This is a genomic window from Halomonas sp. PAMB 3232 (assembly GCF_031954225.1).
Lineage (GTDB): Bacteria > Pseudomonadota > Gammaproteobacteria > Pseudomonadales > Halomonadaceae > Vreelandella.
In genome coordinates, this window is the sequence record NZ_CP134865.1 from 170,067 (window position 1) to 283,981 (window position 113,915).

Sequence of the window (113,915 nt, forward strand, 5' to 3'; positions counted from 1 at the left end):
CTCGCGAGCGAGGCGGCAGGTGCGTACCGCGTCTTTCGCCGTGTAACAGCCGGCAGTGTTGGGCAAAAGCGTATAGCGGCTGGGCGGAATCACGTCCAACAGGTTCGGCGCATCGGCGTTTTGACCCAGGTTGGTACGGCGTACGGCGAAGGTGACGATCTCGGCGCCGCTTTCGGCGACGGCCTGGCCGGTTTCCGCCATGTCCTTGTACTTGCCGGTACCGACCAGAAGGCGCGAGCCAAACGTGCGCCCGGCGACGGTAAACGGCGTATCGTGGTGTGTAGTCATGGGTAATCCTTGAGCGCGAAAAAGAGCTAGCCGCCGCCGATGGCGTGGACGACTTCGATCTGATCGCCTTCGTTGAGCGCGGTGGCGTCGAGCTGGCTTTTGGGTACGATCTGCTCGTTGATCTCGACGGCGATGCGCCGCCCGGTCAAGCCCAGCTGAGCGATCAGATCCGCCGCCGTCTGCCCTTGATTAATGGCGTAAGGTTCGCCGTTGAGCCTAAGCTCTATGGGTGCATTAGGGGTAGACATGAACGATGAGTATCCCTTGATAAGCCAAATATCCCCTATTGTAGCGGTTTAGCGCCGTGCAAGGTATGTCACCTGTGATATGAAAGGGGTCGAACCGACAACGGTAAGGAGCGTTACGTGCAGCAAGCCGATAAAGCATGGTGGTGTTGGGTCGCAGTCTCCGGTGCGCTGATGGTGGCGCTCGGCGCTTACGCCGCCCACGGGCTGGCCGCGCGGGCCGGCAGCGACATGGTCAGCGCCGTGGAAACCGGCGTGCGCTACCAGGCCTGGCATACGCTGGCGATGCTGGCGGTGCTGGTGTGGCGCGCCCAGCGCCCGCGTGCGGGCCAGCGGCTGGTGCTCACGCTCTGGCTGCTGGGCACGCTCGGTTTTTGCGGCTCACTCTACGCCATGGCGCTTTTCGGCCTGAATGTGGGGGTCGTCACGCCCATTGGTGGAGTGGCGCTGATCGGCGGATGGCTGGCACTTTTGCTGGTGGTGGCGATCGCGCGGGATTAGCGCGCTTTTCAAATAACCCCAGGCCGGGCGGTACTTTGGCGCACGATCAGGCGGGTCTCCAGCACCTGTTGGCGCTCGACCGGCTCATCACGAATGAGCCCAAGCAGCAGCTGCATCGCCTTTTGCCCGATGTCGGGGCGCGGCTGGCTGATGGTGGTGAGCTCCGGGTCGCAGTACTCGCTCAGACGAATGTTGTCGAAGCCGACAATCGACAGATCTTTCGGTATCGCAAGACCGAGTTGGCGCGCCGCCTTGAGCACGCCGATGGCCATTTCATCGCTGTGGCAGAAAATCGCCGTGGGCCGGTGCCTGGACGGGGTCAGCAGTTCAAGGCCCTGGGCATAGCCCGAGTGGACGCCAAAATCTCCGGCCTGGGTGCGCGCCGTGTTCAATAGGTCGTGGGCGGTTAGCGTATCGCGGTAGCCACGTTCGCGCTCGAGGCAGATCGGATTGTTAGCGGGCCCGCTGATCGTCGCGATGTAGCGATGGCCCAGCGAAATCAGGTAGTCGATCGCCTGACAGGCGGCCCGGTAGTTATCCACCGTGACGGTGGGCAGGTCGATATCGCTGAAAAATTCGCAGGCCATGACCAGCGGAAAGCGCGCCTGGCGGCAGGCGTTTTCCACCAGTGTTCGAGGCACGTCAGCGGTGAGCAACAGCACGCCGTCGGCCTGGTTGGCGGGGAGCAGATCGAAGTAGGCCTCGGCGCGGCCAGGGTCGCGCTCGCAGTCGCCGATCAGAATCTGATACCCGGCCTGATGGGCGACCTCTTCGATGCCGTTGATGATCTCGGAGAAAAAGGGATTCGAGATATCCGGCAGCAGCGCGACGATGGTTTTGGACTCCCGGCGGCGCAGGCTGCGCGCGGCGCCGTTGGGCGTATAGCCCACCTGAGCGATCGCGCGGGCAACACGGGCGCGCGTCGCCTCGCTGACCTTTTCCGGGGTGGCCAGCGCTCGCGACACCGTAGCGGTGGAGCAGCCGGCCACACTTGCGACTTCCTTGATCGTACTCATGGCAGGTATCTGGATAAAGGGGCGGTAGCTTAACGCAGCTGGGCGCCTGGCGGTAACGTCTGCTGTCACCTGGCCGCGCCTTTGCCCTTCAGCGCGCAAGCGCGAGCGTGTGTCACTGTAAACGATTGCACAAAAGCGCCAAGTGAGACAGCCGTTTTCAGGATGAAGACGAGCTGAAAACGGCTTTTTCCTTTTTAAAGCTCATACTTTGGTCGCTATGGCGTTTCGGTTTTTACTCGATTATTTGTTACTAATCATAAAGTTATAAATTAATTTCGCCATTCAACGAACAATGGTCTGACTTGACCGGTAAAAAGGCCTTTGCTGCAATGTAATCCATTACATCGAGTCGTCACATCGGACGTTTATAACGACAATAAGTCAGGAAGCCGCATGAAAACGATCAAGGGCCCCGCCCTCTTTTTGGCGCAGTACGTCAGCGACGAGCCGCCCTTCAATACGCTGGACGGTATCGCGGGCTGGGCGGCCTCCATGGGATTCAAGGCGGTGCAGGTTCCGAGTTGGGACACGCGGCTGATCGATCTTGCAAAAGCCGCCGGCGATCTCGGCTACTGTAACGAGATCAAGGCGACGCTAGCGCGTCACGGTCTGCACATCAGCGAGCTCTCCTGTCATCTGCAGGGCCAGCTGGTGGCGGTACATCCGGTGTACGACACGCTGTTTGACGGCTTCGCGCCTAAAGCGCTGCACGGTGACCCGGACGCTCGCCAGGCCTGGGCGGTAGAGCAGCTCAAGCTGGCCGCTCGCGCCAGCGCCAATCTTGGGCTCGACGCCGTCGGCACGTTTTCCGGCGCGCTCCTGTGGCCGTTTCTTTACCCCTGGCCGCAGCGCCCGCCGGGACTGGTCGAAGAGGGGTTTGATGAACTCGCCCGGCGCTGGCGTCCGATTCTCGATGTTTTCGATACCGAAGGGGTGGATCTTTGCTTCGAGATTCATCCGGGCGAAGATCTGCACGACGGCGCCACCTTCGAGCGCTTTCTCGAGGCCGTCGATCATCATCCGCGCTGCCATATTCTCTACGATCCTTCGCACCTTTTGCTTCAGCAGCTCGACTACCTCGCCTTTCTGGATCGCTACCACGCGCGCATTCGCATGTTTCACGTCAAGGATGCCGAGTTTAATGCGACGGCAAGCCAGGGTGTGTACGGCGGCTACACCTCCTGGGTCGAGCGCGCCGGGCGTTTTCGCTCGCTGGGTGACGGCCAGGTCGACTTCAAGGGCATTTTCACGAGGCTCGCCCAGTACGATTTCGAGGGCTGGGCGGTGATCGAGTGGGAGTGCGCGCTCAAGCATCCGGAGCAGGGGGCGCTGGAAGGGGCGCGGTTTGTGGCCGAACACATCATTCTCGTCACCGATCGGGCATTCGACGACTTCGCCGATGCCAAAACCGATCAAGGCGCCAACCGCGCGCTGCTCGGCCTCGGCGCCGTCCAGGCCGATAACGCTTGCGCCCGCCATGAGTGATTCAATGCCAGGACGTTTGCGCGTGGCCATGATGGGCGGCGGTCCAGGGGCGTTCATCGGCGCGGTGCACCGCTCGGCGCTGCGTCTGGACAATCGTTTCGAACTGCTCGCCGGCGTGTTTTCGTCGAACCATGAGCGCAACCGGCAAAGCGCCCGAGAACTTTATATCGAGCCGGCGCGCTGTTACGCCGACGTGGCCGCGCTGATTGCGGGTGAGGCGGCCAGAGAGGATGGGATCGAGGCGCTCATCATCGTGACGCCCAATCATCTGCACTTCGACGCTGCGATGGCGGGCCTCGAGGCGGGGCTTCACGTGATATGTGAAAAGCCCATGACCATGACCGCCACCGAGGCTGTGGCGTTGAAAAAGGCGGCCTCGCAAAGCGCGGGGCACTTTCTGCTGACCCACACCTATGCGGGCTATCCGATGATACAGCACGCCCGCGAGCTGGTGGCGCGCGGCGAGTTGGGCGCGCTGCGTCACGTGCAGGTGGAGTACGTGCAGGAGTGGCTGAGCGAGGCCCAGGGGGAGGAGAACCGCCAGGCGAGCTGGCGAACGGACCCGGTAAAGGCCGGCGCGGCCGGGTGTCTGGGCGATATCGGCGTTCACGCCTTTCAGCTGGCGCAGTTCGTCAGCGGTCTGAAAGTAGCGGATGTAAGCGCCTCGCTCACCACCGCCGTGGCTGGGCGCGCGCTCGACGACAGCGTGCAGGCGCTGCTGCGCTTTGAGTCCGGCATCAGCGGCATGCTCTGGGCCAGCCAGTGCGCCCCGGGTTTCGAGAACGAGCTGAGCATTCGCATCATAGGCGAGAAGGCGAGCCTTGCCTGGGCCCAGGAGAGTCCCAACGAACTCTGGCTCAAGCCACTCAACGCCCCAGGCCAACGCCTGACCCGCCGCGATGATGCGGTAAGCGAGCAGGTGGCGCGCAGCGTTCGCCTTCCCGGCGGCCATCCGGAGGGCTATATCGAAAGCTTCGCCAATCTCTACCAGCGCTTCGCCGACGGCATACAGGCAGGCGCCCCGCCGGAGTGGCTTCCGGGTATCGAGGACGGCGTCGACGGTATGCGCTTCATCGAGGCGACGATCGCCTCCAGTCAAAAGGATGGCGTGTGGACTGCGCTTGGCGGGGGTGAGAGCGATGGCTGAGCCGCTTTTGCGCCTTGAGGGAATCGGTAAGTCTTTCGGGCCCGTGACGGTGCTCGACGATATCAACCTCGACATTGCCCAGGGCGAAGTGCTGGGTATTCTGGGCGAGAACGGGGCCGGCAAGTCGACGCTACTGAAGATCATCAGCGGCATTTACACGCCAAGCGTGGGGCGTATTCACATGGGCGGAAACGCGTTCGACGCGCTGGATCCCATCAGTGCCCGGAAGCTGGGCGTGGCAATGATTCCCCAGGAGTTCAATCTGGTGGCCACGCTCAAGGTGTACGAGAACGTGTTTCTGGGTCAGGAGCTTCGCCGCGGCGGTTTTCTGGACCACACCCGTATGCGCGCGCAAACGCGCGCGCTGCTCGACTCGCTCGAAGTACACCTGGACCCGAACCAGACCATCGAGCGTTTGAGCGTGGCGCAAAAGCAGATGGTCGAAGTAGCCCGGGTGCTCGTCAACGACGCGCGGGTGGTGATCCTTGACGAGCCCACCACAGTGCTCACGAGCCACGAAACCGCGGTGCTGTTTCGCGTGGTGAAGGCGCTGGTCGACAAGGGTGTGACGGTGCTGTTCATCTCCCACAAGCTGCGCGAAGTAAAGGCCCTTTGCGACCGCCTCTTGATTCTGCGAGATGGCCGTCAGGTCGAGCACTGCGCCGTGGCGTCCATGAACGAAGAGGATATGGCGCGCAAGATGGTGGGCCGCGAGCTGGCGCAAATCTTTCCCGATAAACCGACCGGCGACATCCCCCACCAGGCGCCGGCGCTGGCCGTGCGCGGGCTCTGTGTGGAGGGCGTACTGCACGATATCGATTTCGAGGTGCACCGGGGCGAAATACTGGGCCTGGCCGGGCTGGTCGGCGCCGGGCGCACCGAAATCGCCGAGACGATCATGGGGCTTCGCCGTAAAAGCGCAGGCGAGCTTCTCATCGATGGCGAGCCGGTCACGCTCAAATCCCCCCGCGACGCCCACGCCCGCGGGCTTGCCTATCTTTCCGAGGATCGCCAGGGCAAGGGCCTGCAGCTCTCCTTTAACGTGATGCAAAACGTGACCGACCTGAGCCTGGCGCGCTACGTACGCGGGTTGATTCGCCACGGCCAGGAGCGCAAGCGCGCCGAGGAGTATCAGGCACGGCTGTCGATCAAGGCGGCTCACTTGGCCGCCCCGGTAGGGCTTTTGAGCGGCGGCAACCAGCAGAAGGTGTATTTTGCCAAGCTGCTCGATATCGAGCCGGATATTTTACTGCTCGACGAGCCCACTCGCGGTATCGATATCAGTGCCAAACAGCAGATCTATCGCCTGATTCGCGAGCTCACCGCCCAGGGCAAGGCGGTGGTCGTGATCTCCTCCGAGCTCGAGGAGATCATTGGACTGGCCGACCGGGCGCTGGTGATTCGCCAGGGACGTGTGGCGGCCACGCTGGAAGGCGACGACATCAACGAGGAGCGCATCATGCTCTACGCCGCCGGCGCCTGGGAGGCGGACACCGAGCGCCGGGCAGATAACGCATTATCACAAGGAGTGCGCCCATGAATCCGCTACCCCAACGCACCACGCCGCTGGCCCAGCGGTTTCGGCGCCTTCCCTGGAACGCCGCGATTCTGGCGCCTTTGGTGGCGCTGATCGTTCTGTTCGTGGTCTCGTCCTTTGCCAGCGAGTACTTTCTCAATACGCGCAACCTCTCCAACGTGCTGCGCCAGGTCTCTTATACCGGGATCATCGCCATCGGCATGACCTTCGTCATCATTGCCGGCGGTATCGACCTTTCCGTGGGCTCGATGGTGGCGCTGGTCGGGGTGGCGGTACTTTACGTACTCAATACCATCACCGACCCGCTACAGGCGGTGATTCTCGCCATGCTCGCCGCAGTGGTGGGTGGCGCGCTATTGGGGCTGTTCAACGGGCTTCTGGTGACGCGCGGGCGCATCGCCGCCTTCGTGGTGACGCTGGCCACCATGTCGATCTTTCGCTCGCTGGCGCTTTACTTCACCGACGCCGCTGAGGTCACCACGCGCAACCCGCTGTTCTCGGAGGTGGGCGGCGGCTTCGTACTCGGGATACCGATTCCGGTATGGACGTTTTTCCTGCTGGCGATGGTCTCGCACGTGCTGCTGTTTCATACCGCGTTTGGTCGCCACGTGTGCGCTGTAGGCGCCAACGCGCAGGTTGCGCGCTATTCGGGCATTCGCGTCGAGCGGATGGTGCTCTCGACGTTTTTGATCGCCGGGGTGTGCGTCGGGCTCTCTGCCATCATGCTGACCTCGCGGCTCAATTCGGTGAGCCCGAGCGACGCGGGCTATTTCTACGAGCTCGATGCGATCGCCGCGGTGGTGATCGGCGGCACTGCGCTTTCCGGCGGGCGGGGCACCGTGTGGGGCACGGTGATCGGTGCTTTGATTCTCGGCATCATCAACAACATGCTGAATCTCACCGGCGTTTCGCCCTACCTTCAGGGGTTGGTGAAAGGCGCGGTGATCCTGCTGGCGGTGCTTCTACAGTACAAGCGCGCGCCCTAGATCAGACCCGGCTTGAGCCGGTTTATAACGGGCAAGGCGGCGCCTTGCTCACTTCGCATGCAGACGGGGTTATAACAATGAAACTGACACGCGTACTACAAAAGACAGCGCTGGCAACGGCTTTGATGGGAACCGCGCTCAGCGCCAGCGCTCAGGAGTACCACATCGGGGTGACCGTGCCCGCCGCCGAGCATGGCTGGACCGCCGGGCTTTCGTGGTGGGCCCAGCAGGCCACCGAAGAGCTTGCCGAAAAGCATCCGGACGTGAGCTTCACCGTGCTGTCCGCCAACTCCGGTACGGCCCAGGTCGCCAACGTCGAGGATTTGATGATCCGCAACCTGGATGCGCTGGTGATCCTGCCCTACAACCCGGCCACGCTGCAGGCGGTGATTAGCGAGGCGTACGAGGAGGGGATCTACACGGTGGTAGTCGACCGTGAGCTTGAAACGCCGGCGCAGAACGTCTTTATCGCCGGTGACAACCCGGGCCTTGGTGAGCAGGCCGCGCGCTATATTGCCGAAGAGCTTGGCGGCGAGGGCAATCTTTTGGTGCTCGAAGGCCCGCCGATTCCCATCAATAGCCAGCGCGTCGATGCCTTCAACCAGGTCATGGAGAACTACCCGGGCATCAATATTCTGGCCTCACAAAATACCGACTGGAACGCTCAGCAGGCGCTCAGCGTGACCGAGGATCTGTTGGGCAGCAACCCGGAGGTCGATGCCATCTGGGCCGGTGACGACGATGTGCTGGTCGCCGCGCTTCAAGCCATCGAAGAGAACAGCCGCGACGATATCCAGCTCGTGGTAGGCGGCGGCGGCTCGCAGCGAGTGATCGAGATGATTCGCGACGACCATCCAATGGTCAAGGGCACCGTGACCTACCCGCCGAGCATGATTGCCTCGGCGATCGCGCTGGCCGTGCACGGCGTGAAGGGTGAGCGTTTGGGCGATATGTACCATGGCGTGCCGTCGCGCATGATTCTCGCCGCGGACTTGATCACCGCCGACAACGTCGAGGAGTATCTTGAACCCGACGCCGCCTATTGATTCGCGATAATGGTTGGTCGTCGCCCCGTTCGCCTTCGCGGATGGGGCGTACGCGTCATGAGCGAGACAAATCCGCCGGGCAGTCGATGTCCATTGCAATGCCGGCATCATCGACCGGCAATACCCGATGATGCGCCGCGTTGGCCTGTAGCACGGCTCTCGCGCCCTCGCCGCCGGCAAGCCGGGCCAGCGCCGGCCAGAAGTCGCGACCGAACAGTACCGGGTGGCCCGATCTCTCGTTGAGGCTGGGGGAGACGATGATATTCGGCGCACTCATGTCCATCAGCGCGGTAAAGGTGCCGCGCTGGATATAGGGCATATCGCCGAGCAGCACGGCAGCGGCCTGGATGTCCGACACGGAAGGATCCTCGAGCAGCGCCCCGAACGCCTCGCCGATACTCGCCCCCAGGCCGTGACGGGCGCTTTTCACGCGAATCAGCGCGCACTCCTCGATGCCGGTGGGCGCATCCTCCTCGCGCACCACGACCCTAAGGCTTGAAAACGTGCCCCGAGCGTTGGCCAGGCTTGCGATCAGCAGCGAGCGGCCGTCACCGAGCACCGCGTCGCGTTTGTCCGCCGCGCCAAAGCGGCGCGAGTAACCCGCCGCCATCATCAGCGCCATGATCTTGTCTCGCTGCACGTTTCAGCGCTCCACGGTGATGAGTCGGTTCGAACGCCTCTATTTGACCTTGATGAGAGGCGGCATTACAAGCGAAGCGAGCTATTGCGATAACCCTGGCCACGTCGTTTCTACGTGTATCGATACCAAACAACGCAATGCATAACAGTCTTGCCTAACGCAAAACAATCATCGACGGCGGTTTTTATACCGATGAGAGCAATTCGGCGACGCTGAGTTGCACCTGCCGGGTGAGTTCCGCCTCATCCAGCCCCTTCAACTGGCCTTTTTCAATCACGGGACGCCCATTGATGAAGCTATACCAAACCGCTGCCGGTTCGGCACATAGCAGGGGAGCCATCAACGGTGAGTGAATACCAGCAAAGCGTGGTCGTGCGATATCGTAAATCACGATATCCGCTGCCTGGCCTACTTTGATTTCGCCGATGTCTTTCAACCCCAGAACCTCTGCGCCGCCTTTGCTACCCCACTCCAGCATCTGCTCAAGCGTCGTGGCTTCGGGCCCGCATACCGCTCGGTGCAAAAGCCAAGCTAAGTTGAGTTCTTGCAACATGGAGCCGGATTCAGAAGATGCCGAGCCATCGACACCAAGGCTTATAGGAACGCCCGCTTTCGCCATTTGAGGCACTGGCGCAATACCGCTGCCCAGACGACAATTGGAGGTTGGGCAGTGTGCGATGCCGCTTCCCGTATCGGCGAGTCGCTCGATGACATGAGCGTTGCTATGCACCAGATGGGCAAACCAAACGTCGCTACCAAGCCATCCCCTCTCGGCGGCGTAATCGATGGCGGGCATGCCATATTTTTCGAGTGACTGGTGCTCATCGAAGGCGACTTCCAGAAGGTGGGAGTGACGCCGCAAGCCATTGCATTTTGCATACTGAGCCAGTATTTCCAGCGTATCAGGGCGGCTCGAATGTATCAGACTGGTTGGCGCGACCACCAGCCGTCGCATGGCATCCTGTTGAGGCTGATGGTAGCGCTTACGGCTATGATCCAAGCGATCCACTACCTGCTGCAACGTCTCCGGTAGGATATTGTGACGGGCCATGCCCTTATGTGTGCCTGCCTCCGTAGCGAAACCGCGACACAACACCAGACGTATACCCAGCTCGTCAGCCGCTTGCCATACCGCATCCTCGAGCTCTGGCGTGGTGTCGTGATGATAGAGGTAGTGATGGTCTGCGCAGGTCGTCACGCCCGAACGCAGCATCTCGTAGAGCCCGAGCCTTGCGGCATGATACATCTGAGTCGGCGTTATTTTAGGCCAAAAGCGGTACGGCACCGAGCCAAGCCATTCTCCCAGACCTTGATTGAGCCCGGCCGGTACTCCTTTGAGAATGGACTGCGCCAAATGGTGATGGGTATTAACCAGACCAGGCCATACTACGCAGCCGTTGGCGTTGATAATGTGTTCATCTTGCTGGACCGGTAGGTCAGTACCGAGTTCGACGATTCGATTGTCGCGAATTCGAATATCGGTGGCGGCTGGAAAAGAGGAAGAGAAAATCGCCGCGGCCCGGCGAATGAGGTAGCTCATGGTAACTCCATGTATCGATATTCTGGAGCAATGACCCGGGATAACCCTGACCGCTTCTACTCCTGTTGAGGGTCGCTTGGAACGTGGTTGACTGCCATGGTGCAAACGATTTGAAGCTTGCAATTATCGCTCCAACCGTTGTCCAGGGCCTTTCACCCCCCTGTAAATTCAAACCCTTGGTAAAACAGGTCGATATATAAAAAACCCTGGGGCAGCCGCCATGGGGCAGCTATCTATAGCGTGGTGCACCAAAGGTTGGCCGAGTGTCCATTACCTTGCACCAGCCAAGCGCGATTTATCTCCAAACAGTTGGCGCGATAATTCATTTATTATATTAAGCGCATGATATTCAATAGTTAATTTTGTTAAAGGCACACCTTGTGCTTTGGCATGTACACATGGCGATTTTTTGCCATCGTGTCCTGGTAGAAGCTGTCAGGGTCTTGTGGCCCAGGTCATTGCTAGGCACGCCAAGCGGTCCTCGTTTCAAAACGAGCCGGGGCGTGCATGGCTTAAAAAACCATGTTTTCCCCACTATCTGGCTCCTTGCTGTGACCGATCCGATGACGTGGGAGAAAAAGTGATGACGCTACCTGTAATGCATTCCTCCATTCACAAGACAAAAGCCACTGCCATCACGCTTGCCGCGCTTTTGATGAGCGGCACTATTCATGCCGCCGATCGTGTGACTTTTCAACTCGATTGGCTTCCTGGCGGTGACAAGGCGCCGGTATACGTAGGATTGGCCCAAGGCTTTTTTGAAGAAAGGGATCTCGACGTCCACATTTCTCAGGGGCGAGGTTCGACCGATGCCATCACAAAGCTGGCAACGGGTCAGGCAGACATAGGGCTTTCCGATATAACCGCCTTGATGATTGCTCACGCCGAAGGCGATGTACCGGTCAAGGGGGTTTATTCGGTATTCAGTCAGCCGCCCCACGCTTTTTATGTACTGAAAGATTCAGATATAGAGCAGGTAAGTGACGTGGCCGATAAGCGTATCGCTACCTCGCCCTTTACTTCTTCCAATCTCTTTTTACCGCTCTTGCTCGAAATGAACGGTGTCGATGAGCAAAGCGTCAACCTGATTCAGAGTGATCCCGGCACGCTTAGCCCCATGCTGCTGAACGGACGAACGGACGTTGTCATTAGTTGGATCACTGACCAGGAACGCTACGCCGATAACGCCCGTTCGATAGGGCAATCGCTGCGCGTTATACCCTGGCACGAAGCCGGACTTGAGGCTTACGCGACGACCTTGATTGCCAGCGAACGGTTTTTGGATGAGCGTCCAGACGTTGCCAAACGCTTCGTCGAGGCCTATGAGCAGGCGATCGAATACACCTGGGCCAACCCCGAACAAGCGGCGGTAGCGGTCAACGACGTCGTACCTGAGGTCGAGATCGATATGGCCGCTCGGACGATCGAGGCGATTCGCTCGTTGGTCTTCAACGATTTCAGCGCAGCCAATGGGTTGGGCACTTTTGAGCCCGGTCGCTTGGCATCTACCTGGCAGTGGACCGCTAACGCTCAGGAAATGGACCCCGAAGTCCTCGACCCTGAAAGCATCGTCGACCGTCGTTTTCTTCCCGGGAGTTCGCGATGAAAGCCGCGGTTGAGTTTTTGAATGTAAGCCACGCCTATCGGGCCCGGCGCAAGCCGTCGGTTGAAGCGCTTAGCGATATATCGCTTCAACTTGCGCACCACGAGTTCGTGGCAGTCGTTGGGCCATCGGGGTGTGGTAAATCAACGCTCTTGCGTCTGCTCAGTGGACTAACCCAGCCAACGCAGGGAGAGGTCTATCGATTCGGCCAAAAAGTGACGCAACCGGATGGCGACGTGGGTATCGTCTTTCAAAAGCCAACGCTTTTACCATGGCTCGATATCGTCGAGAACGTTGTTTTCCCCTTGCGTCATCAAGGCAAAACCGTAGGGCGACGCGACCGACAGAACGCTTGCGAGCTTCTGCAAACCGTTGGATTGGGAGATTTTTTGAACCGCCGCCCCGATGATCTTTCCGGCGGCATGCAGCAGCGGGTGGGGATTGCGCGAGCGCTTCTTTTGGACCCGGACATACTGATCATGGACGAGCCTTTTTCGGCACTGGATGCGCTAAGTCGTGAGCAAATGGGATTTGAGCTTTTACAAATATGGAGTGCTCGACCCAAAACGGTACTGTTTATCACCCACTCAATCAGCGAAGCGGTGTTGCTGGCAGACCGAGTGCTGGTAATGAGCCCGCGTCCGGCCTCGATCGTGGATGAAATCACTATCGATCTGCCGCGCCCACGGACCCCTTCGACGATAGAGTTGCCGGCATTCAATACCTATACCCAGCGAATCCGGCGGCATATTTTCGGTCAGGAGAGCGCAGCCAAAACTGCCTTTAACGATCCTGAGCCTGAAAGCGCACGACCGTCCGCGACTCGACCGCTTGAGCATCAAACCTCGTGAGGAAGCACTCCATGAAAGACGCGAATTATATTCACGATCTGGTACATCAAAAACTGCTTCCTCTACTGGCTTTTTTAGGAGTGATCGTACTTTGGGAGCTTGGCTGTAGGCTATTCAGCGTGCCTGACTATGTCTTCCCTGCTCCCAGCCAGATTTTCGATGCCTTTCTGGGCGTGGATGGCCAGCGCTGGCTAGGCCATCTTTGGGCCACATTGAGAGTCGCGCTGTCGGGTTTTGCGCTTTCGGTACTTATTAGCATCCCCATGGCGATCCTGATGGTGCGCTCGGTTTTTCTAAAGCGTACGTTGCTGCCTTTTTTGATCGTGGTTCAGTCCACGCCTATCGTGGCTGTAGCCCCTCTGATCATTGTCATACTCGGTGCAGGCGAAGCGCCTCGTACCGTGATTGCCTGCCTGATTTCGTTTTTCCCCATTGTGGTGGCAACCACGTCGGGGCTGCTTTCGACACCCAGGGAGATGCTGGAGCTTTCGAACTCTCTTAACGCCTCGCCCGTGCGCCAGATCTGGCAGGTACGGCTTCCGTACGCCGTGCCGCATATTTTTAGCGGCCTCAAGGTGGCGATTACGCTTGCGATTATTGGCGCTGTCATCGCCGAATTCGTGGCGGCGGAACAGGGGCTGGGTTACTTCGTCCAGTTCTCGACCTCTTATTTTCGTATTCCCCAGGCTTTTGCGGCGTTGTTCTTCCTCTCGGTCGTCAGCCTGCTGCTTTTCAAGGCGGTTCAGTGGGTACAACAAACCTTTTTCGCCTGGAGCCTGCCCGCCGATAGCGAACGCTAAAGGGGGCGGCTTCAGTTTTCGGAGTAGAAGCGGCAGGCGATGTTACGTCGCCCGGCATTGCTCCAATGACCGGCAAGCTCGATATGCCATGACGTTGGAGAAGCACCATGACTCTATCTTTACGTAATTCTGCGACCGAGCAGACTCAAAATACGCTTGAGGAACTCGATTTCGAGCGCACGATTGGCGGACTGGGCAGTGAAACCGACCGGAAAATCCCACTCATCGATCTTGGCGACTTCGAAACTCGGCGTGATGAGATAAGTCGAGAGCTTTGGCAGGCCGCCAGCGAAGTGGGGTTTTTTCAGCTGGTCAATCACGGCCTCGAAACCGAAGAGATCCGACAGGCTTTTCGCCTCTCCGAACGTTTTTTTCAGTTGCCGGAACAAGAAAAGAATCGCTACGCGTTAAAGAAGGGACAAAACGCGGGCTGGGAGTTCAAGTCGCAGGTACGACCCTCCACGCAAACCGCGGACCAAAAGGAATCCTTTCAAGTGACATTGCCGCGCATGGAGGGCTTGTGGCCCGATCAGGTGACGCTGGCAGAGTTCCAGCGCATTATTCTCGATTTCGAGTATAAGGCTTGGCGGCTTGGTATGCAGGTACTCTCCTGCTTTGCTGAAAAGCTGGATTTTCCAAGGGATTTTTTCGCACTCGCGCACGACCGTGCCTCCGAGGAGTATCAAAGCACGCTTCGGCTTTTGCACTATCTTCCGCTTTCGAAGGAGGCACTTCAGGATGCGTCACTGTGGCGTGCTGGAGCCCACACCGATTTTGACTGCCTGACAATGGTTTTTCAGCGCGAAGGGCAAGGGGGCTTGCAAGTATGCCCAGGCCAGGATGCCAATAAGGATGGAAACGGACCTGCCTGGACCAACGTCGAGCCACGTGATGACATCATTACCTGCAATATCGGCGATATGCTGATGCGGTGGAGCGATGATCAACTGAAATCCACGCTGCATCGTGTACGCATGCCAACGCCCGAGGAAGCGGGGCAACCGCGCTACAGCATGGCATTTTTCTGTCAAGCGAATAAGAGCGTGACGATTCAGGGGCCCAATGGAAAGTACCCGCCCATCACCGCTCACGATTACCTGCAGCAGAGAATCGCCGCTAACTTCAGCGCCGAGAAAAAAAGCGACTAACCGTTTTTAACCTTGAACTGGCGATAGTTGCCTGGCTGCAAAAGCGCACGCGAATGAGCGGCCTCTGACGCTACGCATGTTACATATCCCGGCACTCTCCTGTGCCGGGTTTTCTCACCGCCGCTGTATGACCCCGCTGGCTCAAAGCGCATCCATCGTTTTCCCATGCTGCACGCGCACGATATCCGCCATCACCGCCAGCGCGATCTCGGCAGGCGTCTTGCTGCCAAGTGCTAACCCAATGGGCATGTGGATACGGGCGATCTGCGCGTCGCTCAAACCGCCGGAGCGCGCCAAACGCTCGGCGCGGGCGTTGGAGGTGCGCTGTGAGCCCATCACGCCGATATAAAACGCTTGGGTGCGCACCGCTTCCATCATCGCCAGGTCGTCGATGCGCGGGTCGTGGGTGAGTGCCACCACCGCGGTAGCGACGTGGCAGGTCTGGCTCGAGATATAGGTCGAGGGCAGGGTGGTTCTGACCTCGGCGCCGGGCACGTTGAACGCTTGGCAGGCGGCCTCATTCGGGTCGCAGACGATCACCTCGAAACCCAGCGTGACGGCAAAGGACGCGCAGGGCGCCGTAATCGTTGAAATCCCTGCGATCACTAGCCGGTGCGCCGGCGAGACGCGCAGGTGGATGACGTCATCCTCGATTTCGACCCGCGGCCCGACCGGCGGGGCTGGGTGAAACGCGTACTCACCGCGTTGAGTATCGACCCGGCGAATTAGCGGCTCGTGGCCCTGGAGCGCCTCCCGGAGCCTGACCAGGTGTGCGCGGGTGTCCGGCGTCGGCGCCAAGCGCTCGATGAGCACGTCCAGCGCCCCGCCGCAGGGCAGCGCCACGTTGGGCACGGCGTTTTCGCCGTCGCCGTAGCGGGTCAGGGTGATCGGGGCATCAAAAGCGCCGCGGCCCAGGCGTTCGAGAAAATCCTCCTCCACGCAGCCGCCGGAGAGCGAGCCTGCGTGCTCGCCGCGCCCGTTCGCACAAAGCCAGGACCCCGGCGCCCGGGGGGAGGAGCCGAAGGTGTCGAGCACCGTGCAGAGCCATATCGTCTCGCCTTCATCGCACCACGCAAGCGCTTGCTCGATGACCTTCAGATCCAGATGTTGCATGAAAGGATGCGTTCCTCGTGAAGCGGCGCCGGGCCGCGCGGGTGGGAGTCGTTAGGGTCTGTCTGAAAAGTCGGTGAGCGAAGACAAGACAAGGCAAAAATTGGCGAAGAAACGGAGTTTACGGTGTGTAAATGAGTATTCTGAGCCAATTTTTAACGCCGTATTGTCGAGCGCAAGCACTTTTCAGACAGAGCCTAGTGTAGCGTAGACCAGTCAACGAGCCTTGATGTGGGTTATCGGATGCGTTGGGCCGAGCGCGCCGATTGTGACTATGCTTAACCGGTCATGACCGTGACTCGGCATCGGAACATAATTAAAGGCAATGAAAAATGACCTCTACGACGACGTTCGAGAAGCCACGCGCGAGCGCTCAAACGCGCTCAAACGTTGCTTTGACCATCAACGGCCAGCGCCACGAGCTAACGCTTGATAATCGCACCACGCTGCTGGACGCCCTGCGCGAGCATTTGAATCTCACCGGCTCCAAGAAAGGCTGCGATCACGGCCAGTGCGGCGCGTGTACGGTGAACATCAACGGCGAGCGGGTGAACGCCTGCCTGACACTGGCCGTCATGCACGAAGGTGACGAGATCACCACCATCGAAGGCGTCGGCGACGTCGAGCATCTGGACCCGATGCAGCAGGCGTTCATCGATAATGACGCCTTCCAGTGTGGCTACTGCACGCCGGGCCAGATCTGCTCGGCGAAAGCGACGCTCGAGGAAATTCGCGCGGGTATCCCGAGCCACGTCACCGATGACCTGGCGGGACCCATCGAGATCACCGACGACGAAATTCGCGAGCGCATGTCCGGTAATCTTTGCCGCTGCGGCGCCTACGCCAACATTCTCAAGGCCATTCAACAGGTTGCCAAGGAGCGCGCATGAAAGCCTTTTCCTTTGAGCGCATCGACGATGCCGCCCAGGCGGCGGCGCGCGCCTTCGAGGTGCCGGGCAGCAAATTCATCGCCGGCGGCACCAACCTGCTGGATCTGATGAAGCACGAAATCGAAGTGCCGCCGCACCTGATCGATATCACCCACGCGGGACTCGATGCCATCACCGCCACCGACGACGGCGGGCTCAAGATCGGCGCGATGGTCAGCAACACCGCGCTCGGGGCAGACGAGCGCATCAAGCGCGACTATCCGGTGCTCAGCCGCGCGCTCTTCGCCGGCGCCTCCAGCCAGCTGCGTAACAAGGCCTCGACCGGCGGCAACCTTCTGCAGCGTACTCGCTGCCCGTACTTTTTCGACCCAAAAATGCCCTGCAACAAGCGCGAGCCGGGCGCCGGCTGCGCCGCCCTCGACGAGGGCGCCGACACCCGCCAGCTCGGCATCATCGGCACCTCGGAATCCTGCATCGCTACGCACCCCTCGGATATGGCGGTGGCGCTTCGTGTGCTCGACGCCGAGGTGGAAACCATCGACCCCGAGGGCCAGACTCGGCGGCTGAGTCTCGACGAGTTCTATCAGCTTCCCGGCGACACGCCGGAGGTGGAAAACGCGCTCACGCCCGGCGAGATCATCACCGGCGTGGTGCTGCCTGCCCCGGTCGGCGGCAAGCAGCGCTACTTCAAGGTGCGCGACCGCGCGTCTTATGCCTTTGCGCTGGTGTCGGTGGCGCTGATCGAGCAGGAAAACGGCGAAGGGCGTGTGGCGCTGGGCGGGGTGGCGCCCAAACCCTGGCGGCGCGAGAACGCCGATGCCGAGCTTGCCAACGGCGCCAAAGCCGTCATGGAGAAGCTGCTGGAAGGTGCCCGCCCAACCGAAGACAACGCCTACAAATTGACGCTTGCCGGACGCACGCTGGCGGCTCTGCTGGCCAAGGAGTGATGTATGGATTTTAACCAGTCAGTCGACGAGAACCTGTTCGACCGTGCGCGCATCATCGGCAAGCCCCACGCCCGCATCGACGGCGCGCTGAAGGTCACCGGCACCGCGCCCTACGCCTACGAGCGCAATGACGTGGTAGAGAATCACCTGGTGGGCTATCCGCTGGGCGCGAGCATCGCCAAGGGGCGCATTACCCGCATGGACGCCACGGCGGCGCGCAACGCCGACGGCGTGGCGGCGGTAATCACCGCGCTCGACATCGACGAGCTGCCCCGCCCGGCCAGCAACGACGCCAAGCTTTTTGGCGGCGATATCGTCGAGCACTACCACCAGGCGATCGCCGTGGTGGTCGCCGATACCCTTGAGCAGGCCCGCGCGGCGACGTCGCTCATCGAGGTGGAGTACGAACAGACCCCGGGCACCTTCGATCTGGACGATGCCTGGAAGCGGCTTCAGGATCGCGACGTGATTTCAGAAGTGGGTGACGTGGACGCCGCGTTCGAGCGCGCCGAGGTCACGATGGATGAGACCTACCACACCGCTTCTCAAAGCCACGCGATGATGGAGCCTCACGCGACCATCGCCGACTGGTCTGAGGGCAAGCACCTGACGCTCTGGACCTCGAACCAGATGATCGAGTGGTCCCGCCAGGGGCTTTCGAAGATTTTCGGCATCGACGCCGACACCATCCGCCTGGAGAGCCCGTTTGTCGGCGGCGGCTTCGGCGGCAAGCTCTGGGTGCGCGCCGACGCGGTGCTGGCCGCGCTCGCCTCCCGTGAGACCAAACGCCCGGTGAAGGTCGCGCTGCCGCGCCCGTTCATTTTCAACAACGCCACCCACCGCTCCGGCACCGTCCAGCGCCTGCGCATCGCCGCGAACAAGGACGGCCACATTACCGCCTTCGATCACTCGGCGATCTCCCACACCCTGCCGGGCGGCGCCGGCGAGGACGCGGTGAACCAGACGCGCTGCTTCTACGCTGGCGAAAGCCGCCGCACCGCGCACCACGCTATCGACATGAACCTGCCGGAATCCGCCGACATGCGCGCGCCCGGTGAGGCCTCGGGGCTGGCAGTACTGGAAATTGCCATGGACGAGATGGCCGAGAAGCTCGGCATGGACCCGGTCGAGTTTCGCATCCTCAACGACACCCAGGTCAACCCGGAAGAGCCGCACAAGCGCTATAGCGACCGCCACTTCGTCGAGTGCCTGCAAAAAGGCGCCGAAGTGTTCGGCTGGGGCGAGCGCAACAAGACGCCGGGAAGCAAGCGCGAAGGGCAGTGGCTGATCGGCCAGGGCGTGGCCGGCGCCTACCGCGGCGCGATCACCATGGACTCCGGCGCCCGGGTGCGCGTGAGCGAGGGCAAGCTGGTCGTCGAGACCGACATGACCGATATCGGCACCGGCTCCTACACCATTCTCGCCCAAACCGTGGCGGAAACCATGGGCGTCACGATGGACGAAGTAGACGTACGTTTGGGTAACAGCGCTTACCCGGTGTCGTCCGGCTCCGGCGGCCAGTTCGGCGCGGCAAGCTCGACGGCGGGCGTCTACGCGGCGTGTTTGGCGCTGCAAAAAGAGATCGGCAAGCGCTTGAACGTCGAGTCACCGCGCTTCGAGAACGGGCGCGTGCTGGCAGGCGACCAGGACGTTGGGCTTTTCGAGATCGAAGGCGAAGAGCTCATCGGCGAGGACACGCTGCACTTCGGCGACTTCCAGGATGAGATGGAGCTGGGCACCTTCGGCGCGCACTTCGTCGAGGTGGCGGTGCATGTCTACACCGGCGAAACGCGCCTTCGCCGCATGCTCTCGGTCTGTGACGCCGGGCGCATTCTCAACCCGACCACCGCGCGCAGTCAGGTGCTCGGCGGCATGACCATGTCGATTGGGGCCGCGCTCTCGGAAAGCCTCAATATCGACACGACGCGAGGCTTTTTCACCAACCACGATCTGGCGGGCTACGAGATTGCGGTGCACGCGGATATCCCGGAGCAGGAGGTGATCTTCCTCGATACGCTGGACGGCGCCGCGACGCCGCTCAAGGCCAAGGGGGTAGGCGAGCTCGGCATCTGCGGCGGCGCGGCGGCGGTGGCGAACGCCATGTACAACGCCACCGGCATCCGCCTGCGCGACTACCCGCTGACGCTGGATCGCATGCTCGACCGGCTGCCCGCGATCTAATCCTTGATCGGCAGGGCATAGCTTGCGACGACGTGCGCCACCGGGCGCGCGTCGTCGCTGGTTGAAAATACCTGCACTTCCCCTACGCCCATGCGCCGGCCGAGCTTGATCAGCCGGGCGTGGGCAATGATGTCGTGCTCGCCGGAGGCGGCGCGCAGAAAGTGGCAGTTCAGGTCGCTGGTCACCGCCATTGGCTCCGGGCCGATCTGACCCAGAATCGCCACGTACAGCGCCACGTCGGCAAAGCCCATCATCGTCGGCCCGCTCACCCGAGGGCCGGGGCGCAGATGCTCGTGGCCAATCGTCAGGCGCATCGTCGCGCGCATCTCGCCGACGCTCTCCACCCGGCCCATGCGCTGGGGAAATACCTCGTCCAGAAACTGCTCGATCTCGTCGACGGTCATGGCGGTCATTGTTGTTGTCTCCGTGTTCGGTGAAGGATGGGTGCAACGATGCCACAAAAAAGCCCCGGGCACTTGCCCGGGGCTCTCATCGCTCGTTCCATTGAAGGCGCGATTTACTTCGCTTTATGCACCTGGCGCCACTCGTGCAAAAGCGGCTCGGTGTAGCCCGACGGCTGCTCGCGGCCCTTGAAGATCAGATCCGACGCTGCCTTGAAGGCCGTGGAGTCCTCGAAGTTGGCGCTCATCGCGGTGTAGTTCGCATCATGGGCGTTCTGCTCGTCGACCACCTTCGCCATGCGCTCCAGGGTCTCTTTCACCCGGGCTTCGTCGACGATGCCGTGGTGCAGCCAGTTGGCGATATGCTGGCTGGAGATGCGCAGCGTCGCGCGGTCTTCCATCAGGCCAACGTCGTGAATGTCCGGCACCTTGGAGCAGCCTACGCCGTGTTCGACCCAGCGCACCACGTAACCGAGGATGCCCTGGCAGTTGTTGTCGAGCTCCTGCTGGATCTCCTCATCGGACCAGTGGGCGTTCTCGGCGACCGGCACGGTGAGCAGATCATCCAGCAGATCGGCTTCGCCGGCGCTTTGCATCTCGCGCTGAACGTCGGCGACCTTCACCTGGTGGTAGTGCAGCGCGTGCAGCGTGGCCGCAGTGGGCGAGGGCACCCAGGCGGTGTTGGCACCGGCTTTCGGATGGCCGATTTTTTGCTCGAGCATGGCGTGCATCAGATCCGGCATGGCCCACATACCCTTGCCGATCTGGGCGCGGCCGCGCAGGCCACACGCCAGGCCCACCTGTACGTTGTTCTTCTCGTACGCGGTGATCCACTTGGCGGCTTTCATGTCGCCCTTGCGTACCATCGGACCCGCTTCCATGGCGGTGTGCATTTCGTCGCCGGTGCGGTCGAGGAAGCCGGTATTGATGAACACCACGCGCGAGGTCGCCTCATTGATGCACGCTTTCAGGTTGACCGTCGTGCGTCGCTCTTCGTCCATGATGCCCATTTTCAGGGTGTCGCGGCTCATGCCGAGGATGTCTTCCACGCGCGAGAAGAGTTCGTTGGCAAACGTCACCTCTTTCGGGCCGTGCATCTTCGGCTTGACGATGTAAACGGAGCCGGCGCGCGAGTTGCGCGGCTGGTCGGCGTCCTTTTTCAAGTCATACAGCGCGATCAGCGAGGTCATCACGGCGTCGAGAATGCCTTCCGGCAATTCATTGCCGTTCTCGTCGAGAATCGCCGGTGTGGTCATCAAATGGCCCACGTTACGTACGAACATCAGCGAACGGCCGGGCACGGTCACGTTGCCGCCCTCGGTGGTTTTCCAGGTACGGTCGGCGTTGAGCTTGCGCGTGGTGGTCTTGCCACCTTTCTCGATCTTCTCTTCCAGATCGCCGCGCATCAGGCCCAGCCAGTTGCCGTAGACGCCGACCTTGTCCTCGGCGTCCACCGCGGCCACGGAGTCTTCGCAGTCCATGATGGTGGTCAGCGCCGCCTCGACAACGACGTCCTTCACGCCCGCCGGGTCCGTCTTGCCGATGGCATCGTTGGCGTCGATCTGGATTTCGAGGTGCAAGTCGTTGTTCGAGAGCAGAATCGAGCTCGGCGCGCTTTCGTCGCCGTCAAAGCCGATCAGTTTGCCCGGATCTTGCAGGCCGGTTTCACGGCCGCCGGCCAGGCGCACCACCAAGTGGCCGTCGCGCAGCGTATAGCTCTGCGCATCGGCATGGGAGCCGGTGGCCAGGGGCGCTGCGCGGTCCAGCACGCCGCGGGCGTAGGCCACGACTTTCTCGCCGCGTTTGGGGTTGAAGCTCGTGCCTTTCTCGGCGCCGCCTTCTTCGGAGATGACGTCGGTGCCGTAGAGCGCGTCATAAAGGCTGCCCCAGCGGGCGTTGGCGGCGTTGAGCGCGTAGCGGGCGTTGCTGACCGGCACCACCAGTTGGGGCCCCGCCTGAACGGCGACTTCACGGTCGACGTTGGCCGTTGTAACGTTGACCGTCGACGGCGCGTCGACCAGGTAGCCCTGCTCTTTTAGGAAGCGCTGGTAGGCAGCCATGTCGGTCACCGCACCCGGGTGCTCCTTGTGCCAGCCGTCGAGCGCTTTTTGTAGCGTTTCACGCTCTTCCAGCAGGCGCTGGTTTTTCGGGGTAAGATCATGAAACAGGGCATCGACGCCGGACCAGAAAGCGTCTTCATCGACACCGGTCCCCGGTAGCGCCTGTTCGGTGATGAAGCGGTCCAGTTCAGCCGCCACCTGTAGGCGGTGACGCGTAATACGCTCGCTCATGGGTCTCTCCTCTGAAAGTGCCCGTGGGGATGAAAGATGGCCACGGCCAGTATCGATATGATGTCAGGACAATAATTCAAGAACGCAATAGTTCCAGAACGATAATGTCAGGGTAATGATCTCAAGACAGTTATTTATGGAAAATAGTTCCATAAACGCTTTGGCCTGTAAACAGCGTAGACGCGAAAGCGCAGTCATGCTCGACTAAATGATAATAAAGCGCGCAACGGTCATGGCGGCATCATGATCGCTCAGGGAGAGACGCCATGCATGAGTTCGATCATCTGTCAGCGGTGTTTCGCCAGGCACCCAGCGCCCCGGCGCTTCACTATTTGGCCCCCGGCTCACCGCTGACCCGCGCGGTCCAGGACTATTTTCATCACTACCGGCTCAGCGAGCTTTTCGAAAGTACGCCGTCGGTCTACGCCGGGTTCATCGATACCGGCCGCTTCAATCTCTGGTGTCAGGTGTGGAGCCCCATGGCGCCCCGGGGCACAGTCTTTGTGGTGCACGGCTATTTCGATCATCTCGGGCTTTATCGTCATCTGCTCGAAAGCCTGCTGGAGAACGGCTGGCTGGTGGTGCTATGGGATCTGCCCGGCCACGGGCTTTCCAGCGGCCCGCGAGCAGAGATCGACGAGTTCGAGGACTACCAGCACTGTTTCAGCCACGTCAAACACACCCTGGAGGCGGCGGATTTGGCCCCGGCGCCGTGGATCGGCATCGGCCAGAGCACCGGCGCGGCGATTCTGGCGACCGACGCGCTGGAACACCGTGAGGCGGCACACTGGGCGGCCATCGTACTGCTGGCACCGCTGGTGCGCCCCTGGCGCTGGGGCCAGGCCAGCTGGGTGCACCTCATTGCCAGCCCCTTCGTCAAGGAGCTGCCGCGCAAGTACCGGCCAAACTCCACTGACGAAGCCTTCACCACCTTTTTGCGCGAGCACGACCCGCTGCAGCCCGAGCGCCTGAGCGTGGTCTGGGTGTCCGCCATGCGCCGCTGGATTCCCAGGGTGCTGGCTTTCGAGCCCCTCGCGTTGCCGACGCTGATTCTTCAGGGCGAGCAGGACACCACGGTGGACTGGGAGCGAAACCTCGCCATCCTGGCCGAGAAGCTGCCGCAGGCGTCGGTGTTTCGCCACCCCGAGGCGAAACACCACTTGGTGAACGAGTCCATCGCCATTCGCCAGGCACTGTTCGAGCGGCTCGAAGCGTTTCTCGATGACGTGGAGGCCGGGTCTGACGGCGGCGTCGACGATACCGCCGCGGCGTCCCGCGCGCTGACGCACTCGACGGGCTTGTAAGCCCAGGCGCCGCGCTCGGCTCTTCACGGCCAACACTTCATCCATCACTTCGTCGGGAGGCTGCGGGTGGCACAACGACCCTTTTCGTATCCACCGAGCGTGCTGGCCCGCCGGCCGGTCGCCGTCATCGCGCTAGCGCAGCTGCTGGGCACCTCGCTCTGGTTCAGCGCCAACAGCGCGTTTGAAGAACTGACCCGCGTCTGGAGCGTCAGCGCCGCCGAAATCGGCTGGCTGACCGGCGCGGTGCAGAGCGGCTTCATTCTCGGCACGCTTACGCTTGCATTGACCGGGCTTGCCGACCGCTTTCGCGCAAGCCACCTGTTCGTGGCCAGCGCTCTGCTGGGGGCGCTTTGCAACGCGCTATTCGCTTGGAGCGCTCAAGGGTTGACCGAGGCGCTACTCTGGCGCTTTCTGGTCGGGCTCAGCCTGGCCGGTATCTATCCCGTGGGCATGAAGCTGGTGGTCAGCTGGGCCCCGGAACGCACCGGCCAGGCGCTGGCCCAGCTGGTGGCGATGCTGACCCTGGGCACGGCCTTGCCCCACGGGCTCAAAGAGCTGGGCGCCGATCTTCCCTGGCAGGTCGTGATCAGCGCGTCATCCGTGCTGGCGCTGGCGGGCGCGGGGCTGATTTTCATGCTGGGTGACGGCGCGCATCTGCCGGCGCGCCAAACGGGTTCGAGCTCGCCGCTGCAAGTCAGCGAGGCGTTCAAGGCGCCCGGTTTTCGCGCGGCGGCCTGGGGGTATTTCGGCCACATGTGGGAGCTTTATGCCTTCTGGACGGTGGTGCCGCTGCTAGTGGCGAACTCGGTGCTGGCCAGTGACGCGTCCGGTATTGGCGTATCGGGCATGGCCTTTGGTGTGATCGGCGTCGGAGCGCTGGGGTGTCTTGTCGGCGGGGCACTGTCGCGTCGATTTGGAAGCGCCGCCGTGGCGCTCTCGGCGCTAGCGCTTTCTTGCCTCTGCGCCGTGCTGTTCGCGCTTTTCTGGCGCACGCTTTCTCCCCTGGGGCTCGGCCTTTTGCTGCTCGTCTGGGGCGCGGCGGTGGTGGCGGACTCGCCGCAGTTCTCGGCGCTGGCGGCCAAGGCCTGCCCGCCGGCGATCGTCGGGGCATCGCTTGCCATTTTGAACGCCATCGGCTTTGCCATCACCGTGGTCTCCATCGGCCTCGTCACCGCGCTGTTCGAGCGCGTGGGTCTGGATGCGGCTTGGCTGTTGGTACCGGGGCCGGTGGTGGGGCTGCTGGGCTACGGTTTGACGCGAAAACGCGCCCGCTGTTAGCGGCTTGAAAAGCCATGGGGCGCCCTAACGTCTACACTAGTAAATAGCACGCTCAATAGTTTCAGCGAGGTGAATGATGGCAACGACCACACGCGGTACCGCCCGGGTCTATCGCATGAACATGACCAAACACCGCTGCCCCTTCGGCGTGAAAACGGTGGATCTTTTGAAGCGCAAGGGATTCGAGGTGGAGGACCACTGGCTGACCTCCCGCGAGGAGATCGATGCCTTCAAGGCGCGAGAAAACGTCAAGACCACGCCCCAGACCTATATTGGGGATGAGCGCATCGGCGGCTATGAGGAGGTGCGCAAGCACCTTGGCCTTCGCGTGCGCGACCCCAACGCCACGACCTACCGCCCGGTACTGGCGATTTTTGCCGTGGCGCTGTTGATCGGCCTGGCGGTGAGCTGGGCCGCCACAGGTTCGCTTACGGCGCCTCGTATGCCGGAGTACGCCATCGCCACCGCCATGGTGCTGCTGGGCCTGCAAAAGCTTCAGGACGTACAAAGCTTTAGCACCATGTTCATCAACTACGACTTGCTCGCCCAGCGCTACGTGCCCTACGCCTATGCCTACCCCTTCATCGAAACCCTGGCCGGGCTTTTGATGTTGGCAGGCGCCTTGATCTGGCTCGCTGCACCGCTGGCGCTGCTCGCCGGCGGCGTGGGCGCGGTCTCGGTGTTCAAGGCAGTTTATATCGATAAACGCGAGCTCAAGTGCGCCTGCGTGGGCGGCGGCAAGAACGTGCCGCTGGGTTTCGTGTCGCTGACCGAGAATCTGGTGATGATCGGTATGGGGCTTTGGATGGGGCTGCGTCTGCTGGCAGGCTGAGTGTGCATCGTGCTTTAAAGCCCGGGGTGACGTCATGAGGATGCCACCATTCCCGGACTACCCGGAGTTTCATCCCATGTCTGATATCCTCATTTCCACACTTGATCTTGACGAGCGTTTAAAGCGCGTCAATCCGCCCAGGGTGCTGGACGCCTCGCTGCCCAACAGCCCCATCGCATCCTTTGCACCGGAGGATGGTCGCACGCTGCCGGGTGCGCTCGAATTCGATATCGAGCGGGTCTTTTCTGATCAGAGTGCGCCCTTTCCCCACACGCTGCCGGCGCTGGACGCCTTGCAACAGGCGTGCGGGCAGTTGGGTCTCTCGATCGATGACGAGATCGTCGTCTTCGACAACCGCGGCGTTTTCTCCGCCCCGCGCGCCTACTGGCTGCTGACCCAGGCGGGCTTTACCAACGTCCGTCTGCTCGACGGTGGCCTGCCGGGGTGGCTTGCGCAGTCGCTTCCGGTGCAGCAGGGCTATAGCGAGCCAACACCGCTTGCGACGCCCCCGGTACTCAAGGCCAACCCGAGCGTGGTCAGCGTGGATGACGTTCAGGCCAACATCGCGAATCCGCGTTTTACGCTGGTGGATGCCAGAAGCGCCGGGCGCTTTTCCGGACAGGCGCCGGAGCCGCGCCCGGAGTTTCCAGGCGGGCATGTGCCCGGCGCCTGCAACCTGCCGTTTGGTGACGTGCTGGAAAACGGCTACTTCAAAAGCGCTGAGGAGATTGCGCGACTATTGCGTGACAGGGGGTTATCGCCGGCAGATCACGTGGCGTTTAGCTGCGGCTCGGGCATTACCGCCTGCATCCTGTGGGTGGCCGCCGAGCTTGCCGGCTTTGAGCACCTTTCGCTGTTCGACGGCTCCTGGACGGCGTGGGTGATGAGTGGACGTTATCAGGGGTAAGGCACTGCTCAGCCTTTTCCCAGCAGACGATTCAGCTGCCGATAGCCAATGGCCTCGATCAGGTGCGTCTGCCCCGGCTTGGGTTCGCCCTGTAGATCAGAAAGCGTCAGCGCCACGCGCAGCACACGATGATACGCCCGCGCCGAGAGCTTGAGCTTTTCCAGCACCTCGGCAAGCCAGGTGCGCTCCTCGTCGTTCAAGTCACAGGCGGCTTCCAGCGCCTTGCCGCTTAGCTGGCTGTTGAGCGCACCGCGCTCCATCTGACGCGCTCTTGCGGCCATCACGCGCTCGCGTACCGCATCAGAAGACTCGCCTTGCGTCTGGGCGGTGAGCTGCTCCGGCGGCAGGGCGGGGACTTCCACCTGAAGGTCGATACGGTCCAGTAGCGGGCCAGAGAGCCGCGCCTGATAGCGCTGGATCTGGCTGGCCGTGCACTGGCAGCGGCTTCGCGGGTCGCCCAGGTGGCCGCAGGGGCAAGGGTTCATGGCGGCGACGAGCTGAAAACGCGCCGGGTAGCGGCGCTCGTGGCTCGCCCACGACAGATGGATTTCGCCGGTTTCCAGCGGCTGGCGAAGAACCTCCAGCACGCTTCTGGAAAACTCCGGCAGCTCGTCGAGAAACAGCACGCCCATGTGGGCCAGCGAAATCTCGCCGGGCTTGGGTTTCGAGCCGCCGCCCACGAGTGCCGCGGCGCTGGCGCTATGATAAAGCCAGCGGATCTGGCCGGCGAGCGCCGGCTGCTTCAGCCCTCGGCGAATCAAACCTTTCTTGCTTTTCTAATCTGCCTTGTATTTATCACAACGGTCAAATCGATATCGTAAATACTTGATAGAAATATTATTCATTTAAAGAATATATTTTTTTCTCTAACATGATTTTTATCAAATGCGCTGGCTTGCTTAACCGTCAAGTTTATGAACAGCTATTGAATCAGTTGCACCACTAAAAAATAATTTGGAGCCAACATGGTATATCAACTTTTAGTACCGTCCACAAAACGTCGACAAACCGGCTCAATTCTTGAGTGCCACTCATGCTGATTAATAAGTTATAAAGCTAAGTAAAAAGTTCCTACAAGAATATTCATGAAATCACAAACAGAAGCTATCGGTTGAGTGCTGTATAGCGACTTTAATGTGACTGTTTTTTCTAATAAATAAATATAAAAGAGAAACGTATGAAAAAAATCGCCATCACACTATGCATTTTATCGCCTATCAATTACGCGAGCGCCAATTTCATCGACTTCGTAAAAGAAAGTGATCATACGCTTGGTCTTATTAACTTTTATGACAATGTTCAAAGCGGTCGTTACGATAGGGCCGGAAACTCAGATATATTGAACTGGGTGCAGTCAGCTTCGTATGATTTTGATTCGGTCTACGTAGACGATCACTATGGCTTTAACTTTGGGTTACTTGCCGTTGAGCCGATTGATTATGGTGAGACGTTTTTTGCAAAAAGTATTTTACAGTCTGAAGTGGGCGATGATGGCCAGCGAAGTGCTCAAGGCTTTGATAAGGTCTCAGAGGCATTTCTAAAACAGACGTTTTCAACGGATAACGGTACTAATGTCTATTTCTATGAAGGGCTACGTGTACTAGAAGATTTTGGTGCCGTATCACGCGACGGTAGTGTTACTTCCAGCGCTTATTATGGTATTACAACAGAAGTGGAATCAGAAAATTGGAATTTTAAAGCGGGCTATTTAACAGATTACTCTGCCCCCAATGTCTCTGGTAGAGAAAGTCTGCTGACAAAAGATAATGAAGATGTTGATTTTATTTATACCTTGGCAGCTGATTATAACACAGATGGTCACTCTTTCCATTACTATATCGGCGAAGGTCAGGACTACTTAAGAAGCCAGTCCTTTAGTTATAGTAATATTCAAGAAGGTAGGAAGTTCTCCGCCAAATTTATTTATGTAGATGCACTATCCAACTATAGATCGCTGTCTGATCAAAATCGGTTCTTTGATGACGATGCTTATATTGCAGAAATAAAGGCCGACTTCTTCTTGTCCTCGGGCATTTTTTCTCTAGGCTATGCTTATGTGTCAGCAGAAAGAGAGAGTAGCTTGGGTCGATTTGAAAACAATCTTTCAAATAATTCATATGGCGAAGATAGCAACATCGCTAATGGCTTGTCTAAAGACTTTTATAATGATCAAGAAAGCGTTATAGCAATGAGTTACCTACACCGGTACAGTCCGGAAGTAAGACTGGGATTTATCTCTCGTTATGGTTTCAATTTCGAATATGCGGGGCAGGATTTATACGAATATGAAGTTGGTGGAGCGATTTTCTATACCCCTACTGCGGTTCCTGGGCTTGAGCTCAGTCTCAAGGGCGGGCCAAACTCCTCTTTCCGCCGCGGCAGAAGCGATAATACGCCTTACCTGGATAGTAACGGGCAAACAGATAACTTCGATGGTACAACCATTATGGCAAAAGCCATTTACGTATTCTGAAATTTTTTATAACAAGTGTTTAAATCCTGAACTCCTGAATTCAAGCAATAAGCGCAGCACCTGCGGTATCTAGGGCTGTTTCACTTTGGTCGGTAAAGCAGGGAGGGCACCGGCGCTGACCCTCCTGCCTCTACCGTGTGGCCCACAGTGTTGCGGTTATGCTATGAATCCAGGATTACAACTTTGGCTTAAATTACTTAAGTAAAACATGGATGAATAAAGGTGGTTCTTTATGCCGCCAGATCGAAGAACTGGCCGAGCGCGCCGGGGTCTCGCTGGCCGGCGCGCTCGGTGTTCCTGATAGCGCGGCGATGACTGGCTTCACTGTGGCCAGGATCGGGGTCGCGATCGTGCCCAGGAATGTGATCATGGGCGTTGTTGGCGCCGCGACAATACCGCTGGCTGACGAAGGTGCCTCGAGCCTGCTCTCGTGGTCGGCATCAGGAGGCGTGGCTCAGCCTTTTCCCAGCAGGCGATCCAGCTGCCGGTAACCAATGGCCTCGATCAGGTGCGGCTGCCCCGGCTTGGGTTCGCCCTGTAGATCAGAAAGTGTGAGCGCCACGCGCAGCACACGATGATACGCCCGCGCCGAGAGCTTGAGCTTTTCCAGCACCTCGGCAAGCCAGGTGCGCTCCTCGTCGTTCAAGTCGCAGGCGGCTTCCAGCGCCTTGCCGCTTAGCTGGCTGTTGAGCGCGCCGCGCTCCATCTGGCGCGCTCTTGCGGCCATCACGCGCTCGCGTACCGCGTCGGACGATTCGCCCTGGGTCTGGGCGGTGAGCTGCTCCGGCGGCAGGGCGGGGACTTCCACCTGAAGGTCGATACGGTCCAGCAGCGGGCCGGAGAGCCGCGCCTGATAGCGCTGGATCTGGCTGGCCGTGCACTGGCAGCGGCTTCGCGGGTCGCCCAGGTGGCCGCAGGGGCAGGGGTTCATGGCGGCCACTAACTGAAATCGAGCCGGATATCGACGCTCGTGACTCGCCCGCGATAGATGGATTTCGCCGGTTTCCAGCGGCTGGCGAAGGACCTCCAGCACGCTTCTGGAAAACTCCGGCAGCTCGTCGAGAAACAGCACGCCCATGTGGGCCAGCGAAATCTCGCCGGGCTTGGGTTTCGAGCCGCCGCCCACGAGTGCCGCGGCGCTGGCGCTGTGGTGCGGTTGGCGAAACGGGCGCTGGCCCCAGTCCGCCTCGAGCGCCAGCCCGCATACCGAGCGCACCGCGGCAACCTGCAGGGCGTCGTCCTCGTCAAGTGGCGGTAGAATGCCCGGCAGGCGGCTTGCGAGCATGGTCTTGCCGGTGCCCGGCGGGCCGGCCAGCAAGAGGTTATGCCCACCGGCGGCGGCCACTTCCAGCGCCCGGCGCGCCTGGTGCTGGCCGCGTACATCGGCAAGGTCTGGCGCGGGGTTCTGCGCTTTCGGTGGGGCGGGCAGCACGTGGGGCGCGATGCGGGTCTGATCCAGAAGGTGGGCCACGACGTCCCAGAGTGATTCGGCCGGCAGGACTTCCAGACCGTTACCCGCAAGCGCGGCTTCGTCCGCGCAAGCCCTGGGCACCATCAGCCTGCGCCCGGCGCTTTTGGTGGCCAGCGCAAACGGCAGCATGCCGGGCACCGGACGCAGCTTGCCGTCGAGGGCCAGCTCGCCCGCGCACTCGATGCCTTCAAGCGCCTCCACCGGCAGCTGGCCGGAGGCGGCGAGAATGCCCAGCGCAATGGGCAGATCGAAACGCCCGCCCTCCTTGGGCAGATCCGCCGGGGCCAGGTTCAGGGTGATGCGCCGGGTGTTGGGAAAGTCAAAGCCTGCGTTGACCAGCGCACTGCGCACCCGCTCGCGGCTCTCCTTCACGGCGGCTTCCGGCAGGCCGACCAGCGTCAATCCCGGCAGGCCGTTGGCCAGATGCACCTCGACCTGCACTGCCGGAGCGTCGAGCCCTACGCCGGCACGCGTGTTCACGATGGCAAGTGTCATCACCGTTCCCCTGTTGGCGGTCTAATTTTTCTTTTGCCAATTAAACCTGGCACATTTGCTCGACGTTGGGCAATGCGCCTGATCAACGGGGATCAGGAATCAACAGGTGGCGGTGCGTCGTTCAGTGCCCGGGTCAGCTCGCGGGCAAAGCGCTGAGCGGAGGGCAGTGCGCCGAAGCTCCAGACCGGCGCCAGACGAATCACGCGGTGCTCTTCGATGGCGGGCAAGCGCTGCCACAGCCCGCTGCGCGCGAGCTCTTCCTCGACGCCGGTGGGCACGGGGTCGACGATGACCAGGGTAGCGTCGGGATAGTGTGCCAGCGTCTCGACGCCGGTCAGCGCAAAGCCCCAGGCGTTGGTGGCTTCCTGCCAGGCGTTATCGATGCCCAGCCGCGAGAGCACAGCGTTGTAGAGGCTGTTGTCGCCAAACACGCGCACGTGGCGCGCATCCATGAACTGAATCATCAAAAGCGGCGATGTGGCGCGCGTCTGTTCGCTCAGGCGCTCCATCAGTGAGTCGGTCTCGATGATCAGCGCTTCGGCCTGGGCCTCGCGGTGGGTCTTTTCGCCGAGCTGGCGGGTGAAGCTCAGCAGCTCCGGCCAGGTCTCTTCGCCTGGCGTGTAGAGCGCAAACGAGCTTACCGGCGCAAGGCGCGATAGCTTCGGCGTGAGCCCTTCAAACATCGGCGAAATCAGAAAGCCTTCCGGCGGGTTTTGGGCCATCAGCTCGAAGTTGGGCTGCTGGCGCAGGCCCAGATCAACCACCGAATCCGGAAGGCGCGGCTCGCCGACCCAGTCATGGTAGGCGGGAATTTGCGCCACGCCTTCGATCGGCGCGTCGATGGCCAGCAGCGTCTCGGCGATGGTCCAATCAAGCGTCGCCCACTGCGCCTGGGCACCGGCCGGCAGAAGGCTGGCGGCCAGCAACAGGCCGCGGGCAATAAGAGGAGAAAGGCGCATGCAGGGCATCACTCGAGAAGTCAGCCGGTATTTAAACGATAATATTTATTGTTTGCAAATCCGAAACGATGAACGCCCGAGCGCGATGGCCCGGGCGCTGCGCGTGGCGCTTGATCAGAAGCGGTAGTGGACGCTGGCGGTCACGCTGCGCTCGGCGCCGAAGTAGCAGTAGTCCAGCGAGTTGCAGGTCGCGACGTACTCCTTGTCCAGCACGTTGTTGACGTTGAGGCGGGTTTCGACGCCGTCGAAACCCTGCTGGCTCCAGTCGTAGCCTACCGTGGCGTCGACCAGGGTGTAGTCGGGCACCTTCTCTGTGTTGGCACGGTCAGCGGCAATGTCGGCGTAGTGGCGAATGCCCAGGCCCATGTCGACACCGCTGAGCCCGCCATCCACCGGCGCGTAGTGTCCCCAGGCCTGAAGCTGGTGGCGCGGCGCATAGATGGCGTTGTTGCCTTCGTTGCCGTCATCGCTTTTGGCGTAGGTAATATCGGTGAAGCTGTAGCCCGCCTGTAGCGACAGCGTGTCGGTGAGCCGAGTCTGCGCTTCGAGCTCCAGACCCTGAGATTCGATCTCGCCGACGGCCCGGTAGGGGTCGGTCGGCTGCTCCTTGGTGGCCACGTTCTCCTGGCTGATGTGGAAAACAGCGGCGCTGAACTGGCTTTGGCTACCCTCGGGCGTGACCTTGACGCCGGCCTCCCACTGCTCGCCCTCCATGGGGGCGAGCAGGTCGCCGCGCTCGTCGACGAAACTGGTCGGCGTGAAGGCAGTGGAATAGCTCACGTAGGGCGCTACGCCGTTGTCGAACAGATACACCGCTCCGGCGCGACCGCTGAACTGGGTGTCGCTGAGTGAGCTTGCATCCTGTGAGTCGCGGTTGACGTTGTCGATGTTCACCCAATCGTAGCGCCCGCCGAGGGTAAAGCGCCAGTTCTCGACGCTGACCTGATCCTGCAGGTAGGCACCGGTCTGTTCGATCTCGTGATGCTCGCGCGTCGGGTCGTAGAACACCGCCTCATCCAGGTTGACGCCGTAGACCGGATCAAACGCATCGAGCGGCGGAAAGGCGCCGGAGGGCCAGGAGACTTCGTTTTCACGGTGCTGGTAGTCCACGCCGAACAGAAACTGGTGGGCCACGGCGCCGGTATCGAGCGCCGCTTCCAGCTGGTTGTCCACCGTCCAGGCGGTGAGCGACTCGTCGCTGCCCGAGTAGTAGCGGGTCAGCTCATTGGAATCCGGCGCGCTCCAGCCGAAGCCGTAGACCTGGTTGAGCACCACGTCGGAATTCAGGTAGCGCAACAGCTGGCGCCCGGTGACGTCCTCGTTGAAACGGTGCTCCAGAGTGTAGCCGACCATCCGCTGGGTGCGCTCATAGGTATCGAAGGCCTCTTCGCCGTCGAAGAAGGTGTTGCTGATCCTGCGCCCGTTGTGGGGCACCACCGAGCCCTCGAACGGCACGCCGGAGTGGTAGCCGCCTTCGGGCTCGTCCTGCAGGTAGGCTTCGAGCGTCAGGCTGGTGGCGTCGGTCATGTCCCAGGTCAAACGTGGGGCGATAGCGTAGCGCTCCTCCTTGGCGGGGTCGAACTGGGTGTCGGAGGCGTAAGCGATACCGGTCAGGCGAAACGCCACGCGCTGCTCGTCGCCCAGCGGCCCGGTCAGGTCGAACGCGGCGCTGCGCTGCTGATTATTGCCCAGGCGAAAGCGCAGCTCGCCGCCCTGCTCGAATTCGGGCCGTTTGCTGTTGAGCGCGACCACCCCGCCGGGGGAGGCGCGCCCGTAAAGTACCGATGCCGGGCCGCGCACCACCTCGATGCTTTCCAAAAACCAGGGATCGACGCGCATGGAGCTATGCGAGTTGGCGTCGCCCATCAGCTTCAGGCCGTCGAGAAACGTATTGCTCAGACTGCCGTCGGAGAAGCCGCGCAGCACCAGGTAGTCGAAACGGTTGGAGGCGCCGACCTGGTTGGTGTACACGCCGGGGGTGTAGTCGGCGGCGCGCTGAACGGTCGTTACGCCGCGGCGCTCCATCTGTTCGTCGGTGATGGTCGAAACGCTCTGCGGGGTTTCCAGAAAGGGGGTGGCGACCTTGGTGGCGGCCTGCTGGGCGGTGACCGTCACGGTGTCGAGCCGGGTGGCCGTGGTCTGGGCGCTGGCCTGAAATGAGGCCAGCATCAAAGCGGCAGCGACAGGAGCGAGGATGAACGTGCGGGTCGGCAGCATGATAGGTCCTGGAATCGAACGCGAAAATTTTAGGTAATGAGAATTATTACCTTTTATGGGGCAGAAAAGGTATGCCGCTCGCTAGAAGGGCTATGCCCGATGACAAATATGCGGAAGATCGTGAACGCTCAGGCGCGGCGCTTTGAGCGGCTATCGAGGCGAACGGACGTCGTGGGGCGTGACGCCGAAGGCGCGCTTGAAGGCGGTCGCGAAGTTGGTCGCGTGCTTGAAGCCGCAGGCGTGGGCCGTTTGCTGAATGCTAACGCCCTGCTCGAGATAGCGCCGTGCCTGATCGAGCCGGCAGCGGCGAACGTGCGTAAAGAGGGTGTCGCCGTAAAGCTGACGGAATTTTTGACGCAGGCTGCTGGTACTCATGGCGGCGTCGCGGGCCAGCGCTGATAGGCAATACTCGGCGCCCGGGTCGCGGCGGATGCGCTCATGAAGCGCACTCAGGCAGGCGCGGTCGCGCCTGGATAGCTGCGGCGCAGCGGTTTCATCGGATTCGGGAAGGGCGTTGCCCAAAAGCTGCAGCGCCAGCCCCTGCCAAACGAGGCGCTGGCGCCAAACGCTTGCGGGCTCGCCGGCCGCCTGCGTTAGCGTTTGGTAAAGCGGCGGCGGCAGCGCCCAGCCGTGAAGCGCGCTTGTTGACGTCGGCGTTGGCAGCGCGAACGGCGCGGTCGCCAGCACCGCGAGATTCACCGTTTTCAAACGGCGCTGGCGGGGCTGGTGGACGATGAGCGGCCGGGCGGCGTCGAAGTGGGCGCAAAACCCGTCGCCGGCGCCCAGCGCCAGCGTCTGCTGGCCCAGCGTCAGCGACACCTCGCCTTCCAGCACCACGCTGACGAACCAGGGCACGCCTTGAATCGATGACGACGTATAGCCGCGCTCGACTTCGAGATCGGACAGTGTCAGGTGCAGCGAATCGAACAGGCGCACGTCGTGCACCTCGCCTCTGGCCACCGGGGCAGCGGCTCCCGGGGCAGCGGCCCCCGGAGCGTCATCGATGCGATAACGAATGCCGAACCGCTGGCCCCACTGCGCCAGGGTGTGCGGCGTAATGGCGTTCAAGGCGGCGCGTGGCATGCAATCACCTCTGAAAACCGTGGCGCTTTTTGATGCGCGCTAGTACTCGAGCGACCAGCCGAGCGTAAAGGTGCGCCCGCGGGCCTGGTAGTCGTAAAGATACTCGGGGCCATAGGCAGGCGAGTAGAAGCCCACGGCGCGCTGGCCCCAGGGGGTGGAGTACTGCTTGTCGGTCAGGTTGGCAACCCCCAGGCTCAGGGTGCCGAAATCGGTCTCCTGGCTTCCGATCAGATCAAACGTGGTGAAGCCGTCGATACTTTCGCCGGCGGCGTCCTCGTACTCGCGGGCGTGGCTGCCCTGAAGGCGAACCGTACGCGTCTGATCCTGCCAGCCCACGTGGGCGGTCAGGCTATCCTGGGAGGGGTAGGGCGACACGGTGATGCCGCGATCCTGCCAGTCACCGTCCACCTTCTGCTCGGAGACCAGCGCGTGGAGCGTCGTGCCCACTTCCCAGTGGTTGCCGATGTAGCGCGTTAACGAGGCTTCCAGCCCGTAGTCGCGGCGGTCGTCGTCGACCTGAGCGATGTTGAGATCCTCGTCCAGCTCGATCGCGGTATCCGACCAGGCGTAGTAAACCGCTGCCTGGGCCAACCAGTCGCCGCCCTGGTAGCGCCAGCCGAGTTCGACCTGGCGGGTCTTGATGCCGTCGAGCGGGTTGTCCGCCACGGTCTGGCCGGCGCGGCCGTAATACTTGGACGGGTCGGGCAGCTCGAAGCCCTCGGAATAGCCCAGCCAGCTTTGATGGCCATTGTCGAAATCGTACAAGGCGCTTGAATTGAACAGCGTCACGTCGTAGTCGCTCGAGCCGCCGGGCACGCCGTTGAAGTCGTCGATGTCCACGTCCATGCGCTGGTGGCGAACGCCGCCGCTGAGCTGGAGTTGGTCCGTGGCCCACCACTCGCCCTGGGTAAACAGCGCCAGCGTGTCGACCTCGAAGCTCGGGTAGCGCGGGGTGACGCTGTCACGGCGCTGCACGAGTCCGCCCGTGGCGTCGCTGGCGGCGCGATCAAAGCGCATTTGCGAGGCATCGAACGACTCCCGGTCGATATCCGCGCCGTAGCTCAGGTTGAAGCTGTCGGTCAGATCCGCCGAGAACAGCCCCTTCAATCCGCTTAGCGTGGTGTTCTGCTGGGAGGCGGCAAAGTAGTAGCCGCCGCCCTGGGTGCGATAGGGGAAGGGGTGAAAGCTCGACTCCTCCTCCCGGTGAAACGCCTGCAGGTAGAAATCCTGGTTCAGCAAGTCGGCGTGGTGGTAGCTGGCGCTGATCATCTTGCGGTCGGTGCGCGGCTCGCGGTCGGCGGTAAAGCCGTCGCGGATATCGGCGTCGTTCAGGTTCGGCGCAGGCGCGGCCAGGTTGGGGTAGAAAACACCGCGCTCGTTTGCCTTGCCAGAGTCATACAGCTGCCCGGTCAGTTGAAGCGTCTGGTTCGCATCGAGCTCGACGCTCAGGTTGCCGAGTATGTCCAGGCTACGGTTGCCCTGTAAGTCGCTCTGGGCGATATCGGGAAAGATCTCGTTGCCACCGGCATCATACTGGCGGCCATTCTCATTGAGCGACACACCGATGCGCCCGTATACGGTATCGCTGCCGCCGCTGGCGGACTGGGAAAGCCGCCGGTCCAGATCATGGTCGGTGTTGAAGCCGGTGGTAAGGCTCGCCTGAGTCTCGAAGTGCGGACGCCCGGATTCGCCCTGCCTGGTGATGATATTGATCAAGCCCCCCGTGGCGCCGCCGCCGTAAAGGCTGGTGGTGCCCGACAGCACTTCGACGCGCTCGATGTTGAACGGGTCGATGGCGTCGAACTGGCGCGACAGGCCGCGGGAATTGTTCAGTGAAACGCCGTCGATGAGCACCTGAACGCTACGCCCGCGCATGTTTTGCCCCGCATTGGTGCGCCCCTGGGGGCCAAAATCGAGCCCAGGCACCAGCCGGCCCAACGCGGTTTTCAAATCGCCGCCGGCGTTGATCTGTTGGGTAAGCTCGGCGCCTTCGACCACGTGCACCGCGCCGGGAATCTGGCTGATCTGGGTGGGGGTACGCGACCCCACGACGACCATGGTGTCCTGAGCGGCAGCTTCGTCCCCGGTGGTCGGTTGGGCCTGGGCAAACGTCATTAAGGGAAAAGCGCCGCTCAAGAAGGCGACGCTTAGGGGAGCAAGGCGAGTCATGAGCTATCCGAAAAGCAGATTGTTATTGAGAGAACGCCGATCAAGGGCGCTGTAAAGCGCAATGATAGGTGTTCTCATTTTTTATATCAATCTGCTGAGCCCGCGGTTTTTTTGGGTGGGAACGCTAAAGGTCTATTCGCCCAGGTCGTCGACTGCGCCGGTAGCGCCTTTCGAGTCTTTGGCCGGCTTGGCGGTCGAGGCGCGCGGTTTGGCGGCTTTTTGGGCCGGCTCGTTTGGCGCCGGAGTGGTCTGGGCCTCGGCTTCCATGGGGGTTGCCTTATCGGCCTGGCTTGCGTCGATCGAGGCTTCCAGGTTCGCCACCTGGCGCTCCAGCGCTTCTACCCGCGAGCGGGTGCGCTGCAGCACGTCCATCAGAATGTCGAAATCCTCGCGGGAGACCAGCTCCATACGATCAAACGCACCGCGCATGACCTGTTGCACGCCTTTTTGAATGTCTTCCGGCGCATGGGAAGCGTTTTGTAAACGATCGCCGATTTGCTGGGCGAGGCGGCTAATACGGTCTTGGGTCGCCATGACTCTCTCCTGATGAGGAACGCATGAAGGTAAACGACGTGTCGCTGTACGTCTTTGCAGTAAGGATACGCAACCGTAGCGAAATACGCATGTTTCGCAGACGAGAAAGCAGTGACTTTTTCAATGCATCAAAAGAAGGCAAGGCGCTTTTCTATTCGCACTTATATGGTGCGGTGAATTATCTCTGCACCGCCTTGGCGCGCTGGGCAACGGCCTCGTTACGTTAAGGCGTCGCTTAAAGTTATGATTTTTTAGTTAATTTTAGTGAATGGCACGGTATGAGCATTAACGAGGCATCGCATTAATGTCGGCGGCAGTGCCGCTACTTATTCCAGCGCCGCTCATTTTAGCGCTACTTACCCAGCAGGGAGATCCGGGATGAAACTCATCACCGCTATCATCAAGCCGTTCAAGCTCGACGACGTTCGTGAAGCACTGGCCGACAACGGCGTGCAGGGGATCACGGTGACCGAGGTCAAGGGCTTCGGGCGTCAGAAGGGCCATACCGAACTCTACCGGGGCGCCGAGTACGTCGTCGATTTTCTGCCCAAGGTGAAGGTGGAAGTCGCGGTCGACGACTCGCGCCTGGACGGTGTGCTCGATGCCATCTGCAGCGCGGCGAACAGCGGCAAGATCGGCGACGGTAAGGTCTTCGTCACGCCGCTCGAGGACGTCATCCGTATTCGTACCGGCGAGCGCGGCGCCGACGCGGTATAGCCTGCAGGATTTGGATACGTCTTGATCGAATCACTATAACGCCAGGAACACGGGGAACGATTCATGAACGAAGTCACCGATCTGAGCTACGCGCTCGATACCTTTTACTTTTTGATCTGCGGCGTGCTGGTCATGTGGATGGCCGCCGGCTTCTCGATGCTCGAGGCTGGCATGGTACGTGCCAAGAACACTGCAGAAATCCTGACCAAGAACATTGCGCTGTTCGCCATCGCTTGCACCATGTATCTACTGGTGGGCTACTACATCATGTACTCCAGTGGTGAAGGCGGCTTCTTGCCAAGCCTTGGCATGCTGCTGGGCGCTGAAAATAGCGTGGACGCGGTGCTTGGCGGCGGTGAAGACGCGCCTTACTACTCCATGCGCTCCGACTTCTTCTTCCAGGTGGTCTTTGTGGCAACGGCCATGTCGATCGTCTCCGGTGCGGTGGCCGAGCGCATGAAGCTCTGGGCGTTTCTGGCCTTCGCCGTGGTGATGACAGGCTTCATCTATCCGGTGTCCGGCTACTGGACCTGGGGCGGCGGTTGGCTCGCCGAGGTGGGCTACTCCGACTACGCCGGTTCCGGCATCGTGCATATGGCGGGTGCGGCGGCGGCGCTTGCAGGCGTGCTGATTCTTGGTCCGCGTAAGGGTAAGTACGGTAAGGACGGTGCCATTCACGCCATTCCCGGCGCCAACATGCCGCTGGCCACCCTGGGTACCTTCATCCTGTGGATGGGCTGGTTCGGTTTCAACGGCGGCTCGGAGCTCAAGATGTCCGACGTGGCCTCGGCCAATAACGTCGCTCAGGTATTCGTCAACACCAATGCCGCTGCCGCCGGTGGCGTGATCGCTGCGCTGATCCTGGCCAAGCTTTGGTTTCGCAAGGCGGATCTCACCATGGCGCTCAACGGGGCGCTTGCCGGGCTCGTCGCCATTACCGCCGATCCGCTGTCGCCCACGGCGCTGGGTGCGGCCATCATCGGCGCGGTGGGTGGTTTGATCGTCGTCGCCGCCATCGTTACGCTGGATAAAGTGAAGCTGGACGACCCGGTCGGTGCGATCTCGGTACACGGCGCCGTTGGGGTCTGGGGCGTACTAGCGGTGCCCTTCACCAACGCGGAGGCCTCCTTCGGCGCGCAGCTGATCGGAATCGTGGGCATCTTCGGTTGGGTGTTCGTGGCAAGCCTGATCGTGTGGCTGGTGCTGAAAGCCATCATGGGGATTCGCGTCAGCGAAGAGGAAGAGTACGAAGGCGTGGATATCGCCGAGTGCGGCCTCGAAGCTTACCCGGAGTTCAGCGTCAAGAAGTAAGCACGCTTGACCCGGATCAGCGACCCAAGCCTCCCCTTCGTGGGAGGCTTTTTTATTCTCTGGCAAGAGCGGTGTATGCTTAAGGGGAGCGGGCGCGTGGGGCCCATGATGACCTTCGCTTACCCGGATAATAACGGGCCACCCAGTTAAAGGATGTCGCAATGAAACTTATCTCAGCCATTATCAAGCCGTTCAAGCTTGATGACGTACGCGAATCCCTCTCGGACATCGGCGTGCAGGGGATTACCGTGACGGAAGTGAAGGGCTTTGGCCGCCAGAAGGGGCACACCGAGCTGTACCGCGGCGCCGAGTATGTGGTGGACTTTCTGCCCAAGGTGAAGCTCGAAGTGGCCGTGGACGACGAGCTGGTCGAGCAGGTGATCGAGGCGATCACCCAGGTGGCGAACACCGGCAAGATCGGTGACGGCAAGATCTTCGTCATGCCGCTCGAGCAGGTGATTCGTATCCGTACCGGCGAAACCGGTAAAGACGCAGTTTAAGCTCGCCAGGCGCTTGCAAAAAGCCCCGCCAACCGGAAAGTTAGCGGGGCTTTTTAATGGCCTTATCGGGGTATTACTTCTCGACGAAGGCGCGCTCGATCACGTAGTCGCCGGGCTCGCCCATGCGCGGTGAGATGTTCATGCCGAGCTCGTCGAGCAGAGCGCTGGTATCGTCGAGCATGGCCGGGCTTCCGCAGATCATCGCGCGGTCCTGGCGCGGGTCGATCGGCGCAAGTCCCGTATCCTCGAAAATCTTGCCGCTGCGAATATGATCGGTCAGGCGGCCCATGGTGTGAAACTCTTCGCGCGTCACCGTCGGGTAGTAGACGAGCTTTTCGGCAACTTCCTCGCCCAGGTATTCGTGTGCGGGAAGCTCTTTGGTGATGAAGTCGGCGTAGGCCAATTCGGAGACTTCGCGCACGCCGTGTACCAACACAATTTTCTCATAGCGCTCGTACACTTCCGGGTCCTGAATCAGGCTCATGAAGGGCGCAAGGCCGGTGCCGGTAGAGAGCATATAGAGGTTGCGCCCGGGCAGCAGGTCGTCGCACACGAGTGTCCCGGTCGGCTTACGGCTGACCATGATCTGATCGCCCACCTTGAGGTGCTGCAGGCGCGAGGTGAGCGGGCCATCCGGCACCTTGATGCTGAAAAACTCGAGGTGATCCTCGTAGTTGGGGCTGGCGATGGAGTAGGCGCGCATCAAGGGCTTGCCGTTGACCTCCAAGCCAATCATCACGAACTGGCCGGTCTTGAAGCGCAGGCTGCGCTCGCGCGTGGTGCGAAAGCTAAAAAGCGTATCGTTCCAGTGATGAACGCTCAGCACGTCTTCCAGGGCAAACTTGCTCATGATGACTCCTTGGACGCAAATGCCGGGCAATGGATAGGCATTCGCATTGAATATTCGATAAAAGAATAAAAGCGATGAATGATGATGCCGCAAAGTCTAGTCGGTGGCGGCATATCTGTTAAGTCAATTATACTGATAAACATTATCTGCAAAATCGATATAGGTGGGTCATGCACTATACGTTGCGCCAGCTCGAGGTGTTTGTGGCCGTCGCCCAGCACGAAAGCGTCTCCCAGGCGGCGCGCGCGCTCGCCATGTCGCAATCCGCCACCAGCACGGCGCTGACCGAGCTCGAGCGCCAGTTCGACTGCCAGCTGCTCGACCGACTCGGCAAGCGGCTCAAGCTCAACGCGTTAGGGTTTCAGCTGTTGCCCAAGGCGGTCGCGCTGCTCGACCGCGCCGAGGAGGTCGAGGAGCTACTGCGCGGCCAGAAGGGCGTAGGCGCGCTCGAGGTGGGGGCGACGCTGACCATCGGCAACTATCTGGCCACGCTTTTGATCAGCGATTTCATGCAGCGCTATCCGGGCAGTCGAGTACGGCTAGCGGTGCGCAATACGCGCCATATCATCGAGGGCGTGCGCCAGCACTCACTGGATTTGGGCCTGATCGAAGGCCAGTGCGACGACGAGATGATCGTCAGCCAACCCTGGGTCGAGGATGAGCTTTGCGTGTTCTGCTCGCCGCGCCACCCGCTTGCCGGGCGCAAGCACCTGGAACTCGAGCAGCTTTTACGCGAGGACTGGATCATGCGCGAGGAGGGCTCCGGCACGCGCATGACGCTCGAACACGCGGCCCGTCATCGCCGAAGCCGCTTCAATACGCTTTTGGAGCTGGAGCACACCGAAGGCATCAAGCGCGCGGTGGAGTCGGGCCTTGGCATTGGCTGTGTCTCACGCCTTGCCCTGCGCGACGCCTTCCGGCGTGGCAGCCTGGTCGCGCTGCCCACCCCGGAATTGGATCTCAAGCGCCAGTTCACCTTCATCTGGCACCGGCACAAGTACCTGACCACCGGCGTGCGCGAGTTTCTGCGCCTGTGTCGTGAGATGACCGCCGGCGCCAGCCGAAGTGACGATATCGAACTGCCGCCGGTGCCGTAAGGCCGCCTTAAAACTCGTCCCAGTCACCCTGGGTGGAGGAGGTCGTCGCCAGGCGCGGTGTCGATGCCACCGGCTGCGGCGCTTTGGTCAAAGCGGGCGCTCGGGCCGGGGCGCTGGAGCTGGAGACCTTGAAACTTCCAATCACCGTGGCCAGCTGGCCGGACTGCTCCTTCAACTGCTCGGCGGCGGTGGTGGACTCCTCGACCAGCGCGGCGTTCTCCTGGGTCATGCGATCCAGATCCGCTACCGCGACGTTGACCTGCTTGATGCCTTCGCTTTGCTCGCTGGTGGCCGCCTCGATCTCCTCGAGCACGTCGGTGACGCGGGTGATGTGCGAAACGATCTCCGCCATGGTGTGGCCGGCGCTTTGCACCAGGGAGGTGCCGCTATTGACCTTGCCCTGGGAATCCTCGATCAGCGTCTGAATGTCGTTGGCCGCGTCGCTGCTGCGCCGGGCCAGGTTGCGCACCTCTTCGGCCACCACCGCAAAGCCGCGGCCGTGCTCGCCGGCCCGTGCCGCCTCGACGGAGGCGTTGAGCGCCAGCAGGTTGGTCTGAAACGAGATGCTGTTCATCAAGTTGACGATCTCGCCGATCTTCTCCGAGGCCTGAGTGATCTCCTCCATGGTGGTGACCACGCTGCCCATTACTTCGCCACCGTGACCCGCCACTTCCGAGGCGTTTCGGGAAAGCTGGCTGGCCTCCTGGGCCGAAGATGCCGTGTGCTGGACGGTACTGGTGATCTCCTCGATGGAGGCGGAGGTTTGCTGCAGGCTCGCCGCGGTATTGTCAGTGCGCCGTGAAAGGTCCTGGCCGCCGGAGGCGATTTCGTTGGCGGCATGATGCACCGCATCGCTGCTGGCGCGCACGTCGATCAGCACGTGCTCCATCTTGTCGACGAAGCGGTTGAAGGCGTCGCTGATCTGAGCGACTTCATCCTTGCCGGCGACGGTCAGGCGCCGAGTCAAATCGCCTTCGCCGCTGGCGATATCGTTCAAGGCATCGCGGGCGCGCTCGAGCCCTGCCAGCGTGCGCTTGAGCCATAGTCCGACCAAAAGCGCCGTCACGCCCAGCACGATCAGCAGCGTCAGAAGCGCAGAGTGAAGCGTTGCGCGCAGTCCGGCGGTGGCCTCGTGCTCGTCGAGCGCCACGCCAAGCTCCCAGTCGGTGCCGGCGATGGGGGTAACAACGATGCGCTTGGTATCGCCCTGCACCTCGACGCCTTCCCAACGGTTTTGAGTCTCGCTCAGGCGGCCGATCAGTGCCGGGGTCAGCGCCGGGCTTACGCGCTCGAGCGGCGCTAGCGCCAGCGCCTGGTCTGGGTGGGCAATGAGGGTCTCGCCGGCGCTACTGAGAAAGGCGAAGCTCGACGGTGTGGGCTGGATCGCGTTAACACGGCTGACGAGCTGATCGATTGGAACGTCGCCGCCGATCACGCCGAACAGCCGACCGTTTTGTTTGACCGGCGTTGCGAAAGCAACCACGAGTTGGCCGCTGTTGGAGTCCTGGTAGGGAAGCGAGACGATAGTGGTGTCCTGGGCGACGGCGCTTTGATACCAGCCGCGCTGGCGCGCGTCGAAGTCATCCCCGGGAATCCAGCCATCCGATGAGATCAGGCCACCGTCAGGAAGGCCGATATACGCGCTTAAAAAGCCACCGGAGTCGGCGAGCTGAATGAGCGAGGTGGTAGGGTCTGGCGCAACAACCTGCGAGCGCGCCGCTTCCATCATGGCAATGCGGGCGCTCACCCACTCTTCGATGACCGATGCGTTGTCGCTGGAAGTCGCTGTCAGTTGCTCGCTTATTTGGCGATCACCGTGCGTTTTCAGAGTAACGTAGCTGACTGCTGCGTTGATCAGCAGCGCCAGGGTAATAATCGTCAGCGTGACGAGCAAAATGCGCATGCGCAGGGACGTAAGCATCCAATTCTCACTTTAAGGGGAGGCAGTCTGTGTCGTGAGCCAAGTCATTCATGGCTGCTCCACTATCGGCCCTGGAGAGTAAGACTTTAGTGGCAAAGGAGGTTCTGGAGGGGAGGAGTAAGCGCCGAGACCGAGCGGTTTGAACACGTGCGCCGGCGAGCCTCAAGGATGCTGGCCGGCGCATGTCAGGGCGTGATGCGAGTGATTAGCCTCGCGGCGGGGAGGGCAGGCGATTGGAGGGCGCAGCGGAAGTGTCGAGTGTGAACCCGCCCACCAGCTCGGCCAGCCGCTCCGCCTGCTCCTTCAGCTGCTCGGCGGCGGTGGTGGACTCCTCGACCAGCGCGGCGTTTTGCTGGGTCATCTGATCCAGGTCGTTGACCGCGATACTGACCTGACCGATGCCGTCGTTCTGCTCGCCGGCGGCGGTGCTGATGTCGCCCAGCATCTGGTTGACGCGAGAGACGCTCTCGGCCAGTTCGTGCATGGCGCTTTCGGCTTCACGCACGAGCTGCGTGCCGCTTTCGACCTTGTCCACCGAGGCGCCGATACGCTGGCGAATGTCCGCCGCCGCCTCGCTGCTGCGCCGGGCGAGCATGCGCACCTCTTCGGCCACGACGGCAAAGCCGCGGCCATGCTCGCCGGCCCGCGCCGCCTCGACCGAGGCGTTCAGCGCCAGCAGGTTGGTCTGAAAGGCGATGCCGTCGATCACCTTGACGATGCTCTGGATCTCATCGGAGGTCGTGCGAATCTCGTCCATCGTCGTCACTACCTGGCTGAAGGCGCCGTTGGTGCGCGTGGCGAGTTCGGCGGCGGTGTGCGACAGTCCGCTGGCCTCTTTCGAGGCGCTGGTGGTATGGCCCACGGTGCTGCTGATCTCTTCCATGGCGGTCGAGGTCTGCTGCAGGCTGGACGCCGCCTGATCGGTGCGTCGGGAAAGATCCTGCCCGCCCTGGGTGATCTCGTTGGCGGCGTGGTGGACCGATTCGCTGCTGGCGCGCACATCCACCAGCACGTCGTGGATCTTGTCGGCGAAGGCATTGAACTGGATCGCGAGCTCAGCGCTTTCGTTGCGTCCGCGCACCGGCAGGCGCTGGGTCAAATCCCCGTTACCGGAAGCGATGTCGCGCATCCGGTCAGCGAGATGGCGCAGCGGGCGGGAGATACTGTTACCCAGCAACCAACTGACCAGCAGCCCTACCAAGGCGACGACCAGGCCCATGAGAATCATCCCCCACATGGAAGCCTGGTCTTCGTCACTCAGTTCTTGCTGCAGCGTGTAAAGCCCAGCCATGACGGCGCTGTCCGGCAGGCGCAATACCAGCACCCAAGGCGTGCCGGTGTCGCCAATGGTGAAAGGCCAGTAGAGTTCGATCACGTCCTGCTCGGTATCGTGATGGCGAACCGCTTCACCACGTTGGGCGCTTTGGATATACGTTTGTACCGAGGTATCGAGTACGTCACTACCTGGCTGGCCCAGTGCGTCTTCCCGGGCAGTGTGCGCTGTCAATGTGCCGCCCGAGGCCACCAGCGCCATTTCGCCCGCGCCATCGTAAAGCGATTGATTGGCGTCGTTGAGCATGGACTGAATGAAGTTGACCGACACGTCGACACCGGCGGCGCCGCGAAATTCGCCGTCGACCAGCACCGGTGTGCTGAATGAGGTCACCAGCTCTACCTGACCATCATAGTCGTAGGATATGGGATCCACGATACAGATGGCCAGCGTATCGCGAGGGCACAGGTAGAACTCCCCTTCACGTACGCCGCTTGGCTGGAGCGCTGCGCTCTCCATTGACTCATCGAGCGGGATGACCACGACATTGCCGCTTTCATCGCGATACCAGAGCGGCCGAAAACGACCGTCTGCGCCGTAACCCATGCCCTCGCGCCCCTCGAATACCTCATCGCGACCGAACGCATCAGGCGCCCAGCCAATGTAAGTACCCAGTAGTTCAGGATTATCGATGGCGGTCTGGCGTATTGCCTGCGAGAGCTCGCGGCGACTCAGATTCAGAGACGGGCGCCCGGACTCATCGGTCTGGCCCATCAGGGCATTGGTTCGCGCCAAGCCTTCGCTCAGTGACAGGGCGTGTTCCAGTTGGCCCTTGATACGCTCGGCTTGCTCGCCCGCGATGGCGTCCAGGCGCGCTTCGATATTGCGCTCGAGAAGCGCCCTGGTCTCACGTTCAACCAGACGGTTGGAGCGCTTGTCGGAGACCAGCGAGTAGAAGACCAGCGCGGTGATGACGAGCAGAATACAGCCACCGACCAGCAGTGCGATGAGAGTACGCACGGATTTGAATTTCATATCAGGCGTCCTGACTGGTAGCGGGTAGTGGATGTGGCGAAGGCGGGGCTACGTGCGATTCGAAGGAGTAAGGCATTGGGTTCTCGCCAGTTAGGGAAAGGCAGGATAAGAGTGCGTTATACGTAGAGAGCTCTCTCCTATCGACCTGCGCGCCCATGACTTGAGAAAGAAACCCCTTTTTTAACGCATGCATTAGGATACGGGCCTTCTCTCTTTCGAGAAGGTCCGTACTCTGTGGAGGGAGGGGGCAAGTGGCGGCCCCCAGTGCTGAAGCGCCGCCTGTCTTCTAACTGCGGGTCTTGGCGGGATCGGATAGCAATAGCTGGGAGCGGCTTGAATCGCCTTCCAGCGTGAACCCGCCCACCAGCTCGGCCAGTCGCTCCGCCTGCTCCTTCAGCTGCTCGGCGGCGGTGGTGGACTCCTCGACCAGCGCGGCGTTTTGCTGGGTCATCTGATCCAGGTCGTTGACCGCGATACTGACCTGACCGATGCCGTCGTTCTGCTCGCCGGCGGCGGTGCTGATGTCGCCCAGCATCTGGTTGACGCGAGAGACGCTCTCGGCCAGTTCGTGCATGGCGCTTTCGGCTTCACGCACGAGCTGCGTGCCGCTTTCGACCTTGTCCACCGAGGCGCCGATACGCTGGCGAATGTCCGCCGCCGCCTCGCTGCTGCGCCGGGCGAGCATGCGCACCTCTTCGGCCACGACGGCAAAGCCGCGTCCGTGCTCGCCGGCCCGCGCCGCCTCGACCGAGGCGTTCAGCGCCAGCAGGTTGGTCTGAAAGGCGATGCCGTCGATCACCTTGACGATGCTCTGGATCTCATCGGAGGTCGTGCGAATCTCGTCCATCGTCGTCACTACCTGGCTGAAGGCGCCGTTGGTGCGCGTGGCGAGTTCGGCGGCGGTGTGCGACAGTCCGCTGGCCTCTTTCGAGGCGCTGGTGGTATGGCCCACGGTGCTGCTGATCTCTTCCATGGCGGTCGAGGTCTGCTGCAGGCTGGACGCCGCCTGATCGGTGCGTCGGGAAAGATCCTGCCCGCCCTGAGTGATCTCGTTGGCGGCGTGGTGGACCGATTCGCTGCTGGCGCGCACATCCACCAGCACGTCGTGGATCTTGTCGGCGAAGGCATTGAACTGGATCGCGAGCTCAGCGCTTTCGTTGCGTCCGCGCACCGGCAGGCGCTGGGTCAAATCCCCGTTACCGGAAGCGATGTCGCGCATCCGGTCGGCCAGGTAGCGCAGCGGCCGGGCGATGCGGCTGCCCAACAGCCAGCTGGCCAGCAGACCCGCCAGGGCAATCAAAAGGCCGACGAGGAGCATGCCCCACATGGAGGCCTGGCCTCGGTCGGCAAGCTGTGACTGTAAGTTCTCAAGTCCCGCCATGACCGCGCTCTGCGGTAGACGAATCACCATCACCCAGGGGCGGCCGCTGCCATCGACGCTGAAGGGCGTATAGAGCTCGAACATGCCCTCGTCGGTGTTGGTCTGGTTGATGCGCTCGCCCTGCTGGGCTTGGGCGATAGCGCCTTGAAGCGAGGCGGGCAGTGTGTCGACGCCGCGGCCCAAAAGCTCTGCCGCGCCGGTATGGGCGGCCAAAGCCCCTTGGCCTGCCACCAGCAGCATTTCACCTGCGCCGTCGTAAAGCGATTGATTGGCCTCTTCCAGCAGGCCTTGAATGAACGCGACCGACAGATCGACGCCGGCGCTGCCACGGAACTCGCCATCGACCATGATGGGCGCGTTGAAGGAGGTCACCAGCAGGTTGTCGCCGTTGTAATCGTACCAGTGCGGGTCGACCACGCAGGTGCGCTGCGTTTCCCGCGTGCAGAGGTAATACTCGCCTCGGCGAATCCCGTCGTCGCCAAGCGCTTCGTTTTCCATATCCTGGCCCAGCGCGAGCACCTCGATGGCGCCGCTTTCGGTGCGATACCACCAGGGCGTGAAGCGGCCGTCCGGTCCGAACCCCTGATCCTCGCGACCGATAAAGCGCGCATCAAGACCAAAGGCGTCCGGCTCCCAGCCAACGAAGGCATCGAGCAGTTCGGGGTTGTCGACCACCGTTTGGCGAATCAGCACCGAAAACTCCCGGCGGCTGAGATACAAAAGCGGCCGGCCAGCCTCATCCACTTCCCCCAGCATGGCGTTGAGATTGGCAAGATTCGTTGCCAGCGTCAGCGCATGATCGAGCTCGCGCTTGATCTCTTCGGTATGCGCCGAGGCGAGCGCCTCGAGCCGCGCTGCGGCGTTTTGTTCGAGCAGCGTTTCGGTTTGCTCCTCCACCAGCGCCTGGGTGCGTGCGTTGGCGATCAGCGAATACACCACCAGCGCCGCCACGACCAGCAAAATAGCGCTACCGGCCAGGGTCGCGATCAGCGTGCGAAGCGATTTGAAGTGCATGTTCGAGTCCTTATGCCTGATGGAAAAGCCACTACGCGCGCGGCGCCATTAAAAAGCGACGTCAACGAAACAGTCGGGCGTTAACAGGAATATCGGCATGAAAAGCATCTTCTTGACATACCGACGTGGCTTCGCGGCAAAAAAGCGCACGGCTGTCGCGGCCGGCGCTTGGGGCGTCGTCTTTGGATCAAATGCGGCGCTCACCGACCGTCAGGGTCGAGAGCGCCGCGGGCAAGCCGGGAGCGGCGTTTTTAGAACGCGGGCTGTGACTGAGCAGCGGGGAGGGCGGCGGTCTGGCGCGTCGAGCCGAGGGCCGGCGTGGTGGCCGAGAGGGTGAAGCTTGCGATCGTGCGGGCCAGGTGATCGGCCTGCTCTTTTAGCTGCTCGGCGGCGGTGGTCGACTCCTCGACCATGGCGGCGTTCTCCTGGGTCATGCGGTCGAGATCGTTCACCGCGATATTGACCTGCTGAATACCATCGCTTTGCTCGCTGGTGGCGGCGGTGATTTCAGCGAGGACGTCGGTGATGCGCGCGCTGTTGGTCACGATCTCCTGCATGGTGTCGCCGGCGTTGCGAACCAGCGTTGTACCGCTATGCACCCTGGCCTGGGAGTCCTCGATGACGCGTTTGATATCGTTGGCCGCGTCGCTGCTACGTCGGGCCAGCTGGCGAACCTCTTCGGCGACCACCGCGAAACCGCGGCCGTGCTCGCCGGCCCGCGCCGCCTCGACCGAGGCGTTGAGTGCGAGCAGGTTGGTCTGGAAGGCGATGCCGTCCATCAGTGTCACGATTTCACCGATGCGGTCAGACGCGCGGGTGATCTCCTCCATGGTCGAGACGACCCGGGAGACATCCTCATGGCCCCGATGGGCGACCTCGGAGGCGGCCTGGGAGAGCGCGTTGGCCTCCTTTGACGAGGCGGCGGTTTGGCCGACGGTGCTGTTGATCTGCTCGATGGAGGCCGAGGTCTGCTGCAGGCTCGCGGCGGTCTGGTCGGTGCGCCGTGAAAGATCCTGTCCGCCCAGCGCGATCTCGCTGGCGGCGTGATGCACGGTTTCACTGCTGGTGCGCACGTCGATCAGCACCGTTTCCATCTTGTCTGCAAAACGGTTGAAGGCGCCGGCGATGCGGGCGATCTCGTCCTTGCCCGTGGCCGACAGGCGCTGGGTCAGATCGCCGTCGCCGGAGGCGATGTTGTCCATCGCGTGGCCGACGCCCTTGAGCGGGCGCAGCAACAGCGAAAGCAGCACGCCAAGGCCGAGCGCGGTCAGCACCGCCACGATGATGAGCGTGGCCAGTGACGAGAAGGCGATGGCGCGAAGGCCCGCGGTCGCTTCCTGCTCATCCATGGCGACCACCAGCTCCCAACCGCTGCCAAGCCCGACGTCGCGCCCCATCAGCAGTTTTTCGCGCTGGTCGAGCACTAGCGGCGTCGGCGTGTTGTTGCTCTCCAGGTTCTTTAGAAAGGCGGGGTCGAGCTGCTCGCTCAGTACGGTCGAAGGCTCGAGCGCCAGCGCGCTGTCCGGATGCGCCGCGATGGTGCCGTCGTCGGTGACCAAAAAGGCGAAGCTCGACGGCGTCGGCTGAATGCCGGTAACGATACCCACCACGTCTTCGATACCGATATCGCCGCCGATGACGCCCAGCAGTCGACCGCTATCGCCGTCGGCGTAGTAGGGGTGAATGAAGGAAACCACCAGCTCGCCGGAGATCATGTCCAGGTAGGGGGACGTCACGATGGTGGTGCCGGCCTCGACGGCCTGCTGGTACCAGGGGCGCTGGCGCGGGTCGTAATCCGCCGGCGGCTGCCAGCCGTCGGAAAAGACCGGCGGTTTCGACGACGCGTAGGCAACGTAGGTGGTCATGAAGTCGCCAGCGGTCTGAAGCTGCTGGAGTGCCGCCAGCGGGTCGGCGCTTTCAACGACGGTGGGCAGTGAGGCAACCAGACGATTACGGGCGGCCACCCACTCTCTCAGTGCTTGGGCGTTGCCCTTCAGGGCGGCATCGAGATGGCGATGGATCTGCTCGTCGTTGTGGCCCTTGACGGTCCAGTAACTGGCAAAGCCATTGAGGGTCAATGCCGCGATGATCGCTGCCAACGCGGCGAGCAGAATACGGGTTCGTAGGGAGGATAGCATGGCCGCTCTCTTGATCGATGAACAGATGACACTACTTTTTCCAATAAAAGCAGCGCATTGGTTATCGGCAGGAGCGGCCTTAACATGAGTTGATTTTTAACTGGGGCGACGCCCGGCAGGATCAGAGCTTCTTGATCGCCTCTTCGATCTCATCGCTCGAAGCCTTGGTGTAATCCTTGGAGAGCGTATGCGTCACCAGCTTCTGCGTCGGCTTGTCGAGCTTGTCGCGCAGAAGACCCAGAAACTTCGGCGCGGCGATCAGGATCAGCTCGTCCATCTTGTTGCTCGTGCGGGCGTCGAACAGGTATTGCACGACCTGCTTGGCAAACATCTCGTTTTCGTGCTCGAGCGCCTCGCCGCCTTCGGCGGAAGAGCGGGCAGAGCCTTGTGAGCCAGTATGTACGTCCGCCCCGGGGCTATCGGTCACCAGGTCGCCTTCGTGCATTTGCCCTTCGGCGTGCACCAGGCTCTCTTTCTCGGTGAGCTTGTTCGCGGCATGGGTGAAGATGCGCGCGCGTCCTGCGTCGGCCACCACAATGTAAGTTGGCATGATCAAACGTCCTCCGTGTCGTTAGTGGTTGATTAAACATGGCAAGCGATCGACGTTCGGTCAACCGCTGGCCGCGTTAAAGCACCTTGCGCCTCAAGATACTCGTAAGCGCCTCCCCAATCAGCACGAGCACGATGATCGCCAGCAGAATCGTTGCAACCGTCGGCCAGGCGAAGGTATCGATCGCGCCCTGGAGGATCACGCCGATGCCGCCGGCGCCCACCAGCCCCAGCACGGTGGATTCTCGAATATTGATATCCCAGCGCAGAATGACGATGGCGAAAAACGCCGGCATTACCTGGGGCACGATAGCGTAGGCGATCACCTTGGCTTTCGAGGCGCCGGTCGCCTCCATCGCCTCGACCGGGCGCCGGTCGATTTCCTCGATCGCCTCGCCCATCAGCTTGCCGATGAAGCCGATCGAGCGAAACACGATGGCGAGAATGCCCGCCAGCACCCCGGGGCCGAAAATGGCCACGAACAGCAGCGCCCAGATGATCGTATTCACCGAGCGGCTCGAGACCAGAATGAAGCGCCCAAGCCACAGGCACGCCCGGTTGGGTGTGGTGTTCTGCGCGGCGATATAGGCCACCGGCAGCGCGAGAAAGATGGTGAGGAAAGTGGCGAGCGTGGCGATGTGCACGGTTTCGAGCAAAGCGCTTACGATGTTGGCAAAGCCCGCCGGGCTCGGCGGCCACATGCGCGCCGCCAGCCCGGAGATCTGATTGGGCGCGTCCCACACCCAGGGCCAGAAGATATCGATATCGCTCAGCGCCCAGACCACGAGCATCAAGGTGGCGAGCAGCACCGCGTAGCGAATCAGGCGCTCCTTGCGATCAAAACGTTGCCAGACGCGGTCGGCGAGTTGTTCGGCGTGATCTACCATATCTTTTTCCTCACCCAGCCGCTGATACCTTCACTCAACAGGATCACCGCGATGATCACCAAAAGAATCGCGAAGGCGAAGTCGTAGTCGTAGCGTCCGAAGGCGTTCATCAGCGTGCCGCCGATACCGCCGGCGCCGACGATACCGACCACGGCGGAGGCGCGCAGGTTGCTGTCGAGCTGATACATGGAAAGCCCGATCTGGCGCGGCAGTATTTGCGGGAACACGGCGTAGAAGAGCGTGGCCAGGTAGCCCGCCCCCGCGGCGCGCATTGCCTCGACCTGGCCCCAGTCGATCTCTTCGATCTCTTCGGCCAACAGCTTGCCGACGAAGCCGATCGAGTAGAGCGTCAGCGTCAAAATGCCTGCCAGCGGCCCAAAGCCCACCGCGGCGACGAACAGAATCGCCACGATCACCGGGTGAAAACTGCGGGATACGATGATGATCGCGCGCCCGACCAGATAGATCGGCATCGGAGCGATATTGCGCGCCGCCATCACGGCGAAAGGAATCGAGAGCAAAACGCCCAGCAGCGTGGCCAGAATCGCGATCTGGAAGCTCTCCTTGAAGCCGGTCACCAGCAGCTCGAAGCGGTCGAAGTTGGGCGGAAAGCCACCGCTGAAGATGCGCGCCGCCCGCGGTACGCCTTCGCTGATGCGCGCCCAGTTGAACGGCAGCGAACCAAACGCCCATATCAGATACGCGGCGGCGACGATCAAAAGGCCGTAGCGTAGCAACGGGTTAGCGATGAACGGCGGTTTTTTCCACCGGCGTGGTGGCGAGGACTCAGTGGGCGTCATGCGTCGCCTCCGGGGCCTCGGAATCTGCGGTGATATCGCCGTCCGGCGCCTCGATGCCGCCATAGATCTCGTCGAGTGCGTCCTTGTCGAACGCCGCCGGAGCCCCATCGAAGATCATCTTGCCGTGGCGAAGCCCCACGATACGCTCGGTATAGGTTTTGGCCTGGGCGACATTGTGGATGTTGATCAGCACCGGCAGCGAAAGCTCACTCGCCAGGCTTTGCAACAGCACCATGATCTGTTCGGACGTACGCGGGTCGAGTGAGGCGGTCGGTTCGTCTGCCAGCAGCACGTCCGGTTCCTGCATCAGTGCACGCACCACGCCGACGCGCTGACGCTCGCCGCCGGAGAGCTCGTCGGCGCGCTTGTTGGCGTAGTGGGCGATCCCCACGCGCTCCATCAGGTGAAAGGCGCGGTCTATATCCCCCTGCGGGTAGCGTCTGGAGATGGCCTGAAACAGATTGACGTAGCCAAGCCGCCCGGCCAGCACGTTCTCCATCACCGTTAGCCGGTCGAGCAGGTTGAAGCCCTGAAAGACCATACCGATTTTGCGCCGGGCACGTCTGAGCTCGGCACCCTTGAGGTGGACGAGCTCGACCCCGTTGAGCGTGATGGACCCCGACGTCGGCTCCACTAGGCGGTTGATACAGCGCAGCATCGTGCTTTTGCCCGCGCCCGAGGCGCCCACGATGGACACCACGCTGTTACCTTCGACCTTGAGATCGAGCCCCTTGAGCACGGGCTCGCTGTGGCCATAGCGTTTGACCAGATTCTTGATTTCCAGCATGTTGTCGCTTCCATCGGCAGCCAGCAAACCGCGCCTTGAGGCGCGGTGCGATTTACTCTTCCATATTCTCGGGCGTATAGGTCACGCCGTTGGCGGCCTGGATGGTGCGAATCACCTGCCAGTTATCCTTGTAGTTGATCGGGATGAACTTCTCGACGCCGTCGAACTCCTCGCCAAGCTCGGTGCCGGCGAAGTCGAAGCTGAAAAATGCCTCTTCGATCTTTTCGACCAGATCCGGGTGCAGGTTGTAGGCGTAATTGTAGGAGGTGGTGGGGAAACGGTCGGACTCATAAATCAGGCGTACGTCCTCCTCATCGTAGAGTCCGCGGGCGGCCATGCGCTCGACCACTTCCGAGGCCACCGGGGCGGCGTCATAATCGCGCGCCACCACGCCGAGCATCGACTGGTCATGGCTGCCGGAGTAGACGACCTCGTAATCCTCGTCCGGAGTGACGCCGAGCTCGGGCAGAAGCGCCCGAGGGGCGAGGTTGCCAGAGTTGGAGGTCGGTGAGGTGTGCGCAACGCGCTTGCCCTTGAGATCCTCGACGGTTTCGATGTCGGAGTCGACGTGGGTAAACAGCTGAAGGGTGTAGCCGAACTGGCCGTCGTCGGAGCCCATCAGCGCAAATGGCACCGCACCGGCCAGGTTGACGGCAAAGGGCGTGGGGCCGGTCGAGAAGCCGGCGATATGGAGCCGGCCGCTGCGCATTGCCTCGACCTGGGCGGCGTTGGACTGCACGGCGAAAAAGCGCACGTCGCGCCCGGTCACCTCGGACAAGTGCTCAATGAAGGGCTGCCAGATATCGGAATAGATGGCAGGATCCTCGACCGGGGTATAGGCGAAAATCAGCGTGTCCGGGTTGGCCCATTCGGACTCATCGGCGGGGCGGTCGGCGACCATGTCGCCATTTTCATCGCAGTAAATGGCGTCGAGGTCGCCACGTTCGCACTCGGCAAACGCTATGGATGAGAGTAGCGCAAGAGGCAGTGCCGCCGCCCATGACAGCGCGGGCCTGGAGGAGAGAAGCTTGTTCATGGAAACCTCGGAGGTAGTTTGTTTTTATAAAGACGTGTTATGACGGTTTTTATGACCGGCGCGCACTTTCGAGCGTTATGGCGGCGGTCAGCGCGCTTTTTGGTTTCGTTACTGCGCATTTAATACTTGTTTTTCGAAAACGACGCTTCTTCAACCTAGGGTTTGTGACAAACATATGTCAAGTACTTTACAGGGCTCCTACTACCATTGGCGCAACCGCTATCTGCTGATGCGCCACGGCCATAGCCAGGCCAACGAGCAAGGACTGATCATTAGCTCCCCCGAGCGCGGACTCGACGCCTTCGGGCTTTCCGAAACCGGCGAGCGCCAGCTTGACGAGGTGGTAGAAAATTGGGTCTGGCCGACACCCACGCGCATCGTGCACTCGGATTTTCTGCGCACCACTGAGACGGCGCGCCGGGTGGCGGATGCGCTGGGTGTACCGATGGAGAAAGACGAGCGCCTGCGCGAGCGTTACTTCGGCGAGTTCGACGGGCAGAAAGCGGCGCTTTATGAGGGCGTCTGGGTGCTCGATGACCGAAACGCCGAGCACGCCGAACACCAGGTCGAGCCGGTGGCCCGAGTGGCGGCGCGCATGCAGGCAGTGATCGAGGCGTGGGAGGCGCGCGTAAGCGGCGAGACGATTTTGCTGGTCAGCCACGGTGACCCGCTGCAGATACTGCTGACCGCGATAGCCGGCAAACCGCTCACCGGCCATCGCGACCAGGCACCGCTAGAGCCTGCCAGCATCACGCTGGTCGACAAAAGCGCCTAGTGGCCGAGGATCTGGCTCAAGAATAGCTGGGTGCGCTCGGACTGCGGGTCGTTGAAGAACGGCTCCGGGGCGTTCTCCTCGATGATCTGGCCCTGGTCCATGAAGATCACCCGGTCCGCTACGGTCTTGGCGAAGCCCATTTCGTGAGTCACGCAGAGCATCGTCATGCCTTCCTCGGCGAGCTCGACCATGACATCGAGCACCTCCTTGATCATCTCCGGGTCGAGCGCCGAGGTGGGCTCATCGAATAGCATCACGTCCGGGTGCATGCACAAGGAGCGGGCGATCGCCACGCGCTGCTGCTGGCCGCCGGAGAGCTGGCCCGGGTACTTTTTCGCCTGCTCGGCGATGCGCACCCGCTCCAGGTACTGCATCGCCTCGGCCTCGGCCTCGCGGCGTGATTTTTTCTGCACCCACATCGGCGCGATGCAGCAGTTCTCCAGCACCGAGAGGTGAGGAAACAGATTGAAGTGCTGGAACACCATGCCCACGCTTCTGCGCACCTGCTCGATACGCTTGACGTCCTGGGTGAGCGGTACGCCGCCGACGACGATCTCACCCTGCTGATGCTCTTCCAGATGGTTGATACAGCGGATCATGGTGGACTTGCCCGAGCCCGAAGGCCCGCAAATGACGATGCGCTCGCCGCGCTTTACGTCGAGGTCGATATCACGCAGCACGTGAAAGTCGCCGTACCACTTGTTGACGCCGCGCATCTCGACCATCGAATCCTGAGGTTTTAAAGCTGCTTCACTCATGAGGTTATCCTTGAAAGGGGGCGGCGTTAGCGCTTGTGGCCGGTGTTGAGGCGGCGTTCGAGATACTGGCTATAGCGCGACATGCTGAAACAAAAGATCCAGAACACGAACGCGGCGAACACGTAGCCCTCCAGCGAAAAGCCCAGCCAGCGCGAGTCGGACAGCGCCGCCTGCACGATGCCCAGAAGATCGAACAGGCCGATGATCATCACAAGCGTGGTGTCCTTGAACAGCGATATGAAGGTGTTCACGATGCCTGGAATCATCATCTTCAGCGCCTGGGGCATGACGATCAGCCCCATGCGCTTCCAGTAGGTCATGCCCAGCGCCGCGGCGGCTTCGTCCTGGCCGCGCGGAATCGCCTGCAGCCCGCCGCGGATGACTTCGGCCATGTAGGCGCTTTGAAACAGCGTGATCCCGATCAGCGCGCGGATCAGCCGGTCGACGGAGAGATCCGAGGGCAGAAACAGCGGCAGCATCACCGAGGCCATGAACAGCACGGTGATCAGCGGCACGCCGCGCCAGAACTCGATGAACACCACCGAAAAGCTCTTGACGATCGGCATGCTCGAGCGCCGCCCGAGTGCCAGCACGATGCCGATCGGCAGCGCCCCGATCATACCGACCGAGGCCAGCAGCAGCGTCAGCATCAGCCCGCCCCAGCGGTGGGTCGGCACTCGCGGCAGGTCGAAGTGGCCGCCGTGAAGCAGCACGTAGGCAATCACCGGGAACACCACCAGCGCGAACACCGCCACCCAGCGCTTGAGCGGCAGGCGCGGGATGGCAAGCCAGGCGATCAGCGCGAAAAAGCCGACGAAGACGATGTTGGCGCGCCAAAGCTCCGAGCGTGGGTAGAGCCCGTAGATGAACTGGGTAAAGCGCGCCTTGACGAATACCCAGCAGGCGCCTTCACGGGTGCAGTCTTCGCGCGTGGTGCCGACCCAGTTGGCGTCGATGAACGCCCACTGCACGGTAGGCACCACCAGCAGGTACAGCACGTAGAGCCCGACCAGCGTGAACAGCGTATTGAGCGGGCCGTTGAAGAGATTGCCGCGCAGCCACGCCGCAGGGCCAATGGTGCTTTTCGGCGCCGGGCGCTGGGCGATCATGGTTTTATTGTGAATCATGGAGTGTCATCCTCGCCTAGCGTTCGACCAGCGCCACGCGGGCGTTGAACCAGTTCATGAACAGGGAAACCGTGAGGCTGATGGTCAGATAGACCGCCATGGTCATGGCAATGACCTCGATGGCCTGACCGGTCTGGTTCAGCGTGGTACCGGCGAACACCGACACCAGATCCGGGTAGCCAATGGCCGTCGCCAGCGACGAGTTCTTGATCAGGTTCAGATACTGGCTGGTGAGCGGTGGAATGATCACTCGCATCGCCTGAGGTACTACCACCAGCCGCAAAATCAGATTGCGCGGCAGGCTCAGCGCCTGGGCGGCTTCGGTCTGGCCGTGGGAGATCGCCTGGATACCCGAGCGCACGATCTCGGCGATGAACGAGGCGGTGTAGATCGAAAGCGCCAGCCATAGCGCCAGAAACTCCGGAATCACCGTCACGCCGCCGCGGAAGTTGAACCCGCCCAGCGCCGGCACGTCCCAGGTGATCGGCACGCCGGTGGCGAGCAGCACCAGAAGCGGCAGGCCGATGAGCAGTAAAAGCGCTATCCAGTAGGCGGGCAGGCGTTTGCCAGTGGCCTCGTGGCGGCGCTTGTTCCACACGATCAGCGCGATGCTGGCCACGATCGCGACCAGAAACGCAGCGGGAATCAGCCCGAAGCCGGACTCGAACAGCGGCTTGGGCAGGTAGAGCCCGCGCACGTTCAAGAAGATGACGTCGCCAAGCGCCATGCTCTCGCGAGCGCCGGGGAGCGTGCGCAGCACCGCGAAGTACCAGAAAAAGATCTGCAAAAGCAGCGGGATATTTCGAAAGGTTTCGATATAGGCGGCGGCGAGCTTGGCGATCAGCCAGTTGGGCGAGAGCCTGGCGATCCCGACGATGAAGCCGATGAGGGTCGCGGCCAGTACGCCAAGCCCGCCCACCAGCAGCGTGTTCAAAAGCCCGACGAAAAAGGTACGCCCGTAGGTGCTCTGCGAGGAGTAGTCGACCAGGCTCTGAACGATGCCAAAGCCTGCGGTGTTGTCCAGAAAGCCAAAGCCCGTGGTGATGCCGCGGGCGGCCAGGTTGTCCTGGGTGTTGCTCACGATGTAGAGCAAAAAGACGGCGACGGCCGCCACCACCAGCACCTGAAAAATGAGCGCGCGCTTGGCGCGGTCTCGCCAGAAGGGGGGCTTGTGGCCCCCCGGGCGAGCGGTTGGTCTTGCTGACATGAAGGCGTCTCCGCGATACGGCAGAATCGATCAAACGGCCCGCCGGGCGATGCGCGGCGGGCCGGGTAGTGCGAGACGCTTAGCGAATCGGCGGTGCGTAGTGGAAGCCGCCCTGGTTCCACAGCGCGTTGACGCCGCGTTCGATCTCGAGCGGGGAATCCATGCCGACGTTACGGTCGTAGCTTTCGGCGTAGTTACCGACCTGGCTGATGATGTTGTAGGCCCAGTCGGCTTCAAGGCCCATGCCTTCGCCGTAGTTACCGTCCTGACCCAGGATACGCGCGACGTCCGGATTTTCACTGTCCATCATGTCGTCGATGTTTTCAGAGGTGATGCCGTACTCCTCGGCGTTGAGCATTGCGAACAGCGACCACTTGACGATGTTGAACCAGGTGTCATCGCCCTGGCGCACCACCGGGCCCAGCGGCTCTTTCGAGATGATGTCCGGCAGGATCACCGCGCCGTCCGGGTCGTCGAGCTGGATGCGCAGGGCCGCCAGCTGAGAGGAGTCGGAGGTCAGCACGTCGCAGCGCCCGGACTGAAAGCCGCCCACGGTCTGCTCGGAGGTGTCGAAAACGATCGGGTCGAACGCCATGTCGTTGGCGCGAAAGTAGTCCGCCACGTTGAGCTCGGTGGTGGTGCCAGACTGAATGCAGATCGCCGCGCCGTCGAGTTCGCTGGCGTCATTGAGCCCCAGATCGCGGTTGACCATGAAGCCGATACCGTCGTAGAAGGTGACGCCGGCGAAGTTGAGGCCGAGTGTCGTGTCGCGGGTGGTGGTCCAAGTGGTGTTACGCGACAGCACGTCGACCTCGCCGGACTGAAGCGCGGTGAAGCGCTCGACGGCGTTGAGGGAAATGTAGTTGACCGCGTCGGCATCGCCCAGCACCGCGGCGGCCACGGCGCGGCAGATATCGACGTCGAGCCCCTGCCACTCGCCGCTATCGTTGGGGGCGGAGAACCCCGGCAGGCCATCGCTCACGCCACACTGCACGGCGCCTCGTGAGCGCGTATCTTCCAATACGTCCGCCTGAACGCTCGCGACACCGGATAGGGTAAGAGCGCCGGCAGAGGCCAGCAGTACCGCGTTTTTCTTATTGAACATGGTGTTTCCCGTCCTGTTATTTGAATATCGTTATACATGCCGGTAGTGCATGACACCTCTAACGCTAGCAAGGAAGATGCCAGAAAGGACCTGGCGACTCATTCAGCGCTTTTCAACGCAAAAGCGCCAACGTTATGACCAAAGTGGTGGTGTAAAACGGTGCGGAATCGGCTACGCATCGCTCTCTTTTGGTGCGGCTTCCAAACGTTTGTTTGAAATTCGTCGAGCAAAAACAGCCAAATAGCGCCGGCGCGCCTAGCGAATGGGCGGGGCGTACTGCACACCGCCATCTTTCCACAGCGCGTTTAGCCCGCGGCCGATATTAAACGGTGAACCCGTGCCAACGTTGCGATCGAAGGCGTCGGCGTAGTTGCCGACCTGCTTGATGATTTGATAGGCCCAGTCGGCGTCAAGTCCCATGCCCTCGCCAAAATCGCCGTCGCGGCCCAGTAGGCGCATTACCTCAGGGCTTTCGTCATCGAGCATGTCATCGACGTTGGTTTGGCTCACGCCCAGTTCCTCGGCGTTGAGCATGGCATAGAGCGACCACTTGACGATGTTGAACCACTGATCGTCGCCCTGGCGCACCGCCGGCCCCAGCGGCTCTTTCGAGATGACCTCGGGCAGCACCACCGCCATGTCCGGATCACGAAGCTGCATGCGCTGGGCGTAGAGCTGCGAAGAGTCCGAGCTCAGCACGTCGCAGCGGCCCTCCTCGAAGCCGATGATCGACTGTTCCGGGGCGTCGAAGACCACTGCTTCGAAGGTCATGTCGTGGCGGCGAAAGTAGTCGGCCAGGTTGAGCTCGCTGGTGGTGCCGGACTGGGTGCACACCGCCGCCCCGTCGAGTTCGCGCGCGCTTTGCACCCCCAGGTCGCTTGCCACCATGAACGCCTGACCATCGAAGTAGCTCACCCCGGTGAAGTGAAGGCCAAGGGTCGTGTCGCGACTCGAGGTCCAGGTCGTGGTGCGAGCCAGCACGTCGACTTCACCGGACTGGAGCGCGGCGAAGCGCTCGACGGAATCGAGCGGCACGAACTCGACGCGTGCGCCTTCGCCAAGCGCGGCGGCGGCCACCGCCCGGCAGATGTCGGTATCCAGCCCCCGGTAGGTATCCTCGTCGTCCAGCGCCGAAAAGCCGGGCTGGGCGGCGTTGACCCCGCAGCGCAGCGACCCGCGCTCCTTGACCGTCTCCAGCGTATTGGCCTGGGCCAGGCCCGGGAGTAACAGCGCCGCGGCCAGCACGCCGGCCATACCGCTGCATCGATGGTGTTTGTTCATTGTTATTGCTCCCTCTGATTGGAAAGTCGCGCGATCTACAAATACCATCAAAAAGACCGGGCAGTGCCCGGTCTCGTCAACGTTTTGGCCGCTCGATGAGCGTTAGGCGAAGGCGGCGCGCATGAACGGCGGCAGCGCCAGGGCGCCGCGATGAGCCTCTACCGTGTAGTACTGTAGCGGCATTTCGTGGCCTGCGGCAGCCTCTTCACGGAAGGTTTCAACGCTTGCCCCCTTGCCGGCCAGCGTCACGCTCCACCAGCCGGACGGATAGACCGGCTGCGGGAAGGGGAGGGTCGCCACGCTTTCAAACCCTGCCGCCTGCATGTCCGTGCGCAGCTCGCGAATGATCGAGCCCGAGTGATAAAGCGGCGACTCGCTTTGCTGCACCAGCACGCCGCCGGGCTTGAGAATCCGGTGGCAGCGCTTCAAAAAGTCGGTCTTGAACAGCCCTTCCGCCGGGCCGACCGGGTCGGTGGAGTCGATGATCAGGACATCGATGCTTTCGTCCTCGGCGTCATTGACCCACTTCACGCCGTCGGCGAACAGAAGCTCGGCACGCGGGTCACTATTGGACTCGACCAGCGCCGGAAAAAAGCGCTCGGAAGCTTTAGTGACTTCCTCGTCGATATCGATCTGGGTAACCTTCTCGACGCCTTCGTGGCGCAGTACTTCCTTGAGCGTGCCGCAGTCGCCGCCGCCGATGATCACCACGCGCTTCGGGTCTTTGTGAGTAAAGAGCGCCGGGTGAGCGATCATTTCGTGGTAGAGGAAGTTGTCGCGGTCGGTCAGCATCACGCAGCCGTCCAGCACCATCAGGTTGCCGTAGGTTTCGGTGGCGTACACCTCGAGGTGTTGATAGTCACTCTGCACGTCCCAAAGCTTCTCGGTGATCTTCATCGAAAAGGCGCTGCCGTGACTGTCGAATACTTCGGTAAACCATTGGTCCTGATTGAAATCGCTCATCGAACGTCTCCGGTGTCGTTCTGGTGATACTGCGGACTGAGTTCGTGAAGCGCCTCCATGAAGGCGCTCACGTTATCCGGGTTGGTAAACTGGCTGATGCCGTGGCCCAGGTTGAATACATGGCCCGGCCCATGGCCGTAACTCTCCAGCACCCGCGCGACCTCGGCGCGAATGGCGGACGGGCGGGCGAAGAGCACGTTGGGGTCGAGATTGCCCTGAAGCGCCACCTTGTGGCCGATACGCGCGCGGGCGTCACTTAGCTCTGTGGTCCAATCGAGCCCCACCGCGTCAGAGCCGGCGCAGGCGATGTCCTCGAGCCACTGCCCGCCGTTCTTGGTGAACAGGATCACCGGCACCCGGCGGCCTTCGTGCTCGCGAATCAGACCCGAAACGATCTGCTCCATGTAGCGCAGCGAGAACTCGAGATAGGCGGGCGTGGAGAGCGAGCCGCCCCAGGTGTCGAAGATCTGCACCGCCTGGGCGCCGGCGCGAATCTGGGCGTTGAGGTAGTCGGTCACCGCGTGGGCCAGCGTATCCAGCAGCTGATGCATGGTGTCCGGGGTGTCGTAGAGCATGGTTTTCAGGTGGCGAAAATCCTTGCTCGAGCCGCCTTCGACCATGTAGGTGGCCAGCGTCCAGGGGCTGCCGGAAAAGCCGATCAGGGGCATGCGGCCGTTTAATTCGCGGCGGATGGTGGAGACCGCGCGCATCACGTAATCAAGGTCGCGCTCGGCGTTGGGCACGCTCAGCGCGGCGACTTCTTCCGGAGTGCGCACGGTCTTTTTAAACTTGGGCCCTTCGCCGGTTTCGAAATAGAGCCCCAGACCCATGGCGTCAGGGATGGTCAGAATGTCGGAGAACAGGATGGCCGCGTCCAGCGGGAAGCGCTCCAGCGGCTGCAGCGTGACCTCGCAGGCGAACTCCTGGTTGCGGCACAGATCCATGAAGCTGCCCGCCTGGGCGCGGCGCTCGCGGTACTCCGGCAGGTAGCGTCCGGCCTGGCGCATCATCCACACCGGGGTGCGGTCGACCGGCTCTTTGGCGAGCGCACGAAGAAAGCGGTCGTTGTGCAAGGGAGGGGGAGTCGCAAAGGAAGACATAAACGCCTGCTCTTGAGAAATTTGCCCTATTGTAGGCGAGGTGGTGCACTGTGGGATAGCCGGCTCGGCGCAGGCCGTGAGACCGGCGCGCCTTTTTGATAGACTACCGCGCTTTGATACTCACATCGTTGACGGCTCCAGTCGATTTGCGAGGTAATCCGTGACCATCCGCTTCATTTCCGCTTGTCGGCTCCCCACGCCCTGGGCCACCTTCACCATGCACGGCTTCGAGGACGAGGCGACGGGCAAGGATCATATCGCCTTGACACTGGGCGACGTGACAAGCGATGAGCCGGTGCTGGGGCGCGTGCATTCGGAGTGTTTGACCGGCGATGGGCTTTTCTCGATGCGCTGCGACTGCGGCTATCAGCTCCAGGAGGCGCTCAAGCGCATCGCCGCAGAGGGGCGCGGGGTGCTCTTGTATCTGCGCCAGGAAGGGCGCGGCATCGGGCTTTTGAACAAGATTCGCGCCTATGCGCTTCAGGACCAGGGCGCCGATACCGTCGAGGCCAACGAGCAGCTGGGCTTTGGCGCCGACCTGCGCCGCTACGATCTGTGCGTACCGATGCTCGAGCATCTGGAGATCAAGGCGCTCAAGCTGATGACCAACAACCCGCGCAAGGTCGCCGCGCTGACAAGCGACGGCGTCAACGTCGTCGAACGCCTGGCCATCACCACCGGACTCAACCCGCATAACGAGCAGTACCTGGCCACCAAGGCTGGCAAGCTCGGCCACATGATGGCGCTGGGCGACTTTACCCAGGCCGACAGTGTGGATATCGAACGTAAAAAGTAAGTGATTGATGTCACTTGACTCTTAAGGCGCTTCTGCTCAATCTTGCCTAACGACTCATCAAAAGGCATGACATGACTCAGATACCCCGTCAGCTGTCGATCGTATTGGTGGAAGACGACCCCGGCGATGCCACCCTGATTCAGTACACCTTCAAGTACGATCATCAGGAAAGCGAACTGGTCTGGGTCGAAAGCTTGGCGGCGCTTGCCGATGCGCTTGAACAGGCGAGCCGCCCGCCCGACGTCATTTTGCTGGATCTCAGCCTGCCCGATACCAGCGGTATTCAAACCGTTTTGACGTGTAAACAGACCGTCGGCGCCATTCCTATCGTGGTGCTGACCGGCTACGACGATGCCGAGTTTTCGCTTCAGGTGCTCGAAGCTGGCGCCCAGGACTACCTGATCAAGGGCAAGATCGACGCCGACTCGCTCAATCGCGCCATTCGTTATGCCATGAGCCGCGCCAAGCTGGAGCAGCGGCTGGTGCTGTCCGAGGAGCGCATGGCCGCCGCTATCAACGGCGGTAAGCTCGGTGTATGGGATTGGCTGTTCGATAGCCAGACTTTCATCTACAGCGACCGCTGGCTGGAAACGCTCGGCTATCACCGCGACGATGCTGACCTTCCCTCGGACGCCAACGCCTGGTTCATGCGCGTTCATTCGGAGGATCGTGAACGCATCGAGCTTGCCATCGAGCGCCATGTTCAGGGCGAAAATGCCCACTATGAGTGCGAATTTCGCATGCAGCACCGTAGCGGCCACTGGGTGTGGGTGCTGGAGTCTGGCCATATCGTTAGCCGCGACGCCTCCGGCAAACCGCTTCGCATGGTGGGTGTTCAGCAGGACATCAGTGCGCGCAAGGCCATGGAAGCAGAGCTGACGCGACTTGCCATGCACGACGAGCTGACGGGTCAGCTCAACCGGCGCAGCTTCATGGACCTGGCCGAGCGTGAGCTTGCCCGGGTCAAACGCAAGCCCGGCTACGTCACCTGCATGGTGATGTTCGACCTGGATCGCTTCAAAAGCGTCAACGACCGCTACGGCCACGGCGCCGGCGATGCCGTACTGAAACGCTTTGCCGATACCGTCAGCGCAGAGCTTCGTAAGATGGATGTGTTTGGCCGGCTCGGCGGCGAGGAGTTTGCAGTGATGTTGCCGGATACCGATGTCAGCGGCGCCCAGGTCGCCGCCGAGAAGCTGCGTCGCGCCGTCGAGGCGATGGCGGTACGCGTGCCAAGCTTCGGCGAGCCGCTCAAGGTCACCACCAGTATCGGCGTGGCGGTGTTAAAAAGCAGCGACACACTCCCCGATAGCGCGCTCGCCCGCGCCGACAGCGCCCTCTACGAGGCCAAAAACAGCGGCCGCAACCAGGTGTGTATTAACGTTTAAGACGATTTGGCCGATACGCTTTGAAGGACCCTATCATCGAAGGACCTTGTCAATGCGAGGAGTCGGCGTGAACTCACGGCGTGCAGCCAACAAAGTGCAAAGAGCGGTCTGGTGCCGTGGGCTTTGGTGCGTGGGTACGTTTTATCCTGTGGCGCTGTACGCCGGTGATGCTGCTCTTCCGAACACGGCGACTTTTTTCTCAGACGATTGGTTGATGGCAGCGCTTCTGGCGGGGCTTGCCGCTTCGCTGTTGCTGCTGGCCTACGTCTACGGGCGAAGCCGTCAGCACCTTCGCATTCTGCGTCGCCAGCAACAGGCGCTCAACGGCATTCTGTGGGGTACCTCGGCGGGTTCCTGGGAGTGGAACGTCAAAACCGACGAGCTGCATCTCAACGAGCGCTGGGCCGACATGCTCGGCTATACGCTCGAGGAGCTGGCGCCGGTTACGATCGCCACCTGGGAGCGGCTTTGCCACCCGGAAGACCTTGAGCGAGCGCGCCAGGCGCTTTCGACTCACATCGACGGGAGCGCCGAAAGCTACGGCGTCGAGATTCGCCTGCGCCATCGCGACGGGCGCTACCTATGGATCTACTCGCGCGGGCGCGTTCTGGCCCGGGACCCGGAGGGCGCGCCGCTGTTGATGGCGGGCATCCATATCGATATCGATGCGCGCAAGGAGGCCGAAACCCAGGCGCGCGTCATCCATGAGCGTCTAACCAAGCTCAGTGCACGTCTGCCCGGCACGATCTATCAGTTCTGGCGGGGCGTGGATGGGTCCATGAGTTTTCCCTACGCAAGCGAGGGCATGAAGGAGGTCTATGGTATTACGCCGGAAGAGGCCAACCGGGACGTTAATAAGGTTTTTGCGATTATTCATCGCGATGATCTGGCGAGTGTATCGGCCAGCATTGAGGTCTCTACCAACACGCTAACGCTTTGGAGCGAGATATTCCGCGTCCATCACCCCGCTAAAGGGCTTTGTTGGATCGAAGGGAACGCCGTTCCTGAGCGGCTAGAGGATGGCAGCACGATGTGGCATGGCTACTTGCGTGACATTACCGAAAGCCACGAGCTGCAAAAAGAGCGCGACGTTTACCGTGAGTCGCTGGAAAAATCCAACGCTGAACTCGAGCACTTCGCCTACGCCGCCTCTCACGATTTGCGCCAGCCGCTTCGCATGGTGACCAGCTACGCCGGGCTTTTAAAGCGCCACCTGGGCGATCAGCTCGACGCCGACGGCCAGACCATGCTGCATTACATGAGCGATGGCGCCAAACGCATGGATGACATGCTGCTCTCGCTGCTGGAGTACTCTCGTATTGGCCGCCAGGGGGAATCCTTCACCGAAGTGGCGCTTCGCGAGACCCTCGATGAAGCGCTGCACTTTCTCGCCCCGGCGGTGGTAGAGGCCAGCGCGACGATCCGCATCGAGGGCGAGTGGCCCAGGCTTCGCGCAAGCCACGATGAAATGACGCGGCTGTTTCAAAACCTGATCGGCAACGCGCTCAAGTATCACGCCGGTGACACGTCAGTCGAGGTGCGCATCGACTGCCTGCGACGTGAAGAGGGGGTTTATATCACCATTGCCGACAACGGCATCGGCATCGACCCGAATCAGATCCCTCGGTTATTCAAGGTGTTTCAGCGTTTGCACGGGCGCGACGAATTCGAAGGCACCGGGGTGGGGCTGGCGCTGTGTCGCAAGATCGTCGAGCGTCACCAGGGCCGTATTTGGGTGACCTCGGCGGGCAAGGGCACGGGCAGCTGTTTTCATGTCGTGCTGGCCGAGGAGGTGGCCGCGTGAAGCGCCTTTTCGTGTCAGGCCGATACGCGCAACTGGCGCTGACTTTTCTGCTCGCTCCGTTGACCGCCTGGGGGCAAACCACCTTCGATGAGTTTTTTCAGAATAGCCCTTCGCCGATGTGGATGGTGGCCGTCGACGATGGCGAGATTGTGCGTGCCAATCCCGCCGCCAAGGCGTTCTATGGCTACCCGAATCTGGAGAAGATGCAGATCGATCAGATCAACACCTTTACACCGGAGCAGCTTCGCGCCGAGATCCAGCTGGCCAGCCGTCAGGAGAGAAACCATCTGATTTTCCGCCATCGGTTGGCAGATGGGTCGACCCGACTGGTCGGCGTTTACACCCAGCCCTATCAGTGGCAGGGCGAAGCCGTGCTGCTCTCCTCACTTTATGACATGAGCGCGGTGGATGGTGTGACCGGTCGGCGCTATGTCGCCACGATCGAAGAGCAGGTCGATCTGCAAACGATGGAACTCGAGCATGCCCGCGAGCGAACGCGCTGGCTCTGGATCGGCAGCGCCCTGGCACAGGGCATCGTGATCGTGCTGCTGGCTCTTGCCCTATGGCGCCTGCGTGGCGCCCAGCGTGAGCGCACGCGCCTGATCGACGAGCTATCGTTTCGCAATCACGAGCTCGAGCGCATCAGCCAGGCCATGGCGCATCACTTTCAGGAGCCCAGCCGCCGCCTGGTCAGTTTCTCCCATCAGTTGAAGCGCCTGCCGCCGGAGGTGCTCGACGACTCCTCGAACGTGGCGGTGGGGTTCATCAACACCCAGGCGCAGCGGCTGAGCGAACTGGTCAGTGACGTGCAGCGCTATTTGAGCCTGGATCAAACGCCCTTGACCCTTGAACGTCTCAACGTCGAGCGCATTATTGACGAGCTTTATCAACGAGACCCACTTCTGGGGCCGCTGCGCGACCAAAAAGCGCTATTGATCGATCATCCGCTGCCCGAGGCCTTTTTCGATCGCAAGCAGCTGGGCCTGATCTTCAAGCTGCTGCTGCATAACGCCTGGCAGTATCGTCAGCCTTCGCGCCCCCTGACGGTCGAAATCAGCGGGAAAGTGGTCAGGGGGCGCGCTCAGTACCGCGTGGCCGATAACGGCCAGGGCATCGCGCCGGAGTATCGCCGGCAGGTGTTCGAGATGTTCAATCGGCTCGTGCCCAATGGAGATGCCTATCCCGGTACCGGGGTGGGGCTTGCGATTTTAGTGAAGCTGCTGCGCAAGGCGGATGGCCAAATAACAATAGAGGATGGCAGGGACGGCGGTGCGTGTTTCGTGTTCGACCTGCCGCTGCCCGGGGAGAAGCGTCAATGAGTGAGCCGTTTGTCGTACTGCTGGTGGAAGACGAACCCGCTGATGTGCACTTGAGCCGGATGGCCTTTCGCGAGGGCCAGATGCTGGTGGAGGTGTTCGACGTCGGCGACGGTGTCGAGGCGCTGGCGTTTTTGCAGCGGGAAGGGCGATATGCCGATGCGCCGAAACCGGATCTGATTTTGCTGGATCTCAACATGCCGCGCATGGATGGCAAGACGTTTTTGAAACGCATCAAAACGATCGAGGCACTGCGCCGGATTCCTGTGGTGGTATTGACCACCTCGGAGGCCGAGGCGGACATTTTCGCCTCCTACGACCTGGGCGCGGCGGGGTTCATCGTCAAGCCGATGGACATCGAGCGGTTCATCGCCTCGATTCGTTCGCTGGAAGAGTACTGGCTAACGCTGGTGCGTCGGCCTGCTTGAGGCCTGCCTCTCAGGCGTTTCGCAGCCGGTTGCCCAGGCAAAACCCCAAAAGCCCGAGCAGCGTGATGCCGAGCGTCGTTTCGAGCGTCGTGGCCCACTTCAGCCAGCGGCTCGAGAGCTCGGCATCGAGCGAGGCGGTCATCGCCTGGGCGCTGAACAACAGCGCGTCGTTGAGCGTGTTCAGCGTTTCGCCTTGTGCGCCTGCCACGCCGGTCACCGCGTAAAGGCCGGCGAAGGCGAGCATCACGACCAGCAGCGTTACCATCACGCGCAGCGGGCTTTCACCAAAACCGGCGACCAGATCGGCGCTGGTGCCCAACAGCCAGCGCAGCGTCGCACGAAAGAGCCCCGGGCGCGTTGGCGTATCCAGCTCTCGCTCGATGTGCCGGCGCCGCCACACCTGGTCCGGGCGTACCGCCCGCGTTTCCAGCCGACGGGCGTGATAATAGGCCCAGCCCGCATCCCGCGTGCTGCCCTTGGCACTCCAGTGGGCCGACAGCGCGCGATAGATATCCGCCGCCTCGCGATGGCGGCGCGACAAATGCAGCGGGGTACGTCGTGGATCGTCGCCCCGGCCGCGCGCCGCCAAATCGGCGTGAAACGCGGCGAAGTCCTCCTCGCGCTCCTGCAACAGCCCGCTTTTGAATCCTTCCTCGATCGCCTCTCGCGGTAGCGCCACGCCGTCGAACACCGCCAGATGCAGCGAGCAGGCGCTGATGTCCGAGGCCTCGAAGACGGTATTCATCCCCAGTCGCGCCCGATAGAAATCGCAGCCCTTGAGCCGTGCGCGCTTGAAAGAGACGCGCTCGAACTCGGCGTAGCGCAGGTCGCAGTCGATCAGTTCGGCCTGTTGAAACTTCACGTCGCGAAGCTGCGCGTTGGTGAAGGTACAGCGAAAGAGCCGCGCGTCGCGAAAATCGAAGCGTTCGAGTAGCGTGGCGTAGTGCGGATTGCCGAAGTCGACCTCCTCGAGCGCGCACCCGACGAAGTCGACCCAGTCGTTCTGGCGAGCGGCGAGCCGCTCATCGACCTGTGCCGCGCTCAGCCGCTTCACGGAGCGCTTTCCAAACCGAAGTGCTGGCGCGCGATGCGGGCCACCGCCAGCGGGTCGCCATCCTGGAGCGTGGCCAGCGGTGTCGGCAGCGCCACGCCTTCCGGCGCCGGCGTGCCGCGGTCGAGCAAAATCGTCGGGATGCCGAGCTGACGGGCGCCCAGCACGTCATCAAAAGGGTTGTCGCCGACGTAGATGACGTTGTCCGCAGGGCAGTCGAGCGCCTCGAGGGCGGCGCGAAACAGGGCCGGGTCCGGCTTGCAGGCCAACACGTCAGAGCTGAACAGCACGAGCTCGAAATCGTCCCAAAGCCCGAGCATGGAAAGCTCGGCCTCGGTGTAGGCGCGCTGGGTGTTGGAGGCGATGGCAAGGCGAAAATCTGCGGCACAGGCGTCGAGCATCGCGCGCGTGCCCGGCCATAGGCCGATCTCGCGGGTCGTGATCTGACGATAGGTCAGGGCGAGCTCCGAGGCCAGCGCGTCGCGGCGCGCGGCGGGCACGCCTGCCTCGGCAAGCAGCGCCTCCCACACCCGGCGCACGTCGACGTCCGGCGCTTCGCCGCCGGTGGCCTCGAGCTGGCCTCGGGTAATCGCCCAAAAGCGCTGCTCGAGCCTGGGCGCCTCGATGAAGACCTGACGGTAGCGCAGCCAGTCGGCGAGAAAGGCGAAGGTGCCCGCATCGACGTGGTCACCGTCGAAGACGAGCAGGGTTTTGAAGACGTCGAACAGCAATACGGGCCTGGAGGCGGGCATCGTTGATTCCCTTGAAAGCGAGGCCGTCATTGTAGGTCGGCGCCAAAAGTGTGACCAGCGCCCATCAAACGGGTTAGCCGGTCGGCTCGCTGCCGGCTTTTTCGGCGGCGGCTTTCTCTTGTGCGACGGCGCGGGCCATGGCGGGGCGCTCGAGCTGTGCGGTCATGTAGTGCTCGAGCGTTTCCGGCAGGCGGTACTTCATGCTCTTCGCCCAGCTCAGCGTATGGGCCAAAAACAGATCTGCTAGCGTGAAGTGCTCACCCACCAGATATGTCTGCCCCTGATAGCGGCGCTCGAGCGCCTTGAGCGCGCGCGCAAACTCCCAGGCGCACGTAGGGATGACCGCCGCTACCCGGTGCTCTTCGGGCAGTGCGAAGGTGTGCTTGGCGTGATTCCAAAGCGGCTGTTCAAGCTCCGTGGTCACGAAGCAGAGCCATTGATCGACCTCGGCGCGCCCTTCGGCGGAGGCGGGTAAAAGTTTGCCTTCGCCATGGCGCTCGGCCAGGTAGCGGCAAATGGCGGCAGACTCGAACAGCACCAAATCGCCGTCCTCGAGCACTGGGACCTTGCCCTCCGGATGGCGCGCCAGGTGCGCCTCGGAGCGACCTTCACCCATGTCCAGCGCCACGTGCTGGCAGCAATACTCGACGCCAAGCTCCTCGAGGGTCCAGGCCGCGCGCAGCGAGCGGGAATGGGGGTATCCGTAAAGTGTGATCATGGGTCACCTGACTTGAAACAAGAGTGCCAGTGGTTAAAGGGGCGATCAGGGAGCGTCGCTGATGTCACCGTAGCCGACAACACTATCCTCTTCGATCCATTCGATCCGGCCGTCGTCATCCAGCCGTACGCCGTAGCAGCTGACGTCGTCGCCGCCGTAGTCGAAGCACATGGTGTCGCCTTCGATACTGGCCTGGCCCGAGTAGCCGTCGCCGACGATTTCACCGTTGGGCAGGTAAATCTCGCTGTACGCCTGGTCTCCCGCCATGGCGCCCTGCACCTGATGGCCCCAGATCAGCTCACGAATTTCGTTGCCGGTCAGGCGCTCGCCGACGGTTTGGGCGAGCGCCTGACCCGCTGAAACGCCGCTAACAATGAGGGCAAGAGAAGCCAGTGAAACGGATAGACGCATGGTGAAATCTCCATTGGTCGAACAGTGAGCCGACGCCGCCGGGCGCGACCGATTTAATTCGCCTCGCGCGCGCTTTTGATGCGCTCGAAGGCGTTACTGATCTCGCTGGTGCGCTGCTGGGCCATGTCGCGCATGCTCTCGGGCAGGCCCTTGCTGGCCAGCTTGTCCGGGTGATTCTGGCTCATCAGGCGCCGGTAGGCCTTTTTGATTTCGGCGTCGCTCGCCTCTTCGCTGACGCCGAGCACCCGGTAGGCATCTTTCAATGAGGCTTCGCTGGTCGCCTGGCCGTTGCTCGCGGCGCGCTCGAGCATCGCTTCGAGCTGCTGAATCTCGGTGTCGCTGCAGCCGATGCCGCGGGCTACGCGCATCATCATCGCACGCTCGTCGTCGTGAATCTCGCCGTCGGCGGCGATGGCGTTGAGCTGTACCTGCAAAAAGATCTGACGCAGCATCGGCTGGCGGCGAGTCAGCTGCCCGACCGTGGCAAGCTCCGCCTCGAGGTCGAAATCGTCGCCGCGCCCGCGCTCGAAGGCGGCGCGCGCCTGGCGGCGCTGGGCGTCGTTAAAACGCATCTGGGTGAACAGGCGCTCGGCGATGTCGCGCTCGCCGTCGCTGACGCGACCATCGGCCTGGCACAGACAGCCCATGACCGAAAACACCGACTCCAGATACCCCTGCTCGATTTGCACGCGGGCGGCTAGCAGCCGGCGCACGGCGCGCTGGGCGATCCAGAAGCCGAAGGCACCGCCCATCAGTAGCCCCACCGGGCCGAACAGGGCAAGGCCCAATAATCCAAACAGCAGCGTCGAAATCGTTAGAAATACCATGGCTCTCTCAAAACGGGTGAAAAAAGGGCGGGCTAAGCGGTTATCCAGCGCCACTATATCGAGAATTGAGAGTCAGTATAGAAGGATTGGTTTCTCTCGCTTGACCTTGTCGGACTTTTGTCCAGACTTTATGAGCTTGATAACGGTCGGCGGCCACGCCAATGGCCGCCCCGAACGCCTTGCCAGGAGATGCGCAATGACCTCGCCCAGCAGCCAAAAGCCTGCCGATAAAAAAGCCCGCGAACACGACCCGGACGTGGGCACGTATCGCAACCCGGCCGGCGGGTGGGGCGCGCTCAAGGCGGTGGGCCAGCATCTTCTGCACAGCCGCTCGCCGGCGACCAACGCTCGTTCGCTGTTGAAGCTCAACCAGCCCGACGGCTTCGACTGCCCCGGCTGCGCCTGGGGCGACCCGGAGCATGGCTCGTCGTTCGAGTTTTGCGAAAACGGCGTGAAAGCGGTGACCTGGGAGGCCACGGCCAAGAAGGTCAAGCGCGACTTCTTCGCCCGCTACAGCGTCACCGAGCTCAAGAGCTGGGACGACTATCGTCTCGAGGACCAGGGCCGGCTGGTCGAGCCCATGGCCTACAATGCCGAGACCGACCACTATGAGCCGATCGGCTGGGACGAGGCGCTCACGCTGATCGCCGATGAGCTCAAGGCCCTGCCCACCCCGGATGACGCGATCTTCTACACCTCCGGCAAGGCGTGTAACGAATCCGCCTACGTGTTCCAGCTGCTGGCGCGCCTTTACGGCACCAATAACCTGCCGGACTGCTCCAACATGTGCCACGAGGCGAGCGGTGTGGCGCTGGGCGACGCGCTGGGCACCGGCAAGGGCAGCGTGCGGCTGGAGGATTTCGAGCACGCCGAGGCGATCTTCGTGTTCGGCCAGAACCCGGGCACCAACCACCCGCGCATGCTGGGGACGCTGCGCGAAGCCGCCGAGCGCGGCGCCATCATCGCCAGCTTCAATCCGCTTCACGAGCGTGGCTTGGAGAAATTCGCCGACCCGCAGAAGCCGCTGGAGATGCTGCACAACGGCAGCCACCGCATCAGCTCGCACTACTTCTGCCCGAAGCTTGGCGGCGACATGGCGGCGGTGCGCGGCATTGCCAAGGCGCTGTTCGAGCGCGAGGCTGGCGGCGAAACGGTGCTCGACCACGCCTTTCTCAGCGAGCACACCGAGCAGCTCGAGGCGTACCAGACGCTGGTCGAGGCGACCCCGTGGGGGGAGATTGAGGCGCAGTCCGGCCTCACCCGGGCCGAGATGGAGAAGGCCGCCGAGCTTTACGCCCGGTCGAATGCCACGATCATCTGCTGGGCAATGGGCATCACTCAGCACGAGCACTCGGTGCCCACCGTGCGCGAGATCGTCAACCTGCTGATGTTACGCGGCAATTTGGGCCGGCTCGGTACCGGCACCTCGCCGGTGCGCGGCCACTCCAACGTCCAGGGCGACCGCACCATGGGCATTTTCGAGCAGCCTTCCGACGAGCTTCTGGACGCCCTCGAGGCGCGCTACAAGCGCTCCATGCCGCGCGAACACGGGGTCGATTCCGTGGCCGCGGTCGCCGCGATGCGCGATGCGCCGGGCAAGGTGTTCGTGGGGCTGGCGGGTAACTTCACTCGGGCGATTTCGGATACCTTCGTGGCTGAGGCGGCGATGAGCCAGTGCCGGCTGACCGCGTTCATCAGCACCAAACTCAATAGAAGCCACCTGATCACCGGCGAGAAAGCGCTGATTTTGCCCTGCCTTGGGCGCAGCGAAATCGACAAGACCGGCGGCAAGACCCAGCTGATCACCGTCGAGGACTCCATGAGCATGGTGCACGGCTCCGCGGGCATCAATCGCCCGGCAAGCCGCCATCTGCCTTCGGAAATTGCGCTGTTGACCCAGCTTGGCGAGAAGCTGGTGGGAAGCGAGGCGGTCGACTGGGCGGCGATGCGAAACGACTACGACGTGATTCGTGAGCACGTCGCCGAGGTGATTCCCGGTTTTGACAACTTCAACGAGCGGGTGCGGGTGCCGCGCGGTTTCTGGCTCGGCAACCCCACCGCCGAGCGCACGTTCCCGACCGAAAGCGGCAAGGCCGTGTTCTCCGACGCGCCGCTGCCAAAAGACGTGATGCACCAGCGCATGGCCGCCCGCGAGGGCTGGCTGACGCTTCAGACCATGCGCTCTCACGATCAGTACAACACGACCATCTACGGCTACAACGACCGCTATCGCGGCATCGAAAATGGCCGCCAGGTCGTGTTTCTGAATAAGGCGGACATCGAGCGCCTGGGTGTATCCGCCGGGCAGTGGGTCGATCTGGTGGGCGAATCCGACGACGGCGTCCAGCGCCGGGTCGAGGGCTTCAAGGTCGTGGCTTACGACACCCCGGCCGGCTGCGCGGCGGCCTACTACCCGGAAACCAATCCGCTGGTGCCGCTTTCCCACAAGGGCGAAGGCAGCCATACCCCGGCGTATAAATCCATCGCCATTCGCCTGGAACCCAGCGCCCGCATTGCCTGATGGAAACACTCGAACGCGCGCTTGAGAACCTGCAGCGCGCCTACCCGGCGCTCGACGCGCTGCAAGCGCTGGTGCTGCTGGCCCTCGATGAGCAGGGCAAGCCAGGGATTTCCAGCGCGCGGCTGTCGCGGCGCCTGGAAATCGAGCACGCGCTGATCCGCCGCGCCTGCGCCGAGCTCGACGCTCAGGGCTGGGTGCGCCTGACCGCCGCCGGCGGGGCAACCCCGGCGCTGCGCGTCGAGCTTGTGCGCTCCTTATCGGGCACTTCGCCTTAGCGGCCGCGCATGCGTTGCCGCCACCGCCTGCCAGGCTGACGAAAGCGCGCTATCTCAAACCCTCGCGCACCTCAAAATCCAAAAGGGAGTAGGATGATGAACAAACACCCACTGGGCCGCTCCGGCATCGAAATCGCGCCGCTCGCGTTTGGCGGCAACGTGTTCGGCTGGACCGCCGATGAGAAACGCTCGTTCGAGCTTTTGGACCGCTTCGTCGAGCGCGGCTTCAACGCCGTGGACACCGCCGACGTTTACTCGTCCTGGGCGCCGGGCCATGAAGGCGGCGAGTCCGAGAAGGTGCTGGGCAAATGGCTCAAGCAGACCGGCAAGCGCGACGACATCGTGCTGATGAGCAAGGTGGGGCTTTGGGAGGCGCGCAAGGGACTGGGGGCGGCTAATATCGAAGCGGCGGTGAACGACTCGCTCACGCGGCTGAACACCGACTATCTCGATGTCTACTTCGCCCATACCGACGACCAGGGTACGCCGCTCGAGGAGACGCTCACCGCGTTCTCGAAGCTGATCGAGGCGGGCAAGGTACGCACGATCGGCGCGTCCAACTACTCGGCCGGGCGCCTGCGCCAGGCGCTGGACGTCTCGAAAGCGCAGGGCCTACCGCGCTACGAGCTGATCCAGCCGCTTTACAACCTCGTCGAGCGCGACAAGTACGAAGGCGAGCTGGCAACGCTTGTACGTGAGCAGGAGATTGGCGTGGTGAGCTACTTTTCGCTCGCCAGCGGCTTTCTCACCGGCAAGTACAAGACGCTGGAAGACACCAAGGGCAGTGACCGTGAGCAGTTTCTCGGCCACTACTTCGATGCGCGCGGCAAGCGCGTGCTGAGCGAGCTTCTGAGCGTGGCCGATGAACTTGGAGTCAAGCCCGCCCAGGTGGCGTTGGCCTGGCTGCTCGCCCGAAACGGCGTCACCGCGCCGATCGCCAGCGCCACGAAGCTCGAACAGCTCGACGATACGCTGGATGCGGTCGAGCTGGTACTTCCCGGTGAGGCGATCGAACGCCTGACGAAGGCGGGCGAGTAGCGCACTCGGCGCGCGTGTAAAACCAGACGCCGCCAGCCGGCAGGCCGCTCTGCCGGCCGGTGGTCGTTGGAGCTAGTCGTTTAACGCCGCAAGACGCTTTTCGATCGCCGCCTGAATGCCCGCCGCGTCCAAGGCGCAGTCGCGCAGAAGCTCGTCCGGGGTGCCGTGCTCGACGAAGCTGTCTGGCAGGCCCAGGTGCAGCACGTTGGCCGTTACGTTTTCAAAGTGCAGTAGCTCGCTGATGGCGCTGCCGGCGCCGCCGGCCACCACGTTCTCTTCGAGCGTCACCAGAAGGTCGTGCTCGGCGGCGGCACTCAGCACCGCGTCGCGGTCCAGCGGTTTGATCGAGCGCATGTTGATATGCGTGGCGCTTAAGCGCTCGGCGACTTCCTCGGCCGGGCCGTTCATGCTGCCAAACGCCAGAAGCGCCACCCTGGGGCCGTCGCCGTCGGCGCGTCGGCGCGTGTCGGCGCGGCCAATGGTCAAGGGCTCCAGGTGCTCGGGCACCGCCACGCCGGGGCCGGTGCCGCGGGGGTAGCGCACCGCCGCCGGGCCTTCATGCTGGTAGGCGGCGCTCAGCATGGCGCGACACTCCGCTTCGTCCGCCGGGGCCAGAATCACCATGTTGGGCACGCAGCGCAGAAACGAGATGTCCATGCTGCCGTGGTGGGTCGGGCCATCCTCGCCGACCAGCCCTGCGCGGTCGATAGCAAAGGTGACGTCGAGCCCCTGCACCGCCACATCGTGAATCAGCTGATCGTAGCCGCGCTGCAAAAAGGTCGAGTAGATCGCCACGACCGGCTTCATGCCCTCGCAGGCCATGCCGGCGGCCAGCGTCACCGCGTGCTGCTCGGCGATCGCCACGTCGAAGTAGCGCTCGGGGTATTCTTTCGAGAAGCGGATAAGATCCGAGCCTTCGCGCATGGCCGGGGTAATGCCCATCAGCCGTGCATCATGAGCGGCCATGTCACAAAGCCAGTGGCCAAACACGTTGCAGTACTTCTGCTTGGGCGCGGCCGGGGCGGCGGCGGGCTTTTTCGCCTCGGCGTTGGCACCGCGCGGTTTTTCCAGCTTGGTGATGGCGTGATAGCCGATCTGGTCGGCTTCCGCGGGCAGAAAGCCCTTGCCCTTGACGGTCTTGATATGGAGAAACTGCGGGCCGCTCTGTTCGCGCAGCGCGCTCAGCGTATCGGTCAGCGCTTCCAGATCGTGGCCGTCGATGGGGCCGACGTAGTTGAAGCCAAGCTCCTCGAACAGCGTGGCGGGGCTGACGAAGCCCTTCATGTGCTCTTCGGTACGCTTGGCGAGCTTCAAGGCGCCGGGCAGGTGCGAGAGCACCTTCTTGCTCTCTTCGCGCATCTTGAGATACGGCTTGCTCGACAGCATGCGCGCCAGATACGTCGCTAGGCCCCCAACGTTTTCCGAAATCGACATCTCGTTGTCGTTGAGCACCACCAGCATGTTGGCATCGACATGGCCGGCGTGGGTCAGCGCTTCAAACGCCATGCCCGCGGTCAGGGCGCCGTCGCCGATGATCGCGCAGACGCGGCGGTCGTCGTTTTGCGCGCGAGCGGCCAGCGCCATGCCGAGCGCCGCCGAGATCGACGTGCTCGAGTGGCCCACACCGAAGGTATCGAACTCCGATTCGGCGCGGCGCGGAAAGGCGGCCAGGCCGCCGTGCTGGCGAATACCGGTCATCGCCTCGCGCCGCCCGGTCAGAATCTTGTGCGGGTAGGCCTGGTGGCCCACGTCCCACACCAGCCGGTCTCTGGGCGTATCAAAGACGTGATGCAGCGCCACGCTGAGTTCGACCACGCCAAGGCCCGCGCCAAAGTGGCCGCCGGAAACGCCCACGCTGTAAAGAAGGTAGGCACGCAGCTCGTCGGCAAGCGTGGCGAGCTGAGCGTCGTTCATGGCGCGCAGGGCGGCCGGGTGATCAATGGCGTCGAGCAAGGGCGTTGCCGGGCGCTCGCGGGAAATCTCGTCGAACAGCTTCATGGGCATGTAGTCACGGTCATTTTTTGTACAGACACTGTCGAGACAGCGCTCGTTTAGTGGTCGCGCTCGATCATGTAGGCGGCAAGCTCGATCAAGGGCGCGGCGTTCTCGCCAAGCCCCTCAAGCGCCGTTTGGGCCTCATCGACCAGCTCGCGCGCCTTCTGCCGGGCCCCCTCAAGGCCCAAAAGGCTCGAATAGGTAGGCTTGGCGCGCGCGGCGTCGGCGCCGGAAATCTTGCCAAGCGTGGCCGTATCGCCGGTCACGTCCAGCACATCGTCATGAATTTGAAAGGCTAGCCCAATGGCGCGGGCGTAGCGAGCCAGCGCCTCGAGGCGCGGGTCGTCCTCGTCGACGGCGCAAAGCCCACCCAGGCGCACCGCGGCTTCGATCAGCGCGCCGGTCTTGTGCGCGTGCATGTGCTTGAGTGCTTCGACATCGGGAAGCCCGCCCACGGCGGCCAGGTCCAGCGCTTGGCCGGCCACCATGCCCTGGCGCCCGGAGGCGACGGCCAGGGTGGTCACCATGGCGGCCAGGCGCGGCGGGCGCGGGCGCGCCAACACCTCGAAGGCGAGCGCCTGCAGAGCGTCGCCGGCGAGAATCGCGGTGGCCTCGTCATACGCCTTGTGCACGGTGGGCTGGCCGCGGCGCAGGTCGTCGTCGTCCATGGCCGGCAGGTCGTCATGGATCAGCGAGTAGGCGTGAATCAGCTCGATGGCGGCGGCCGGGGCGTCGAGCGCTTGGTCATCGGCGCCCAGCGCCTGGCCTGCCAGGTAGACCAGCAGTGGGCGCAGGCGTTTGCCGCCGACCAGCAGGCCGTGGCGCATCGCGGCGTCCAGGCGCGCATCGACGGCGCCGTCGGCCAAAAGCGCCTTCAGGGTGGCGTCGACTCGGGCGCGGCTGATGTCGCGGTGCTCGCTCAAGGAGATGGGGCGCTCGCTTACCATGGGGGCGTATCCTCGGCGTCGTCGGGGGAGGCGCTCGCCGCGGCGTCGGCCGGGCTCTCGAAAGGCGTTATCGTGAGCTTACCGTCGCCGTCTTCGCTCAGCGCGCGCACCTTGAGCTCGGCGCTGTCCAGGCGCTTCTGGGCATCGCGGGTAAGCTGCACGCCCTCTTCGAACGCGGTCAGCGCCTCTTCCAGAGAGAGTTCGCCTGATTCCAGCCGCTCCACCAGAGTTTCCAGGCGGGAAACCGTGGCGGCAAAATCCTGTGAAGGGGGAGTGGTATCGCTCATTGACCCGTGCCTGCCTGTTGGCGCCCATGCGTTGGGCGGCGAGTGTGCCTGCTATCGAGGCCACAGTATACACCCAGACCCAGAGGTGGTCTGCCCTTGCGCCCGCGGCGCGGCGCCTGCAACGTGCGCCGCGTTCATTTTGAAAACGCACACTTTTCATCCAGCCCAGGCGCCGGGAAAGGCGCGGGCTGTGCTACCATGGCCGCCTTTCATGAACCGATAAACGGCGCGCGTCGCCGACCATAGAGGTTGATTCAGTCATGGCCAAAACGTCCCTGGACAAGAGCAAGATCAAAATCCTGCTACTCGAGGGCGTCCACCAGAGCGCGGTGGACAATTTTCGCAACGCCGGATATGAAAATATCGAGCACCTGCCCACGTCGCTGGACGAAGAGGCGCTGATCGAGAAGATCCACGATGTTCACTTCATCGGCATTCGTTCGCGCACGCAGCTCAACGAGCGCGTGTTCGCCGCGGCCGAGAAGCTGGTGGCGGTTGGCTGTTTCTGTATCGGGACCAATCAGGTCGATTTGAACGCCGCGCTCAAGCGCGGGGTGGCGGTATTCAACGCGCCGTACTCCAATACCCGCTCGGTAGCGGAGCTCGTGCTGGCCGAAGCGATCATGCTGCTGCGCGGCATTCCGGAGAAAAACGCCCGCGCCCACCAGGGCGGCTGGCTGAAATCCGCCGCCAACTCCCACGAAGCGCGCGGCAAGACCCTGGGCATCGTCGGCTACGGCAGCATCGGCGCGCAGCTTTCGGTGCTGGCCGAGTCGCTGGGCTTTAGCGTCATCTATTATGATGTCATCACCAAGCTCGGCATGGGCAACGCAAGCCAGGTCGGCAGCCTCGAGGAGCTTCTGAGCCGCTCGGACGTGGTCAGCCTGCACGTGCCGGATCTGCCCTCCACGCGCTGGATGATCACCAAGAAAGAGATCGCGGCGATGAAACCCGGGGCGATCTTCATCAACGCCTCGCGCGGAAGCGTGGTCGAGATCGAGCCGCTGGCCGAGGCGATCAAGTCCGGTCATCTCAACGGCGCGGCGGTAGACGTCTTTCCGGTCGAGCCCAAGGGCAATAGCGAAACTTTCGAAAGCCCGCTGCGCGGTCTCGAGAACGTCATCCTCACCCCGCACATCGGCGGTTCGACCCTGGAAGCCCAGGAGAACATTGGCATCGAGGTGGCAGAGAAACTCACCACCTACTCCGACAACGGCACCACCATTACCTCGGTCAACTTCCCCGAAGTGGCACTGCCCGCGCACCCGGACAAGCACCGCCTTTTGCACATTCACGACAACGTGCCCGGCGTGATGTCCCAGATCAACCGCGTGCTCTCGGAAGACGGCATCAACATCTCCGGGCAGTACCTGCAGACCAACGAAAAGGTCGGCTACGTGGTGATCGACGTGGACAAGGCCTACGGCCCCCAGGCGCTGGAGGCGCTCAAGCAGGTCGAGCATACGCTGAAGATTCGCGTGCTCTACTCGGCGCAAAACAGCTAAGCCCGCAGGCTAATCACCGCTTCAAACCGGCCTCCCCTGGGAGGCCGGTTTTTTATGCGTCTTGTGCAGGCGTTACGCCAGATCGAACAGCAGCACATCGGCGCCGGCGGCGTCGGTCAGCTCGAGCGCCTCCGCGGGGGCGAGTGCGGCGGCGTCGCCAGCCCACAGACGCGCGCCGTTGACCGTGAGCTCGCCCTTGACCAGGTGCAGCCACGCATGGCGATGGGGCGGTGGGGTAGGCAGGTCGCCGTCGAACAGGCCGGTATACAGGTTGACGTCCTGATGCAGGCTGATCGACCCATTACGAGCGTTTTGCGAGGCGAGCAGGCACCACCGCTGCTCGCGCTCGGCGCGGGGGAAGTGCTTTTGCGCGTAGCTTGGCGCGATGCCGGGAGTGGCGGTTTCGATCCAGATCTGCAGAAAGTGTAGGCCTTGAGTGCTGGAGGCGTTGTACTCGCTGTGGCGCACGCCGGTACCGGCGGACATGCGCTGGACGTCCCCCGGGCGCATGGTTTCGCCATTGCCCAGGCTGTCCTCGTGCGCCATCTCACCGTCGAGCACCCAAGAGATGATCTCCATGTCGCGGTGCGGGTGAGTGCCGAAGCCGTGCCCCGGGGCGACGCGGTCCTCGTTGATGACCCGCAGCGCGCGAAAGCCCATGTGCGCCGGGTCCATGTAATTGGCGAACGAAAACGTGTGGTACGAGCGCAGCCAGCCGTGGTCGGCGTAGCCGCGATCCTCCGAGCGGCGAATTTTCATGAAGGTTCTCCGTGTCGATCCAGGGCATTAACCAATGCCGCTCACTATACGCCCGCCGCCGGGCGGGCAAAGTGATGCTTTTCTCTCGATCGCGTCGATAAAATCGATCGATACCCGGCAAGCCCGTTTGATCTGCGTCAATCCGCCAGGCTGCCCTCGGGCAAGGCTTTACGTTAGAATGGGCGCGTTTTTTGACCCGGTCCGCCCTTTGCGAGGGCGACTACCAGGAGCGTTTCATGACCCAACCTTCCTCGACGGCCCCCATCGTGGTGGCCGCGCTGTATAAATTCGTCACCCTGAACGACTTCGAGGCGCTGCGCGAGCCGCTTAGACAGACCATGGTCGATCACGGCGTGAAAGGCACGCTGCTGCTCGCCCGCGAGGGCATCAACGGCACCGTGGCCGGCTCGCGCGAGGGCATCGACGCGCTGCTCGAGTGGCTGAGTAGCGATGAGCGCCTTGCGGATCTCGACCACAAGGAGTCCTTTTGTGACGAGATGCCGTTTTATCGCACCAAGGTGAAGCTCAAGCGCGAGATCGTCACCCTGGGCGTCGACGGCGTCGACCCCAACGACACCGTGGGTACTTACGTCGAGCCGGAGCAGTGGAACGACGTGATCAGTGATCCGGAAGTGCTGGTCATCGACACGCGCAACGACTACGAAGTGGAGATCGGCAGCTTCGAAGGCGCCGTCGACCCCAAAACCGCTACCTTTCGTGAGTTTCCCGAGTACGTTCGCAAGCATTACGACCCGGCCAAACACAAGAAGGTCGCCATGTTCTGCACTGGCGGCATTCGCTGCGAGAAGGCGTCGAGCTTCATGTTGAACGAGGGCTTCGAAGAGGTGTTCCACCTCAAGGGCGGCGTGCTGAACTATCTCGAAAAAGTGCCCGAGGAGCAGTCGCTGTGGCGCGGTGAGTGTTTCGTGTTCGACAACCGCGTCACCGTGCGCCACGACCTGAGCGAAGGTGCTTTCGAGCAGTGCCACGCCTGCCGCCGGCCGATTTCCGAAGAGGATATGGCGGATGCGGCTTATGAGCCCGGTATCAGCTGCCCGCACTGCATCGACTCGCTGCCGGAGAAGACCCGCGCGGCGGCCCGCGAGCGCCAGCGCCAGATCGATCTGGCCAAGGCCCGCGGCGAGCCCCACCCGCTTGGCCATGACCAGCGCCGGCGCGCCTGAGCCGCCTTACTCTCCAGTTGCTCGTTCGATAGCGCCGGTGGGCGCTATCGGCGTTTTTAGCGCCAGAATGGGATTTATTTCCGCAAACGCGACATTCACCAGCGCCTCGCGTTATCCTGCTCGTTTTGCGCGGCGAGCGCTGCGCGGCAATCGAGTCAAGGAGAACGTACGGTGAGTGAGGCCAAGCGCAGGTCCGTAGGACGCCCGGCCGGGGCCGCGAAAGCCAGCGGTGGGCACAGCCAGTCGTTGGTACGCGGCTTGACGCTGCTCGAGCATCTGGCGGCAAGCCCGCTGGGGATGGCGCTTTCCGAGCTCGCCGAGACGGCGGCGCTTGCGCCTTCGACCACCCACCGCCTGCTTCAGGCGCTGCAAAGCCAGGGCTTCGTCACCCAGGAAGGCGAGCAGGGGCTTTGGCGCATCGACGTCAAGACGTTTCGCATCGGCAATAGCTTTCTCGAGGCGCGTGACGTGGTCGCCACCAGCCGCCCGTTTCTGCGCCGCCTGACCGCGGACACCGGCGAAACCGCCAACCTCGGCATTCGCGACGGCGCTACGGCCGTGTTTCTCGCCCAGCACGAATCCACCCAGATGATGCGGATGATCACCAAACTCGGCTCCCGCGCGCCGCTGCACGCCTCCGGCGTGGGCAAGGCGCTGTTGGCCGGCATGAGCGACGACGAGCGCGCCGAGCTCCTGAAAGGCGATGCGCTGTCGCGCGTCACCCCCAATACCTTCTTCGACCCCGAGGCGATCGAGGCGGAAGTGCGCACCATCCGCGCCCAGGGCTTCGCCTGCGACCGCGAAGAGCACGCCATTGGCCTTCACTGCGTGGCGGCCTGCATCTTCGATGAACGGCGCATGCCGCTGGCGGCGATCTCCGTGTCCGGACCGATGGCGCGCATTCCCGAAGAGCGCCTGATGGCGCTGGGGGCGCTGGTGCGTGAGGCGGCGAACAACATCACCGCCCGGCTCGGCGGCCGGCTGCCCTAGCTCGCAGCGTACCGAATTTCTCTCCCGTAGCGCCTGACGCCCGTGTTCAGCCTTTTCTGGGTCGCGCTCTTGAGCGCCACGCTTTTGCCCGGCGGCTCCGAGGTGTGGCTTGCCCGCCAGTGGTGCCAGGGCGAGCCCTGGGCGGCGCTTTGGCTGGTGGCCACGCTCGGTAATACGCTGGGCAGCCTGATCAACGTGGCCCTGGGCCGCTACGCCCGCCGATTCCAGCACCGGCGCTGGTTTCCCGCCTCTTCCGCCCAGCTTGCCCGCGGCAGCCGCTGGTACCAGCGCTTTGGCGCCTACAGTTTGCTGCTGAGCTGGGTGCCGATCATCGGCGACCCGCTCACCGTGGTGGCCGGACTTTTACGCCTTGAGTGGTGGCGTGCGGTGGCGCTGATCCTGCTGGCCAAGGGCGCGCGCTACGCGCTGGTGCTGGCGTTTTCCGCGCAGTGGCTGGCGCCTTACTGTCTTTAATGCCTGCGGCGGATAACCCGCCAAAGGCCGCCCATGTTACCCTGCCACGCGCTGCATGGGGCGCTACAAAAAGGCGCTGCGCTGGACGCGGCGCGCCTGCCCGCTATGATTTGCATAACGCGGCTAAGCCGTTAGATTGAATACACTACCTCACCCAAAGGGAGACTCCGGTGTGACGCCATCACGTTTACTACCCTGGCTGGGCGTTTGGCTGCTTGCGCTTTTTGCCATGATGAGCCCGGCGCTGGCTCAAACCACGCTTAGCGCCGACGACGAAACCGCCGACTCGCCTCCCTCCTACGAGGCGCTGGCCGACCTGCTCGAAAACGATCAGGCGCGTCAGGAGCTCATCGAACGTCTGCGCAGTGAAGCCTCTTCGCTGCCGGGCGGGCTCGATGCCGAACTCTCGCCGGAAGCCGCCGCCGAAGGGGGCAATCTGGCCCCGGAAGAGGTGTCGCTGCCACGCCAGCTCGCCGAGCTCACCAGCAACGTGGTGGGCAATATCGGCTCCCAGCTCGAGCAGGCGGCGGGCGTCGTCACCGGAATCTTTAGTGGCCAGGGCGGCAGCACCTTCGACAGCGCGGCCTTCATCACTGCGGCGATCAATCTGGGCATCGTGATCGCCTCCACCTTCGTCGTTTTCATGCTGTTTCGGCGGCTGGCGAAGTCGCTGTTCACCAAGCTCAGCGGCTGGTCGCAGCACGGCGAGCGCTCGATCTCGATTCTGCGTCTGATCGGCTGCGTGATCGTCGCCGCGCTGATCGATGCGCTGATCATCGGTGCGGCCTACGTGGCGGGTAATTTGATCGCGACCTTCGCCGTGGGCGAAACCGGCGAGCTCTCCACGCGCGCCTCGCTGTTCCTCAACGCCTTTCTGGTCATCGAGCTGATCAAGGCCGCGTTTCGCATGCTCTTCTCGTCGCGCTATGAAGGGCTGCGCCTGCTGCCCATCTCGGCGAAAGAGGCCGGCTATTGGAACAGCTGGATTGCCCGGCTGGTCGGCATGGTCGGCTACGGCCTGATGGTCGTGGTACCGCTGATCAACTTCTATATCGCCCCGGCGTTGGGGCAGGCGGTTGGCACGCTGATCATGGTATTGGCCTTCATCTACGCCGTCGCCGTGGTGCTGAGAAACCGCGTGCGCCTGCGCGACAACCTGAACGGCATGAGCCGTCAGAGCACGATGGCGGCGAGCCGCGTCTCCCTGAAGCTCTTTGCCCGTACCTGGCATTTGTTCGCGCTGCTCTATTTTTTGATCGTGTTCGTGCTGGTGCTGGTGCGCCCGGGCGACGCGCTGCCCTTCGTGCTGTTCGCCACGCTCAAAACGCTGGTCGCGGTGGTCGTCGGTATTCTGCTTTCGAGCTTCTTGACCCAGTTCATCGGTCGGCGTATCGAGCTCTCCGATGACTTGCGCCGCAAGCTTCCGATGCTCGAACACCGGCTCAATAGCTATATTCCCAACGCGCTGCGCGTGATTCGCGTCATCATTCTGGTGGCCGTGATCATGGTGGTACTGGATGCCTGGGGCGCCTTCAATCTGGCCGCCTGGTACGCCTCCGAGCGCGGCGTTTTGATCGTGGGTCGATTGATCAGCATCGCGGTAATTCTCATCGTCTCGCTGGGTATTTGGCTGGCGCTGGCGAGTCTGATCGAGCACAAGCTCAACCCGGAAACCGGTGGCGGCGAGCCCTCGGCGCGGGCCAAAACGCTTTTGAGCCTGTTCCGTAACGCCCTGGCGATCGCCATGGTGACCATCACCGGCATGATTTTGCTCTCGGAAATCGGCATCAACATCGGCCCGCTGATCGCCGGTGCCGGGGTGCTGGGTCTGGCGATCGGTTTCGGCGCCCAGAAACTGGTGCAGGACGTGATCACCGGCGTGTTCATCCAGATCGAAAACGCCATGAACACCGGCGACGTGGTCACGGTGGGCGGTATCACCGGCACCGCGGAGCGTTTGAGCATTCGCTCGGTGGCGATTCGCGATCTCTCCGGTACCTACCACATCGTGCCCTTCTCGAGCGTGGATACCGTCTCGAACTACATGCGCGAGTACGGCAACCACGTAGGCGAGTACGGCATCGCTTACCGCGAGAGCATCGATTACGCCATCGAGCAGCTCCAGCTCGCCTTCGAGGATCTCAAGGCCAGCGAAGAGCACGGCTTCAAGCTCTTGGCGGACATGACCGTGGCCGGCGTGACCGCACTTGCCGACAGCTCGGTGAACATCCGGGTCGTCATCAAGACCACGCCGGGCGATCAGTGGGGCGTGGGCCGGGCCTTCAACCGGCTGGTCAAGATGCGCTTCGACGAAGCCGGCATCGAGATCCCGTTCCCGCACACCACGCTCTACTTCGGCGAGGACCGCGACGGCAAGGCACCGCCCGCGAACCTGCGGATTCTGGACTCGACCGCCAGGGAGAAGAGCGCGGTGCAAACGCCCCTCTCCGAGGCGACGCCGCCCAGCCAGCAGACCAGCGAGGCGGACCACAAGACGCCGCACCACGACGACGTGGACGACGCCGACGAGACCTGAGTCGTTCAAGGACTCGTCAGTACGACCAGCGGGGCCGCCTTCGGGCGGCCCCGCTGCGTTTGGACTGCTCATGTTTTCCCGGGTTGGGCCGATAACGTCTAAAAGCGGTTCCCATTGCGAGGGCCCGGATCACCTCCATGTTCAGCCTTGTCACCAACGTCTCGTCGCTGACGGCGCAAAAGCATCTGCGCATCAACCAGCAGGCGATGCAAACCTCCATGCAGCGGCTTTCGTCGGGGCTGCGGATCAATAGCGCTAAAGACGATGCGGCGGGGCAGGCGATCGCCAACCGGATGGGCGCGCAGATTCGCGGTATGGACCAGGCCATGCGCAACACCCAGGACGGCATTTCGATGGTGCAGACCGCCGAAGGCACCCTCGATCAGATCAACGACAACCTGCAGCGTATTCGCGAGCTTTCCGTGCAGGCGGGCAACGGCACCTACAACGCGAGCGACCTGCGCTCGCTGCAGGACGAAATCGACCAGCGCCTCGAGGAGATCGACCGGCTCGCCGGGCAGAGTGATTTCAACGGCGTGGGGTTAATGGAAGATAAGACCCTCAACATCCAGGTGGGCGCCAACAGCGGCGATACCATCGGTGTGCGCTTGCAGGCGATGGGCGTGGACGCGCTGGGACTCACCGGTTTCAGTGTGCTCAGAGACAGCGCCACCGACAACCCCACCGGCGTCCTCGATACCGCCCTCGGCAAGCTCGACCGCCAGCGAAGCTATTTCGGTGCAGTGCAAAACCGCTTCGAAAGCGTCATCGAAGGTCTCGACAACTCGATCGTCAATCTCTCCGCCGCCCAATCGCGCATTCAGGACACCGACTACGCCCGCGAGGTCTCACACCTGGTTCGCGCCCAGATTCTCCAGCAGGCAGGCATAGCGATCCTCGCTCAGGCCAATCAGCAGGGGCAGATGATCTTGCGGTTGTTGCAGGGGCTTTAGCATACTGCTGTGCACTAGCCACTCGAGGTCGAGGTGTTCATGCAAACTCCCAATATGGTGTCATCCGATACGATTCGCACGCGTTTTTCGAGCGCCATGTCGGCCATGTATCAGGCAGAGGTGCCTCAGTACGGCACGCTGCTCGAGCTGGTCGTCGAGGTCAATCGCGAAACGCTCGAACACTCGCCAACGCTTCGCCGCCGGTTGCAGGCCCAGGGCGAGCTCGACCGGCTCGATGTGGAGCGCCACGGCGCCATTCGAGTGGGCACGGCCGACGAGCTTGCCACGCTTGCGCGTCTGTTCGCGGTGATGGGCATGATGCCGGTCGGCTATTACGATCTGTCAGAGGCGGGCGTGCCGGTTCATTCGACGGCCTTTCGTCCGGTGGAGGATGAAGCACTTTCGCGCAATCCCTTTCGCGTGTTCACCTCGCTCCTGCGTCTGGAGCTGATCGAAAGCGAGTCCCTGCGCCAGCGCGCGGCTGATATCCTGGCCAAACGCGATATCTTTACTCCCAAAGTGCGCGAGCTGATTGCCCTGTTCGAGGCTCAGGGCGGGCTGGATGACGCGCAAACCGATCAGTTCGTCGAACAGGCGTTGGAGACCTTTCGCTGGCATCAGGACGCAACGGTGGATCTGGCGACCTATCAGGCGCTTTGCGACGAACACCGGCTGATCGCCGATGTGGTCTGCTTTCGCGGGCCGCACATCAACCACCTGACCCCGCGCACGCTGGATATTGACGAGACCCAGCGGCGCATGCCGGACAAGGGCATTTCACCCAAGGCTGTGATCGAAGGGCCGCCGCGCCGGCAAAGCCCGATTCTGCTACGCCAAACCAGTTTCAAGGCACTGGAAGAGCGTATTCGCTTCGAAGGCGATACGGCGGGCACCCATACAGCGCGCTTTGGAGAGATCGAGCAGCGCGGCATGGCGCTGACGCCAAAAGGACGCGCACGTTACGACGAGCTATTGAGGCAGGCGCGCAGCCAGACCGCCGGTCTCGACAACGAAGCGCATCAGCGCGTGCTGGAAGAAGTATTTTCAGCGCTTCCGGATAGCGATGAAGCGATGCGCCGTGAAGGGCTTGCCTACTTCCACTACCATCTGACCGAGGCGGGAAACAGCGCTCGAGCGGTGGGCAAAACCGATGTACAGACGTTGATCGCGCAGGGGCTGATCGAGGCCCAGCCTATCACCTACGAGGATTTTCTCCCCGTCAGCGCGGCGGGCATCTTTCAGTCCAACCTGGGGGAGGGGCAGCAGGGAACGTATCGGGCAAACGCCAACCGAGAGGCGTTCGAAGAGGCGCTGGGCGCCCCCGTGACCAGCGAGCTTGCGCTTTACGCCGAGCGCGAGCGCGCCTCACTGGCGTTCGCGCTCGAGCGGTTGGGGGCACGTCTTGCCGAGTGAGCATCAGTCGATAATTCCCTGCTCGCGGGCCATCGCAAACGCGGCTTGCGGGCCGTTCCAGAGCGAGGGCAGCAGGAACAACGAGACCGGCACGGCGGTGATGACGATGAACTGCTGGAGGGCGGCGATCTGGCCTTCACGCATGGCCAGAAGCACCGCGGCCATGATCGCCATGATCACGCCCCAGAAGGCGCGCAGAAAGCGGCTGGGCTCGTCGTGACCGGCGCCGACCATGGCGATGGAGTAGCTCATCGAGTCGCCGGTCGTGGCGACGAAGATCGTGGTCAGCAGCAAAATCGCCAGCGCCATCCAGGTGCCGCCGGGCAGCGCTTTGGCCACGGTGAGCGTGGCGATGTCGAACTGGAAGGCCTGCAGGGCATCGCTTAAATCGATCGCGCCGGTCATTTGATAGAAGATGCCGGAGCCGCCGAGCAGCGTGAACCACACCGTGGTGGCAATGGGCGCGATGACCGACACGGCGAGGATCATTTCGCGAATGGTACGCCCGCGGGAAATTCGCGCGACGAAAATCGCCATCAGCGGCGCAAAGGCGATGAACCAGGCGTAGAAGAAGACGATCCACCACTGCATCCACTCCGCCGGGGCGGTTTCCGCGGTCATGGTGACCATCTTGAAGAAGTCGCCCAGATAAGTGCCCATGCCGGCGAAGTAGCTGTTGAACAAAAACAGCGTCGGGCCGAACACGAAGATCACTGCGCCAATGATGAGCGCCAGGATGACGTTGAAGCGGCTGAGAAGCTGCATGCCTTTCTGCACGCCGCTCACCGACGACAGTATGTAGACCACGCCCAGTACGACCAGCACGGCCAGTTTGGTATAGAAGTTGTTGGGCAACCCGAACAGGTCGTGCAAGCCAAAGCTCACTTGGGTTGCCAGAAAGCCGACCGGCCCGACGGTGCCCGCGACCACCGCAATGACGCAGCAGGCGTCGATCAGCCCACCCAGCGGGCCGCGCAGCAAGCGCTCGCCCAGCACCGGATAGAGCAGGGTGCGCGGCTGCAGCGGCTGGCCTTTCACGTAGTGGGCGTGGGCCAGCACGATCGCGGTGAGCGAGCCCAGAATCGCCCAGCCGACGAAGCCCCAGTGGGTGAAGGATTGCGCCAGCGCCCCGGGTACCGCGGCGGGCACGCCCGGGTCGGTGTCGAAGGCCGGCGGCACGACCACGAAGTGGTAAATCGGCTCACCGGCGGCGAAGAACACGCCGCCGCCGGCCAAAAGCGTACACAGAATGATCGAGATCCACTTGAACGTGCTCAATTCTGGTGCATCTAGGTTGCCGATTTTGGCTTTGCCCGCCGGCGACAGCGCAATACCGATGGCGATGAAGAAGGTCACCAGCATCATGAATTGGAAGTAGGTGCCGAACTTGAGCGCGCTCCAGGCGAAGCCCTGGCTGATGGTGTCAGCAACCAGATTCAGGTCATAGAAAGAGAAGGCAAGGAAAGCGACGATAAATCCGATACTTAGGATAAGTACTACGGGGTCGCCTAGCGTAGAACGCCTGCGGCTGTCAGCGTCGTGAGCCGATGGTTTCATCAAGAAGAACACCTTTGGTGGGACGAGAAGAAAACGCGTCAGTGCGTAAATCGCGGGTAAAAAAAAGCGCCATTGGGGAAATGGCGCGAGGACAGGAAACAGTGTTTAGTATACAAGCCGAGTAGACGAAAGTCGAATATGTTTTTCTTTGGTGCGTAAAAAAAGGTTCGCGCACCGTTTGGGCGCGCCCGTGACACGGTGGCTTCTTCGAGGCGCACTTCAAGCTGCTGAATTCATTGAGATTGCTTGGGTCTGGCAGCGTTGCTGCAACGCTCAAACCATTTTCATTTGTATACAAGGTGCTCTCGATGACTCATCGCAATAGCTCGTTCGGGGTAAAAAAAGCGCTCTGGCTAGGCCACGCCTGCGCACTGGCGATGGTGCCCTCGGTTACGTTGGCCGACACGCCGATTCGTTTTCAGCTGGACTGGCGCTTCGAGGGCCCGGCCGCGCCTTTTTTGATGGCCGAGGAGAAGGGCTATTTCGCCGAAGAGGGCCTGGACGTACAGATCGATTCCGGCAGCGGCTCGGCCGGGGCGGTCAACCGGGTGGCCTCCGGCGCCTACGAAATGGGCTTTGGCGATTTGAACGCGGTGATCGAGTTTCTGGCTGAAAACCCGGAGGGCCCCGGTGTTCACGGGGTCTACGTACTCTACGACGGCACGCCCGCGGCGGTCTTTGCGCGCAAGGACCGGGGCATCGACACCCCGGCGGATTTGGCCGGTAAAACCATTGCCGCGCCTACCTTCGATACGGGCTACCGCGCCTGGGACGCCTTTGCCGCGGCCAACGATCTCGCCCCGGACGCAGTAACGTGGCAAAACGTCGACCCCACGCTTCGCGAAACGCTGCTGATGCGCGGCGACGTCGATGCCATTACGGGCTTCTACTTCACCAGCCTGCTGAATCTGGAAGAGCGCGGCATGAGCGAAGAGGATCTGACGATCATGGCGTTCCCCGAGTTCGGCGTGCCGATCTACGGTAATGCCATCATCGCAAGCGACGCCTTCGCCCAGGCGCATCCCGAGGCGGTGGAAGGCTTCTTGCGCGCCTTCAACCGAGCGCTGGCGGAGACGATCGACGACCCCGAAGCCGCGGTGGCGTACGTCAGCGAGCGCGATGGCTTGATCGATGCCGCCGTCGAGACCAAGCGTTTGGAGCTTGCCATCGATAGCGTCATCGACACGCCCTACACGCGTGCCAACGGCGTGGGCGACGTCGACGAAGAGCGCCTGGGCCAGGCGATCGAGCTGGTCGCCGACATTTATGATTTACCCACCGTGCCGACGCCGGAACAGGTGTTTAGCTCACGGTATCTTCCCGCTGCCGAGGACCGGGCGCTGTTTTCGGAGGCCGAGTAATGGGGCAGGCGTTCGTTCACTTTGACGATGTCAGCCTCTCCTATGACGGCGTGGAGAACGCCATCGAGCAGATCGACCTGTCGATTCATGAAGGTGAGTTCGTCGCTTTCGTGGGGCCATCGGGGTGCGGTAAATCGACCTTCATGAAGCTCTGCACCGGGCTCAAAGCCCCAGGTAGCGGCACCGTGAGCGTGGATGGTGACCCGGTGACCGGCCCGCTCAAGATCACCGGCATGGCGTTTCAAAACGCCAATCTGCTGCCCTGGCGCACCACGCTCGATAACGTCCTGCTGCCGCTGGAGATCGTCAAACCCTACCGCCATCAGTTTCGCCGCCGCCGCGACGAGTTCGTCGGCTGGGCGCGCGAGCTTCTGGAAACCGTTGGGCTAAAAGGCTACGAGGATAAATACCCCTGGCAGCTCTCCGGCGGTATGCAGCAGCGCGCCTCGATCTGCCGGGCGCTGATCCACCGGCCGAAACTGCTGATGCTCGACGAGCCCTTCGGCGCGCTCGATGCCTTCACCCGAGAAGAGCTCTGGTGCGTGCTGCGCGATTTGTGGGAGGCGCAGCGCTTTACCGTGGTGCTGGTCACTCACGACCTGCGTGAAGCCGCGTTTCTGGCCGATACCGTCTACGTCATGAGCCGCCGCCCGGGCCGGGTGATCGAGCAGCGCGCGATCGACCTGCCGCGCCCGCGCTCGATCGACTCCACCTACGAAAAGCCCTTTATCGATCTGGTACACGCATTGCGAAGCCGGATCGGCGACGTGCGTGCAAGCTAAAAGGTGTCTTATGAAACGACCGGGTAAAACCACCGAGCGGCTGGCGCCCTGGATCGCCGTGGCAGTGCTGGTGCTGGTATGGGAGGCCGCAGTGCGGCTTTTCGATGTACCAGGCTTCATCTTCCCAAGCGCGCTGGACACCGCCCAAGCGCTCGTCGACTACGCCGGGCCCATCGGGCGTCACTCCTGGCAAACCTTCTGGACCACGCTGATCGGCTTTGGCCTCGGCGTGGCGGTGGGGCTGGTGCTGGGCTTCATCATCGGCTCGTCACGTTTTCTGTATAACGCCTGCTACCCGCTGCTGGTCGGCTTCAACGCCATTCCCAAGGTCGCCTTCGTGCCCATCCTGGTGGTCTGGTTCGGCATCGGCTCGATCCCGGCGATCCTGACCGCCTTTTTGATCTGCTTTTTCCCCATCGTGGTCAACGTGGCCACGGGCCTTGCCACGCTGGAGCCGGAGATGGAGGACGTGCTGCGCGTGCTCGGTGCGCGGCGCATCGACGTGCTGCTCAAGGTCGGCATGCCGCGCTCGCTGCCCTACTTTTTCGCCTCGCTGAAGGTGGCGATCACACTCGCCTTCGTGGGGACCGTGGTGTCGGAAACCGTGGCGTCGAATCAGGGGATTGGCTATCTGATGATGAGCGCCGGCTCGCAGATGCGCATGGGGCTGGTGTTTGCGGGCTTGATCGTGATCAGCGCCATGGCGATGGTGATGTACGAGCTGTTCGCGGTGCTGGAAAAGCGCATGACGGCCTGGGCGCACCGCGGTCAGTAAGGGGGGGGATGCGCATCGCCTTACCAGCGGTACAGAAACGAGGCGCTGGTGGTGTTGTCGGTGCGCTCGATGGTATCCGGCGGCGGCTGTGAGTTGTGCTTGATCTCGTGGGACAAGCGCATCGAGATGCGCGGCGTCACCCGAGCGGTCAGGGCGGTGAAGGAGCGTGAAGTGGTGTTTTCCGACGTGTACTCGACGGACATCTCCTGCTCGAAATCCGTGCCCTCGGCGAACCCGAAACGATACGCCAGCGCAGTGTAGGCGACGGCCAAGCGCTGATCGTCGTACTCGCGCAGCCGGTCATTGCGATAGCCCGGGCCCGCCTCGAGCGACAGCGACTGTCTATCGCCTGCAAGCAGCTGGCGCCCGTAGCCGCCGATCACCGAGAGCTGCTGGTCGTAGCCGGCGAAGCGGTCCTTTTCCCAGCGGGCGAAGCCGAACAGATAGTGCGGGCCGTTGAAATCAAAGCGTTCGCGCCCGGCCAGCAGATACTGCTCGGCGCTGGTTTCGCCATCCTTGGTAACGTTTCTGACCTCACCGCGCAGCGAGTGGGTCAAGTCGCCGGTCAGCCAGGTCAAGCGGGCCTTGCCGATCAGCGTCTGGCTGTCGGTATTGCCCGAAAGATGGGTGAAGCCGAGTTCGGCATCGCCGGTGAAGTTCGGTGAACTGTCATCCGGCGGGGGCGGGGCGTAGAACGGGTTGGCCAGCGCTGCACCAGCCAAGAGCGGCCAGCTCATCAGTACACTGCTTCTCAATAAAGTAAGCACGTTACCTTCTTTTCCAGAATCCACGAAAGCGAACCACGCCCGGTCGCGCAAAAGCGCCATAGATTACCCCGGCTTTGGCCTGCGTGCCATAATGACGCTTTTGCGCCCGCTGAGTTCCCCCCATGACGTTGTCACGGCCTTCGCTTGCCGATTTGAAACCCGGCCAGCGGCCCCGCTCACGGCGCCGCTGGTACAAACGCAGCTTTCGCCTGCAGGTCATGCTGCTGGTGGGACTGTTGCTGGCCGGTATGCTGCTGGCCCAGGGCACGTATCTGAATCACCGCAAGGCCGACATCGTCACCGCCCAGATGGGCGAGCGGGCGCTGGCGGTGGCGAACACCGTGGCGAGCATGCCGAGCATCGTCGCCGCCTTTGACACCGACGACCCGGCGCGCATCATCCAGCCCCTGGCCGAGCGGGTGCGCATGGAAACCGGCGCCCGCTACGTGGTGGTGGGCAATACCCAGTCGATTCGCTACTCCCACCCCGTGCCGGAGCGCCTTGGCCAGCGCATGGTCGGCGGCGACAACGACCAGGCGCTTCGCGATGGGCGATCCTACGTCTCTGAGGCGACTGGCACGCTGGGCACGGCGATGCGCGGCAAGGCGCCGATTCGAGACGAGGCGGGCAACATCATTGGGCTGGTCTCGGTGGGCTTTCTGGTCGACCGGGTGGAGATGGATGCGGCGCGCTACACAAGCCTTGGCTGGATGCTGGTGGGCCTGATGATTCTGCTCGGTTTCGCCGGGGCGTACGTGCTCTCCCAGCACTTGAAAAAGGTGATCCTCGGGCTCGAGCCCTACGAGATCGCCCGGCTCGCGCTTGAGAAAGAGGCCATTTTGCAGTCCATCCACGAAGGCATTCTGGCGGTGAACCGGGAAGGAAACATTACGCTGGTGAACCAGCAGGCGCGCCGGCTAATGGAGCTGCCCGATGACCAGGCGCTGCTGGGCCAGCCGATTCGCGAGGTGGTGCCCAACTCGAGGCTTTTAGAGGTGCTCAAGCGTGGCGAGCAGGAGTTCGACCAGCAGATGTGGCTGGGTGATCATCCGGTGGTGGTCAACCGCGTGCCGATCATCGACGAGGGCGAGGTCGAAGGGGCGGTGGCGACCTTTCGAAGCCGGCGCGAAATCGTCGATCTATCCGAGGCGCTGACCCAGGCGAGTCGCGATGTCGACATGCTGCGCGCTCAGGCCCACGAGTTCTCCAACAAGCTCTACACCATTTCCGGGCTTTTGCAGCTCGGGCGTGTTGAGGAGGCGCTCAAGCTGATCCACCAGGAGAGCGAGCGCGCGCAAAAACAGATGAGCTTTTTGATGAGCCACGTGGCAGACACGGTGCTAAGCGGCACGCTTTTGGGCAAGCTGACCCGGGCCCGTGAGCTTGGCGTGGCGCTCGAGATCGACGAGCAGAGCTCGCTCTCTCAGCCGCTGACCCCGAGCGGCCAGGAGGCGATGATGACCGTGGTGGGGAATTTGCTCGACAACGCTTTCTTTGCCGCGCTTCACGGCCCCCGCGCGGATTCACCGACGGTGCGGCTGTTCTTTACCGATCTGGGCGAGCAGCTCGTCATCGAGGTGGACGACAACGGTCCGGGCGTGTCCGCCGAGCACGTCGAGTCGATTTTCAGCGAGGGCTTTTCGACCAAGACCGGCCAGCACCAGGGGTTGGGCCTGGCCCTGGTCGCGCGGCTTTGCCGGCAGTACGGGGAAAGCGTCACACTCGAGGAGAGCGAGCTGGGCGGAGCCTGCTTCATCGCCGTACTGAACCGTTCGCTGTGCGTGCAGGCCGGGCCCGAGCCGCCCGTGGTAGACTGCTAAGCCAGCGCGACGCATCACGTCAGTGCCATAACGACAATATTAATAAAGACAATATTAATAAAGACAACATCCATAACGACATCGACCCTGGAAGCGCTATGGCGGCACACGAGTACGGTATCCTGGTGGTGGAGGACGATTTTCGTATCGCCGATATTCACCGCGCATTCATCGAACAAAACGACGGGTTCAAGGTGGTTGGTCAGGCGCGAAGCGGCATTGAAGCCCGTGAGCAGATGGCGCGCCGCGGCGACAGCGTCGACCTGGTGCTGCTGGATGCTTACCTTCCGGACGTTCAGGGGCTCGAGCTCCTTTGGGCGCTGCGCCGCGATCATGTCCACGTGGAGATCGTCATGGTCACCGCCGCCCGCGAGGTAGAGACCATCAGCGAGGCGCTGCGCGGCGGCGTTTTCGACTACCTCATCAAGCCCGTCGAGGCCGAGCGCATGCAGCAGATGCTGGCGCGCTTTCAGCGCGAGCGGGCCCAGCTCGCCTGTCGCCAGCAGATGAGCCAGGCCGAACTCGATCGCATGCTGGCGCGCGTGCAGCCGCCCGCCCCGCCGGTCGCCGGGCGCAGCCTGCCCAAGGGCATCGACCGCCTGACGCTTCGCGCGATCGTCGAGGCGCTGCAGCACGCCGACCAGCCGCTGGCCGCCGCTCAGGTCGCCAGGGCCATGGGGGCCAGCCGCTCCACCGCGCGGCGCTATCTGGAGCATCTGGTGTCGGTGCACGTGGTCGAGGCGGAATTGGGCTATGGTGATGTAGGCAGGCCCGAACGCCGCTACCGCTTACAGCGCACCAGCACCGAGTATCTCGAAACACTGTAATCGTTGCCGCCGTTCCCGCCTTCAACGCCTGGGCCGGCGCTCGTGAACACAATGAACAAAATGCCCACAATGCTCTTTTTGTGCATTATGTTCAGAAGCTTGTTGCCAGGTCCTATCCTCTTCTAACGTCTCGCCGTTACGCGTTGCATGATCAGCGCGGTGCATCATCACAATAAGTGCTGCGCACGACTTAATAAGCACCACAACAATAGATCACCTTCAGGAGAGCGCCATGACCCTCACGTCCTCATTCAAGTACGTCACGCTGCTGGCTCTGCCGCTGGCCGCCGCTTCCGTCGCCACCACCGCCGTCGCCTTCGACCCCACCGGTAAGGTCGAGTGCATCGCGCCGTCCGACCCGGGCGGCGGCTGGGACTTCACCTGCCGAAGCGTCGGTAACGTGATGCAGGAGCTCGACCTGGTGCCGGCCAACGTGCAGACCATCAACATGGCCGGCGCCGGCGGCGGCGTGGCGTTTGCCCACGTCGTGAGCAAGCGCGCTGGCGATGACCAGCTGCTGGTCGCCGCCTCTACCGCGACCACCACGCGCCTGGCCCAGGGGCAGTTTCCGGGGCTTTCCGCGGACATGGTCAACTGGGTCGGCGCGTTGGGCGCCGATTACGGCATCATTGCGGTATCGGCAGACTCTGAATACCAGAATCTCAACGACCTGATGGACGCGCTAAAAGAGGACCCGCGCAGCGTTAAATTCGCCGGCGGCAGCGCCCGGGGCGGCTGGGATCATCTCAAGGTGCTGATCGCCGCTCAGGCCGCCGAGGTCGAGAATCTACCGCGCGTCGCTTATTTGTCCTACAACAACGGCGGCGAAGCGCTGACCCAGGTGATCGGTGGCCACGTGGATGCCTTCACCGGCGACATCACCGAAGCCCAGGGCTTCATGGAGTCCGGCGATCTGCGCGTGCTGGCGGTGCTTGCCGAAGAGCGCCTGCCCGGCGAGTTCGCCGACATCCCCACCGCGCGTGAGCAGGGCATCGATGCGCTCGGCCCCAACTGGCGCGGCTTCTACATGCCCGCCGATATCTCCGACGACGCCCTGGCCTACTGGACCGACGCCATGGATACGATCTACGAGAGCGAAGAGTGGCAAAGCGTCATGTCGCAAAACGGCCTGATGCCGTTTCACATGACCGCCGGCGAGTTCGAGGATTTCGTGCTCAATCAGATCGATGAAATCGAACAAATTTCCCAGGACATCGGGCTGATTCAGTAATGACCTTCAACGACCGCATCTTCGGGGTCCTGCTTATCGTCCTGGCCGTCGCGTACGGCTGGGCCGCCTCGCAGTTTCCCGTACCGTTTGGTGGCGGCGAGGCGGTGGGGCCGGACACGTTCCCCAAGCTTTTGGCCGTGGTATTGGCGATCTCCAGTCTCTACCTGATCGTGCGCCCCGACCCGGATAACGCCTGGCCCTGGAGTCGCACCGGCGTCGAGCTTATCGTCGCCGTGGTGGTGCTGATTCTCTACGCGATGCTCTTGCAGCCGCTGGGCTTCATCATCAGCACGACGCTTGCCGTGGGCACGCTTTGCTGGCGCATGGGCGCACCGCCCGTGAAAGCTTATGTGACCGGGGCTGTGGCCGGGGTGATCGTCTACTTCCTGTTCAGCTACGGGCTGGATCTTGCCCTGCCGCTGGGGCTGCTCTCCTTTCTGGAGGTGAACTGATGGAAACCCTTGGCTTTTTGATGGACGGGTTCGGGGTGGCGCTACAGCCCCACAACCTGATGTTCGCCTTGCTGGGCGCTTTTTTGGGCACCCTGATCGGCGCGCTTCCGGGGCTGGGCCCGGCCAACGGCGTCGCCATTTTGATTCCGCTGGCCTTCAGTCTGGGGTTGGCGCCGGAAACCGCGCTGATCATGCTGACCTCGGTTTACGCCGGGGCGATGTACGGCGGGCGTATCTCGTCGATACTGCTCAACATTCCCGGCGACGAGCCGGCCATGATGACATGCCTGGACGGCTATCCCATGGCCCAGAAGGGCAAGGCCGCCGAGGCGCTGGCGATCTCCGCCATCGCTTCCTTCATCGGCAGCCTGGTGGCGACCGTGGGCTTGATTCTGCTGGCGCCGCTTTTGGCCAACTTCGCGCTGACCTTCGGGCCGGCGGAGTACTTTGCGCTGTTCATGCTGGCGTTCGCAACGCTGGGCGGCATCACCGGCAAGAACCCGATCAAGACGGTGGTGGCGGCGTGCCTGGGGCTGATGATCGCGACTGTCGGGATCGATAACACCGGGGTGCAGCGCTATACCTTCGGTGTGCTCGAGCTTTTCGAGGGCGTCGACTTCATCATCGCCATCGTCGGCCTGTTCGCCATTTCCGAGCTTTTGTTCTTCATCGAGGAGCGCGCCGGCGGTGGCAAGGAGAACATGAAGGTCAACAAGCTCGCGCTAAGCTGGCGGGAGATCCGCGAGATTCTGCCCTCGAGCTTTCGCGGCGGGGTGCTGGGCTTCGTCGCCGGCGTGCTGCCGGGTGCCGGGGCGTCGCTTGGAAGTTTCATCAGCTACACGCTGGAAAAGAAAGCGGTTGGCAAGAAAGGCCGCTTCGGCGAAGGCGACCCGCGCGGCGTGGCCGCCCCGGAGGCAGGCAACAACGGCGCCTCGAGCGGCGCACTGGTGCCCATGCTGACCCTCGGCGTACCCGGTAGCGGCACGACCGCGGTGCTGCTGGCGCTTTTGATTTCGCTGAACATCACCCCCGGCCCGCTGATGTTCACCCAGAACGCCGATATCGTTTGGGGCGTGATCGCGGCGCTGCTGATCGGTAACTTCCTGCTTTTGGTGCTCAACATTCCGCTGGTGGGCATCTTCGTGAAGCTTTTGTCGATTCCGCCGATGTACCTGCTGCCGGTGGTGACGATGGTCGCGTTCGTGGGGATCTACTCGATCAGCAACACGACGTTTGACCTTTACTTCATGGTGGCCTTCGGCGTGGGCGGCTATATCCTGCGCAAGCTGGAAATACCGCTGGTGCCGGTCATTCTGGGACTGTTGCTGGGCCCGGAAATGGAGAAGAACCTGCGCCACGCCATGGAAATTTCCGACGGCGACTGGATGATCCTGTGGGACAGCGGCCTGGCGATCGGCCTGTGGGCCTTCGCCGGGGTGGGGCTGATCCTGCCGTATCTGCTGGGCCCGCTGCTGCGCCGGCGTATGCATAAGCCCATTGAAAAGGGTACGCCGGAGAGCGATTGATCCAGCTGCTCGCAAGGCTCTGAAAGCGGGGCGTCGACACCAGTCGGCGCCCCGCTTTTTTGTGGGGGCCGTGTGTTGAGCGCGAGCGCACGCTAATGGTGCGCGTGATCATAGTGGTGCAGCCTGTTTGCCCGCCGCTGCGAAAACGCCGCGCTCTTTTAGTGCGTAAGGGGTGCGTCCAATTTTAAATCGCGTGTTTAAGTTTATGATTAAAAATGCATAAGCGGTTAATGCTCCGAGGTGGCGCACTCCTTGCAGGGTCATTGAGCTAGTGGTCATCGGGCGGCTGCGCTCGATGGGGCTCAATAACAATCCCCGCGCAAGGGGTGCAAGGAGATTCACGTGGTCCATCCAACGCACAATTCGCTCTCCCGCCGTTTCGTCACCTATCTTCTCGCCGCCGCCGTCATGGGCGCCGGCGCTCAGGCCGTTGCCCAGGAAAGCGACGACCCGATCAAGGTCGGTATCCTGCACTCGCTCTCCGGCACCATGGCGATCAGCGAATCCACCCTGAAAGACACCGTCGAAATGCTCATCGAGCAGCAGAACGAGGCCGGTGGTCTGCTGGGCCGTCAGTTGGAAGCCGTGGTGGTCGACCCCGCTTCCAACTGGCCGCTGTTTGCCGAGCGCGCCCGCGAACTGCTGGCCCAGGAAGAGGTGGATGTCATCTTCGGCAACTGGACCTCGGTTTCCCGTAAAGCCGTGCTGCCGGTGGTCGAGGAGCTCAACGGCCTGCTGTTCTACCCGGTGCAGTACGAGGGTGAAGAGTCGTCCGAGAACGTCTTCTACACCGGGGCGGCACCCAACCAGCAGGCGATTCCCGCCGTCGACTACCTGATCAACGAAGTCGGCATCGAACGCTTCGCCTTGGTCGGCACCGACTACGTCTATCCGCGCACCACCAACCGCATCCTCGAGGCCTACCTGCAAGACGAGCACGGCGTGGCGGAAGAAGACATCATGGTCAACTACACGCCCTTCGGCCATTCGGACTGGCAGAACATCGTCTCCGAGATTCGCCGCTTCGGTGAAGAGGGCAAGCCCACCGCGGTCGTCTCCACCATCAACGGTGACGCCAACGTGCCGTTCTACCGCGAGCTCGCCAACCAGGGCATCGACGCTGCCGACATTCCGGTCATCGCCTTCTCGGTGGGCGAGCAGGAGCTTTCCGGTATCGACACCGGCCCGCTGGTCGGCCACCTGGCCGCCTGGAACTACTTCATGAGCGTAGATACCGACGAGAACTACGACTTCATCGACGCCTGGATCGCTCACACCGGCGATGAGATGTCGGTGACCAACGACCCGATGGAAGCGCACTACATTGGCTTTAACATGTGGGCCGAAGCGGTGCGCAAGGCCGGCACCACGGATGTCGACGCGATCAAGGACGCCATCATCGGCGTGAGCGTGCCGAATCTCTCCGGCGGCTATGCGGCGATGATGCCCAACCACCACATCACCAAGCCGGTGCTGATCGGTGAAATTCAGGACAACGGCCAGTTCGACATCGTCTGGCAAACACCTTCTACCGTGGCCGGCGACGCCTGGTCCGACTATCTGCCGGGCTCGCGCGATCTGATCGCTGACTGGCGCAAGCCACTGGCGTGCGGCAACTTCAACGTCGTCAACGGCACCTGTGGTGGCAGCACCGCAGCGGAAGAAGCCGAAGCGGCGCTGGCCGAGTAACGCTCCCTTCACCCGGGCCGCCGTCGCGGCCCGGGGCACGCCACCTCCCACTGACACTCAAAGGAACAACCCATGAGGCGCTTCCTTTTCTGGTCGTTCGTCTGCTTGTTGCTGGCCGGTTTTCTGCCAGGTGCCGCAGCACAAACCAGCGCACAAGATAGTGACCCCGGCTATTCGCTGCTCGAAACTCTCGACGTGGATTCCTACCGCGACAAGGGCGAGGCGATATCAAGCATCCTGCAAGGCGACGACGAGCGCGCCCGCGGCTGGCTGCAGGCGCTGCTCGACGGCCGCCTGCAGCGCACCGATGACGGCCGCTTCGTCATCGTGCTGAACAATACCGGGCGCAGCTGGCCCGTCGAAGACGCGCTGAGCGGTGAGCCGCTGGGTGAGATGTCGCGCCGCGAGCTCGACCGTATCGGGATCAACAACGCGCTGCGTAATCAGCTTAGAAGCGCGATTGCCGTGGTGGATCTCTACTCGCCCAACGTCGAGCGCCGACGCACCTCCGCCGACCGCCTGCTGGGCGAGGTGGACGAGGAGCTTTTCGAGACGCTGACCCCGCTGATCGAAGAGGCCGAGGACGACTACGTGCGTCGGCGCCTGATTCAGGCGGTGGCGATTTACCAAACCGAAAACGGGGAGATGGCAGGGGTCGAGGCGCTGGCCGGAAGCCTGCACCCCCGCGCCCGCGTGGCGCTGAACCGCGCCACCAATGCCGAGAACCCGGCGGTGGCGGACGCCGCCCGCTCAGCCCTTGCAAGCGTCGAGCAGAACTTGAAGATCAACCGCGGCGTCGAGACGCTCTACTTCGGCCTGAGCCTTGGCTCGGTGCTGGTGCTCTCCGCGATAGGACTTGCCATCACGTTCGGGGTGATGGGCGTGATCAACATGGCCCACGGCGAGCTGATGATGCTGGGCGCCTACACCACGTGGATGATGCAGCAGCTTCTGCCCGGCCAGCCCGGCCTTGCGCTGATGCTCTCGATTCCCGCCGGCTTTCTGGTGGCCGCACTGGCCGGTATCGCCATCGAGCGTAGCGTCATTCAGTTTTTGAAAGGCCGCCCGCTGGAGACGCTCTTGGCCACTTTCGGCATCAGCCTGATCCTGCAGCAGCTGGTGCGCACGGTGATCTCGCCGCTCAACCGCACGGTGATCACGCCGGAGTGGATGAGCGGGTCGCTGGTGATCAATGACGCCCTGTCGCTGACGCTCAATCGCATGTTCGTACTTGGCTTTGCGCTGCTGGTTTTCGTCGGGCTGATGCTGATCATGCGCCGCACGCGCTTGGGGCTCGAGGTGCGCGCCGTGACGCAAAACCGCGCCATGGCGCGCTCGATGGGAATTCGCGCCACCCGGGTGGATATCCTGACCTTCGCACTCGGCTCCGGCGTGGCCGGGCTTGCCGGCGTTGCGCTTTCCCAGCTCACCAACGTGGGGCCAAACCTTGGCCAGAACTACATCATCGATTCGTTCATGGTGGTGGTATTCGGCGGGGTGGGCAATCTCTGGGGCACGCTGGTCGCGGGGCTGTCGCTTGGCGTAATCAACCAAGTCCTCGAGCCCTGGGCGGGCGCGGTGCTGGCCAAGATCATCGTGCTGGTATTCATCATTTTGTTCATTCAAAAGCGCCCGCGGGGACTCTTCCCGCAGAAGGGCCGCGCGGCGGAGGGTTAACCGATGAGCTTTCAGGCAACCTCGAGCCGCTTCTGGCTCGCCCGCCCCTTCACCGAGCGCGCGACGCAAACCTTTCTCGGCGTGCTGCTGGCCGCGCTCGTCATCGTCACCGTGCTGCACGTGGCCGTGCCGCAAGGCCACGCGCTGCACGTGAACGCCTACACGGTGAACCTGTTCGGCAAGTACTTGAGCTATGCGCTGCTGGCCGTGGCGGTGGACCTGGTGTGGGGGTATCTGGGCATTCTGAGCCTGGGCCACGGCGCCTTTTTCGCCATCGGCGGCTACGCCATGGGCATGTATCTGATGCGCCAGATCGGCGATCGCGGCACCTACGGCGACCCGGTACTGCCGGACTTCATGGTATTTCTCAACTGGGATAGCCTGCCCTGGTACTGGCTCGGCTTCGACATGGCCTGGTTTGCGTTTGCCATGGTGCTGCTGGCGCCGGGGCTTTTAGCGCTGATCTTCGGCTTTCTGGCGTTTCGCTCGCGGGTGACCGGGGTGTATCTCTCGATCATCACCCAGGCGCTCACCTTTGCGCTGATGCTGGCGTTTTTCCGCAACGAGATGGGGTTTGGCGGCAATAACGGCCTGACGGATTTTCGCGAGATTCTGGGTTTCAACCTGCGAAGCAGTGACACGCGCCTCGGCCTATTTTTGGCGTCCGGGGTAGCACTGGCGCTGGGCTATCTTCTCTGCCGGGCCATCGTGACCAGCAAGCTTGGCCGAGTCTGCGTGGCCACCCGCGATGCCGAGGCGCGTACGCGCTTCATCGGCTACCGGGTCGAGCGCTTTCAGCTCTTCGTGTTCGTGGTATCTGCCATGCTCGCGGGTGTGGCCGGGGCGCTTTACGTGCCGCAGGTCGGCATCATCAACCCCAGCGAGTTCTCGCCGCTGTTTTCCATCGAGATCGTGCTGTGGGTGGCGCTGGGCGGGCGGGCCACGCTGTATGGCGCGGTGATCGGCGCGATTCTGGTCAACTACGCCAAGACCGTGTTCACCGGCGTGATGCCGGATGCCTGGCTGTTTGCCCTGGGCGGGCTCTTCGTGCTGGTCACGGTGCTTTTACCCAGGGGCGTGGCCGGTCTCTTGTCCCATCGTCGCCAACGCGATTCCACCTACTCACCGGAGGCGAGCGCATGAGTTTTTTCGAGTCGCTCAAGGAGCGCGACCGGGTCTTCGATTTCATGACCCCCCAGGTATCCACCGTGGACGTGCGCCACGGCCCGATCCTCTATATGGAGGACGTCACCGTCAGCTTCGATGGCTTCAAGGCGATCAACAAGCTGAACCTGACCATCGATGACGGCGAGCTGCGCTGCATCATCGGCCCCAACGGCGCGGGCAAGACCACCATGATGGATATCATCACCGGCAAGACGCGGCCCAATGAGGGCAGCGTTTGGTTCGGTAGCCGGCATAATCTCTTGAAAATGAACGAACCCGAGATCGCCAGTTTGGGAATAGGACGCAAGTTCCAGAAGCCCACGGTGTTCGAGGCGCTCAGCGTGTTCGAGAATCTGGAGCTCGCCATGGCCGCGGACAAGCGCATCTTCCCGACGCTCACCGCACGCATGACCGGTGAGGCGCGCGATCGCATCGACGAGGTGCTCGGGACCGTCGGGTTGGCTGCTCTTCGATTCCAGCCGGCGGGCATTCTCTCTCATGGCCAAAAGCAGTGGCTCGAGATCGGTATGCTTTTGATGCAGCGCCCGCGCCTGTTGCTGGTCGATGAGCCGGTGGCCGGCATGACCGAGCAGGAGATGGAGCGCACCGCCGAGCTTCTGACGCGTCTCGCCGGCAAGCAGTCGGTAGTGGTGGTCGAGCACGACATGGGCTTTGTGCGCTCCATCGCCCGCAAGGTGACGGTGCTCCACCAGGGCAGCGTACTGGCCGAGGGCAGCATGGATCAGGTCGCAAGCGACCCGAGCGTGGTCGAGGTGTACCTGGGTGCGGACGACGAGGAGGCCGCCTGATGCTCGCGATCGAAAAGCTTAACCAGTTCTACGGCGAAAGCCACACGCTATGGGATCTGGATCTCGACGTGCCGAAGGGGCAGTGCACCTGCGTGATGGGCAGAAACGGCGTGGGCAAGACCACGCTGATGAAAGCGATCATGGGCGAGGTCGCGGTCAAAAGCGGCGCGCTCAAATTTCAGGCGGAAGGCGGCGAGGTCGAGCTGACCCAAAAGGCGATCGAGGCGCGCTCGCGCTTGGGGATAGGCTTCGTGCCTCAGGGCCGGCAGATCTTTCCCATGCTGACCGTCGAGGAGAACCTGCGCACGGGCCTTGCCGCCCGGGGCGACGGGCTCAAGAAGATCCCCGCGCGAATCTATGAGCTCTTCCCGGTGCTCGAAGAAATGAAGCACCGCCGCGGCGGCGATCTCTCCGGCGGTCAGCAGCAGCAGCTCGCCATCGGACGCGCCCTGGTGATCGAGCCCAAGCTCTTGATTCTGGACGAGCCCGGCGAAGGCATTCAGCCCAATATCGTCGCCCAGATCGGCCAGGTGATCCGCCAGCTGATCAAGGAGGACGGCCTGACGGTACTGCTGGTCGAGCAGAAGCTGCCCTTTGCCAGAAAATACGCCGACCGCTTCGTGATCATGGACCGCGGCCGCCCGGTGGCAAAAGGTGAGATCGGCGAGCTGTCTCAAGAGCTGATCAAGCAGCATCTGACGGTGTGAGTTATCCACAATGGGTTTAGTCCACAAATAAAGCGCCCGCCAGATGGCGGGCGCAATTTTATGTACAAGAGCGTCGTTCGTTAGTGCTCTGCCAGTTCGCGGTAGAAGGCTGGGTTGTCCTGAATGGTGGCCAGCACCTTGGCCGCCAGCCCTGTTGGATTGCGACGGCGATTTTCCCAGCTTTTGATGGTATCGATACTGGTGCCCATTGCTTGGGCGAACTCGGCTTGGGAAACAGCGAGTATCGCCCGAATCTGTTTGACATCCGCTACTTCGAAACGCGTGACGCGGTTGGCTTGGCGTTTCTGCGTCTTTATATCGACGGCTTCTTCCAGGGAGTTCTTGAGCTCGTTGAAAATACTCACGTTATACGCTCCTCCTTCAACTGTTTCGTCAGCTTTTTAAGCACCGCTTTTTCGGCGTCCGTCAGGCTGTCCTTGGTGCTTTTCGGATAGGCGAGAATCAGATAAATAGTGTCAAAAGTGGCCAGAAAATAGATGACTCTAACGCTACCGCTTTTGCCTTGACTCTCTAAAGCCATGCGCACTTTGCGAAGCCCGCCCGTCCCCTGAATCAGGTCGCCCTTGCTTGGCTGGGCGATCAGCGTTTTCTGAAGCTCCTTTAATTCATCGTCCGTGGCCAGCTCGCGAATTTGCCGCGTGAATAGCGAGGTTTCGATGAATTCGATTGCGTGGCTCATTCCAGTAACCCATGCCAATCATCTTTCTTTATAGTGTACTTTGTACACCTTTGGCTAGCATGGTTCAAGGGGAGCTCACTACTCGGACAAGCCCAAAGGCGGCTCCACCGGCGCCCGCCGCTGTTTGAAGGCGCGCGTGACCAGCCCGTAGCGCGGCCCGAACAGGAAGGCGAGGATCAGGAACGCGCCGGTCATTACCGCCATCATGCCGCCGATCGAGACGTTCAGGTGCACGGCGAGGAAGTAGCCACTAATGCTCGAGGCGATCGAGATCAGCGCGCCGATGAGAAACATCATCCACAGCCGGTCGGTGAGCAGGTATGCCGCCGAGGCCGGGACGATCGCGAAGGCGATGAACAGCACCGCGCCCACGGCGTCGAACGCCGCCACGGCGGTGGAACTGGTCAGCATCAGGAGCACGTAAAAGAGGATCGTCGGCATGAAGCCGAAGGTCTTGGCCAGCGCCGGATCAAACGTGGCGAGCTTCAGCTCCTTGTAGAAGAGCCCGATGAAGGCGTAGTTGATCAGCGTCATTGCGCTCATCGACACCAGCGCTTGAGGAATGGGGAGGCCAAAAAGCTCGACGGTGTCGAGCCAGACGAAGCCGATTTCGCCGAGCAGGACGGTGTGGGTGTCGATGTGAACGTCCTGGGCATAGAGGTTGAGCAGCAACACGCCGATGGAGAAGAGCGCCGGGAACACGAGGCCAATGGCGGCGTCCTGCTTCACTCGCTTGGTGCTGGCGAGCGCCTCGGTGAGAAAAACGGTCAGAAGCCCTGTCAGCGCGGCGCCAATGAGCTGCACCGGGCCGCTTTGCTGTTTGGTCAGTATCCAGACGATGACGATGCCGAAAACGATCGAGTGGCTGATCGCGTCCGACAGCATGCTGTTGCCGCGCAGCACCAGAAAGGTGCCCACCGCGGAAGAGGCGATGCCGACCATGGCGCCGACCAGAATGATCGGCAGCGCCGTGCTGTTCAAAAGCTCTGCGATCATGGCGTGGCCTCCTCGAAAGCGGCGACCACTTCCCGGGCGCGGGCGCGGCCCGACGCGGTCAACGCCACGCCTGCCTTGTTTGACGAGCGGGCAACGTGGCCCTGACGGGTGAGCGCTGCCAGCGTGCGCCGGGCGCTGGGGCTCAGGCGCGGCGGCGTTTGCGGATGCTTGTGAAGAGCGTAGAGCAGCTGCTGGGTGTGCAGCTCGCGCTTCTGGCGATAGTGCTTCACGATGCCCCACAAAAGCCCTCGGCCGGGGGCCAGCGCCAGCGACAGCAACACGATGGCGGTGGCGGTCAGTACGATCAGCGGGCCGGTGGCAAGTCCGCGCGACAGCGTGCTGATGGTGGCGCCCGAAACGCCGCTAATGATGCCAACGCCAGCGGCGATCACCAGCATGCCGCCCAAATGGCGGCTCCACTGCCGCGCTGCTGCGGCCGGCGCCACGATCATCGCAGCCATCAAAATCACCCCGACCATTTGCAGGCCGACCACCACGGCGAGTGCCACCATGGCCGTGAGTACCGCCTCGATGGCCGCCGCGGGCATGCCGAGGGTACGGGCATACTCGGGGTCGAAGGTAACCAGCTTGGCCTGTTTCCAGAACGCGGCGAGCAGCGCGAGGGTGGCCAGCGTAATGGCGCCCATCACCCACAGATCCGAGCGCAGCGTTGCCGCGGCCTGGCCGAACAGAAACGCCTCCAACCCCCCCTGGGCGGCGTTGCGGGTGCCCTGAATGTAGGTGAGCAGCACGATACCCACGGCGAAAAAGAGACTCAGGCAGACGCCCAGCCCGGCGTCGGTTTTAAGCCGGCTTTTACGTGTGAGCAGCAGCATGGTGAGCGCGGCCAGCGTGCCGGTGACCAGCGAGCCGATAATGATGCCGCCCAGATCGCGGCTGCCGGTGATGATGAAGCTCAGACATATTCCCGGCAGTGCGGCGTGGGAGATGGCGTCGCCCAGAAGGCTCTGACGGCGCAGCACCGCAAAGCAGCCCAGCGGCCCGCTGATCAAGCCCAGAAGCGAGGCGCCGATCACCACGTTTTGAAAGGTGTAGTCCGATAAAAGCTCAAGCCAGTGCATGCATCACGTCACTTTGGAGGCGGGGAACATCAGCGATTCGCTGTCGCCGAGCAGGGCGATCTGGCCGCCGTAGGCCTTGCGCAGATGATCGATCTTGAACACGTCGCGCGCCTGGCCGGCGGCGATCACGCGCACGTTCAAAAGCAATAGCCAGTCGAAGTACGTACTCACCGTTTGCAGGTCGTGATGAACGACGATCACCGTTTTGCCTTCATCGCGCAGGCGGCGCAGGATGTCGATGATCGCCCGCTCGGTGGTGGCGTCGACCCCGGCCATGGGCTCGTCGAGAAAGTAGACGTCGGCTTTTTGCACCAGCGCGCGGGCCAGAAACACCCGCTGCTGCTGACCACCGGAGAGCTGGCTGATCTGGCGGTTGGCAAGCTCGCTCATGCCGACCATCGCCAGCGCTTCCATGGCCTCGCGGCGCTCGCGTCGGCCCGGGCGCCGGAGCCAGCCAAGGCGCCCGTAAAGCCCCATCATCACCACGTCCAGCGCCGTGGTGGGAAAGTCCCAGTCCACGCTCGAGCGCTGCGGCACGTAACCCACGCGCTTGCGTTGGGAGGCGTAGGACTTGCCGTGCACCCGCACCTCGCCGGAAAGCGACGGTACGAGCCCCAGAAGGCTCTTGATCAGCGTGCTTTTGCCCGCCCCGTTGGGGCCAACGATGCCCGCCATGACGCCGGCGGGAATATCCAGCTCGATATCCCACAGCACCGGCTGGTTATGATAGCTCACGGTCAGGTTCTTGATACTGAGTGCCGGCTCAGCGTTACCGGTCGTTGTCATCAAACAGTGCCTTTGATCGTCAGGTGTCGAGCTGCCATTCACTTGCCCAGCCCTCGAGCGCTTGTGGCAGGGGGGCGAGGGAGCCGCCCAGCGCCTCGACGATGTGTTCGGTATTGCGGTAGATCATGCCCATGTAGGTGCCGTCGACGGTGCCGTCGTCGCCCATGGCGTCGGAGTAGAGCTCGCCGCCGACCACGACCTCATGACCTTTTTGGCGCGCCGCGTCGATCACCGCCTGAATGGTGCGCGGGTTGATGGTGCTTTCGACGAATACCGCCGGCACGTTGCGCTCTACCACACTATTGGCCATGTTACGGATATCGGCAATGCCGGTTTCGGTTTCGGTACTGATGCCCTGGATGCCCTCGACGTCGATATCGTAGGCGCGGCCAAAATAGCTGAAAGCGTCGTGGGCGGTGACCAGTACGCGCTGCTCCTCGGCAATGGAAGCGATGCTCTCCTTGACCCACTCGTGCAGCGCGAGAAGCTCGGTTTCGTAGCGCTCGGCGTTGGCCTCGATGGTTGCGGCACACGCCGGGCGCGCCTCGATCAGGGTGTCGCTCAAGGTCGGGACGATGTGCGCCCAGAGCGAGACATCCATCCACAGGTGCGGGTCGACCCCGAAGGCGCCCTGGGACGTGATCAGCGCATCCTCCTCGATCGACGCGGGGGCGACGGCAAGCGTCGGCGTGCGTGTGGCAAAGTTCTCCAGCACCGAGCCAAGCTGGCCCTCCAGCGCATAACCCGAGTAGAGAATCTGCTCGGCGCCGCGCAGCATGGCCACATCGTTGGCGCTGGCCTGGTAGAGATGCGGGTCGACGCCTGGGCCCATCATCGCCTCGACGCTGATGCACTCGCCGCCCACGTTCTGGGCCACATCGGCAATCATGCCGATGGTCGCCACCACGTTCAACGGCGGCTCGTCGGCCAGCGACAGCGAGCTCAGCGGCAGTAGCGCCATAGCGGCAACGAGACGTTGTACGGCCATGATGGATCCTCACGGTGATCGAAAAGCGGGCGTTTTTTTGCGTCTGGTAAGAAGTATAGCCTTTGCTAAGTTTCCTGCCAGCGGCGCTGCCTGTCAAGCGATGCAAGGGCGAGAAGACGTGCCCCGGCCCCCGGGAAAAGGGCCGAGGAAAAGGATCAAGCGCCGCGTGCGGCGAGGCGGCGCTGCTGCAAAGGACGCACCACAAACCCATCGATGAGCAGCATGACGAGAATCGCCGCGCCGGTCAGCGGAAAGAGCACCCCACCAACGACGAGAATCGCCAGAATGCCGCGAAACGCGCGCTTGTCCCGCGGCAGCGGCGGCACGCCCAGCCCGCCTGTCGGGCGGCGTTTCCACCACATGACGCCGGCGCTGACGCACAGCAGGATGATCGCCACGCACACCGCCAGAAAGAGCAGCTGATTCGCTCGCCCGAACTGCTGACCCATGTGCACGTTGATGCCGAACTCCAGCCACCGCCCGAGCGGGCCGTAATCGGCGTAGCGCATGTCCACGAGCGGCTCGCCGGAGTAGCGGTCCAGATGCACCACCCGCTGCTGGCTCACCTCGTCCGGGTAGACCGAGCCGGAGTAGACGCCGGTCGGGGTAGTGGGCAGGCTGACCGCAAAGCCCGAGTGCAACCCAAGGCGCTCGAAGGTGGCCACGGCCTCGTTCAGGCCGATATCCGCCTGGCCCGTCGACTTGGTCGATTCGGGCACGTGCGCCTGCTCCAGCGACCAGCTCGTCGGCGCCTGCTCGCTCAGTCGCGTGCTGGACATTGGCACCTCGGTTCGAACCCCGGCGGGGTAGCCGAAGTTGTTGCCGTTGGCCCACTGGTTGACCTGAGCGCCCCACACGCCGGACCAGGGCATGCCGGTGATTGCCAAAAACAGGATGAAGGCGCCGACGAACAGCCCCGTCACCGCGTGCAGGTCGCGCCAGAAGACGCGCTTTTGCGGCGCGCCGCGTACGCTGACCACACCGCCCCTGGCGTTGGTGCGTGGCCACCATAGATACACGCCGGTGAGCACCAGCAAAATCGCGAAGCCGCCGGTGATCTCGATCAGCTTGCGCGGCGTGGCGCCGAAGAGCTTGAAGCTGTGCAACTTTCGCACCGTCCACATGATCGTTCCGCGATCGTCCAGTGCGCCGAGCACGCGCCCGGTGTAAGGGTTCACATACACCGCCAGGCGCTCGTCGTTGGTCGTGCGCACGGTGACTTCCGCCGAGCTCTCCGGCGTGGCCGGAGCCGTGTACTTGAGCGCCGTACCCGGATGCGCGTCGAGGGCAGCGCTCACCTGAGCGGCGGGCGTTTGTACGCTTTGCTGCACCGCGACGCGTTTGACGTCGGCGTGGACGATGGCATCGATCTCGTCCTTGAAGAGATACAGCGCCCCAGTGATCGAGAGGGTGATCAGAAAGGGCAGCACCAGAAGGCCCGCGTAGAAGTGCCAGCGCCAGATGGCGCGGTAGAGATCGAACGGCGTCTTCGCCGCCGATCGGGGGTCGACATGAGCAGTCATTACGGCTCCTACAGCGCCCGCTCGAAGGGGCGCCCGAGTGATAGCGACACGCACCCGGCGGCCAGGGGCGGCCGTCAGGTCGTCAGAATCGGGTCATGCAAGCTGATGGGTGTCGTCAGGCGAGCGGCGGGGCGCGGACAGGCGCATGCAGGTAGTTGTCGAAGGACGCGAACCCCTGATGCGGCGGCTTTGGCCGCGGGGCGTGGTGAACGAATGCCTGCCGCGCAATGGCGGGCAAAAACGCATGAGCCGAGGGAAACTGCTGCCACAGGGAGCAGTAGCCGCACTCGTGAAACCAGGTGAAGATGGGCTCGATCGACGGCTCAGGCAACGTTTCT

Annotated in this window: 103 protein-coding genes and 1 pseudogene (2 of these 104 cut by a window edge); 53 read left to right on the forward strand and 51 right to left on the reverse strand. The window is 62.4% G+C overall.

The annotated features are described in order from the left end of the window. Both RN346_RS00790 and thiS read right to left on the reverse strand, forming a co-directional pair. Window positions 1–288, reverse strand: the 5' end (the start) of a protein-coding gene (locus RN346_RS00790; RefSeq protein ID WP_263585510.1) for a thiazole synthase. The gene continues 507 nt to the left of window position 1, outside the view; 288 of the gene's 795 nt are visible here — the first part of the coding sequence; it begins with the start codon at window positions 286–288; its stop codon lies beyond the left edge, outside the window. Window positions 289–314: 26 nt separating this feature from the next. Beyond that, a complete protein-coding gene (thiS, locus tag RN346_RS00795) occupies window positions 315–536 on the reverse strand; it encodes a sulfur carrier protein ThiS (protein ID WP_252108149.1) in 222 nt (73 codons plus the stop codon). Window positions 537–653: 117 nt separating this feature from the next. On the opposite strand from thiS, the gene RN346_RS00800 reads away from it, so the two are divergent. Then, on the forward strand, window positions 654–1,034 hold the full coding sequence (locus RN346_RS00800; RefSeq protein WP_311961836.1) for a DUF423 domain-containing protein: 381 nt from the start codon (window positions 654–656) through the stop codon (window positions 1,032–1,034). A gap of 8 nt (window positions 1,035–1,042) precedes the next feature. Here the strand turns inward: RN346_RS00800 and RN346_RS00805 are convergent, their stop codons facing one another. After that, window positions 1,043–2,050 carry a LacI family DNA-binding transcriptional regulator gene (locus tag RN346_RS00805; protein WP_311961837.1) on the reverse strand — a complete coding sequence of 336 codons (1,008 nt, stop codon included), beginning with the start codon at window positions 2,048–2,050 and terminating at the stop codon, window positions 1,043–1,045. Window positions 2,051–2,443: 393 nt separating this feature from the next. Between RN346_RS00805 and RN346_RS00810 the strand changes: the two genes are divergently transcribed. From RN346_RS00810 to RN346_RS00830, 5 genes are all read left to right on the forward strand, one after another. Further along, window positions 2,444–3,535, forward strand: coding sequence for a sugar phosphate isomerase/epimerase family protein (locus RN346_RS00810; protein WP_311961838.1), 1,092 nt, complete (start codon window positions 2,444–2,446; stop codon window positions 3,533–3,535). Between the two features lie 4 nt (window positions 3,536–3,539). Further along, window positions 3,540–4,682, forward strand: coding sequence for a Gfo/Idh/MocA family oxidoreductase (locus tag RN346_RS00815; protein WP_311961839.1), 1,143 nt, complete (start codon window positions 3,540–3,542; stop codon window positions 4,680–4,682). Next, the gene (locus RN346_RS00820) at window positions 4,675–6,222 is read left to right on the forward strand and encodes a sugar ABC transporter ATP-binding protein (RefSeq protein ID WP_311961840.1); all 1,548 of its coding nucleotides are present in this window, start codon (window positions 4,675–4,677) and stop codon (window positions 6,220–6,222) included. The genes RN346_RS00815 and RN346_RS00820 overlap by 8 nt, the downstream gene beginning before the upstream one ends. Further along, window positions 6,219–7,205: an ABC transporter permease gene (locus RN346_RS00825; protein ID WP_263585504.1), complete on the forward strand. Its 987-nt coding sequence runs from the start codon at window positions 6,219–6,221 to the stop codon at window positions 7,203–7,205. Before RN346_RS00820 ends, RN346_RS00825 begins: the two co-directional genes overlap by 4 nt. 77 nt (window positions 7,206–7,282) lie before the next feature. Further along, window positions 7,283–8,251: a substrate-binding domain-containing protein gene (locus RN346_RS00830; RefSeq protein ID WP_263585503.1), complete on the forward strand. Its 969-nt coding sequence runs from the start codon at window positions 7,283–7,285 to the stop codon at window positions 8,249–8,251. 55 nt (window positions 8,252–8,306) lie between these two features. Here RN346_RS00830 and RN346_RS00835 read toward each other — a convergent pair whose 3' ends face one another. Next, window positions 8,307–8,891 (reverse strand): nucleotidyltransferase family protein, encoded by a 585-nt coding sequence (locus tag RN346_RS00835; protein ID WP_311961841.1) that lies wholly within the window; start codon window positions 8,889–8,891, stop codon window positions 8,307–8,309. A gap of 184 nt (window positions 8,892–9,075) precedes the next feature. Continuing rightward, on the reverse strand, window positions 9,076–10,431 hold the full coding sequence (locus RN346_RS00840; protein ID WP_311961842.1) for an amidohydrolase family protein: 1,356 nt from the start codon (window positions 10,429–10,431) through the stop codon (window positions 9,076–9,078). Between the two features lie 583 nt (window positions 10,432–11,014). On the opposite strand from RN346_RS00840, the gene RN346_RS00845 reads away from it, so the two are divergent. The 4 genes from RN346_RS00845 to RN346_RS00860 all read left to right on the forward strand — a co-directional run bounded on the left by RN346_RS00845 (window position 11,015) and on the right by RN346_RS00860 (window position 14,833). After that, window positions 11,015–12,037: an ABC transporter substrate-binding protein gene (locus tag RN346_RS00845; protein WP_311961843.1), complete on the forward strand. Its 1,023-nt coding sequence runs from the start codon at window positions 11,015–11,017 to the stop codon at window positions 12,035–12,037. Then, window positions 12,034–12,885 (forward strand): ABC transporter ATP-binding protein, encoded by an 852-nt coding sequence (locus tag RN346_RS00850; RefSeq protein WP_263585499.1) that lies wholly within the window; start codon window positions 12,034–12,036, stop codon window positions 12,883–12,885. Before RN346_RS00845 ends, RN346_RS00850 begins: the two co-directional genes overlap by 4 nt. An 11-nt stretch (window positions 12,886–12,896) precedes the next feature. Next, window positions 12,897–13,685 carry an ABC transporter permease gene (locus RN346_RS00855; RefSeq protein ID WP_311961844.1) on the forward strand — a complete coding sequence of 263 codons (789 nt, stop codon included), beginning with the start codon at window positions 12,897–12,899 and terminating at the stop codon, window positions 13,683–13,685. Window positions 13,686–13,792: 107 nt separating this feature from the next. Continuing rightward, entirely contained in the window at window positions 13,793–14,833 is a 1,041-nt protein-coding gene (locus RN346_RS00860) for a 2-oxoglutarate and iron-dependent oxygenase domain-containing protein (RefSeq protein WP_311961845.1), read from the forward strand. A gap of 141 nt (window positions 14,834–14,974) precedes the next feature. On the opposite strand, the gene RN346_RS00865 is transcribed toward RN346_RS00860, so the two are convergent. After that, window positions 14,975–15,946 carry an XdhC family protein gene (locus tag RN346_RS00865; protein WP_311961846.1) on the reverse strand — a complete coding sequence of 324 codons (972 nt, stop codon included), beginning with the start codon at window positions 15,944–15,946 and terminating at the stop codon, window positions 14,975–14,977. 329 nt (window positions 15,947–16,275) lie between these two features. Between RN346_RS00865 and RN346_RS00870 the strand changes: the two genes are divergently transcribed. Genes RN346_RS00870 through paoC form a run of 3 tightly spaced genes read left to right on the forward strand, consistent with a single transcriptional unit; the run spans window position 16,276 to window position 19,961 of the window. After that, complete coding sequence (locus tag RN346_RS00870) at window positions 16,276–16,833, forward strand: 2Fe-2S iron-sulfur cluster-binding protein (RefSeq protein WP_311961847.1); 558 nt, start codon at window positions 16,276–16,278, stop codon at window positions 16,831–16,833. Beyond that, window positions 16,830–17,780: a xanthine dehydrogenase family protein subunit M gene (locus tag RN346_RS00875; RefSeq protein WP_311961848.1), complete on the forward strand. Its 951-nt coding sequence runs from the start codon at window positions 16,830–16,832 to the stop codon at window positions 17,778–17,780. Before RN346_RS00870 ends, RN346_RS00875 begins: the two co-directional genes overlap by 4 nt. 3 nt (window positions 17,781–17,783) lie before the next feature. Continuing rightward, the gene (paoC, locus tag RN346_RS00880; RefSeq protein WP_311961849.1) at window positions 17,784–19,961 is read left to right on the forward strand and encodes an aldehyde oxidoreductase molybdenum-binding subunit PaoC; all 2,178 of its coding nucleotides are present in this window, start codon (window positions 17,784–17,786) and stop codon (window positions 19,959–19,961) included. Here paoC and RN346_RS00885 read toward each other — a convergent pair. Both RN346_RS00885 and RN346_RS00890 read right to left on the reverse strand, forming a co-directional pair. Continuing rightward, the gene (locus tag RN346_RS00885; RefSeq protein ID WP_311961850.1) at window positions 19,958–20,374 is read right to left on the reverse strand and encodes a PaaI family thioesterase; all 417 of its coding nucleotides are present in this window, start codon (window positions 20,372–20,374) and stop codon (window positions 19,958–19,960) included. The genes paoC and RN346_RS00885 overlap by 4 nt on opposite strands. Window positions 20,375–20,478: 104 nt before the next feature. After that, window positions 20,479–22,653 carry a malate synthase G gene (locus tag RN346_RS00890; protein ID WP_311961851.1) on the reverse strand — a complete coding sequence of 725 codons (2,175 nt, stop codon included), beginning with the start codon at window positions 22,651–22,653 and terminating at the stop codon, window positions 20,479–20,481. Window positions 22,654–22,919: 266 nt separating this feature from the next. Between RN346_RS00890 and RN346_RS00895 the strand changes: the two genes are divergently transcribed. From RN346_RS00895 to RN346_RS00910, 4 genes are all read left to right on the forward strand, one after another. Next, a complete protein-coding gene (locus tag RN346_RS00895) occupies window positions 22,920–23,957 on the forward strand; it encodes an alpha/beta hydrolase (RefSeq protein WP_311961852.1) in 1,038 nt (345 codons plus the stop codon). A 66-nt stretch (window positions 23,958–24,023) separates the two neighbouring features. Continuing rightward, complete coding sequence (locus tag RN346_RS00900) at window positions 24,024–25,235, forward strand: MFS transporter (protein WP_311961853.1); 1,212 nt, start codon at window positions 24,024–24,026, stop codon at window positions 25,233–25,235. Between the two features lie 76 nt (window positions 25,236–25,311). After that, the gene (locus RN346_RS00905; RefSeq protein WP_263585488.1) at window positions 25,312–26,067 is read left to right on the forward strand and encodes a glutaredoxin; all 756 of its coding nucleotides are present in this window, start codon (window positions 25,312–25,314) and stop codon (window positions 26,065–26,067) included. A gap of 34 nt (window positions 26,068–26,101) precedes the next feature. After that, window positions 26,102–26,974, forward strand: coding sequence for a sulfurtransferase (locus RN346_RS00910; RefSeq protein WP_311961854.1), 873 nt, complete (start codon window positions 26,102–26,104; stop codon window positions 26,972–26,974). Between the two features lie 8 nt (window positions 26,975–26,982). Here the strand turns inward: RN346_RS00910 and RN346_RS00915 are convergent. Next, window positions 26,983–27,681: pseudogene (locus tag RN346_RS00915) on the reverse strand (ATP-binding protein); the annotation flags it as partial. 470 nt (window positions 27,682–28,151) lie between these two features. Here RN346_RS00915 and RN346_RS00920 point away from each other — a divergent pair. Beyond that, window positions 28,152–29,447 carry a hypothetical protein gene (locus RN346_RS00920; protein WP_311961855.1) on the forward strand — a complete coding sequence of 432 codons (1,296 nt, stop codon included), beginning with the start codon at window positions 28,152–28,154 and terminating at the stop codon, window positions 29,445–29,447. A gap of 454 nt (window positions 29,448–29,901) precedes the next feature. Here RN346_RS00920 and RN346_RS00925 read toward each other — a convergent pair whose 3' ends face one another. Both RN346_RS00925 and RN346_RS00930 read right to left on the reverse strand, forming a co-directional pair. Continuing rightward, the gene (locus tag RN346_RS00925) at window positions 29,902–31,413 is read right to left on the reverse strand and encodes a YifB family Mg chelatase-like AAA ATPase (RefSeq protein WP_311961856.1); all 1,512 of its coding nucleotides are present in this window, start codon (window positions 31,411–31,413) and stop codon (window positions 29,902–29,904) included. A 92-nt stretch (window positions 31,414–31,505) separates the two neighbouring features. Continuing rightward, window positions 31,506–32,372, reverse strand: coding sequence for an ABC transporter substrate-binding protein (locus RN346_RS00930; RefSeq protein ID WP_263585484.1), 867 nt, complete (start codon window positions 32,370–32,372; stop codon window positions 31,506–31,508). On the opposite strand from RN346_RS00930, the gene RN346_RS00935 reads away from it, so the two are divergent. Then, window positions 32,371–32,499: a hypothetical protein gene (locus RN346_RS00935; protein WP_263585483.1), complete on the forward strand. Its 129-nt coding sequence runs from the start codon at window positions 32,371–32,373 to the stop codon at window positions 32,497–32,499. The genes RN346_RS00930 and RN346_RS00935 overlap by 2 nt on opposite strands. Here RN346_RS00935 and RN346_RS00940 read toward each other — a convergent pair. The 4 genes from RN346_RS00940 to RN346_RS00955 form a co-directional block, all read right to left on the reverse strand. Then, window positions 32,487–34,589: a TonB-dependent siderophore receptor gene (locus RN346_RS00940; RefSeq protein ID WP_311961857.1), complete on the reverse strand. Its 2,103-nt coding sequence runs from the start codon at window positions 34,587–34,589 to the stop codon at window positions 32,487–32,489. The two genes, RN346_RS00935 and RN346_RS00940, sit on opposite strands and share 13 nt — an antisense overlap. Window positions 34,590–34,739: 150 nt before the next feature. Continuing rightward, complete coding sequence (locus RN346_RS00945) at window positions 34,740–35,672, reverse strand: helix-turn-helix domain-containing protein (RefSeq protein ID WP_311961858.1); 933 nt, start codon at window positions 35,670–35,672, stop codon at window positions 34,740–34,742. 39 nt (window positions 35,673–35,711) lie between these two features. Continuing rightward, window positions 35,712–37,787, reverse strand: coding sequence for a TonB-dependent receptor (locus RN346_RS00950; RefSeq protein ID WP_311961859.1), 2,076 nt, complete (start codon window positions 37,785–37,787; stop codon window positions 35,712–35,714). Window positions 37,788–37,973: 186 nt separating this feature from the next. Then, window positions 37,974–38,375 carry an accessory factor UbiK family protein gene (locus RN346_RS00955; RefSeq protein WP_311959410.1) on the reverse strand — a complete coding sequence of 134 codons (402 nt, stop codon included), beginning with the start codon at window positions 38,373–38,375 and terminating at the stop codon, window positions 37,974–37,976. Between the two features lie 23 nt (window positions 38,376–38,398). On the opposite strand from RN346_RS00955, the gene RN346_RS00960 reads away from it, so the two are divergent. The 4 genes from RN346_RS00960 to glnK all read left to right on the forward strand — a co-directional run bounded on the left by RN346_RS00960 (window position 38,399) and on the right by glnK (window position 40,903). Further along, window positions 38,399–38,602, forward strand: a complete 204-nt coding sequence (locus tag RN346_RS00960) for a hypothetical protein (RefSeq protein ID WP_263585478.1) — start codon at window positions 38,399–38,401, stop codon at window positions 38,600–38,602. Between the two features lie 151 nt (window positions 38,603–38,753). Next, a complete protein-coding gene (locus tag RN346_RS00965) occupies window positions 38,754–39,092 on the forward strand; it encodes a P-II family nitrogen regulator (protein ID WP_227389981.1) in 339 nt (112 codons plus the stop codon). A 63-nt stretch (window positions 39,093–39,155) separates the two neighbouring features. After that, on the forward strand, window positions 39,156–40,403 hold the full coding sequence (locus RN346_RS00970) for an ammonium transporter (RefSeq protein WP_311961860.1): 1,248 nt from the start codon (window positions 39,156–39,158) through the stop codon (window positions 40,401–40,403). 161 nt (window positions 40,404–40,564) lie between these two features. Next, window positions 40,565–40,903: a P-II family nitrogen regulator gene (gene glnK / locus RN346_RS00975; protein ID WP_252108177.1), complete on the forward strand. Its 339-nt coding sequence runs from the start codon at window positions 40,565–40,567 to the stop codon at window positions 40,901–40,903. A gap of 73 nt (window positions 40,904–40,976) precedes the next feature. On the opposite strand, the gene RN346_RS00980 is transcribed toward glnK, so the two are convergent. Further along, window positions 40,977–41,753, reverse strand: a complete 777-nt coding sequence (locus RN346_RS00980; protein ID WP_263585476.1) for a ferredoxin--NADP reductase — start codon at window positions 41,751–41,753, stop codon at window positions 40,977–40,979. 170 nt (window positions 41,754–41,923) lie between these two features. Here RN346_RS00980 and RN346_RS00985 point away from each other — a divergent pair, with 170 nt between their 5' ends. After that, the gene (locus RN346_RS00985) at window positions 41,924–42,850 is read left to right on the forward strand and encodes a LysR family transcriptional regulator (RefSeq protein WP_263585475.1); all 927 of its coding nucleotides are present in this window, start codon (window positions 41,924–41,926) and stop codon (window positions 42,848–42,850) included. A 7-nt stretch (window positions 42,851–42,857) separates the two neighbouring features. Here RN346_RS00985 and RN346_RS00990 read toward each other — a convergent pair whose 3' ends face one another. The 9 genes from RN346_RS00990 to phnD all read right to left on the reverse strand — a co-directional run bounded on the left by RN346_RS00990 (window position 42,858) and on the right by phnD (window position 55,671). Then, on the reverse strand, window positions 42,858–44,771 hold the full coding sequence (locus RN346_RS00990; RefSeq protein ID WP_311961861.1) for a methyl-accepting chemotaxis protein: 1,914 nt from the start codon (window positions 44,769–44,771) through the stop codon (window positions 42,858–42,860). 205 nt (window positions 44,772–44,976) lie between these two features. Continuing rightward, on the reverse strand, window positions 44,977–47,079 hold the full coding sequence (locus tag RN346_RS00995; protein WP_311961862.1) for a methyl-accepting chemotaxis protein: 2,103 nt from the start codon (window positions 47,077–47,079) through the stop codon (window positions 44,977–44,979). Between the two features lie 286 nt (window positions 47,080–47,365). Beyond that, the gene (locus RN346_RS01000) at window positions 47,366–49,474 is read right to left on the reverse strand and encodes a methyl-accepting chemotaxis protein (protein ID WP_311961863.1); all 2,109 of its coding nucleotides are present in this window, start codon (window positions 49,472–49,474) and stop codon (window positions 47,366–47,368) included. A gap of 251 nt (window positions 49,475–49,725) precedes the next feature. Further along, window positions 49,726–51,612 (reverse strand): methyl-accepting chemotaxis protein, encoded by a 1,887-nt coding sequence (locus tag RN346_RS01005; RefSeq protein WP_311961864.1) that lies wholly within the window; start codon window positions 51,610–51,612, stop codon window positions 49,726–49,728. A gap of 121 nt (window positions 51,613–51,733) precedes the next feature. Continuing rightward, a complete protein-coding gene (locus tag RN346_RS01010) occupies window positions 51,734–52,162 on the reverse strand; it encodes a host attachment protein (protein WP_263585470.1) in 429 nt (142 codons plus the stop codon). Between the two features lie 76 nt (window positions 52,163–52,238). After that, window positions 52,239–53,048, reverse strand: a complete 810-nt coding sequence (gene phnE / locus RN346_RS01015) for a phosphonate ABC transporter, permease protein PhnE (protein ID WP_263585469.1) — start codon at window positions 53,046–53,048, stop codon at window positions 52,239–52,241. After that, entirely contained in the window at window positions 53,042–53,848 is an 807-nt protein-coding gene (gene phnE / locus RN346_RS01020) for a phosphonate ABC transporter, permease protein PhnE (protein WP_311961865.1), read from the reverse strand. The genes phnE (RN346_RS01015) and phnE (RN346_RS01020) overlap by 7 nt, the downstream gene beginning before the upstream one ends. Next, window positions 53,835–54,635, reverse strand: a complete 801-nt coding sequence (gene phnC, locus RN346_RS01025; protein WP_263585467.1) for a phosphonate ABC transporter ATP-binding protein — start codon at window positions 54,633–54,635, stop codon at window positions 53,835–53,837. The genes phnE (RN346_RS01020) and phnC overlap by 14 nt, the downstream gene beginning before the upstream one ends. A gap of 52 nt (window positions 54,636–54,687) precedes the next feature. Continuing rightward, window positions 54,688–55,671, reverse strand: coding sequence for a phosphate/phosphite/phosphonate ABC transporter substrate-binding protein (gene phnD / locus RN346_RS01030; RefSeq protein ID WP_263585466.1), 984 nt, complete (start codon window positions 55,669–55,671; stop codon window positions 54,688–54,690). 175 nt (window positions 55,672–55,846) lie between these two features. Here phnD and RN346_RS01035 point away from each other — a divergent pair, with 175 nt between their 5' ends. Further along, complete coding sequence (locus RN346_RS01035) at window positions 55,847–56,446, forward strand: histidine phosphatase family protein (RefSeq protein ID WP_311961866.1); 600 nt, start codon at window positions 55,847–55,849, stop codon at window positions 56,444–56,446. On the opposite strand, the gene RN346_RS01040 is transcribed toward RN346_RS01035, so the two are convergent. The 7 genes from RN346_RS01040 to hemE form a co-directional block, all read right to left on the reverse strand. Continuing rightward, window positions 56,443–57,171 (reverse strand): amino acid ABC transporter ATP-binding protein, encoded by a 729-nt coding sequence (locus tag RN346_RS01040; protein WP_263587362.1) that lies wholly within the window; start codon window positions 57,169–57,171, stop codon window positions 56,443–56,445. The genes RN346_RS01035 and RN346_RS01040 overlap by 4 nt on opposite strands. Window positions 57,172–57,230: 59 nt before the next feature. Then, window positions 57,231–58,331 (reverse strand): amino acid ABC transporter permease, encoded by a 1,101-nt coding sequence (locus tag RN346_RS01045; protein WP_263585464.1) that lies wholly within the window; start codon window positions 58,329–58,331, stop codon window positions 57,231–57,233. Between the two features lie 16 nt (window positions 58,332–58,347). Further along, window positions 58,348–59,538 (reverse strand): amino acid ABC transporter permease, encoded by a 1,191-nt coding sequence (locus RN346_RS01050; RefSeq protein ID WP_263585463.1) that lies wholly within the window; start codon window positions 59,536–59,538, stop codon window positions 58,348–58,350. A 79-nt stretch (window positions 59,539–59,617) separates the two neighbouring features. Further along, window positions 59,618–60,643 carry an amino acid ABC transporter substrate-binding protein gene (locus RN346_RS01055; RefSeq protein ID WP_311961867.1) on the reverse strand — a complete coding sequence of 342 codons (1,026 nt, stop codon included), beginning with the start codon at window positions 60,641–60,643 and terminating at the stop codon, window positions 59,618–59,620. 255 nt (window positions 60,644–60,898) lie between these two features. After that, window positions 60,899–61,924 carry an amino acid ABC transporter substrate-binding protein gene (locus RN346_RS01060; protein ID WP_311961868.1) on the reverse strand — a complete coding sequence of 342 codons (1,026 nt, stop codon included), beginning with the start codon at window positions 61,922–61,924 and terminating at the stop codon, window positions 60,899–60,901. Between the two features lie 102 nt (window positions 61,925–62,026). After that, the gene (gene speE / locus RN346_RS01065; RefSeq protein WP_263585460.1) at window positions 62,027–62,887 is read right to left on the reverse strand and encodes a polyamine aminopropyltransferase; all 861 of its coding nucleotides are present in this window, start codon (window positions 62,885–62,887) and stop codon (window positions 62,027–62,029) included. Then, entirely contained in the window at window positions 62,884–63,987 is a 1,104-nt protein-coding gene (gene hemE, locus RN346_RS01070; protein WP_263585459.1) for a uroporphyrinogen decarboxylase, read from the reverse strand. The genes speE and hemE overlap by 4 nt, the downstream gene beginning before the upstream one ends. A gap of 160 nt (window positions 63,988–64,147) precedes the next feature. On the opposite strand from hemE, the gene ribA reads away from it, so the two are divergent. The 5 genes from ribA to RN346_RS01095 all read left to right on the forward strand — a co-directional run bounded on the left by ribA (window position 64,148) and on the right by RN346_RS01095 (window position 69,719). Beyond that, window positions 64,148–64,783 (forward strand): GTP cyclohydrolase II, encoded by a 636-nt coding sequence (ribA, locus tag RN346_RS01075; RefSeq protein ID WP_263585458.1) that lies wholly within the window; start codon window positions 64,148–64,150, stop codon window positions 64,781–64,783. Between the two features lie 71 nt (window positions 64,784–64,854). Beyond that, window positions 64,855–66,171, forward strand: a complete 1,317-nt coding sequence (locus tag RN346_RS01080; RefSeq protein WP_311959434.1) for a diguanylate cyclase — start codon at window positions 64,855–64,857, stop codon at window positions 66,169–66,171. Between the two features lie 214 nt (window positions 66,172–66,385). Beyond that, window positions 66,386–67,975 carry a PAS domain-containing protein gene (locus RN346_RS01085; protein ID WP_311959437.1) on the forward strand — a complete coding sequence of 530 codons (1,590 nt, stop codon included), beginning with the start codon at window positions 66,386–66,388 and terminating at the stop codon, window positions 67,973–67,975. After that, entirely contained in the window at window positions 67,972–69,294 is a 1,323-nt protein-coding gene (locus RN346_RS01090) for an ATP-binding protein (RefSeq protein WP_311961869.1), read from the forward strand. The genes RN346_RS01085 and RN346_RS01090 overlap by 4 nt, the downstream gene beginning before the upstream one ends. Beyond that, window positions 69,291–69,719: a response regulator gene (locus RN346_RS01095; RefSeq protein ID WP_263585454.1), complete on the forward strand. Its 429-nt coding sequence runs from the start codon at window positions 69,291–69,293 to the stop codon at window positions 69,717–69,719. The genes RN346_RS01090 and RN346_RS01095 overlap by 4 nt, the downstream gene beginning before the upstream one ends. Window positions 69,720–69,729: 10 nt before the next feature. On the opposite strand, the gene RN346_RS01100 is transcribed toward RN346_RS01095, so the two are convergent. The 5 genes from RN346_RS01100 to djlA all read right to left on the reverse strand — a co-directional run bounded on the left by RN346_RS01100 (window position 69,730) and on the right by djlA (window position 73,478). Next, complete coding sequence (locus RN346_RS01100) at window positions 69,730–70,773, reverse strand: pentapeptide repeat-containing protein (RefSeq protein ID WP_311961870.1); 1,044 nt, start codon at window positions 70,771–70,773, stop codon at window positions 69,730–69,732. Beyond that, window positions 70,770–71,522 carry an HAD family hydrolase gene (locus tag RN346_RS01105; protein WP_311961871.1) on the reverse strand — a complete coding sequence of 251 codons (753 nt, stop codon included), beginning with the start codon at window positions 71,520–71,522 and terminating at the stop codon, window positions 70,770–70,772. The genes RN346_RS01100 and RN346_RS01105 overlap by 4 nt, the downstream gene beginning before the upstream one ends. Window positions 71,523–71,595: 73 nt before the next feature. Continuing rightward, entirely contained in the window at window positions 71,596–72,240 is a 645-nt protein-coding gene (locus RN346_RS01110) for a glutathione S-transferase family protein (protein WP_311961872.1), read from the reverse strand. Between the two features lie 45 nt (window positions 72,241–72,285). Then, window positions 72,286–72,651, reverse strand: a complete 366-nt coding sequence (locus tag RN346_RS01115; protein WP_311961873.1) for a hypothetical protein — start codon at window positions 72,649–72,651, stop codon at window positions 72,286–72,288. A 53-nt stretch (window positions 72,652–72,704) separates the two neighbouring features. After that, window positions 72,705–73,478, reverse strand: a complete 774-nt coding sequence (djlA, locus tag RN346_RS01120; RefSeq protein ID WP_263585449.1) for a co-chaperone DjlA — start codon at window positions 73,476–73,478, stop codon at window positions 72,705–72,707. A gap of 196 nt (window positions 73,479–73,674) precedes the next feature. On the opposite strand from djlA, the gene RN346_RS01125 reads away from it, so the two are divergent. The 3 genes from RN346_RS01125 to RN346_RS01135 all read left to right on the forward strand — a co-directional run bounded on the left by RN346_RS01125 (window position 73,675) and on the right by RN346_RS01135 (window position 77,312). Continuing rightward, entirely contained in the window at window positions 73,675–75,999 is a 2,325-nt protein-coding gene (locus RN346_RS01125; RefSeq protein ID WP_311961874.1) for an FdhF/YdeP family oxidoreductase, read from the forward strand. Continuing rightward, window positions 75,999–76,274: a MarR family transcriptional regulator gene (locus RN346_RS01130; RefSeq protein WP_311961875.1), complete on the forward strand. Its 276-nt coding sequence runs from the start codon at window positions 75,999–76,001 to the stop codon at window positions 76,272–76,274. The genes RN346_RS01125 and RN346_RS01130 overlap by 1 nt, the downstream gene beginning before the upstream one ends. A gap of 96 nt (window positions 76,275–76,370) precedes the next feature. Then, window positions 76,371–77,312 (forward strand): aldo/keto reductase, encoded by a 942-nt coding sequence (locus RN346_RS01135; RefSeq protein ID WP_311961876.1) that lies wholly within the window; start codon window positions 76,371–76,373, stop codon window positions 77,310–77,312. A gap of 72 nt (window positions 77,313–77,384) precedes the next feature. Here the strand turns inward: RN346_RS01135 and dxs are convergent, their stop codons facing one another. From dxs to RN346_RS01150, 3 genes are read right to left on the reverse strand one after another with little or no spacing between them, the layout of a single operon-like run. Beyond that, on the reverse strand, window positions 77,385–79,316 hold the full coding sequence (dxs, locus tag RN346_RS01140; protein WP_311961877.1) for a 1-deoxy-D-xylulose-5-phosphate synthase: 1,932 nt from the start codon (window positions 79,314–79,316) through the stop codon (window positions 77,385–77,387). 47 nt (window positions 79,317–79,363) lie between these two features. Then, window positions 79,364–80,254 carry a farnesyl diphosphate synthase gene (locus RN346_RS01145; protein ID WP_311961878.1) on the reverse strand — a complete coding sequence of 297 codons (891 nt, stop codon included), beginning with the start codon at window positions 80,252–80,254 and terminating at the stop codon, window positions 79,364–79,366. Continuing rightward, window positions 80,248–80,541, reverse strand: a complete 294-nt coding sequence (locus RN346_RS01150; RefSeq protein WP_311959458.1) for an exodeoxyribonuclease VII small subunit — start codon at window positions 80,539–80,541, stop codon at window positions 80,248–80,250. The genes RN346_RS01145 and RN346_RS01150 overlap by 7 nt, the downstream gene beginning before the upstream one ends. A gap of 260 nt (window positions 80,542–80,801) precedes the next feature. Between RN346_RS01150 and serA the strand changes: the two genes are divergently transcribed. Further along, entirely contained in the window at window positions 80,802–82,046 is a 1,245-nt protein-coding gene (gene serA / locus RN346_RS01155; protein WP_311961879.1) for a phosphoglycerate dehydrogenase, read from the forward strand. 72 nt (window positions 82,047–82,118) lie between these two features. On the opposite strand, the gene RN346_RS01160 is transcribed toward serA, so the two are convergent. Then, complete coding sequence (locus RN346_RS01160) at window positions 82,119–82,805, reverse strand: pirin family protein (RefSeq protein ID WP_311961880.1); 687 nt, start codon at window positions 82,803–82,805, stop codon at window positions 82,119–82,121. Between the two features lie 236 nt (window positions 82,806–83,041). Between RN346_RS01160 and RN346_RS01165 the strand changes: the two genes are divergently transcribed. The 6 genes from RN346_RS01165 to RN346_RS01190 all read left to right on the forward strand — a co-directional run bounded on the left by RN346_RS01165 (window position 83,042) and on the right by RN346_RS01190 (window position 90,355). Next, the gene (locus tag RN346_RS01165) at window positions 83,042–83,989 is read left to right on the forward strand and encodes a rhodanese-related sulfurtransferase (protein ID WP_311961881.1); all 948 of its coding nucleotides are present in this window, start codon (window positions 83,042–83,044) and stop codon (window positions 83,987–83,989) included. A gap of 171 nt (window positions 83,990–84,160) precedes the next feature. Beyond that, window positions 84,161–84,979 (forward strand): IclR family transcriptional regulator C-terminal domain-containing protein, encoded by an 819-nt coding sequence (locus tag RN346_RS01170; protein ID WP_311961882.1) that lies wholly within the window; start codon window positions 84,161–84,163, stop codon window positions 84,977–84,979. 42 nt (window positions 84,980–85,021) lie between these two features. Then, on the forward strand, window positions 85,022–85,453 hold the full coding sequence (locus RN346_RS01175; RefSeq protein WP_311961883.1) for a YqaA family protein: 432 nt from the start codon (window positions 85,022–85,024) through the stop codon (window positions 85,451–85,453). 172 nt (window positions 85,454–85,625) lie between these two features. After that, a complete protein-coding gene (gene ybiO, locus RN346_RS01180) occupies window positions 85,626–87,989 on the forward strand; it encodes a mechanosensitive channel protein (protein ID WP_311961884.1) in 2,364 nt (787 codons plus the stop codon). A gap of 137 nt (window positions 87,990–88,126) precedes the next feature. After that, window positions 88,127–88,942 (forward strand): flagellin, encoded by an 816-nt coding sequence (locus RN346_RS01185; RefSeq protein ID WP_311959469.1) that lies wholly within the window; start codon window positions 88,127–88,129, stop codon window positions 88,940–88,942. Between the two features lie 39 nt (window positions 88,943–88,981). After that, a complete protein-coding gene (locus tag RN346_RS01190; protein ID WP_311961885.1) occupies window positions 88,982–90,355 on the forward strand; it encodes a VOC family protein in 1,374 nt (457 codons plus the stop codon). A gap of 3 nt (window positions 90,356–90,358) precedes the next feature. Here the strand turns inward: RN346_RS01190 and RN346_RS01195 are convergent, their stop codons facing one another. After that, window positions 90,359–91,912, reverse strand: a complete 1,554-nt coding sequence (locus RN346_RS01195; RefSeq protein WP_311961886.1) for a BCCT family transporter — start codon at window positions 91,910–91,912, stop codon at window positions 90,359–90,361. A gap of 308 nt (window positions 91,913–92,220) precedes the next feature. Between RN346_RS01195 and RN346_RS01200 the strand changes: the two genes are divergently transcribed. From RN346_RS01200 to RN346_RS01210, 3 genes are read left to right on the forward strand one after another with little or no spacing between them, the layout of a single operon-like run. Next, on the forward strand, window positions 92,221–93,273 hold the full coding sequence (locus RN346_RS01200; protein ID WP_311961887.1) for an ABC transporter substrate-binding protein: 1,053 nt from the start codon (window positions 92,221–92,223) through the stop codon (window positions 93,271–93,273). Continuing rightward, complete coding sequence (locus RN346_RS01205) at window positions 93,273–94,055, forward strand: ABC transporter ATP-binding protein (RefSeq protein ID WP_263585432.1); 783 nt, start codon at window positions 93,273–93,275, stop codon at window positions 94,053–94,055. The genes RN346_RS01200 and RN346_RS01205 overlap by 1 nt, the downstream gene beginning before the upstream one ends. Before the next feature lie 10 nt (window positions 94,056–94,065). Continuing rightward, entirely contained in the window at window positions 94,066–94,830 is a 765-nt protein-coding gene (locus RN346_RS01210; protein WP_263585431.1) for an ABC transporter permease, read from the forward strand. Window positions 94,831–94,850: 20 nt separating this feature from the next. Here RN346_RS01210 and RN346_RS01215 read toward each other — a convergent pair whose 3' ends face one another. Continuing rightward, window positions 94,851–95,567 carry a DUF481 domain-containing protein gene (locus RN346_RS01215; RefSeq protein ID WP_311961888.1) on the reverse strand — a complete coding sequence of 239 codons (717 nt, stop codon included), beginning with the start codon at window positions 95,565–95,567 and terminating at the stop codon, window positions 94,851–94,853. A gap of 152 nt (window positions 95,568–95,719) precedes the next feature. Between RN346_RS01215 and RN346_RS01220 the strand changes: the two genes are divergently transcribed. The 10 genes from RN346_RS01220 (at window position 95,720) to urtE (ending at window position 107,502) form a co-directional block, all read left to right on the forward strand. Then, complete coding sequence (locus RN346_RS01220) at window positions 95,720–97,417, forward strand: sensor histidine kinase (RefSeq protein WP_311961889.1); 1,698 nt, start codon at window positions 95,720–95,722, stop codon at window positions 97,415–97,417. 98 nt (window positions 97,418–97,515) lie between these two features. Next, complete coding sequence (locus RN346_RS01225; protein ID WP_311961890.1) at window positions 97,516–98,244, forward strand: response regulator; 729 nt, start codon at window positions 97,516–97,518, stop codon at window positions 98,242–98,244. Window positions 98,245–98,476: 232 nt separating this feature from the next. After that, a complete protein-coding gene (locus RN346_RS01230) occupies window positions 98,477–99,475 on the forward strand; it encodes a tripartite tricarboxylate transporter substrate-binding protein (protein ID WP_311961891.1) in 999 nt (332 codons plus the stop codon). Further along, window positions 99,475–99,927, forward strand: coding sequence for a tripartite tricarboxylate transporter TctB family protein (locus tag RN346_RS01235; protein ID WP_252108228.1), 453 nt, complete (start codon window positions 99,475–99,477; stop codon window positions 99,925–99,927). Before RN346_RS01230 ends, RN346_RS01235 begins: the two co-directional genes overlap by 1 nt. After that, window positions 99,927–101,453 (forward strand): tripartite tricarboxylate transporter permease, encoded by a 1,527-nt coding sequence (locus tag RN346_RS01240; protein WP_311959486.1) that lies wholly within the window; start codon window positions 99,927–99,929, stop codon window positions 101,451–101,453. Before RN346_RS01235 ends, RN346_RS01240 begins: the two co-directional genes overlap by 1 nt. A 408-nt stretch (window positions 101,454–101,861) precedes the next feature. Further along, entirely contained in the window at window positions 101,862–103,142 is a 1,281-nt protein-coding gene (urtA, locus tag RN346_RS01245; RefSeq protein WP_311960867.1) for an urea ABC transporter substrate-binding protein, read from the forward strand. A gap of 72 nt (window positions 103,143–103,214) precedes the next feature. Further along, window positions 103,215–104,819, forward strand: a complete 1,605-nt coding sequence (gene urtB / locus RN346_RS01250; RefSeq protein ID WP_311961892.1) for an urea ABC transporter permease subunit UrtB — start codon at window positions 103,215–103,217, stop codon at window positions 104,817–104,819. Between the two features lie 3 nt (window positions 104,820–104,822). After that, complete coding sequence (gene urtC / locus RN346_RS01255; RefSeq protein WP_311961893.1) at window positions 104,823–105,962, forward strand: urea ABC transporter permease subunit UrtC; 1,140 nt, start codon at window positions 104,823–104,825, stop codon at window positions 105,960–105,962. Next, on the forward strand, window positions 105,959–106,795 hold the full coding sequence (gene urtD, locus RN346_RS01260) for an urea ABC transporter ATP-binding protein UrtD (RefSeq protein WP_311961894.1): 837 nt from the start codon (window positions 105,959–105,961) through the stop codon (window positions 106,793–106,795). Before urtC ends, urtD begins: the two co-directional genes overlap by 4 nt. Then, window positions 106,795–107,502 carry an urea ABC transporter ATP-binding subunit UrtE gene (gene urtE / locus RN346_RS01265; protein ID WP_311961895.1) on the forward strand — a complete coding sequence of 236 codons (708 nt, stop codon included), beginning with the start codon at window positions 106,795–106,797 and terminating at the stop codon, window positions 107,500–107,502. Before urtD ends, urtE begins: the two co-directional genes overlap by 1 nt. Before the next feature lie 80 nt (window positions 107,503–107,582). Here the strand turns inward: urtE and nadS are convergent, their stop codons facing one another. From nadS to RN346_RS01305, 8 genes are all read right to left on the reverse strand, one after another. Continuing rightward, on the reverse strand, window positions 107,583–107,867 hold the full coding sequence (gene nadS / locus RN346_RS01270) for a NadS family protein (RefSeq protein WP_311961896.1): 285 nt from the start codon (window positions 107,865–107,867) through the stop codon (window positions 107,583–107,585). Further along, on the reverse strand, window positions 107,864–108,202 hold the full coding sequence (locus tag RN346_RS01275; RefSeq protein WP_409335777.1) for a type II toxin-antitoxin system RelE/ParE family toxin: 339 nt from the start codon (window positions 108,200–108,202) through the stop codon (window positions 107,864–107,866). Before RN346_RS01275 ends, nadS begins: the two co-directional genes overlap by 4 nt. A 78-nt stretch (window positions 108,203–108,280) precedes the next feature. Continuing rightward, window positions 108,281–109,198, reverse strand: a complete 918-nt coding sequence (locus RN346_RS01280) for a metal ABC transporter permease (protein ID WP_311959500.1) — start codon at window positions 109,196–109,198, stop codon at window positions 108,281–108,283. Further along, a complete protein-coding gene (locus RN346_RS01285) occupies window positions 109,195–110,280 on the reverse strand; it encodes a metal ABC transporter permease (RefSeq protein WP_263585418.1) in 1,086 nt (361 codons plus the stop codon). The genes RN346_RS01280 and RN346_RS01285 overlap by 4 nt, the downstream gene beginning before the upstream one ends. 3 nt (window positions 110,281–110,283) lie before the next feature. Next, the gene (locus tag RN346_RS01290) at window positions 110,284–111,066 is read right to left on the reverse strand and encodes a metal ABC transporter ATP-binding protein (protein ID WP_311961897.1); all 783 of its coding nucleotides are present in this window, start codon (window positions 111,064–111,066) and stop codon (window positions 110,284–110,286) included. A gap of 19 nt (window positions 111,067–111,085) precedes the next feature. Beyond that, the gene (locus tag RN346_RS01295) at window positions 111,086–112,054 is read right to left on the reverse strand and encodes a metal ABC transporter solute-binding protein, Zn/Mn family (protein WP_311961898.1); all 969 of its coding nucleotides are present in this window, start codon (window positions 112,052–112,054) and stop codon (window positions 111,086–111,088) included. A 155-nt stretch (window positions 112,055–112,209) separates the two neighbouring features. Next, window positions 112,210–113,577 carry a PepSY domain-containing protein gene (locus RN346_RS01300; RefSeq protein WP_311961899.1) on the reverse strand — a complete coding sequence of 456 codons (1,368 nt, stop codon included), beginning with the start codon at window positions 113,575–113,577 and terminating at the stop codon, window positions 112,210–112,212. A gap of 115 nt (window positions 113,578–113,692) precedes the next feature. Beyond that, on the reverse strand, window positions 113,693–113,915 hold the 3' portion of the coding sequence (locus tag RN346_RS01305; RefSeq protein WP_311961900.1) for a DUF2946 family protein. It continues 194 nt past the right edge of the window; only the last 223 of its 417 coding nucleotides appear in the window; the start codon falls outside the window, past its right edge; the stop codon is at window positions 113,693–113,695.

Bases quoted from the DNA above. Each gene is read 5' to 3' on its own strand.
- thiS (WP_252108149.1), bottom strand. From the start codon at position 536: ATGTCTACCCCTAATGCACCCATAGAGCTTAGGCTCAACGGCGAACCT.
- RN346_RS00805 (WP_311961837.1), bottom strand. From the start codon at position 2,050: ATGAGTACGATCAAGGAAGTCGCAAGTGTGGCCGGCTGCTCCACCGCT.
- RN346_RS00810 (WP_311961838.1), top strand. From the start codon at position 2,444: ATGAAAACGATCAAGGGCCCCGCCCTCTTTTTGGCGCAGTACGTCAGC.
- RN346_RS00815 (WP_311961839.1), top strand. From the start codon at position 3,540: ATGCCAGGACGTTTGCGCGTGGCCATGATGGGCGGCGGTCCAGGGGCG.
- RN346_RS00820 (WP_311961840.1), top strand. From the start codon at position 4,675: ATGGCTGAGCCGCTTTTGCGCCTTGAGGGAATCGGTAAGTCTTTCGGG.
- RN346_RS00825 (WP_263585504.1), top strand. From the start codon at position 6,219: ATGAATCCGCTACCCCAACGCACCACGCCGCTGGCCCAGCGGTTTCGG.
- RN346_RS00830 (WP_263585503.1), top strand. From the start codon at position 7,283: ATGAAACTGACACGCGTACTACAAAAGACAGCGCTGGCAACGGCTTTG.
- RN346_RS00840 (WP_311961842.1), bottom strand. From the start codon at position 10,431: ATGAGCTACCTCATTCGCCGGGCCGCGGCGATTTTCTCTTCCTCTTTT.
- RN346_RS00845 (WP_311961843.1), top strand. From the start codon at position 11,015: ATGACGCTACCTGTAATGCATTCCTCCATTCACAAGACAAAAGCCACT.
- RN346_RS00850 (WP_263585499.1), top strand. From the start codon at position 12,034: ATGAAAGCCGCGGTTGAGTTTTTGAATGTAAGCCACGCCTATCGGGCC.
- RN346_RS00855 (WP_311961844.1), top strand. From the start codon at position 12,897: ATGAAAGACGCGAATTATATTCACGATCTGGTACATCAAAAACTGCTT.
- RN346_RS00860 (WP_311961845.1), top strand. From the start codon at position 13,793: ATGACTCTATCTTTACGTAATTCTGCGACCGAGCAGACTCAAAATACG.
- RN346_RS00865 (WP_311961846.1), bottom strand. From the start codon at position 15,946: ATGCAACATCTGGATCTGAAGGTCATCGAGCAAGCGCTTGCGTGGTGC.
- RN346_RS00870 (WP_311961847.1), top strand. From the start codon at position 16,276: ATGACCTCTACGACGACGTTCGAGAAGCCACGCGCGAGCGCTCAAACG.
- RN346_RS00875 (WP_311961848.1), top strand. From the start codon at position 16,830: ATGAAAGCCTTTTCCTTTGAGCGCATCGACGATGCCGCCCAGGCGGCG.
- paoC (WP_311961849.1), top strand. From the start codon at position 17,784: ATGGATTTTAACCAGTCAGTCGACGAGAACCTGTTCGACCGTGCGCGC.
- RN346_RS00885 (WP_311961850.1), bottom strand. From the start codon at position 20,374: ATGACCGCCATGACCGTCGACGAGATCGAGCAGTTTCTGGACGAGGTA.
- RN346_RS00890 (WP_311961851.1), bottom strand. From the start codon at position 22,653: ATGAGCGAGCGTATTACGCGTCACCGCCTACAGGTGGCGGCTGAACTG.
- RN346_RS00895 (WP_311961852.1), top strand. From the start codon at position 22,920: ATGCATGAGTTCGATCATCTGTCAGCGGTGTTTCGCCAGGCACCCAGC.
- RN346_RS00905 (WP_263585488.1), top strand. From the start codon at position 25,312: ATGGCAACGACCACACGCGGTACCGCCCGGGTCTATCGCATGAACATG.
- RN346_RS00910 (WP_311961854.1), top strand. From the start codon at position 26,102: ATGAGGATGCCACCATTCCCGGACTACCCGGAGTTTCATCCCATGTCT.
- RN346_RS00920 (WP_311961855.1), top strand. From the start codon at position 28,152: ATGAAAAAAATCGCCATCACACTATGCATTTTATCGCCTATCAATTAC.
- RN346_RS00925 (WP_311961856.1), bottom strand. From the start codon at position 31,413: ATGACACTTGCCATCGTGAACACGCGTGCCGGCGTAGGGCTCGACGCT.
- RN346_RS00935 (WP_263585483.1), top strand. From the start codon at position 32,371: ATGCAGGGCATCACTCGAGAAGTCAGCCGGTATTTAAACGATAATATT.
- RN346_RS00930 (WP_263585484.1), bottom strand. From the start codon at position 32,372: ATGCGCCTTTCTCCTCTTATTGCCCGCGGCCTGTTGCTGGCCGCCAGC.
- RN346_RS00940 (WP_311961857.1), bottom strand. From the start codon at position 34,589: ATGCTGCCGACCCGCACGTTCATCCTCGCTCCTGTCGCTGCCGCTTTG.
- RN346_RS00945 (WP_311961858.1), bottom strand. From the start codon at position 35,672: ATGCCACGCGCCGCCTTGAACGCCATTACGCCGCACACCCTGGCGCAG.
- RN346_RS00950 (WP_311961859.1), bottom strand. From the start codon at position 37,787: ATGACGTTTGCCCAGGCCCAACCGACCACCGGGGACGAAGCTGCCGCT.
- RN346_RS00955 (WP_311959410.1), bottom strand. From the start codon at position 38,375: ATGGCGACCCAAGACCGTATTAGCCGCCTCGCCCAGCAAATCGGCGAT.
- RN346_RS00960 (WP_263585478.1), top strand. From the start codon at position 38,399: ATGAAGGTAAACGACGTGTCGCTGTACGTCTTTGCAGTAAGGATACGC.
- RN346_RS00965 (WP_227389981.1), top strand. From the start codon at position 38,754: ATGAAACTCATCACCGCTATCATCAAGCCGTTCAAGCTCGACGACGTT.
- RN346_RS00970 (WP_311961860.1), top strand. From the start codon at position 39,156: ATGAACGAAGTCACCGATCTGAGCTACGCGCTCGATACCTTTTACTTT.
- glnK (WP_252108177.1), top strand. From the start codon at position 40,565: ATGAAACTTATCTCAGCCATTATCAAGCCGTTCAAGCTTGATGACGTA.
- RN346_RS00980 (WP_263585476.1), bottom strand. From the start codon at position 41,753: ATGAGCAAGTTTGCCCTGGAAGACGTGCTGAGCGTTCATCACTGGAAC.
- RN346_RS00985 (WP_263585475.1), top strand. From the start codon at position 41,924: ATGCACTATACGTTGCGCCAGCTCGAGGTGTTTGTGGCCGTCGCCCAG.
- RN346_RS00990 (WP_311961861.1), bottom strand. From the start codon at position 44,771: ATGCTTACGTCCCTGCGCATGCGCATTTTGCTCGTCACGCTGACGATT.
- RN346_RS00995 (WP_311961862.1), bottom strand. From the start codon at position 47,079: ATGAAATTCAAATCCGTGCGTACTCTCATCGCACTGCTGGTCGGTGGC.
- RN346_RS01000 (WP_311961863.1), bottom strand. From the start codon at position 49,474: ATGCACTTCAAATCGCTTCGCACGCTGATCGCGACCCTGGCCGGTAGC.
- RN346_RS01005 (WP_311961864.1), bottom strand. From the start codon at position 51,612: ATGCTATCCTCCCTACGAACCCGTATTCTGCTCGCCGCGTTGGCAGCG.
- RN346_RS01010 (WP_263585470.1), bottom strand. From the start codon at position 52,162: ATGCCAACTTACATTGTGGTGGCCGACGCAGGACGCGCGCGCATCTTC.
- phnE (WP_263585469.1), bottom strand. From the start codon at position 53,048: ATGGTAGATCACGCCGAACAACTCGCCGACCGCGTCTGGCAACGTTTT.
- phnE (WP_311961865.1), bottom strand. From the start codon at position 53,848: ATGACGCCCACTGAGTCCTCGCCACCACGCCGGTGGAAAAAACCGCCG.
- phnC (WP_263585467.1), bottom strand. From the start codon at position 54,635: ATGCTGGAAATCAAGAATCTGGTCAAACGCTATGGCCACAGCGAGCCC.
- phnD (WP_263585466.1), bottom strand. From the start codon at position 55,671: ATGAACAAGCTTCTCTCCTCCAGGCCCGCGCTGTCATGGGCGGCGGCA.
- RN346_RS01035 (WP_311961866.1), top strand. From the start codon at position 55,847: ATGTCAAGTACTTTACAGGGCTCCTACTACCATTGGCGCAACCGCTAT.
- RN346_RS01040 (WP_263587362.1), bottom strand. From the start codon at position 57,171: ATGGTCGAGATGCGCGGCGTCAACAAGTGGTACGGCGACTTTCACGTG.
- RN346_RS01045 (WP_263585464.1), bottom strand. From the start codon at position 58,331: ATGATTCACAATAAAACCATGATCGCCCAGCGCCCGGCGCCGAAAAGC.
- RN346_RS01050 (WP_263585463.1), bottom strand. From the start codon at position 59,538: ATGTCAGCAAGACCAACCGCTCGCCCGGGGGGCCACAAGCCCCCCTTC.
- RN346_RS01055 (WP_311961867.1), bottom strand. From the start codon at position 60,643: ATGTTCAATAAGAAAAACGCGGTACTGCTGGCCTCTGCCGGCGCTCTT.
- RN346_RS01060 (WP_311961868.1), bottom strand. From the start codon at position 61,924: ATGAACAAACACCATCGATGCAGCGGTATGGCCGGCGTGCTGGCCGCG.
- speE (WP_263585460.1), bottom strand. From the start codon at position 62,887: ATGAGCGATTTCAATCAGGACCAATGGTTTACCGAAGTATTCGACAGT.
- hemE (WP_263585459.1), bottom strand. From the start codon at position 63,987: ATGTCTTCCTTTGCGACTCCCCCTCCCTTGCACAACGACCGCTTTCTT.
- RN346_RS01080 (WP_311959434.1), top strand. From the start codon at position 64,855: ATGACTCAGATACCCCGTCAGCTGTCGATCGTATTGGTGGAAGACGAC.
- RN346_RS01085 (WP_311959437.1), top strand. From the start codon at position 66,386: ATGGCAGCGCTTCTGGCGGGGCTTGCCGCTTCGCTGTTGCTGCTGGCC.
- RN346_RS01095 (WP_263585454.1), top strand. From the start codon at position 69,291: ATGAGTGAGCCGTTTGTCGTACTGCTGGTGGAAGACGAACCCGCTGAT.
- RN346_RS01105 (WP_311961871.1), bottom strand. From the start codon at position 71,522: ATGCCCGCCTCCAGGCCCGTATTGCTGTTCGACGTCTTCAAAACCCTG.
- RN346_RS01110 (WP_311961872.1), bottom strand. From the start codon at position 72,240: ATGATCACACTTTACGGATACCCCCATTCCCGCTCGCTGCGCGCGGCC.
- RN346_RS01115 (WP_311961873.1), bottom strand. From the start codon at position 72,651: ATGCGTCTATCCGTTTCACTGGCTTCTCTTGCCCTCATTGTTAGCGGC.
- djlA (WP_263585449.1), bottom strand. From the start codon at position 73,478: ATGGTATTTCTAACGATTTCGACGCTGCTGTTTGGATTATTGGGCCTT.
- RN346_RS01125 (WP_311961874.1), top strand. From the start codon at position 73,675: ATGACCTCGCCCAGCAGCCAAAAGCCTGCCGATAAAAAAGCCCGCGAA.
- RN346_RS01130 (WP_311961875.1), top strand. From the start codon at position 75,999: ATGGAAACACTCGAACGCGCGCTTGAGAACCTGCAGCGCGCCTACCCG.
- RN346_RS01135 (WP_311961876.1), top strand. From the start codon at position 76,371: ATGAACAAACACCCACTGGGCCGCTCCGGCATCGAAATCGCGCCGCTC.
- dxs (WP_311961877.1), bottom strand. From the start codon at position 79,316: ATGCCCATGAAGCTGTTCGACGAGATTTCCCGCGAGCGCCCGGCAACG.
- RN346_RS01145 (WP_311961878.1), bottom strand. From the start codon at position 80,254: ATGGTAAGCGAGCGCCCCATCTCCTTGAGCGAGCACCGCGACATCAGC.
- RN346_RS01150 (WP_311959458.1), bottom strand. From the start codon at position 80,541: ATGAGCGATACCACTCCCCCTTCACAGGATTTTGCCGCCACGGTTTCC.
- serA (WP_311961879.1), top strand. From the start codon at position 80,802: ATGGCCAAAACGTCCCTGGACAAGAGCAAGATCAAAATCCTGCTACTC.
- RN346_RS01160 (WP_311961880.1), bottom strand. From the start codon at position 82,805: ATGAAAATTCGCCGCTCGGAGGATCGCGGCTACGCCGACCACGGCTGG.
- RN346_RS01165 (WP_311961881.1), top strand. From the start codon at position 83,042: ATGACCCAACCTTCCTCGACGGCCCCCATCGTGGTGGCCGCGCTGTAT.
- RN346_RS01185 (WP_311959469.1), top strand. From the start codon at position 88,127: ATGTTCAGCCTTGTCACCAACGTCTCGTCGCTGACGGCGCAAAAGCAT.
- RN346_RS01190 (WP_311961885.1), top strand. From the start codon at position 88,982: ATGCAAACTCCCAATATGGTGTCATCCGATACGATTCGCACGCGTTTT.
- RN346_RS01195 (WP_311961886.1), bottom strand. From the start codon at position 91,912: ATGAAACCATCGGCTCACGACGCTGACAGCCGCAGGCGTTCTACGCTA.
- RN346_RS01200 (WP_311961887.1), top strand. From the start codon at position 92,221: ATGACTCATCGCAATAGCTCGTTCGGGGTAAAAAAAGCGCTCTGGCTA.
- RN346_RS01205 (WP_263585432.1), top strand. From the start codon at position 93,273: ATGGGGCAGGCGTTCGTTCACTTTGACGATGTCAGCCTCTCCTATGAC.
- RN346_RS01210 (WP_263585431.1), top strand. From the start codon at position 94,066: ATGAAACGACCGGGTAAAACCACCGAGCGGCTGGCGCCCTGGATCGCC.
- RN346_RS01215 (WP_311961888.1), bottom strand. From the start codon at position 95,567: ATGAGCTGGCCGCTCTTGGCTGGTGCAGCGCTGGCCAACCCGTTCTAC.
- RN346_RS01220 (WP_311961889.1), top strand. From the start codon at position 95,720: ATGACGTTGTCACGGCCTTCGCTTGCCGATTTGAAACCCGGCCAGCGG.
- RN346_RS01225 (WP_311961890.1), top strand. From the start codon at position 97,516: ATGGCGGCACACGAGTACGGTATCCTGGTGGTGGAGGACGATTTTCGT.
- RN346_RS01230 (WP_311961891.1), top strand. From the start codon at position 98,477: ATGACCCTCACGTCCTCATTCAAGTACGTCACGCTGCTGGCTCTGCCG.
- RN346_RS01235 (WP_252108228.1), top strand. From the start codon at position 99,475: ATGACCTTCAACGACCGCATCTTCGGGGTCCTGCTTATCGTCCTGGCC.
- RN346_RS01240 (WP_311959486.1), top strand. From the start codon at position 99,927: ATGGAAACCCTTGGCTTTTTGATGGACGGGTTCGGGGTGGCGCTACAG.
- urtA (WP_311960867.1), top strand. From the start codon at position 101,862: ATGGGCGCCGGCGCTCAGGCCGTTGCCCAGGAAAGCGACGACCCGATC.
- urtB (WP_311961892.1), top strand. From the start codon at position 103,215: ATGAGGCGCTTCCTTTTCTGGTCGTTCGTCTGCTTGTTGCTGGCCGGT.
- urtC (WP_311961893.1), top strand. From the start codon at position 104,823: ATGAGCTTTCAGGCAACCTCGAGCCGCTTCTGGCTCGCCCGCCCCTTC.
- urtD (WP_311961894.1), top strand. From the start codon at position 105,959: ATGAGTTTTTTCGAGTCGCTCAAGGAGCGCGACCGGGTCTTCGATTTC.
- urtE (WP_311961895.1), top strand. From the start codon at position 106,795: ATGCTCGCGATCGAAAAGCTTAACCAGTTCTACGGCGAAAGCCACACG.
- RN346_RS01275 (WP_409335777.1), bottom strand. From the start codon at position 108,202: ATGAGCCACGCAATCGAATTCATCGAAACCTCGCTATTCACGCGGCAA.
- RN346_RS01280 (WP_311959500.1), bottom strand. From the start codon at position 109,198: ATGATCGCAGAGCTTTTGAACAGCACGGCGCTGCCGATCATTCTGGTC.
- RN346_RS01285 (WP_263585418.1), bottom strand. From the start codon at position 110,280: ATGCACTGGCTTGAGCTTTTATCGGACTACACCTTTCAAAACGTGGTG.
- RN346_RS01290 (WP_311961897.1), bottom strand. From the start codon at position 111,066: ATGACAACGACCGGTAACGCTGAGCCGGCACTCAGTATCAAGAACCTG.
- RN346_RS01295 (WP_311961898.1), bottom strand. From the start codon at position 112,054: ATGGCCGTACAACGTCTCGTTGCCGCTATGGCGCTACTGCCGCTGAGC.
- RN346_RS01300 (WP_311961899.1), bottom strand. From the start codon at position 113,577: ATGACTGCTCATGTCGACCCCCGATCGGCGGCGAAGACGCCGTTCGAT.